Origin of the sequence: Devosia sp. LC5 (assembly GCF_000735585.1) — a bacterium.
Classification (GTDB): Bacteria; Pseudomonadota; Alphaproteobacteria; order Rhizobiales; family Devosiaceae; genus Devosia.
In genome coordinates, this window is sequence record NZ_JNNO01000014.1 from 1 (window position 1) to 82,505 (window position 82,505).

Here is an 82,505-nt window from a genome sequence, read left to right on the forward strand (position 1 = left end):
ATTAAGAGGAGGGCCGGGTGGGGGTTCTCACCCATCCGAAAGTCTCCCATTGTCCCTGCCTGAAACCATTCTTGCTCCGCTCGCCCGCGCCCTTGCCGCCAAGGGGTACGAGACGCTGACGCCCGTGCAAGCCGCCATCATCGAAGATGAAACCGCCGGCCGCGATCTGCTCGTCTCCGCCCAGACCGGCTCCGGCAAGACCGTCGCCTTCGGCATGGCCATTGCCCCAACCCTGCTGGGTGATGCCGAGCGCTTCACCGAAGTCGGCGCCCCCCTGGCGCTGGTGATTGCCCCCACCCGCGAACTGGCCCTCCAGGTGCAGCGCGAACTCGATTGGCTCTATGCCGAAGCCGGCGCCCGCACTGCCTCCTGCGTTGGCGGCATGGATGCCCGCACCGAGCGCCGCGCGCTCGAACGCGGCGCCCATATCGTCGTTGGCACTCCCGGCCGCCTGCGGGACCACATCACCCGCGGCGCCCTCGATATGTCCGCGCTCCGCGCCGTCGTGCTCGACGAAGCCGATGAAATGCTCGATCTGGGCTTCCGCGAAGACCTCGAATTCATCCTCGACGCCGCCCCTGAAGATCGACGCACGCTGCTGTTCTCCGCGACCGTGCCAAAGCCGATCGCCCAGCTGGCCAAGACCTTCCAGCGCGATGCCCTGCGCGTCGCCGCCACCAGCGCCACCGAGCAGCACGCCGATATCGACTACAAGCTGATGCTGGTTCCCGCCGCCGAGCGCGAAAACGCCATCATCAACACGCTGCTCTACTTTGAATCGGTCAACACCATCGTCTTCGCCTCCACCCGCGAAGGCGTCAAACACCTCTCCGCTCGCCTGCATAATCGCGGCTTCGACGTTGTGACCCTGTCCGGCGAACTCTCCCAGTCCGAGCGCACCAATGCGCTGCAGGCCATGCGCGATGGCCGCGCCCATATCTGCGTCGCCACCGACGTTGCCGCCCGTGGCATCGATCTGCCCAATCTCGACCTGGTGATCCACGCCGACCTGCCGACCAATCCCGACACGCTCCTGCACCGTTCGGGCCGCACCGGCCGCGCCGGCCGCAAGGGCACCTGCGTGATCATCGCCCCGATGCATCGCCGCAACGTCGCCCAGCGCATCCTCAAGGGCGCCAAGCTCGACGTCACCATGATGGGCCCGCCCACCGCGAGCGAGATCGACGCCCGCTACCGCGAAGGCATCCTCTCCAATGCCTCCCTCAGCCTGCCGGTCGCCGAGGAAGAAGCCGATTTCGTCGGCCAGCTGCTCGCCCGCTACAGCCCCGAGGCCATCGCGGCCGCCTATCTGCGCCAGCAATTCGCCGCCCGTCCGGCGCCCGAAGATGTCACCGAAAATGCCATGCCGGACCGGCCGGGCGACAAGGACCCCCGCACCCGCGAAAAATTCGAGGGCGGCACCTGGTTCAAGGTCACCGTCGGCCGCAAGCACAAGGCCGACCCGCGCTGGGTCCTGCCCATGCTGTGCAAGGCCGGCAATGTCACGAAAACCGCCATCGGCTCGATCCGCATTTTCGATACCGAATCCCATTTCGAAGTTGCTGCCGGCAAGGCCGATGCCTTCGCTGCCGCCATTGCGCGCAATGGCTCGGGCGAACGCGGCGTCACCATCTCGGCCATCGAAGCCCCGGGCGAACGTCAGTCCGGCCCCCGCCCATCCGGCAAGCGCCCGCCAGGCCCCGTCGAACGCTACGACCCCATGGCCGCCCGTCCCGAACGCAGTGACCGCAAGCAGCGCTACGGCTCGTCCACCCTTGGCGCCGAAGACTTCCAGCCCGCGCCCGCCGAGGCCCCCCGCCCGCCCCGCCAGGGCTTCGACAAACCCCGCGCCCCCAAGGCTCCCACCAAGGACAAGGGCAAGCCGAAATGGGCAGGCAAGGACAAGCCCGCCGGCAAAGACCATAAAGCCAAACGCAAGCCGCAGATCTGAGACCTCGATCTCTCCGCAACGCCGGAGAGATCCCTCCCCCCGTCAGGGGGAGGCAGGGGCTTCACAACTGCGTTCCCGCCATCGGCCGGCCCTTTTATCTCCCTAGTACACCGCCACTCAGCCCGCTTCGGAACACATCTTGCCGACTTCCCCCATTGTCATCACCGGCGCCTCCTCGGGCATGGGCAAGGCCGCCGCGCTCCAACTGGCCCAACTGGGCCACCCGCTCATCCTGCTGCTCCGCGATGGGCAAAAGGGCAGGGACGCCCATGCCGAGATCGTGCAGCGCTCCGGCAATCGCGCCGTCGAGCTCGAACATGCCGACCTGGCCTCGCAAGCCGATATTCGCGCCGCCGCCGCCCGCATTCTGGAACGCCACCAGCGCCTCGCCGGCTTCATCGCCAATGCCGGCGCCCATTTCAGCAAGCGCACGCTTTCCCCCGATGGCGTGGAACTGACCCTCGCCATCAACCACCTCGCGCCGTTCCTGCTCACCCATCTCCTCCACGACGCCCTCAAGGCCCACGGTGCCGCCCGCATCGTGCTCACCGCCTCGAGCCTGCAATTCCCGTTCGACTTTTCCGATTACAATCGCGACCGCGCCTATGACGGCTACCGCGCCTATGGCCAGACCAAGCTCGCCAATGTGCAATTCACCTTCGCCCTGGCCCGCCGGCTCGAAGGCACTGGCGTCAGCGTCAATTGCCTCGCCCCGGGCCTCGTCCGCACCGACATCTATCGTCGCACGCGCGGCGCCGCCCGCTTCCTCGCCCATACGCTGCTGGCCCCGCTCATGGCCTCGCCCGAAAAAGCCGGTCAAAAACTCGTCCGCCTCGCCACCGATCCGGCACTGGCACAAACCTCCGGCGTCTATTTCAAGCATTACAAGCCCGGCCGCGCCATCCCCGCCGCCTATGACGAAGCCGCGCAGGAACAGCTTTGGACGCTAAGCGAGCAATTGACCGGCAATCCATATTAGGCACCAGCCCTTCACCTTCGTTCCCCAATGCCCTATATCCCTCTTCACGCGAGGACGACCTCGACACTTTCCAACTTTCCGGCCGGGACGACCCGCCACAGCTAGGAGTAAATCCCATGGCTTGGGTCTATCTCGCCATTGCCGGCATTTTTGAAATGGGTTGGGCCATCGGCCTCAAATATACCGAGGGTTTCACCCGCCCTCTGCCCACAATTCTCACTGTCGGCGCGATGATCATCAGCGTCGTCCTGCTGGGCATCGCCCTGCGCGACCTGCCCGTAGGCACCGGCTACGCCGTCTGGACCGGCATCGGCACTGTCGGCACCGCCATTTTGGGCATGTATCTATTCGGCGACCCGGCCACTGCTGCGCGCCTCGCCAGCATTGGCCTGATCGTCGCCGGCATTGTCGGCCTCAAGATTTTGTCCTGATCTTTCAGACCTCTACGGCGCTGGCATGACTCAAAATGCCAGCGCCTTGATTCATTTTGTGAACCCGGCCCTCTGCACACTGTGTGACAAAAAGGCCGATGCACCGCCACGGCATTGCCGCTTCCCGAAATTGTTAATAGCCAAAGCTGCGATCCTTGCTAGATTCGGCTTCGTATCCGCCGATCGCGTCGCCGGCCCCCAGTTTTGGAGAGCAATAGTGCCCTTGCGTTGGCAGGAAGTGGCTATGCCACTTGCCGTGATTGTCGTCCTTCTTCTTCTCAAACATGTTCCCGCCACCGCCAGCCTGCCGCTTGCCCGCGCCGCCGGCGTGGTCGCCTTCGGCTATGCGGCCTTCCTCGCGCTGCGTCTCGTGCAGGGTGAAGAAGCCGTCAGCGTTGATGGCTGGACCGAACTGCGCCCCTCCATGGTCGAATATTTCGCCTGCTACGGCGCTGCTGCTCTTGCCGTGGTCCTTATGTCCGCCGTCATCTTTGTCGGCAGCACGCGTGTCGTCGAACCGGCGCAAATGCTCGCCGCCTTCGCCGCTGCAATTCTGCTCGGGGCAGGGGCCTTCGGCATCGGTATTGGTGGCCTGTTCACCCGTGTCCGCTGGAACAATACGCTGCTTGAACACCACACCGCTTTCGGCAAGCAAACCCGCCTCGCCTGGACCGACGTGCGCAGCGTCCGCCCCAATTGGCGCGGCATCACCATCGCCACCCACGACGCGCGCAAGGTCACCTTCTCCCAATTCCACTCCGGCGCCGCCCAACTGGCCAAACACGCCACCAACCGCGCTCGCCGCAACGCCGAAACCGCCACCAAGGCGTTTGCTACGCTGTAGGCGTTTCCCGCTCCGGAAGGTAATTGACTGAGGACCCCCGGGGTTCATCTCCAATCCCTCCTCCCCACCGCTCTCCCTCGGGCTCGACCCGAGGGCCATTCGCCGCTTGCGCCAGATTGAGAAAGGCCCTCGGGTCAAGCCCGAGGGAGACGCGGTGATATTGGGTGCTGATGGGACAGCAAAGAGCTCACCTTATCCCTCTTATCCCCCCACCCCAAAAGCTCCCGCTCCGGGTCGAGCGGACGAGGCAATCGGGCGGGAGCTACGGCAAACGTTGAGGCCTGCGATCGCGCCGTCCGACAAAGTCCTGGCACCCCGAGGCGGCGTCCGTCTCAATTTTAAACTCATCACGAGGCGAATGCCGTCTCTGGGCCCGTCTGTCCATTCGATAACCGCACCAGGCGGCGCTTCCGCACGTCCATCACCACCCTTGATCCCGCGATCAAAACAATCGCTTGGACGCCACTTCGCCACTGGGCTATTTTGACCCCATGAACAAACCAGTCGCCCTCCGCACCGCGCGCTCCGTGTGTCCCCATGATTGCCCGTCTGCCTGCGCGCTGGATGTGGACGTCATCGACGACCACACCATCGGCCGCGTCCGCGGTGCCAAGGACGATCCTTACACCGCCGGCGTCATCTGCGAAAAAGTCGCCCGTTACGCCGAGCGCATCCACCACCCCGATCGCCTGACCCATCCCCTGCGCCGCATCGGCCCCAAGGGCAGCGGCCAATGGCAACAGATCAGCTGGGACGAAGCCCTCGACACCATCGCCGCCCGCTTCACCCAAGTCGAAGCCGAGCACGGCGCCGAGGCCATCTGGCCCTATTACTATGCCGGCACGATGGGCCATGTGCAGCGCGACGGCATCGATCGTCTCCGCGCCGCCAAGGGCTATTCCCGCCAATACGACACGATCTGCACCGGCACCGCCTGGCCCGGCTATATCGCCGGCACCGGCATGCTGGGCGGCGTCAATCCCGAGCAGATGGCCGAAAGCGATTGCGTCGTCATCTGGGGCACCAATGCGGTGCACACCCAGGTCAATGTCATGACCCACGCCATGCGCGCCAAAAAGGAACGCGGGGCAAGGATCGTCGTCATCGACATCTACGAAACCGCCACCATGGCCCAGGCTGATCTGGGCCTTGTCCTGCGCCCCGGCACCGATGGCGCCCTGTCCGTCGCGGTCCTGCATATCCTGCTGCGCGATAATCTGGCCGACCGCGCCTATATGACAAAATTCACCGATTTCGGCCCCGATTTCGAAACCCATCTGGCCAGCAAAACGCCCGAATGGGCCTCCGAAATCACCGGCCTCACGGTCGAGCAGATCACCCAATTCGCCCACCTCGTCGGCACCACCCCGCGTTCCTATTTCCGCCTCGGCTATGGCTTCACCCGCCAGCGCAATGGCGCCACCGCCATGCATGCCGCCCTCTGCATTCCTGCGATGACCGGCGCCTGGCAGCATCGCGGCGGCGGCGCTTTCCATTCCAATTCGGGCACCTGGCAGCTCGACAAATCCCGCATCACCGGCCCCCATCTGCAAAAGGGCGATCCGCGCTGGCTCGACATGTCCGAGATCGGCCCGATCCTCACCGGCAATGCCAAGGCGCTCAAAAACGGCGGCCCGGTCATGGCCATGATCGTGCAGAACACCAACCCCGCCTCGGTCGCCCCCGACCAGACCCTGGCGCGTCAGGGCCTGGGCCGCGAAGACCTGTTCCTCGTCGTCCACGAGCAGTTCATGACCGAAACGGCCGAACTGGCCGATATCGTCCTGCCCGCCACCATGTTCCTCGAACACAACGATTATTACACCCGCGGCGGCCACACTCGCGTGCTTTATGGACCAGCCGTCATCGAGCGCCCCGGCGAAACCCGCTCCAACCACGAAGTCATCAACGCCCTGGCGCTCCGCCTCGGCCTCGACGACGTGAGCTTCAAAACCGGCGACCGCGATCTCGTCGCCGAAACCTTCCGCCGCTCGAACTATGGCGATCTCGACGAGATCGAAAAAACCGGCTTCGTCGATCGCGAACGCCCCGATGCCGTCGCCCGCTATGCCGATGGCTTCGCCTGGCCCGACAAGCGCTTCCGCTTCGCTCCCAATTGGCAGGGCACAGCCGACAAGAAGGGCTATCTCTGGACCTGCGATCCCGCCGGCATGCCGCGCTTCGCCGACCATTGGGACGTTACCGAAAAGACCGATGCAGAACACCCGTTCCGCCTCGCCACCAGCCCCGCCCGCGCCTTCCTCAATTCATCCTTCAACGAAACCCCCGGTAGCCAGAAGCGCGAAGGCGTCCCTTCGGTCTTCATCCACCCCGACGACGCCACCCGCCTCGGCATCAAAGAAGGCCAGTTCGTCACCCTGGGCAATCGCCGCGGCAGCGTCCACCTCACCGCCCGCATCCGCACCGGCCCGCCCACTGGCGTGCTCATCGCCGAAGGCCTGCACCAAAACAAATCCCATCGCGGCGGCAAAGGCATCAACACCCTGACCAATGCCACCCCCGCGCCACCCTTCGGCGGCGCCACCTTCCACGACGCCGCCGTCTGGATCAGACGGGCGGACTGATCCGAGCCATCAGTTCCCACAATGTCATTCCCGCGAAGGCGGGAACCTCTGTTTGCTTCTCTGGCAACCCCAACAAGTTGGAGCTTAGCGCTTACGCCCCGTAAGCCCCCCAAAAGAAATACCCGGTCATAAACACCCCATATACAATCACTGCTGCCCGGATCACTCCGGTCGGCACGCGATGCGCATTGCGGGCCGCCAGATAGCCGCCCACTGTCACCCCCACCAGCGCGATGGAGCCATGATACCAGTCGATCGATCCGCTCAGCGCAAACCGCGCCACGGCCACCAGCGCCACCAGCGAGGAAATCCACAGCTTGAGCCCGTTCATCGCATGAATGTCGCTCATTCCCGCGGTAGCGAGAAACGCCAGCAGCAAGATCCCCAGGCCGGCATTGAAGAACCCGCCATAGACGCAAACCCCGGCGAGGAACGCCAGCAGCAGCACCGTTCCGGCCAGCTTCATCCCGCGCCGTCCGCCGCTATGAGCCGCCACAAAGGCATTGAGCCGATTGCCAAAGGCAAACAGCAACACCGCAAACAGCATCAGCCAAGGCACGACCAGCGAGAATTGCTCATCCGACACCACCAGCAGCAATTCGGCCCCCACCCAGCCGAAGATCACCGAAATGATGGAATAGAGCGCCAGCCGGTCCTTGTGCTTGGCCATGGCATGCCAATAGCCCACCGCGCCGCTGACATAGCCGGGCAGGGCGGCATAGGTGTTGGACGCATTGGCGATCACCGGCGGCACACCCACAGCCAGCAGGGCCGGAAACACGATGAACGAGCCGCCCCCCGCCAGCGAGTTCAACGCGCCACCCACCAGCCCCGCAATCAGCAACAATATCTCAAACACGCAATCTTCCTCCGCCTCCAGACAGCCCTAGCCCGTGGAGGCGCCTTTGCCCAACGCATTTGTCTGATCCGCCCATCACCCCGCTTGATGACGCATCCCAGCCATGAAGTTGACAAACCGGGCCCGACCCCTCATCTAGCCAACAGGTTACTGGCACCCGCCGCTCGCCGGAAAGCAATTTCCGATGGTGAAGTCCAGCTCGTTAAGCCAAGACATCCAGGAAACTGGTTCATCTTTGCGAGGCGCTTCATGGCAATGCGAGCCCCCTTGATTTGAGCAGCCTCATGCAAATGAGAGGACCTTTTCATGTCTTTTTCGCTCGATACTCCCAGCATTCAAACGCTGAAATCCGAAGCCAAATCCTATCGCGAGGAACGCGCCCGCACCGGTGAAAACATCACCCATGGCGCCGCGCTGGAATCCATCGCCAGGGCCCATGGCTATCGCGATTGGAACACCGCCCGCGCCATGCTGCCCGAGCGGGTGGCCTCGCCCGTCCAGGTCGGCCATCGCGTCAAGGGCACTTACCTTGGCCAGAACTTCCGTGGCCTGGTTCTCGGCGTGCAGGTCCTCAGCGACATGCAGCACTATCAGGTGACCATCAAATTCGACACGCCCGTCGATGTAGTCACGTCTAAGCTGTTCTCCGCCTTCCGCCAGCGCGTCACCGCCACGGTCGGCCTGAATGGCGTTTCGCCTGCCCGCACCAGCAATGGCCAGGCCCAGTTGCGGCTGCTGCGGGAATAGCATTGACACTTCCGGATGGCAGGGCTGCTCGCCGCAGCCTTGCCATCCATCGTATTTCGCCGATATATCTGGCCATCTTTAGTAACGGGACGAGCCATGACCACCCAGACCAAGCCGATCGAAGCCTATTCGCTGCCCACTCCCAACGGGCAGAAACTCCACATCATGCTCGAAGAGCTGGGCGTCCCCTACAATTACCACCGCATCGACATCGGCAAGGGCGAGCAGTTCGCTCCCGATTTCCTGGCCATCTCGCCCAATAATAAAATCCCCGCCATCATCGATCCGGAAGGCCCAGGGGGCGAACCGATCTCGATCTTCGAGTCTGGCGCGATTCTCAAATATCTCGCCCTCAAATTCGGCAAGTTCTACCCCACCGATCCGCGTGCCCAGGTCAAGGTCGATGAATGGCTGTTCTGGCAGGTCGGCGGCTTCGGCCCCATGCTTGGCCAAAACCACCATTTCAACCTCTACGCGCCCGAAAAACTGCCTTATGCACAAAAGCGCTACATCGACGAAACCAAGCGCCTCTATGGCGTGCTGAACAAGCAACTTGAAGGCCGCGACTATATCGCCGGCGATTATTCCATCGCCGATATCGCCTCGATTGGCTGGGCTCAGGGCTGGAAGAACCAAAGCCAGGACATTGAGGGATTCCCCAATGTGAAAGCCTGGATGGAGCGCATGGCCGCCCGCCCCGCCGTCGCCAAGGGTCTACTCCTCGGCAAATAATCGCCCGGCGCCGTCCCCGGGGCGGCGCCGTCCGCCATCTTCCACACCATCGTCAGAAACCACTTGCCATCGAGGAACCTGCCCGCTATCCACCCCTTGTCGGAGAGGTGGCCGAGTGGCCGAAGGCACGCCCCTGCTAAGGGCGCAGATCTCAAAAGGGTCTCGTGGGTTCGAATCCCATCCTCTCCGCCATTTTCCTAAAATCCAGTGTTTTCAGCGACTTAGGCTCCCGGAGAATCTGCGGGACTTGTACACATGCATGATGCACGTGTCGTTCTGCTGCCTCCGGTTTCGCGAGCTCGAGTCGGAGAAGACCATGGCAGCCAAATGCGCCTATGTGGAAAAGGTCGGTGCGGTCTATTATGTGCGCAAACGAATCCCACGGGCCTGGAAAGGGCGGGTGGAAGGTGAAGTTGTGCGCCTCTCGCTGCGGACCAAGGACCGGGCGCTGGCACTCAAATGGGGTCTGGAGGCCTTGGCGGTGTTCGAAGAGCTGTTGGGCATGGAGCCGGAGGACGCCCTCAAGCACCTGACGCGTCGACTGGTGGATGAGCAATTGCTGCTGCCCGAGGCCATGACCGGGGCCGATCTGGCGCGCCGCCGGGCGCTTGGAAATGTGGGTGCCAAGATCATCCGGGAGGCGCGCAGGAGCCTTGGGCTGGGCGAGCATCTTGACGCGCTCTACCGGGAACTGGTGTTTTTCAATCACGCGACCGTGCAGGGCGAAGCCGATTACGAGAGCCGGCCGGCCGAAGAAAGGGACGCGCCCAAGCCAAAGCCGCGGCAGTTCGATCTTTCAGGGTTTGATGCGGTGCTGGAGGCCCTCGGTGCTCCGGCAGGGCAGCCGCGGGTAGCCTCGCAGCTTTCGTCTCCCTCAGAGAACCCGCTGGGTGCAACGCCGCCGGCCGCAAAGTCGGCTCAGCCGGTTGCTGGGATGAATGCGTCCGCGCATGGGGCATCGAAGGTTCACACCCTGCGCAGTTTGATGCAGGACTATTTTGGCCGCACCGGCAAGCTGACGGGGTCGGACAACCGCGCCAATATCGAGCGCGCGGTCAAAATGTTCGAGGATCTGTGTCCGCAGGTGAAGACCCTGGCGGTGATGGACATTCCCTTGGCGCTTTGGGATCAGCTCTATGAATTTGTCCAGGAAATCCCGCATATGCGCGGTCAGGCCAGCCCCGACAATCTGGTCGCCTTTACCCGCCGGAAGCAGGCGGAAGGCAATGACTATCCCAGGCTGTCGGTAACAACGCTCAATTCGAACTATCTGGGCGCCATTACGCGCCTAGTCCGGCATGGCAACACACGGCGATTCTTCACCTGGCAGGCTCCGCCGCTTGTGATCTCGAAGAGCAAGCGGGCCACCAGAGGCAAGAGCCGGGTGCCATTCTCGTCAGAAGAGATTACTGCCATCACGTCTTGTCCTGTCTACACCGGGAGTGCCTCGCGCCACCGCCGTTATTCGCCAGGCTCGGCGATCTTTGCCGACGACCACATCTATTGGGCCCCGTTGATCTCCATGCATTCGGGCATGCGGGTCACGGAAGTGGGGATGCTGCGCCCGCATCAACTGCAGATGTGGTTTGGCCGCCCCACGCTTGTGTTGGAGCTTGAGGAGGGGAGCAGCAACGATGCAGGCGAAGAAGGGTACAAGACGGGCAACGCGGTGCGACGCGTGGCCATTCATTCCCAACTGATCGGGATCGGTTTGCTCGATTTCTGGAACCGCCAGGTCAGCCTGGGACATGAGCGCCTGTTCCCGTCCTGGCCCGAGCACATCAAGGGTGGCAGGGATGGGCGTCCCGAGGTGCATTTCGAGGCAGACTTCTTCAACGCTCACCGATTGCAATGGGGCGTGCCGGCCCATCGCAAAAGCAAGCTGACGTTCCATTCGTTTCGCGGGTTCTTCATCCAGGCCTGTCACGACGCCAGGATCAACCCCTACACCATCTTGAAGTGGGTGGGGCACGATGACGATACGGAGGCCAGGACGTCCGATGTGCACCGCGGCTATCTCAATGAGGACCTCACAGCGGATGAGGTTGGCGAGATCGACAAGGTCAAGGTTCCGCTAGGGCCCGTAATATCCTTCGCGGACTGGCTCAAGTCCCGGTCCTGAGATCGTGTTCGCATGGCTCGTTTTGGGCGCACCCGGTGACGCATTTTTCGCCAACACCCCCGTTACCTCCTCACACCTGGTGCGCGCACCGGGTGCGCGAGACTTCTGTTACCGCTTCAGCGCGCGCAATTGTTCGATCACCTTGGCTGCCAGCCGCTGGCGGGTTCGGCGCTGCCAGGTGATCCGGCGCTCATCGACGCTGGCGAACAGACGTAGAAAGGCGGCTTTGCTTTCCTTCTCATCATAGCCGGCATCGATCAGTTCCTTGACTGACAGCCGGAACAGGCTATCGGCCCAGTGGGGCTGCCGGCTCATCACGCCGAAGACGGCGTTGGATGTCGCCTGCTGGACTGCAGCACTGTCCGGCGCCATTTGCAGGGCCTTTTCCTGCTTGTAGCGCGCGGTGCGAGCAGAGTGCTTTTTCTGGCTTTCGGTGTGGACCTCACGCTCGGGAAGGTTCAGGTCGAGATATGCCAAGGCATCCTCGCCCATCAAATTGCGCAGCCTGTGCTTGAGAGCGTCCGCGCTATCCGGCTTCTTTCGGGAAGCATCGTCTCCATTGGCACTCATGGCTTTGTCTGCGCCTCCGCTTTACCAGCCGGCGCGACGCGTTCGATGATATCGGGTGCCAAAATCAGGTCGAGCTCCTGAAGAAGCATTTTGCCGTGCTTCGAAATCGCCACGTAGCGGCCCCGCCGATCGTTAGGGTCGACCGCCTTGTCGATCAGCTGGAGACCGGAATTGTTGCCGGCGCCGGACCCCAGGAGGTCGATCTGTCGGGCAATGGTGGGATAGGGCTGGCCATGGGAGCGGGCCACAATGTCCGACACGGAGGCGAATTCGCCTTTCTCCTGCGGGGTCAGGCCAACCTTCAGCAAGGTGGCCAACTGCCCCAGGGTGATTGCAGGATAGCGTCGCTGAATGGTTTCCAGCGCCTGACCGAACCGCTCCAGTTCCGGGCTTTCGAAGACCTCGCGGGCGCCGAGAAACAGAAAGAACACGTCCTTGACTCCAGAATGTGTGAACATGATATTATAACATACGATAACAATATCAACTGGTGCAGTGATGCGTCGACCACTTCTTTCCGGGAGTCTGTCAGACCCCTCTTTCAGTGCTGTGGGCGCCACACGCGCAACCGACACCATCAATGTCGAGCGTAGGAGAGGCGCTATTATTGCCGTGGTGGCGAACGGCAAGGGCGGTTGTGGCAAATCCACTTTGGTTCTGAACATGGCCATTGGCTACGGCCAGAGAAAGCAGCGCGTGCTGATTATCGACGCCGATATCGAGCAGAAGACGGCGAGCAAGTGGCCTCGACCGGCAGGTCTTGCCGGTCCGGTTGTGGTCGCATCGCCGACGGTAGAGATTCTCGACAGACTGGCGGCGGTCATCGGCCACTACGATATTGTACTGATCGACCTGGCCGGCCGGGATGACCGGGCTGCCGCCCCGGTCCTGGCTGTCGCCGACATCCTTATCTCTCCAGCCAAACCGTCGCATCAGGACCTGTCGGAGCTGGACCGCTTTATCCGGGTCGCGAAGGCCAAGGCCACGCCGCACCTGGTGGTCTTCAATGAAGCCACCCGCGAAACCACCGGTGAGCTCTCCCAACTCGTGCAGGAATTCTCTCAGTTCAAACCCTTCCTGCCGACGGCGATGCAGCAGCTGGCGGGCTATCGTCGAGCCTATGCGTACGGGCGCAGCGTGCTTGAATATAAGCAAGCCCATCCGGCCAAGGAGAATTTTTGCCGGGTGTTCAGGCAGATTGAGGCTGCCATCAGCCAAGCTCGGGCGAATGCGGGGATGGCGCAGTGATAACGCGGACCAAGCCAGACGAACAGAAGCCGCTCACCCTGTCTCAGATGCTCGAGGCGGCGACCGGCGCGGAAGCTGGGGATGCATCAATCCTCACTCATGACGATGACATCGCCCGGACCAGCCTGCGGATCCCCCGTGCGGTCTTGCAGGAGGTGTCGGCGCTGGCCCAGGCCAACCGGGTAAGCACAAGCCTGCTCATTAATCTGTTGCTCGACAATTATCTGGCGGGGGAGGGGCGGCTGGGCTACGCGACACTGGCGCCATGGTACGCGGAGTATGTGCTGCGGAAAAAGCCGACGGCCGACTGAATATTCCTGCGAAGCCATTGACGGTGCCAGCCGAAGCATCATCCCTTCGATGCCGCGATGCCGCGATGCCGCGATGCCGCGATGCCGCGATGCCGCGATGCCGCGATGCCGCGATGCCGCCTGTCCAGACCTGGTACCTGGGGGCAGATTCGCGCCCTTATCAGACATTCGGTGCTCCCGCGGTGACGCTCAAAAGCTGCCGCTGCTTCCTATATGTGAGTGGGCAATGTAAATCGGCGATCATTTCAAGCGCGGCTAAACGTCTCCAATAGCGATACGAAACTGTGCCGCTCGCCCTGGCCTTCGGTCAGCTTCACGCGGCCCTCGATGTCGCCAAGGTGGGTGTCCATCAGGCCTTGCGCCTTTTGCAGGTCCTTGTCCCGCAGGGCCGCAGCAATCGCCCGGTGGTGCTCCGCACCGCAATCGTCAACCCGCTCGTCCTCGTAAAGAGCCATGACCAGCGAAAGCCGGGCAACCAGCTTTGCCAGCATTTCGGACAGCACGGCATTGCCGGCAATCCGCGATAATTCGACGTGGAACTGACCGACCGACGCGGATTTGGGTGCGTTGTGATCGGCGTGGTAGACGCGCAGTTCTTCCTCGGTGAGGGCGTCCAGCCGGTCGAGATCGGCTGGCGTGATGCGCTGCAACACCAGTTCAAGCGTTGTTCGCTCCAAGGCCCGCCGCGCTTCGAAGAGCTGCTTGGCCTCCTCGATCGAGGGCTCGGCGACGAACGTGCCGCGATTGCGCTTGCGCTCGAGCAGGCGGTCACGCTGCAGCACACCAAGGGCACCCCGGACCACGGTGCGGCTGACGCCGAAATGCTCGGCGATGGCTTCTTCGATAATCTTGCTGCCGGGCTTGAGCGCGCCTTCGCCAATGGCGGTGGCGAGCGTCGCGCAGATGCGGTCCGTCACATCCTCGGCCTCTTCGATATCGCTGAGCGGCTCCGCGATTGGCGCGGTCTTTTTCCGTGTCGGCTTACGCATGGTCACTCCGAATCCTTGCCTAACAATAGCGCAGCTGGCGAAATTTTGTGCATCATTTTTTGCGCGATAACATTCGAACAATTGTACGAACAAACTTTCGCAGATTTATGGGAATTTATTTTACACATTTATATCAATGGATTGAACGAATTTGCTCCGCCGAACTTCGATCTGGCACGGCGCTTGCAATGAGGTCGGCAGTACCACCATCACCCATTGCAAGTCTCATGCCGTCTTGGACGGACAGGACGAACCGGGAGAGACCAAATGAGCGGCCTCATCGCCAATACCCTGTCCGTCCGGGGGCTGACCCATAGCTATGGCGGCGCTGCGGCTGTCGATGACGTGTCCTTCACGGTGCCAGCCGGAGAGATCGCCGCATTGCTCGGCCCGAGCGGCTGCGGCAAGTCCACCGTGCTGCGCGCCATTGCGGGGCTCGTTAGCCCGCGTAACGGCAGCATCATGCTGGGCGATGCGGATCTGGGGCATTTGCCCGCTCGCGAGCGGGGCATCGGCATGGTGTTCCAGAATTATGCGCTGTTCCCGCATCTCACGGTTGCCGAGAATATCGCCTATCCCCTGGCTTGCCAGCATGTGGGCCGGGCGGAGCGCCGCGAGCGCGTGGCCGAAATGCTCGAGCTGGTGCGGCTGGCCGATTATGCCAAGCGCCTGCCGCGCGAACTCTCGGGTGGGCAGCAGCAGCGTGTCGCCGTTGCCCGCGCTCTGGCGCCTAGCCCATCCCTGCTGTTGCTCGATGAACCCTTTGGCGCGCTCGATCGTGCACTGCGTTTTGACCTGCAGGTCGAAATGCTGCGCCTGCAAAAGACGCTGGGCATTACTACCCTGATCGTCACCCATGATCAGGAGGAGGCGCAGAGTCTGGCCAGTTCGCTCGTGCTGATGAACAAGGGAAAAATCGAGCAGATCGATACGCCGATGGCTGTCTATGACCGGCCGCAGACCCTGTTCGTCAATCGCTTCATCGGCCAGGCCAACCAGTTCGAAGCCATCGTTGAAACGCTGGAGGCGAATGCGACAATTCTCCGCCTCCGCTCGGGCGAGGCTTTGTCGCTGCCCCACCGGCTGGATTTCGTCACCGGCGCTGCCGTCGTCGCCACCTGCCGGCCCGAGCATGTGTCGCTAGTCGATACGCCCGCCGCCAACACGCTGGCCGCGACAGTCGGCGTCTCCGTGCCGCTGGGCCCCAGCCTGGTGCACGACCTTATCCTCGCCAATGGCGGCGAGCTGCGCGCCAGCCAGGCGCGCGGCCCGGAAACCGCTGTTCCGGCTGCCGGCTCCACCGTCTTTGCCAGCATCGACACCGCGCGATGCCACGTCTTTCCGGCCCAAGCCGGGACGCCTTCTGCCTGATCCTCACTCGAACCCATGGTGCATGACATGACTACAATGAAATTGACCCGCCGCCAGTTCGGATTCCTTGCCGCCGGCGCGGCAGCTGCCGGCCTGCTGCCCATTCCCGCCCGCGCCGCCAATGGCAGCATGGTCGCGGCGACCTTTCCCGGCAATTGGGAGGATGCCTATCGCCGCGTGCTGACCCCGCTGGTCTCGCAGGCCGGGTTCGATCTCACCATCGCACCGGCCCTGGCGCAGGATCAGTTGGCCAAGGTCATGGCCAGCCCCGGCAGCCCTGCCTATGACACGCTGCTGATGTCGCCTGGCCAGATGGCCATTGCCCTCGAAAACGACCTGATCCAGAAAATCGACACCAGCCGTCTGGCCAATTGGAGCAAGCTCGATCCGGCGTTCCAGGGCGAATACGGCCCCACCGTCACCGTCGAAGTCAACGGCATTGCCTATAATCCCAATCTGGTGCCGGCGCCGAAGGGCTATGCCGACCTGTTCGAAAACCCGGCTTTTGCCGGCAAGGTCTCCTGGACCGGCTTTGGCTCCAACACCGCCGTCATGGCCTATACCCAGCTCGCCAGTATCTATGGCAGCGGTCCCGATGACATGGAGGCCGTGTTCAAGCTGTTCGCCGACCATCCAGAAAACCTGGCCGGTGTCGTCGACAGCACCAATAGCCAGATGTCGCTCTACCAGCAGGGCGAGATCGCCGTGTTCATGTGCAGCACCGGCAATGTCGCCAAACTCAAGAGCCTGGGCCTCAATGCCGAATTCGTGCATCCCGAGACCGGCTCGCCCGCCGCGCCGGTCAATATCCACCTGACCAAGGGCTCGGCTAATCTCGACGCAGCCTATGCCTATATGGATGCCGCCATCTCCATGGCCGCGCAGGAACAATTGACCCTGCCGCCCACCGAGATGTTCCCCACCAATATGGACGTCGCCCTGACGCCGGGCATCGAGGCCTTTGTTACCCGCGATACCATCCCCTCGCTGGTCTATCCCGATTGGGCAATGATCAACAAGAACCGGGCCGACTGGATCCGTGCTTTCGACGCTCTGGTTGCAGGCTAGTCCGATGCGAGCGAGCGGCTTTCCATTCCTCGTGCCCATGCTGGCATTGTCGGTGGCGTTCTTCGCACTGCCGCTTGCTCTGCTCGTCGCCTACAGCTTTGCCGGCGAGACCGGGCCATCACTGGAGAACTATGCCAAGTTCCTCGGCGATCCCTTTAACTTCCGCGTCCTGCTCAACACGGCCCGTCTCGGTTTGGAGACCGTGCTGGGCACCACCCTGCTTGGCATCCCGATTGCCCTGCTGTTCTGGCATAGCGGCCAGCGCGTGCGGCAGGCCATCATCTTCCTGACGCTGATCCCGATGCTGACCAGCAACGTGGTCAGAACCTTCGCCTGGATCGTCATCCTCGGGCGGCAGGGGCCGATCAGCGAGAGCTTGATGGCGTTGGGGCTAACCGGCGGCCCGATCAGCCTGATGTTCACCGAGTTGGGCCTCGTGCTGGCCATGACGCAGATCGATCTGCCGCTGATCATCCTGCCGCTGGTCGCCATCCTCTCCCGCCTGCCGCGCAATCTGACCGAGGCGGCTGAAGTCTCCGGGGCCGGGCCCTGGCGGGTGTTTGTCACGGTGCTCCTGCCGCTCATGCTGCCGGCGCTGCTGGCCGGCTGGATCCTGGTCTATGCCAGCACCAGCGCCTCCTTCGTCACCCAGGCGGTGATCGGCGGCGCCCGCAATGTCTATGTGCCGCAACTGATCTATCGCGAGGTCGGCACGCTGTTCGATTGGCCTTTGGCCTCGGCCATTGCCGTCGTCCTGCTCTTCACCACCGGCATTCTCCTGCTGGTCCTCAGCATGCTGTCCCGTCACCGGAGGCTCGTCGGTCATGGCTAGATATCAGACCAATCCGCTGCCCGAGTGGCTCTACAAGATGTTCGTATTCGGCTTCGGCACGCTGTGCCTGATGTTCCTCATCGCGCCAATCGTGCTGGCCCTCGTAATGTCCTTTACCGGCGGGCAGACGCTGAAGTTTCCGCCCGAAGGCTTCTCGCTGCGATGGTACCAAGCCCTGCTCGATCCGGTGCGCTCATCGACCGAGCATATCGCTGCTTTCAATTCGCTCAAGATCGCGGCGCTGGCTGTGCTCGGCGCCCTGCTGTTTGCCGTGCCCGCCGCCATCGGCGCCAGCCGGGTGCGCCGCAACACCGCCAATGCGATCGAACCGCTGCTGCTGTCCCCGCTGGTGTTGCCTAGTCTGGTCTATGGCCTTGCTGCCCTGATCGTCGCCAATCTTATCGGCATCCGGCCGTCACTCTGGCTCACCATAGCGGGCCATATCGTGGTGTTCGGCCCCTTGATGTACCGCTCCGTCGCGGTCGTTGCGCAGGGGCTCGATCCATCGCTCGAAGAAGCATCGACCCTGATGGGCGCGAGCTGGCTCACCACCCTGCGCCGCGTCACCCTGCCGCTGCTGCTGCCGGGCATTCTGGCCGGGGCATTCCTGGTCTTCATCCAGTCGCTCGACAATGTCTCGATCTCGCTCTTCCTCGCCGATCCATCGACCACCGTGCTGCCGCTGCGCATGTTCGCACTGATCGAGGAAGGGCTCGACGTCCGCGTCGCCGCCATGTCCGGCATTCTCATCACCGTGGTGCTGATCGGCCTGCTCATTGGCCGCCGCGCCCTCGGCAAGTCCCAAACCTCATAGTCAACGCGCTGCGGCGCTCCAAAAAGGAACCAAAATGAACGTCCACGCTCCCACCGGCACCCGCCGGATCGAAGAACTTTTGTCCGATTTCCAGCCGAACTTCGATTTCAAGGCCCCGCTGCCACTGCCCTTGGAGGAATACGAAGAGCGCCTGCGCTGCATTCGTCGCGAAGCCGTGCTCGCGGGGCACGACGCCCTGGTCATCCACACCGACATGGTGGGCTGGTTCCACACCTCGAACGCCTATCTGCGCTATGTCTGCGACTGGATGCGCGAGGGCGTGCTGATCATCCCGACCGACAGCGACAAACCGATCACGCTGCTCTCTTTCTTCACGCAAGCGGTGATCCTGCCGCCGGGCGGCGAGCCCATGCTGGTGGAGGACATCTGGCAGATCGGCGCCATCGGCCGCGAATATGCCGACCGGCCGGGCTCGTCAGTGGCCCTCACCGCCGAGCACTGCGCCAATCTCCTCGCCAAACTGGGCCTCTCCAAGGGCCAGATCGGGCGCCTGGGCGATCGTACCTCGCTCGAATTCTGGCGCTATCTCGAAGAGGCTATGCCGTCGGCCAAATTTGTCGGCGACAATGCCATCGTCGACCGCATGCAGAAGCTGCGCAGCCCCCGGGAAGTGGACATGTTCCGCGCCGCCGCCCAGCTTATCAGCATCGGCACCCAGGCTGCCTATCACGTCACCCGTCCCGGCGTCACCGATGCCGAAATCTACGCCGCGTTCAGCCTGGCCCAGCTCGCCCGAGGCGGGGAAACCGGCGATGGCTACCAGATCGGCATCAACGAATATGGTACCCATTGCGGCAAGCCCTATGGCCATGTCGTCCGCCCCGGCGACCTGATCAATCTCTATATCTCCAACGTCACCTATCGCGGCTACACGGCCCAGACGGCCCGCATGATTGCGGTCGGCGACATCACCACCCGCCAGGAAAAAGTGCTCACCGCCTGCACCGAAGGCGTCAAGCGCGCCGAACAGCTGATCCGCCCCGGCACGCTGATCAGCGAGGTCAACAATGCCGCCTTCTCGTCCTATATCGATCATGGCCTGCTGACCGCGCCCGACGCCCGCACCATGCCCTACAATTGGAGCCCGGCCGACGATGGCGGCCCGCGTCTACTGCCTCGCCAATATGTGCCGGATGCCGATTGGGAAGCGCAGGGCCGCAAGCTCATGCATGTCTATCCGGCCACCCACGGCCCGCATAACCCCAATCTGGGCCACTCGGTCGGCATGGCCGGCGCACAGAACAGCTTCAACGTCTCCTCGCACAATTTCGACCGGCTGGAGGAAGGCATGGTCTTCGTGCTGCACACCCAATGGCTCGAAGCCCAGTCGGCCGGCTGCAATATCGGCGATTGCTATCTCGTCACCAAGGATGGCTTCGAGAACCTCAGCCATCACACCCCGCTCGAAACCCACCGGGTCGCCGCCTGATGGATCACTTGGCCGAAACGCACACCCATTTCGATTTTGCCGCGCTCGATGCGCGGCAAAAATACAAGCTGCTGATCGGCACGGTCATCCCGCGCCCGATCGCTCTCATCACCACGCTCGGCCTCGACGGCAAGGCCAATGCCGGTCCCTTCAGCTTCTTCAACGTGCTCACGCATGATCCGGCCATCGTCGCCATCGGCGTCGAGAATTATTCGGACATGAGCTTCAAGGACACGGCCCGCAACATCCGCGAGACGGGCGAATTCACCGTGCATATCGTCGACCAGGCCCTGGCGGCACAGATGGAAATTTGCGCCATCAAGTTCGGCCCAGACGTAGACGAACTCGCCGAAGCTGGCCTAGCGACCGCCCCCGGTCAAATGGTGCGCAGCCCACGCATCCTCGCGGCACCAGCCGCCCTCGAATGCCGCCGCTACATGACCCTGGAAGTCGGCAAAGCCCGCGAGATCATCCTGGGCGAAGCTCCGACGCCGTAGATTCAACAAACCTGCATATCGACCAGCACGCCATGGACGCCATCGGCCGCCTCGGCGGCCACAGCTATACCCGCACGCAGGACCAGTTCGAGGTGAAAACGCCAAGTGTGGCGGAGTGGGAGAATGGCAAACCCGTCGCCGGCTAAAGCGCCCTGAGCCACCCGCGAATAACCCTGCATTTGTAGAGCAAAGAAAAGCTCAATGAATGCAGCGAAGCGCCCCATTCCGGTCGTTCAGAACGACGTCTGGTTTGCCCGAAAGCGGACAAGCTGCAGGCTCAGATGCCTTTGGCAGCGACAAGCCGGAAACTGGGGGCTTCAGCACGTCCGGTCGAATTCCACAAAAGGTGTCGTTGAACGGGGCGTCCGAGGCAACGGGGACTCGCCGTGCGCGCAACCTGGCTTGAGGCCAGTAGCGGCGCTTCCTATCAATTCGCTTGGCTCACAACGTCCTGTCACTGGGCATTGAAGTCACGGCAGGACGTGCGCGCCATCCAGGCCAGTCACTCCGTCGAGTGCGAGGGCAACGCCACCCAAATAGCCCTTTGATGCCGACATTTTGGAGAAGGCTATACGCGTCTGGTCGAACATAGACTGATGGGACAGCCGCCGAGCTTCGCTCTCCAGGGAAGTGCGGAAGTACGTTTCGCCCCTGGCCAGATCGCCACCAAGCATCACAAGTGGCGGGTTGAAGATGTTAATGTAGTTGGCAACAGCTGCGCCTAGGATAGTGGCTGCTCGGTCCAGCACTCCCAGGACCTGCATGTCCCCTTCCGCTGCCAGCTTCAGAATGTCGGAAAATTCCACCACATCCTTGAATCCGAGTTGCTGGATTTCAAGCGCCAGCGCCTGACGTGAGAGATAAGCCGACAGGCAACCGTATGATCCGCATGAGCACATCCGTCCCTGCGGGACGACTTTTACATGACCGAGTTCGCCAGCTAGACCTTTGGCCCCTCCGTACAATTCGCCCTTGAGGAAAAGGGCCCCGCCGACACCCGAGCCTGAGAATAGGTAGATGAAGTCTTTTTCGTCGACGCAATCGCCGAACATATGTTCGGCCATTGCGGCCGCCTTGACGTCATTCCCGACGAACAGGGGATAGGGCACCTTGTCGCCTAGCACCTGCAGGATTGGGATTTCGTGCCAGTTGAGCGCGGGGGCATGCACCAGCGTCCCGTCGTCGGCCACGAGGCCCGGCAAAGAGACGCCTACCGCGAGGATATCCCCCAGGTTATCTACCGCGGCCTTAATCTGCTCTATGCCCTTGGCGACCAGCCGGGCCAGCTTGTCGATCTGGCCGTCGAAAGACTGCTGCTGTGTCAGAACCGGCTGACCATCAAGACCCGAGATCGCGAAGGACAGTGTCGCCCTTTCGACTTGAATGCCGACTAGAACGCCTTTGTTCGGCGAAATGGAGAGACCCTCGGCGGGACGCCCTGGCTTGGTCCCAGCCGCATTGGTCGACCGCTTAATGAGCCCCAGTTCGTCGAAACGGTTCACAATCGACGAGACTGTGGACTTATCAAACCCCGTCTTTGTCACGATGTCCTTCTGGGAAATCTGTGGTTCGATCCGGATTCGGTGGAAAATCTCGTTCGCGTGAAACCGTCGGATATACGACTTGTGCATCGTTACTCAGTCTCTCTTGCAGAACTCCCCGTGGGTCGGCGGCGCCAGACCACGGGAGCGATTCCTTGGGGAAACATACCTTCCTCCAGCCATATAGGGTGTTACAGGGGAATTCTTTGCCGGATCACCAGCATACAGCTCTAGATGTCCATGGCGTCCCGGCTCGTGACTCACGGCACGCGCGGCGCGGCGCCAATCTCATCCGCAGTGAATGCGAATGCGTTTCGGTGGCGCACTACTCTACCGAAAGGAGGTTGCCGCAGGTGCATGCCGGCGACTTTCAGTCTTGCTTCACAGGCCATTGTCAGCGCCTTGCGCCGGCTCTCCTCGGCGCGGACCACATCCAAGTCGTAGACAGTGGTTATGTCCGGTCGCGCGAACTGAACTTCTGGCAAATGGATAACGTCGCCCCAAATGAACACCGCATCGGGACCTTCCCCGATGAAGAAACCTGAGTGTCCAGGGGTATGCCCGGGCAGGTGGATTGCCTTCACGCCAGGCAAGATTTCCCGGCCGTCTTCAAATGTGGCGGCGCCATCACTGTAGGCCCGAAGCGCCATGCCGGTAAGATCCGCCGGATGGTGTTCTCCGGCGACGCCCGAAGGCGCGTTACGCCAGTACTCGGCCTCCTCGGTGTGGAGATGCATCACGGCGCGCGGGAAAATGCGGCTGCCGTCAGGGTTTATGAGGCCTCCCACGTGGTCGCCGTGCAAGTGCGTCATGATCACATAGTCGATGTCTCCAGGGGCAATGCCCATGTCCGTTAGATGATTGCTCAGCGCACCGGCGGTATGGTCCAGGTGAACGCCCGAGCCGGCGTCGATAAGGCCAAGGCTGCCCGCGGACTCCACCACGAAGCAGTTGCTGTCCGTCCAGGGAGCATCCTCGTTGGCCATCGGTCCCAATGCCTGCCGTAACTGGGCCGCGCCAACGTGGCGATAGGCGTCAAAGGCACTCTTGAGCAGCCCATCAAAGACTGCTGTGAGACGCAGCCCGCCAGCCAGAACGGTCAGGGGCGTCCGTCGGACGTAGGTAGGGGGAACACCCATGCCAGCAGGGTCTTTTGTTCCGGACATCGGAATATGCCTCTCTAAAGTAGCGCAAACTGGATAGCCGTTAAAGTTTTCTGAACCGCATTTGATCTTGATTGCAGAAAAACAGGCCAACCGCAAGCGTGGTTTTTCCCTACCTTGGTGCGAGAGTGTGTTCACGTCACAGCTAAAACATGGACCTGTCGAGAACCTAATTCATAAGGTTTTATAATAGTTTAGGCAAGATTCATGTGGCTCGCTCCCCAAAATTGCCAGCGCCAGCTGGAAACCGTATTGACTCTTTGCAATGCGCCAATGCATATTTTTTCTTGTAATCGGACAAACACGGGGAGGGTTCTATGAAGATGCTCAAAATTGAACTTTTGACTGCCTGCGCCATCGGTGCCATGACCGTCGCGACTCCCGCCTTCGCTCAAGACAAAAGCGTTTCCGTTGTCCACTACTGGACATCCGGCGGCGAAGCGGCTGCGATCGCTGCGGTAAAGGAAGCATTCGAGGCCCAAGGCGGTACCTGGATCGACCAGGGCGTCGCCGGCGGCGGAGGGGACGGGCACGATCAGGTGCTGCGGTCTCGCACCCTTGCAGGAGACGCCCCCGGCGCTGCCATTCCGAAGGCCTCTGATGCCGTCGAATGGGCAAATGCGGGCTATATCGCTGACCTTGAAGCTGTGGCCGCGGAAAACAAGTGGGACCAAAATCTTCCCGCTGCCTTCCTGCCGAGCCTGAAGGTTGACGGCAAGTACATCGCCATTCCGCTTTTCGTTCACCGCTTCGATACGATGTACGCCAATGCGAGATTGCTGGCCGAGAACGGCATCGAGATGCCGGCAACGTGGGATGAGTTCAATACCGCGGCCGATCGCTTGCTGGCCGCTGGTATTACGCCGCTTGCCCACGGTGGTCAGTCTTGGCAGGATGAAATCCTGTTTGAGGCGGTCGTCATGGGTGTTGGTGGCGCTGACTTTTTCCGCAAAGCGCTTGTGGAGCTCGATCAGGAAGCCCTGCGTAGCGACGCGATGCTCAAGTCTTTTGACCAATTCCGCCGCCTTCGGGGGTATGTCGACGCCAACTTCTCGGGCCGCGACTGGAACCTGGCCTCAGGTATGGTCGCGAACGGCGAGGCGGCTTTCCAGATCATGGGTGACTGGGCGAAGGGCGAGTTTAGCGCGGCTGGCCTCGACCTGGGCCGCGAAATCCTGTGCTCGGGCTCGCCACGGAACACCCCCGAAGGTTTCTCCTACGTGGTCAATTCCCTGAGCTTCTTCACCAAGCAACCCAACCAGCACCAGGCGACGCCGGGACAGGAACTGCTCGCCAAGGTGCTACTCGAGCCCGAAGTTCAACTTGCCGCTAACCTCGCCAAGGGTTCGGTGCCCGCGCTCACTGGGCTGGATCTCTCAACCTACGACCAGTGCTCCATCGACACTGCTGGCTTCCTCGCGGCGGCGGACGCCGATGGCAAGCTTGTTCCGTCGGTGCAGGGCGGGACTGTCAACGTAGCATCCGTGCGCGGCGCAGTTATCGATGCAGCAACCGCATTTTTCAACTCGGACATGTCGTCTGAAGAGGGCGTGACCATGCTCGCCGACGCCCTTCAGAACGCTACGGAATAGGCTAAGATCGATGACCAAAAAAGAAGGTATCGCCCCGTCCGGCTTGGCCAGGAGCTTCGATTGGGCAGGACTAAGGCGGTACCTCCCGGCTTGGTTCGCAGTAGCGCCGTCACTGGCGGCGCTACTGGTGTTCGTCTACGGATTTGCCTTGTGGACGGCCTATATCTCGCTGTCCGCCTCCAAGATGATACCCGACTTCACGTTTGTCGGGCTGCGCAACTACCAGCGTCTGTGGGGGGAGGACCGCTGGACCGTCGCGGCCACCAATCTAGTGACCTTTACCGTTCTGTACGTCGGCGTCACGCTGGCTGTGGGCTTGCTGATCGCGATCCTGCTCGATCAGAAGGTCCGGCTCGAGACACCGCTGCGGACGATCTTTCTCTACCCGGCCGCTGTTTCCCTCGTTGTCACCGGCATCTCGTGGAAATGGCTCCTGAACCCGGGCACAGGCATAGAGGCGTTCGTTCGTTCCCTTGGCTGGGACAACTTCGTGTTCGATTGGATCATCCAGCAGCACACGGTGATCTTTGCGGTTGTTATCGCCGCCGTTTGGCAGCAGGCCGGTTTCGTGGCCGTGCTCCTGCTGGCGGCCCTGCGCGGCGTCGATGGCGAGATGGTCAAGGCGGCACGACTTGATGGCGCCGGGCCAGTCCGGACCTACTGGTCGGTCATCATCCCCGCAATCCGCCCGGCTTTCATCAGCGCCTTCGTTTTGCTTGTAGCCTTTGCCCTAAAGACGTTCGACCTGGTGGTCGCAATGACGGCGCAGGGCCCAGGCTACGCCTCGGCGCTGCCGTCGACCTTTGTTTACGACATGGCTTTCCAGCGAAACCAGCTCGGCATCGCGTCGGCCGGCGCCGTGTCCATTCTGCTGTTCGCAGCCGTAATTGTGCTGCCCTACGTGATCTGGGAGTTCCGTAAGACCGATGGCCACTGACACCATAACCGGGCACGCGCGGGCGCCCAAATTCCCGTGGGTCCCGGTGCTGCTCTACCTGACGCTGGGCGTCCTCGCATTCATCTTCATCATGCCACTCGCGGTGATGGTGCTCACCTCCGTACGGCCGCTCGAGGAGATCCGAACCGCCGGAATCATCGGCATTCCCCAGCACGTAACATTTGATGCTTGGGGCACGGCATGGAATGAGGCTTGCATTGCCTCGGTTTGCGAGGGGCTGCAGCCTTATTTCCGCAACTCCCTCGCCATTGCCGTTCCCGCGACCCTGCTGTCCACAATCCTGGGTGCGGTGAACGGTTATGCCCTCACCAAATTCCGGTTCCGCGGTGCCGACACGCTCATGGTGCTCATCATCCTTGGGTGCTTCCTCCCGCTACAGGCCGTCCTTATACCCGCGGCACAGACGCTGAGCTCGCTGGGATTGGCCAATTCGGTATTTGGCCTAATCCTGATCTACGCCGTCTATGGCCTCCCGTTTACCACCCTGTTCTTCCGCAACTACTATGTCGCGGTGCCGGATGAAATCGTCCGAGCGGCGACCATGGACGGGGCTGGTTTCTGGCGCATCTTCACGCAGATCATGCTGCCGATTTCGTGGCCTATCTTCATGGTTTCGGTGGTGTTTCAATTCACCGGCATATGGAACGAATTTCTCTTCGGCGTCTCGTTCTCCACCGGCGCTTCGCAGACCGTTACCGTCGCGCTGAACAATCTTGTCAACACCACCTTCGGCGTTAAGCAATACAACGTGGACATGGCGGCCTCGCTCATCGCCGCTCTGCCCGTCCTCATCCTCTATCTGTTTGTCGGCCGCTTCTTTGTACGCGGTCTGACTGCCGGCTCCGTAAAGGGATAGCCCATGACCACGCTCAATATCTCAGGCCTCAAGAAGTCCTTCGGCACGACTGACGTTCTCAAGGACATCAACATCGCCGTGGGCGATCGGGGGTTCCTCGTGCTTCTCGGCCCTTCCGGCTGTGGCAAGTCCACGCTGCTGAATGTGATTGCCGGCCTGGAGCAGGTATCTGGCGGGGGCATCACCATGGACGGCCAGGAAATCACCCGGGTCGAGTCCAAGGATCGGGACATCGCAATGGTTTTCCAATCCTACGCGCTCTATCCGAGCATGACCGTCGAGCGGAACATTACCTTTTCTCTCGAGGTTCGGGGGGTACCACGCGAACAACGGCGGCAGGCAGCCGCCGAGGTCGCTGAGTCCCTGCAGATCGCCCACCTTCTCGGGAGAAAGCCTTCCCAGCTCAGCGGCGGGCAACGGCAACGTGTTGCCATCGGGCGCGCACTTGTCCGGAGCCCCAAGGTGTTCCTGTTTGACGAACCGTTGTCGAATTTGGACACACAATTGCGCCTGGAAACGCGCGCACTGATCAAACGTCTTCATCAACGCCTTGGCAGCACGTCGGTTTATGTTACCCATGACCAGTCCGAGGCTATGACGCTGGCGACACATATCGCCGTAATGTCGAAGGGGGAGGTTGCCCAGTTCGGCACGCCCGCCGAGATCTATTCCAAACCGGCCAACCTGTTCGTCGCCCGCTTCGTGGGCACCCCACCCATGAATTTCTTTCCTGCCTCCGTAACCGAGCGACAAGGGCAGCTCCTAGTCCATCTGGAGAATTGCGGCGCAATTCCGCCTATGGACCTTAGCTCGCACGGCGCACTTCTGCATTCGGTGGGGCGAAAGCTGACCATCGGCGTTCGCCCCGACCAACTGGTTCTCGCAGAATCCGCTGAGGATGGCGACCCGGTGCTTGAAGCGATCGTTGACATAGTCGAGGACACTGGCACGGACATGTTTGTGTACCTCCGCTCCGGCAATCAGGAATTCATCCTTCGCCAGCCTCCAGGCCTCCCCCCGAAATCGGGCGCAACCCTCCGCGTCGCCCTGCCGGTCACCAACATGCATTTCTTTGATACCGAACTGGGTGACCGGCTCAGCGACTAAAGCCGGGCGCGGCGATCGCGCGCTCCACCTTGACCCCGCCGGCGCCCCGGCCAAACTTGCGAGACCACCTATGAGCCATCTGCAAAGTGTTACCATACCCGACTTCGGCGCCCCGTTGATAAGGCCCGAAATTCCCGCTGAAACGCTCGTTGATCGCTGCGACCGGCTCTATGAAAAGGCCGGCCTAACTTGGGTCTTTGTCTATGCCGACCGGGAGCACAATGCCAATATCCTGTTTCTTACCGGCTTTGACCCCCGCTTTGAGGAGGCGGTGCTGCTGCTCGGCCCCCAAGGTCGCCGCATAGTCATCACGGGGAATGAATCGGAGAGTTTCACCGCAATTTCGCCGCTGCCTGGTCTGGAGGTAATGCTCAGCCAGTCAATGAGCCTGATGGCCCAGGACCGGTCGAAGAAACCTAACTTGGAAGCGGTCCTACGGGATGCCGGCATCAAGGCGGGCGATACGCTAGGCATTGTCGGCTGGAAGTATCTGGAGGCAGCAGAATGGGACGAGGTAGCGCCCGGCTATCTGGTGCCTCACTATATGGTTGTCGTACTCGCCCGCATTCTCGGTGGAGCCGAAGGGCTGAGCGACGAGACCGCATTGCTCATGCATCCCGCCCATGGATTGCGCTCGGTCGTTGATGCTGACCAGATTGCTGCCTTTGAATGGGCATCGACCCGTGCTTCAGCGTCGGTCTGGAGTGTTCTGTCAAAGGCCCGGCCTGGCCAGCGGGAAATCGAAGCAGCCGCCAACTTCCTCTACGCCGGCGAGCCTTTGAGCGCCCATTCCATGTTCGCGTCCGGCGATGCTACGCATGCCATTCATGGACTTAATAGCGCCGGCGCACGCGTGCTCGCCAAAGGCGACGGGGTCACGACGGCCGTTGGCTACTGGGGCGGCCTGAGCTCTCGCGCCGGGCTGCTCGACGATGCGGACGATGTGTTCGTAGGGATAACCGCGAGCTATTTCGATAGCCTCGTCACCTGGTACGAGACGGCCAAAATCGGGACAACCGGTGGCGAACTGCACGAAGCCGTCGTCGAAAAGCTCGCCGCTTCGGGGCTAAAATCGGCGCTCAATCCTGGACACCTCGTCAGCTACGATGAATGGAGCCATTCTCCGGTCCGTCCAGGTTCGATCGAGACTCTGGTTTCCGGCATGGTGTTTCAGGTAGACGTCATCCCAACACCTATGGCTGCGGGTAAGGCGCTGAATTGCGAGGACGCAGTCGCCATCGCTGACGTGGCACTTCGTGCTGAGCTCGCCGTGCGCCACCCTCAGACCTGGTCTCGGATCGAGGCGCGGCGTGCGTTCCTAAGAGACACCATAGGGGTAGCTCTAGGCGATCACCTGCTGCCGCTATCCAACATCCAGTTGTGCCTGCCGCCATTGTGGCTCAAGAGCGACCATCTCATCGTCCGCAGCTGACCCGCGCGAAGATATCTGGGCCGCCCCCGTGTGGGCGGTCCATCCTCTTTTCGCGAGTGCGTCGAGGAAAGGAAAGACTCCTACTCGGCAAGGGATGCCCCAGCCAGAAAGGTGACCAAGCCTGATCTGGCGAAATTTGCTGATCCTTCGGGCCGCTCGGGCATGCACCGGCTATTCGACGGCAGGTTTTCGGGCCTTCACCAAAGGAACAGTATTGCTAGTGAGTTGGCGCCACTGGAGAGTGTGGCCCGCTGCGACATGGTCGTGCTGGCCGTACCCCGGCAGACACAATGCCGGCCATGGCCGGCTTGCGTGATATGGCTGCTCAAAATCTTCAGAATGCCCACGGCGCCGCATCCAAGCATGGCAAGCGGCTCGTCAGAGTCGGAATTGCCATGGGGTTTCGGGCGAGCAATATTCGCCCCGGCACATGAAGGACGTCACCATCTGCGTCTGCGCAACGGGCCAACGGCTTCCTGCCGAGCTTCTGGTGGGAGGCAATAGTTGACACAACCCTAACACGTTGCTGCCGCAGAGCTCGTAACGGCGTTGCGTGACTGATCGGCAGCTATCCGACGGTCGGCGCCAAAAAGCGGCCTGTCTGGAATCGGCCCCATTTCTGCCGTTCATAAAGGGCCTAGACGGTCAATATCGATCATTCATCGTCCTATGCCTTCAACCTCTTCTTGTAATCCTCGTCACTTCGTCGGGGTGGTGGTGATGGTGATGGTGTATCTGTCCGGCTTCGAACGGGTGCCGGTCCCAACGGCCCGCCCAAGGCGCAATAGCCCTCGACGACCGCTTCAGTTCGTTCGATCAGTCGGCGGTACTCGCCGGGGTGATCGACCAGCCAGCCGGCGGTCGACCGGTCGAAGGGAACCCCGGTTTCGTCGATAATGACGATCTCTAGCGTGCTGATCATGGTGATCAACTCCCCTTGATGTTGAAGATCTCAAGCCAGCCACCGAGGTCGGCGGCTGGCACGGTCGGCAAGATCGAGGTGGCCTACCTCCGGTGCTGGAACACATCGCACAGGCCGATATTCGGGTCGTGCCGGTGCGTACTCTCGATCTCCTCGCCGCCGCGCAGAAAATGCGTTGAAGTGCGCACAATGATCACTGCCTGCTGCATTGCTGAACCTCCCCGAGCCTGGGGCCGAGTCGATAGTAGCGGCTGACGGTTCGCACCCACCCGGCCTGCTCGTCGGCAGCGAGGATTGCCGAGGTGGTGATGCAGCCGTCCTGCAGCAGGGGATGGCCGCTGGCGAACCCGACCAGGCGCACCAGCCCGCCGGGCATGGGCTGGACGGCCCAGCCGGTCAGGAGCGGCGCATTGGCCAGTTCTGCCGCGCCCGGCACAGCCCCCGCCCTGATGCGGGCCGCCTCGCGCAACCCGGCGGCGACGGTTTCCCTGGGCAAGATACTTATGAGGACCTCCGGCGCTTGTGGTCGGGGCATTGGGTGCTCCACCAACCGTTTTGGCTCTGTTGTGATCCGGGGGCGCCGCAGGCTTCGCAGACATGCCCGGACAGATGCTCGGCGGCAGAGATGACTGCATCACCAAGTTCGGGCAGGTCGCCATGCCAGTAGAAGCGAAGGGTGCCGTATTTTTCCTTGATCTGGTCCGGCGCCCAATTCCGGTCAGGCGCGATTTCGTCGAGCCAGGTGAAGGTGGCATCGAGCAGATCGGTCCAACCTGGCAGGCATTCAAACCCGACAGTGGCTCGCTTGTGCGTCCGGTGCAGCGCCTGCAGGTCCACCTCAATCGGTGGCATGGCCAGTGGTATGAGCGGGGTGGCCCGCTGCCAGCGCAAACGCTGCATGCGCACCACCAGTTCGATGATGGTCTCGCGGCGGAATGGCGGCTTGCGGTGATAGGTGCTGCCGCCAATGGTGCTGGCCGGAATGCCAGGGATGATATGCACGTTCAGCGTTGTGGGCGAGGCGCCGGTAACGGCCAGTGTTGTCAGTGCCGGATCGCCATCGAGCGCAGCTTCGATCAGGTTTTGGGTTTCAGTCGCGATGGTCACGGTCGGCCTCGTGGAGAACATCATCGATGGCGGCGAGTGCAATCTCGATCAATGCGGCTTCGATCAGCGCCAGCCAGGGGCGGCCCCGGCCAATGGCCAGGGCCGCGCGGATATTGGAGATGGTCGGGCGCTGGTCGCAGGCGATGAGCGCCTCGCATTCGGGACCCTGTGGCAGGGTGCGGATACACAGGGTGATCGCATAGTCCCAGGCATGGGCAGCGATACGGATCTGATCGGCCTTTTCCATCAGATCCTCCCTGCCACCGGAATATGGTCTTCGATGGCGTCGTCGGTCTTGTCAGGCTTTTCGGCCGTGGGACCGGCCTCGAGGATTTCGGCCAGCCTGTCGCCGATGATGACGCGCTCGACCTGCAGGATCTCGACCAGCCGGAAGATATCGGCCCGGCGCCGGCTGACGATTCTGACCGCCCGGTCGTGGAGGCGATCGAGTTCGGCCGCGATTGCCGTCCACAACGAGCCGTTGTTCCAGTGGCGCGGATCGATGTTCTGGACCGTCGTCAGGGGGCCATAAAGTCCCAGGTCGAGCATGGCGCTGCGCAGCACGGTGTTGGCGATCTCGAGGTCGGACTCCGCCCCGCTATTGGCGCCATCGCCCAGGGTAACGTCAGCGGCGCGGCCGGCCAGCACCATGGTCACCAGATTCTCGACATCGCCCCGGGTGAGCACCCCGTCCTTGAGCTTTGGCTTGACCCAACCGCCCATGGTGCCAGCACCCAGGATAGAAACCTCGAGGATCGGCAGGTTCAGCGTATGCGCCACCACGGCATGACCAGCTTCATGGATGGCGATGCCGCGATCGGTCTCCGGCGACCGTCCATTGGACGGTGCGATCAGATTCATGAGGTCGGCCAGCTCGAGCGGCCGATCCTCGGTTTTGGTCCTGGCATTGGCCGACCGGCACCAGCTCTCGATCTGCGCGGGCGTCGCTTCCACGGCCAGCCGCGCCAGTGCTGCGATACCGCCGGCGTCAATCCTGTCGCCGATATAGGCCGCGAACATGCGGCGGCGATCATCGAAATCCGGGAGCAGGACAGACACCTTGTGCTCCAACCGCCCGGGGCGGATGAGCGCCTTATCCAGCTTGTCAAAATGGTTGGTGGCGCCGATCAGCAGGATGGGCTTGCCAAGCTTGCGCAGCCGGTCGATCTCGGTCAGCAGGAAAGTCACCACCGGCGTCCACCAGGAGGCATCGTCAGCGTCCATGCTCGCCCGGTCGGGGATGGCGTCGATCTCGTCCAGCAGCCCAACCACGGGGTCATTCGACAGGGCGATGTCATCGAAGAACTTGCGGGCCGCGCGGATGACATCACCCAGATGGCCGCCGGAATCGGCGAACCAGCTCCCCACCGACGTCGAGACGAGACGGTAGCCGGCCGAACGGGCCAGTGCTGCGGCAATGGTCGTTTTGCCGGTGCCGGGTGGTCCTTCAAGGCAGGCGAAGCGCAGCGCGGACGCATCGACCTTGCCATCGGTCACATGGCGCATGAGCGCCAGCGTTTCGAAAGCCCAGTCGGATGCCGCCCGGGTCATGGCCAGCTGTTCAAGCGGGACGGGGGCATCGCCCTCGTCCTGCTTCTGGCGTGCATTGGCGATGCGGCGCAGATTGAAGATGCAGTCCCGCGAGGACAGGCCCGGCCGGATGGCGACGGTCAGGTCGTGAATCGAGAGCCCCTCGACGTCGATCGGCAGCAGACCGCGGACAGGCCGGCCGGTGACCATGCGGATGGTTTTGCGGATAATGGCAAGGTCCGGGTCCGGCACCGTGATGATGGCATCGGCGCCCGCGAGAGCCTCGGGGACAAGCACGCGCTCGGGATCCTGCGAGATCAGGATGACGCTGCGGCCCTTTTCGAGCAGGTCGAGTTCGGTGCGGCCCTGCGGTTCGTACCGGCCGCCGATTTTCTGCCGTTCGGTATAGGCCGCGACCATCGTCGACCGGTCTTGGCCGGACAGATAGCGCTCAAGCATGCCGGCGGAACTCTCCTCGGCAGTCCGGATCACGACAAGACGGGGCCGGGCCTTGAGCAGGCGCTTGAGCGCAGGCGTGAGGGCGGCCTCGAGCATGCACTGGGCAAGGGCGTCGCTGGTCCGCTCGGCCAGCGGGGGAGGCGCGTTGTCCTCGATATGGGGTTCGTCGTCAGTTTCGGTATCAGGGGATGGGCTACGCAGGGAAGCAATGGACATGTGACCTCTCCAGGCGGCGGCCAGGGGCCGCGCCACGTGTGAGATGAAGGAAGGGGATGAGGCGCGAGAAACAGACCGCGTTAGCGCGCCGGTGCGCTAAGGCCGGTATCGATCGGCTGCCAGCCGCCGCGGCCCTGGCCCTTGCTGCCCACGGTAAAATGCATGGCGGCAGAGGCCGAGGAAAAGACCATGTCGCGGCTCAGCACGTAAGAGGTCCCGTCATGGGCCAGCTCAAGAATGCCGGCATTATGCCAGGCGGCCCGCAAATAGCTCACCGAGGCATTGGCGCTGGCGACGCAATCAAGGCGGATGTCGGAGCCGCGCAACAAGACCCATTCGTCATCGGCGCGGCGGCAGGCCAGGGCCATGTGATCCTTGCCGAAAGACAGTTCCATCACCTCGCCTTCAGGAGCCTCATCGAAGGCGCGCAGGGGCGCCAGGCGACCCGCTTCCGCGCGCGGACCGGCCAGCACCAAGCGCGGGCTGAGATTGACGAAAAGGTATCCTTCGCGTGCGAGGGCATGACAGGCCATGGCCGCGAAGAGGTTGAGCTCTTCATAGCGTTCCGGCGAAACCGCTGCACCATCCGGCGTGCCATTGACCAAGGCCACTTCCCGTGCTGCCGCGACGCGGCCATGGATGATGCGCTCGAGCACCAGGGCATCGGCCTCGCTCAACCCGTCATGGATATCGGTGATGGTGATAATCGCATCGACATCGGCGATCGGCTGCGCGCCATTGGCCACACGGCGGCCCACTTCCGATCCCATGCCGACATAGGCCTGCGCACCGGACAGCAGGATATAGACACCGGGGCGGCGCAAGGACCCGGCACGACCCAATGCACGACGCGCGCTGCCCGAACTAACCAGGACGTTCGGCTGCAGGCTGGTGACAGAAAGGGCCACAATACCGTCTGGAAGGCCGCCCGGCGCTGGCAGGATACCACCTGGAGCAGCAGGCGTCGGGTCATCATCGGGATCGGTCAGCACCGTACGGGTAAGCATTGTGTGCTGGTCAAGCACGCCCGAGCGGAGATCGGCCTTGACGATCCCCGCAGAGATGAGCACCTGGATGGCACCGGCCGGATCAACATGGCCGTCCAGCGCGGCCATCACGTCGCCGACACTGGCCGAGCCGGTCTCCTCGATCAGGCTCAGGATCATCACCTGATCGGTGGGGCTGACCAGGTCGTGCTGCACCAGTCCCGACGCGATCGCGATCGGGCTGGTCGTGGCGGAAAGAAAATGGGGCTTGTTCGACGCCGCAGCGCCGCTAGAAGAAGGATAGGTCATGTATGCCTCTGCTCGTACAGGGGTTATGTGGCTTAGGCTGACGACGGGTTTGCACACCTGTCGTCGGCCGCCCTTGCACAGGCGGCCCGCCGGCCAGTCAAGCCGGGAATCGACCTGACGCAACCAAGATGCGGATTCCTCAGTCCGAAGACAAGGATCCGGGCCGACGTCCTCGATCGCATGGTTAATGGCTGATGGAACTGCTCGGCGTCGGACCGACGCGTGGAAGCAAAGTTGCCTCATCGGCATAAGATATTGCTGTTGATTGCCACTGAGAAGTGATGGAGTGGATGCCGTCGGGAGGGGGCATCCACTCCATCAATTCTCGGCGAAAATCAACAATGTGGGCCCTTACTCGGCCTTTCGACCCCAATCCGCGTGCGAGTAGCGGAGCATCGCGTGTCGTCGGCGTGTCACAGTTATAAGTAAAATGGTGGGGACGTTCGGTCCGTTTCAACCTTGAACTCAAGCCTGCACTAGTGCAGGCTTTTCTTTATTTGTCGGCTGAAGATCGCTCGGCGATGGCGAAGTCCTGCAGTGGTCTACTCGAGTCGAGGTCTTCTTCGGCGCGCTCGATCATCTGAGCGAAAGCCGCCCGGATGATTTGCTTTTTGGATGCCCTGGGGTAAAGCTTTCGGACCTCTTTCATAATCGCTTTGTGGGAGCCTCGCTCTTTTGCGAGCTTGGCCAGGGTCGCCTCCAAGGTTTCTTGTTTTGACATCCGGCACTTCCAATTTTGCTATTCTGCCTTTGAAGCACCCTTGGTTGTCACAAACTAGTCATATGCGGTGTTGCTGGTTGGAGCGGAACTATGAACAGTAAACATAGCCCCGCTCACGCATCCATGCCTCAAGTTCACCCTTGATCGCCTCGATCCGGTCTTTTTCAAGGGTCGCATCTGCGCCGTGTGCTTCCAAGTGTCAATGGCACCCAAAGAGCATTGTCGAGACTGTATAGGATTGATCGAACGCGGAAAGCCCGCCTGACTGGCTGTCGAGGTGATCCCGCCAACGGATTATCGCTGACGCAAAATTTTGGGGCATATATCACCTCGAACGCACGGCCAGACCTGACAATCTTGAATCAAGCGCGCCGGTGATCTCCGCAAGGTGATTGTGACGAACACTGACCGAAACTCTTCCTCTGTTTTCGCGAACTGGAAGATCGGCTCGCCGCCGGGAGCATGGACACAGCGATAACGCGAGCAGGACTTTCCCGCGCTATTTGGCTGCAGTCGAAACTGACGGTGGGAGCGCCTTGCGGTCGAGCGCAATCTAGTAGAACGCGGCCCTAAATGGGGTAACGGCGGCACCCATGGCTGAGGCATCCGTGGCGATCTCCGAGACGATCAACTTGGGGCCCGGGCGATTTACGCCATAGCGCGGGCGATCGAAGATATGCGTCTTGTCGATCAACATTTGTGCCAGGTCCGAGGGCGCCTGACCTCCGAAGACGATGGCTTGGGGGTCGATGACAGCGCGGATGGCGTTGATCATCCGATTATAGGCCGGCGTCACCTCCTCGACCCATTCGGTGACGCCGGGCCAGTTCGGATCAAAGTACTTTCGCATGTAGCTGATCGAGGGGACTTCGACTCCGTTGTGGTTGAGCCGTTCGATCAGATATTGCAGTGCCGGGCGGCGCTTGGATTCTTCCGCATCGTAAATGCCGGAAAATTCGCCGGCATTGCCATTGCCCCCGAGCAGCAGTTCGCCATCGCTGATCAGCCCGCCGCCAAAGCCGTAGTTGAAGCTGAGATAGGCGAAATGCTTGATATAGCGGCCGACGCCGAACATGGATTCGGCAATGGTGCCGGTATTGGCGCCATTGTGCACCCAGACCGGACGGCCAAAAAATTCGGCCATCAGGGGCCCGAGTTCGATCAGCGACCATTCGTGGAGCGGCAGGGGCGCATTATAGCGCGTGCCCCCGACATGATAGCCGGCAATGGCAAAGCCGATGCCGAAGAAACTGTCCGGTGAAAGCCCATTGCTCCGCTGCAGGCCCGCCAATTCCTCGGTCACGAGGTCGAGGGCCTCGGCCATGCTGGATTCGCGCAGGGGAACGCTGGCTTCGCCGAGAATGCGTCCGGCGAGGTCCATCAGGCAGATGCCGATCACGTCGGTATTGACCGAGATGCCGCAACTATAGGCGTGCTTGCCGACAAGCCGCAGGGTCGGGCTCGGCTGGCCGCGGCCGAGGCCCGGTTTTGGAGCGCCCAGTTCGACAATGCCCCGTTCGGCCAATTGATCGATGATGCGATAGACCGACTGCTGGGTCAGATCGATATGGGGCGTGATCTCGGATCGCGACATGCCCGGATTGCGCCAGATCAGCCGCAACAGCGCCCGCTCATTGGGCGAGACGACGCCGCCCTCGGCGGCACGGGAAAAACGCGGCGATATCAGCGCTTCGGGCGAATAGGTCATCGATCGTCTCCATCCGTCTTCATTACCAAAAGAGTGTAATATTTCAACGACGAAAGCCCGATTTTGTCGCTCGAACTGCGGCGCGGCGAGCGCGTTGCCGCAGGCCCCATTGCCACTGTCATGGATTTGTTACACCTAAAGTGTAGTAATCCCGTCGTCGGTCGATCGGGGCTCACCGCGACCGCTTTCATGACAGGCGAGGCAATGATGAAGATATTCACTCTGGCAGCCACGACGGCTGCCCTGATGGCTGGCGCCGGTGCGGCGCAGGCCACCGATTTCGAATTCTGGTACGGCAATACCGGCAGCGTCGAGACTGCCATTCTCGCCCAGTGCGATGCCTTCAATGCCGCCCAATCGCAGGACAAGGTCACTTGCGTCGGCCAGGGCAGCTACGAAGTCTCGATGCAAAAGGCGATCGCTGCCTATCGCTCGGGCAATGCTCCTGTGCTGATCCAGTTCTTCGACGCCGGCACGCTCGATCTGATGCTGTCGGACGCCGTGGTGCCGGTGCAGGACATTCTGCCGGACGTCGATTGGGCTAATTATATCGACGGCGCTCGCGCCTATTACGAAACCTCGGACGGCCGCCTTTATTCGCAGCCCTACAATGCGTCCACGCTGCTGTTTTACACCAACAAGACCCAGCTCGAAGAAGCCGGCATCACCGAGACCCCTAAGAGCTGGGAAGAGATCAAGGCTGCCGCCGAAAAGCTCAAGGCCGCCGGCCATGCATGTCCCTTCGTCACCGATGGCGACACCTGGCGCGTGCTGGAACAGTTCTCGGCTCGCCACGGCTTGCCGATCGCGTCCAACCACAATGGCTATGATGGCCTAAACGCCGAATACGTCCTCAACACCACCTTCGTTGTCCAGCACCTGACAAATCTCGTCGAATGGCGCAACGAAGGCCTCGTGCGTCTCGGCGTCGATACCAGGGCCGGCAAATATGCCGACGCCTTCAATGCCGGCGAATGCGCCATGATGGAAGGCTCCTCGGGCTCCTACGCCGCTTCGGCCAAGGCCTTCGAGGGCAAGTACGAAGTCACCGTCGACATGGCGCCGATGTATGAAGACTATGAGCGCCACAATACCCTGGTCGGCGGCGCTTCGATCTATGTGATGAAGGGCCATTCCGACGCCGAAGTTGCCGCCGCAAAGGCCTTCCTCGACTTCCTGCGTCAGCCCGAACAACAAATGGCCTTCACCGCTGCCACCGGCTATGTCCCAGTGACCAAGGATGTTCTCGGTGCGATCGAAGCCAGCGGCGAAGCTGACGCTGCCAAATACGCGACCGCCGCCATCGGCATCGAATCCATGAACCAGCCGCGCACCGAGGACAGCCGCGGTGTTCGTCTCGGCTTCTACGTCCAGTTCCGCGAAGTCTTTATGGAAGAAACCCAAAAAGCCTGGAACGGCGAGCAGACCATGCAGGTCGCCCTCGACAATGCCAAGACGCGCGGTGACGAACTGCTGCGCCGCTTTGAGCAGACCTACCAGGGCGTCAAGCTCCCCTGATCCCGACTCAATGCCCGGCACGGAGCGCCCTCGCTCCGTGCCGAACCCTTTCATGTCGGGCCCGAACCATGTCCTCGCCAACCCAAGCACTGTTTGCCAATCGCTGGCTGCCGGTTCTGCTGGTTACGCCGCTGGCGCTGCTGATCGTCATCTTCTTTTACGTGCCGATCTTCCAGGCCTTCTATTGGTCGTTCTTTCTGGAACGCCCGTTTGGCGGTGGCTCGATCTTCGTAGGTTGGGCCAATTTCGCCCGCGTCTTGTCTGATCCGCAATTCTGGGAAGCAGGCAAGCGTACCGTCATCTTCATGGTGATCGGCTCAAGCCTTGCCGTGCTGGTGCCGCTGATCCTGGCCGTGGCAGCCGATCGTCAATTGCGCCTGTCGCAGCCCGCGCGAAACGTGCTGGTCTGGCCCAAGGGCGTTGCCGGGGCGTCGATCGGCGTGATCTTCGCCTTCATCTTCAATCCCTTTGCCGGCATTCTCTCGCCGCTCAACCAATGGTTTCCCGGCATCTGGGCGCCGGGGATCGACGGCACCGACGCCTTCATCATGCTGATCGCCGCCCATGTATGGAGCGGCATTCCGTTCAACTTTGTTATTCTGCTGGCCGGCCTGCAATCGCTGCCGCGCACCATGCATCAGGCCGCTGCAATGGACGGGGCAGGGGCGTGGCGGCGCATCTTCGATGTGCAACTGCCACTGATCATGCCGCAGGTCTTTCTCACCCTGGTTCTCGAATTTACCGAAAGTGTAACCTCGGCCTTTGCTTTGGTCGACACCATGACCAAGGGCGGGCCGGGCGGCTCGACCAATCTCCTTGTCTACAAAATCTATGTCGACGGTTTTAACGGCTACGACCTTTCGGGTGCCGCCACCCAGACCGCCATTCTCATGGTCTTTGTCGTCCTTCTTACAGGTGCGCAATTCGCCTTTCTGGGCCGACGCATCAATTACGAGCGCTGAAAATGGTCGAAAACGCCCGCTCCCTCAATTTCGTCGCCGGCACCGTGCTGTTCCTGGGCATGCTCTACATCCTGGGGCCGCTCTACCTGACGTTAACCACTGCAACTCAATCCTACGAGTTTATGTTGCGCAATGGGCTCGTCTGGTATCCCGGCGATCAGTTCTTCTCCAATGTAATCCGCATCTTCTCCGAGACCCGCATCCCCCAGCAGATGGCCAATTCGCTGGTCGTCGCCGTGAGCGACGCAATCGTCACCTGCGTACTGTCGTTCCTCTCGGCCTATGCGTTGGTGTTCTTTCCGGTCCGTTGGGGCAGCGTTGTCTTCGCGCTGATCCTTGCCACCATCATGCTGCCGCTCGATATCAGGGTAATCACCACGTATCAGGTCGCGTCAAACATTCTGTCGCCGATCAATGCACTGCTCGACATCACCGGCCTCAATTCTCTCATTGCGAACGTCTTCGGCGCGCCGGTTATGCTCGAATGGAGCGTGCTCAACACCCATTTCGGGCTGATCGCGCCGCTCGTTGCGCATGGCACCGGCACGTTCCTCTTCCGCCAGTTCTTCCTGGTCTTGCCCAGGGATCTGGTCAAGGCGGCGCGGATGGATGGGGCGGGGCCGATCCGCTTCCTTTTCGATATCCTGCTGCCGCTGTCGCGACCGAGTTTTGCAGCGCTCTTCGTGCTGACCTTTCTCGGCGGCTGGACCCAATATCTCTGGCCGCTCGTCGCCAGCTCTACGCCCAATATGCAGACCGCCGTCGTTGGCCTGGCGCGCCTTGCGCCCGACATGGAAGGTGTAATGCCCGACTTTCCACTGATTATGGCCGGCGCTGTCGTCGTCTCGATAATCCCCCTCGTCATGATCGCCGTGCTGCAACGCTATCTCGTGCGCGGGCTCGTGCTTTCGGAGAAATAAGATGAACGCAATCGACACAGCCATTCGCGCAGCGGCTTCGGCCATCATGCTCGACAAAGTCAGCAAATCCTACGATGGGACGACCGAGGTCATTCCCCCGCTCGACGCAGAATTGCGCGCCGGCGAATTCACCGTTGTCCTCGGTCCCTCGGGCTGCGGCAAGTCCACCCTGATGCAGATGATCGCCGGCCTGGAGCGCGTGTCCGGCGGCACTATCAGTTTTGGTACCCGGCAGGTGCAGGATCTTGAACCCAAACAGCGCGGTTGCGCGATGGTGTTCCAGAATTATGCGCTCTATCCACATATGAGCGTTTTTGACAACATCGCCTATAGCCTCAAGGTTGCCGGTATGCCGAAACCCGAACGCGTCGAGCGGGTCGAGGCGGTGGCAAAAATGCTCGGGCTCTTCGATCTCCTCGCCCGAAAGCCGGGGCAATTGTCCGGCGGTCAGCGCCAGCGCGTTGCCATCGGCCGGGCTATCGTACGCGAGCCCGGCGTGCTGCTCTTTGATGAGCCGCTATCCAATCTCGACGCGCAATTGCGGCACGACATGCGCATGGAATTGGCCGAGCTCCATCGCCGTATCGGGGCAACCACGGTTTTTGTCACCCACGACCAGGTTGAGGCGATGACCCTCGCCGATCGCATTCTCATACTCAATAAGGGCCGGATCGAGCAGTTCGATACTCCTAAGACCATCTATCACCAGCCCGCCTCGGTCTTTGTCGCCAAATTCATCGGCGCCCCACCCATGAACATCGTACCCGTCACCGGCAACGGCAAAGTGCTGCGCCTGGCCGACGGGCAGGTGATGGCCGAGTGCCCGGTTTTCGGCGCGTACCAACTCGGAATTCGCCCCGAAGACATTCTCCTCGGCGGAGGCCCGATCAAGGCCAACCTTCGCTATCGCGAAGACTTGGGCTCTCACACCATCCTGGCCGCAGACCTCGGTGGCAATGTTCTCCGCATCGCCACCCCGTTCGGCGCCGATATCGGCACGGAGGCCCATCTCTCGCTCACTTTCCCGCCCGCGCGCCTCCACCTTTTCGACGCCGAGACTGGTCGTGTCGTCCCCGGCGCCTTTAGCCAATGAAAGCTCGTCCATGAACTACAGGGATTTTATGTCCGCTCCCGGACGGGACTGCGCCGTCATTGCTCATCGCGGCATTTGGCGGGACGCGCCGGAAAACAGCCTTCTCGCCATCGAGGCAGCCATTGCCGGCGGCTATGACGTCGTCGAAATCGACGTTCGCCGCAGCGCCGATGGTGAGCTTTTTCTTTGCCACAACGACACTCTCGTGCGCATGACAGGATGCAACGCGGCGGTAGAAAGCCTTCAGGCAAGCGAACTCACCGCGCTACCTTTGCGCAATCGCGATGGTGGAGCGGAACATTCGCTGACAGACCAAAAACTTTCGCGGTTGAGCGACGTTTTTGATCTCACCCGCGATCGCATCTTCATCCATCTCGACGTCAAGGACCGAGCCCTGATCCCAGAAGTCATTGCCGCGGCCCAGGCTGCGAGCGTCGATCAACAGGTCGATTTCTGGAGCGCCCTGCGCGACGGGGATGACTTTGCTTGGATCAGCAGCAATGTCATGGCCCATGGCGTGCCCTTCATCGCCAAGACCCGGCTCAACGTGCCGGGCGCCGAACTCCAGACCGAGCTGGCGTTCCACCTCAAGCCTCTGATCTGTGAAATCTATTTCGACTCCATCGAACAGCTTGCCTCACACAAGCACCGTTTCGCCGAAGCGGGCATCCACCTCTGGGTCAACACGCTCAATGATGTCTCGTGTGCCGGTCTAACCGACAGTGCCGCGCTCAAAGACCCCGACGCTGTCTGGGGACGACTGCTCGATGCTGGCGTCTCCGCCATCCAAACCGACGAAGCGGCGGCCCTAAAAACTTATCTCGCCGCTCGCCGCCGCTAATTCTCAACGAAAGCAAGAACAATGACCTACAAAGACTACATCGCCGATCCCGCACGCCGTTGCGCCGTCGTGGCTCACCGTGGGGCCTGGCATGGCGCTCCGGAGAACAGTCTTGCCGCGATTGAGAAGGCCATAGCCATCGGCGTCGACATCGTCGAACTCGACGTCCGCAAAAGCCTCGATGGCGAACTTTTCCTGTTGCATGACGACACCTTGCTGCGCATGGCCGGCATCGACCGCGACGCCGAGACTTTCACCATGGCCGAACTGCAGGCCATCGCCTTGCGCGCAGATGATGGGGGGCAAGGCCGCGAACTCACCGATCAGCACGTCCCGACCCTGAAGCAGGCGCTCGAAATCATCCGCGGCCGCATCTTCGCCGACCTCGACCTCAAGGATCGCGATCTCTTCTCCGAAGTTGCCGCCTGCGCTCGCGAAATGAATGCGGCGCCCTATGTGGACCTTAAGACCACGGTAATGACGCCGGAACACGTAGCTTGGGTGAAGGCGCAGGATATCGGCGGCGTACCCTTCATGGCCATGGCGAGCTTTACAGAAGGCGGGATCGGCGAGACCCTTTCCGTTCTCTCCGAACTAAAGCCGTTCATGAGCGAAATCCGTTTCGACCATATCGACACCATCGCGGCCAATCGCTCCGCCTTCGAGGCTGCTGGAATGGCGCTCTGGAAGAACACGCTCGACATGGCTAATAGCGGTGAATGGACCGACACGGTGGCCCTGAGGGACCCCGACAAGATCTGGGGTCGCCTTATCGACGCCGGCATCAGCGCCATCCAGACCGACCAGCCGGCCGCTCTCAAGGCCTATCTTGAGAAACGTGCATGAACGAAATCAGCGACGACCTGCTCAAGGCCCTGGTGGTCGATATGCGAGCGGTGGCAAAGCAGGAAATTCTGCCCCGCTTTCAGGCGATCACCTCCGACACCATGCGCGCCAAGACCGCCCCCGATGATGTGGTGACCGATGCCGATATCGGCGCCGAGCACGCGCTGAGCCGGCTCTTGGCCCAGCGACTACCGGGGATCGTGGTGGTCGGCGAAGAGGCGGTGTCCGATGACGGGTCCATCCTCGACCGTATTGGTGCGGCCGAGTTGGTGGCTATCATCGACCCCGTCGACGGCACCTGGAACTTCGCCCATGGCGTACCGACCTTCGGCTCGATCCTCGCTATTGTCGCCAATGGTAAAACCATAGCTGGCATCATTCACTATCCAGTCACGGGGGATTTTCTCGTCGCCCGGCCGGGGAAGGGCGCTTGGCACGTCTCGCCCGACGGCGCGATGAGCCGCCTTTCGGTAGGCGAACCCGGGCCGATTTCGGAAATGCACGGCTTCGTTCCGCTCCATATGTTCGCGCGCGAATTGCAGGCCGAACTGGCCCTACGCGTTTTGCGCTTTTCGCGGACGACGACGTGGCGGTGTTCCGCCTGGGAATATCGGATGCTGGTGACCGGCGCGATGAGCTTCTGCCTCAATGCTGGTATCATGCCCTGGGATCACGCGGCCGGTGTGCTGATCCATGCCGAAGCCGGCGGCCATGCGGCGCTGGTGAGCGGCGAGCCTTATCGCCCGACGATAACCGAAGGCTTTCTACTGACAGCCCCCGATCGGCAGAGCTGGGAGGAGGTCAAGAAAGCCCTCTTCGAGAACTAGTCGCCGGAAGGCACTCAAGACTTCCCTGCAGTTTTCACAGGGTCGCTTTGACCCTGTCTTGGGACGTCGATTGAATCAGCCGCGCCATTGGCTAATCCCGGGGGAGGGGAGACGTTCTCCGATAAAATTGGCTTCGATTTCAGCCGCACCCGCTGCCGAGCTATTTTCAACTCCCGCTTCGTTGCGTCGAGCACTGTGTGCGGCCCATTAAGATGGTGGATGACTGCCAACTGGACGATGCGGCTGTCACGGCCTCAGTGCGGAACTGGATTTCGAGGGCCAGGCGTGCAGCACGGTATGGTCAAAAAGCGGCGAGCGGCGAACTTGGTGGCGGTCAGCGTCTCGATGGTGGAGCCGCGCGTTAACATAGGTTCAGCTCCGACGTGGGCGTCGTTCAAAGCCCGCCTTCACTGCTCGGGAGCTTAGCGTCAGGAGGTCCAGTGAGACCATCCGCGCTATGCCGCGAATGGGAAGTCGCAACTGGATTCGCATAATATGCGCTCGAGAATGCCTCCTTCGCACAAAGCGGTTTACAGCGCCTCGGTCGGGGCGGGGTTGGCGGTGGTCGAAAGGCTTGTGGCGATGAATTCCCTCACCGCACCCAATTCGCTCACTTCAGGATGGGCAACGAGATACTCCGCGGCCGCCAGGTCGGCGCCTGTCAATTTCACTCCAGCCAGGCGGCTGTCGTGTCCTAATTCCTTGTCTAGCACGACGCCAAGACCCAACCCGACAGCTACGGCCTCCTTGACGGCCTCCCGGCTCGACAGCTCCAGCTCGCGCTGGATGCTTACGTCGCGGCTCGTGAGCGCGGTGTCGAAAATACGCTGGGTCATCGACCCATGCTCACGAAGCACAAAGGGCAAGGCTTCAAGCTCGGCGATGTCGATGGCGTCCCGCAGGGCCCATTCGTGTTCGGCCGGCACCAGCAGCAGCACTTCCTGGTCAGCCAGTTTGTGGCAGACGAGATTGTTGGCCGGGGCAGGGAGGGTCACAACTGCCAGGTCGACGCGCAACTGGGTGACCAGTTCCAGCAGCTGACTGCTGTTGTTCATGCGCGTTTCGATCTGTACCCCAGGATGGCTGGCGCGGAACTGCCGGATCAGCGGCATGGCCACATGCGGTCCGCATAAGCCGATGGCAAGGTGCCCGATGCGGAGCTGCTTGCCGTCTTCGAGGCGCGCGGAAACGTCCTCGAAGCCCTTGATGATCTGGTGCACGTGCGGCAGCAGGTCATTGCCGTCGGCGGTCAGCTCGACGCCGGTGCCGCGCCGGTGGAACAGCCGGCCCCCGATGGCTTCCTCCAGCGCTCGGACGTGCTGCGTTATCGCCGGCTGGCTGACGCTCAGCGCATGCGCTGCGGCCGAAAAAGTCCCGTGCTGGGCAACGGCATGGAAGGCACGCAACTGGGCGAAGTTCATTTTGGTCTCATCGTCAAATAAGTGTCACTTAAATTGCACATGCTATCCATACAGCAAACTTATAACGGTTGCGCAACTGCCGAGGCAGGAAAATCCAAGGAGACAGTGATGCGTCCAGTTCTTTTCACCACAGCAGCGGCCATTGGCCTGCTGCTCGCCGCCAGTGCCCAGGCCCAGGATCTGGTGATCTATGATGCGTCCGAAGATGTCGGCGCAGCGCTGACGGCGGCTTTCAGTGCCGCTCATCCCGAAATCAAGCTTCAGGTCGTGTCAGGCTCGACCGGCCCGATCACCGAGCGCGCCATTGCCGAAATGGGCAATCCGCAGGCCGACGTGGTCTATCTGGTCAACAATGTCGCGCTCGAGCAGCTTAAGAATGCCGGCGTGTTCGAGCCCTATGCGCCTGCTGGTACCGAGATTCGCGACGAATTCCGCGACCCCGACGATTTCTATACCCGCTACTTCGCCACCACGATGTGCATGGTGGTCAATCGTGACCGCCTGGCCGACAAGGGCCTGCCCATGCCCGCCACTTGGGAAGACCTGATCAAGCCGGCCTACAAGAACGAGATCGCCATGCCCTCGCCTATGCAGTCGGGCACCGGCACCACCATTCTTGCCACTTTCGTCGACGCCTTTGGCTGGCCCTTCGTCGAAAATCTGCATGAAAACGTCTATCAATATTCCGATGGCGGTTCGGGCGGTGCACAGCTTGCCGGTACGGGCGAAGTCACCATCGGCCTGTCCTACGACACCACCTGCTTTGCCACCCAATCCTCGGGCCGTCCGGTCGACGTGGTCTTTGGCCGAATTACCCCCAACACCAGCGAAGGCGGCGGTCTGGTTGCCGGCGCGCAGCATCCGGAAGAGGCCAAGATTTTCCTCGACTGGCTCGCCAGCAAGGGTGCCGCTGAAATCCTCGGCGGCCTGGTCGGTGCGACTGCGGTGCCAGGATATGGCCTCGTCGATCTGGACACCGTCACCACCTGGAACATGCGCCGCCCAGTCGATATCGAGGCGTTCCGCCGCGAATGGGCCGAAAAGTTCGTCAACAACTGATGCTCGACCAGGTCGAACACAAGCTCGAAGCGCGGCCCGCCCAAAAGGGTGGGCCGCACCTTCGCATCGATGCGCTGAGCAAGAGCTTCGGCGACACTCGCGCGGTCGATTCCGTCGGGCTCAGCATCGCCAAGGGCGAATTTGTCACCCTGCTGGGCGATTCCGGCTGCGGCAAGACCACGCTGCTGCGCATGATTGCGGGTTTTACCGCGCCCGATACCGGCCGCATCTGGCGGCAGGATATCGATGTGACCTACATGCCGCCGGCGGCACGACGGATGGGATTTGTCTTTCAGTCCTATGCGCTTTTTCCCACCAAGACCGCCGCACAGAATATTGCCTTCGCCCCGCGGATGGCGGGCAAGCGCCGCGCCGAGGTCGATCAAAGGGTCCGGCAACTGGCAACCCTGGTCGAGATCGACCAACTCCTTGATCGATACCCGCACGAACTGAGCGGCGGCCAGCAGCAACGCGTGGCGCTGGCGCGGGCCCTCGCCGCCGAACCCGAAATCCTGTTGCTCGATGAGCCCATGTCAGCACTCGACGCGCGCATCCGGGCCAAGCTGCGCACCGAACTGCGCGGACTGGTGGACCGGTTGGGCATGACGGCGCTTTATGTGACCCATGACCAGGAGGAGGCCCTGGCGTTGTCCGACCGGGTGGCTGTGATGCGCGCCGGCCGCATCGAGCAGGTCGGCACCCCCGGGGAAATCTACCACCGACCACGCTCGCGCTTCGTCGCCGAGTTCATCGGCACGTCCAACCTCCTGGCCGGTACGGTCGAGGCCGGCGGGCTGCGCATCAATGATGCCTTGTGGTCGGTGAACACCCATGGCGCCAGGATGGGCGATCTGATCACCGTATTGGTTCGCCCCGAACATCTTTCCATCGCGGCTGTCGCCGGGGCCGATACCATGACCGGCACGGTCATTTCCGCGACCTTTCTGGGCGCCACCCGCCGGTTGACGGTGCGCTGTGATAATGGGCTTCACCTGCTGGTTGAGGAACCATCGACAGCGGCGACCGGCAATCGCATTGGCGAGGGCCGCATTCACCTCCGCCCAGACCATGCCCATGTCGTGCCGCTCGATCGCGAGGCATCCTGGTGAGCCCGATTGTGCGCCGGCTGCCCGGCATTGTCGCAGCATCGCTGGTATCGCTACTGCTGCTTGTCTTCATCGTCGTGCCGGTGGGGTTGGTCCTGATCAAGAGCTTCGACAATAGCGGGCCGCTGCCCCATTGGCGGCTCGCCGCGATTACGCAGGAGGCTCTGGATCTGCTGCCCGCAAGTGAGCGCGCGACATCGATCGAGGGCTGGGTCGCCGCTTCCACCTTGCCCGAGCGCGTCGAGGCGACGGCGGTGGCTTATGAACTGGCGGGCTACGAGCCGAACTGGAACACCGCACACCCGTTTGAACACCAGCAAACTGCCATCGAAACAGCGCTGGCTGCTCTGCCTGTGGCCGATCGACAGGCAGTGGACGATGCCTTTCCCGTGGCCCATATCATGCTGCACAAGCGCATCGCACTGGCCTTTGCCGTGCGGGACCAGCTTTCTGTTGATGGTTTCAACCGGCTGCGCGCTGCGACCGATGAGCGCTACGGCCTCGCCAATTATGTGGCTGTCATCGCCGATTCCTATCTGCGCAAGGCCGCCGCCAACAGCGTCACGTTGGCGTTGATTTCAGTGCTGACGACGGTGAGCATCGCCTATGCCATCGTCTACGGTCTCAATCGCGGCGGCATCGCCAATCCCACGCTGACCCGCAATATCCTGCTGCTTCCCCTGGTGGCGCCGCCCATTCTGGTGGCGACGGCGACCACCATGCTGTTTGGCCGCCGCGGGCTCATTACATACACCCTGTTTGAACAGACGCTGGGCATCAGCGATGCCGATACGTTCAATGTCTATGGGCCACTCGGCATCATCATTGCGCAGACCCTGTCATTCCTGCCTACGACGCTGATCGTGCTCGACAACGCCATGCGGCGGCAGGATGGACGGCTGGAAGAGGCGGCGTTGATGCTGGGGGCAGGGCGCCTGGCGCTGTTTCGCAATGTCACCCTGCCACTGAGCTGGCCGGGCCTGAAGCGTGCCGTCGTGCTGGTTTTTATCCAGAGCCTCACCGACTTCGGCAATCCGATGATCCTTGGCCGCGACACGCCGGTGCTGGCCGGCGTGATCTACAATGAGATCACCGGCTTCCAGAACACGCCGCTCGCCTCGGCCATCTGCCTGTGGCTGATCGTGCCATCATTGCTGCTTTATTTGGCGCTCGAGCAATTCGGCCGCCGCAAGCGCTATGTCAGCAACGATGCCGGTACCCCCGCCGAGCAGAAGCAGCCCCTTGCCGTGCGCGTTGGACTGACCGGGCTTGCCGGATTCTTCTGTATACTGATCGCCGCCATCTATCTGGTGATGATCCTGGGATCGGTAACCCGCATCTGGGGTGTCGACTGGACCTTCACCCTGGCCTACTTCACGCCCGAAGGCCTGAGTGCAGGCATGGACGGGACGGGGTATGGCTCTCGCGACGGTGGGCTTTCCGAGGTCTGGAATAGCGTCCGCGTTGCGGCCATCGCGGCGCCGATCGGTGGCCTTCTGGCCCTGGCAATTGGCTATGTCGCCGAGCGGCTCCGGCCACCATTGGGCGATGCCATCGCCTTCCAGGCGCTGATCCCGGCGATCCTGCCAGGCATCATCTTCGGCGTCGGCTACATCATCGCCTTCAATGCACCCTTCGGTATCAAGCAATTGTCGCTGACCGGCACCGAGGCAATCATCGTCATCAACATCATGTTCGGCAATCTCTATGTCGGCGTGCTAGCAGCGCGGGCCGCGTTGCAGCGGATCGACCAGTCGGTGGACGAGGCGGCCGAAAGCCTGGGGGCGGGCATGATCCGCCGGTTTTGGGAAGTCACCCTTCCCATGCTCCGCATCGCGGCGCTGCTGGGCGTGCTCTATGTGTTTATTGACGGTTTGACCACGCTCTCTTCGATCATCTTCCTCGTCAGCGGCAGCACCGACCTGGCATCGGTCGCCATCTTCAATGCCGCCAGCTCATCCAACTACGGCTACGCCGCTGCCAAAAGCGTTGGACTGCTGGTGGTTTCGGCCCTGGCCATGGCCATCGTCGTCTGGGTCGAGCGCGGCACGCGGCGGGCGCAGGGGCTGGGCAGCGGATCAAAGCAACAGCAGCAACTGAGCGTCGTCGGCGCAGGAGCCACTTTCTGATGATCGAACGTGATGTGCTCGGTACCGCCAGTGCCGCCCTCGTTGGCCGCGACGCCGCCGTGTTTTTTCATCAAGACGGGTCGAGCCCCTGCCTGGCTGCGCTCCGACATGTGTCGGGCAGCTGGATCGAGGATATGGATGGCCGGCGCTATCTCGACCTCCACGGCAATACCGCCCACCATATCGGCCACGCGCATCCGGAACTGGTTGCCGTGCTCAAGGCGCAACTTGACGAACTGACCTTCTCGCCGCGCCGTTATGCCAACGAGCCGGCGACCGAACTCGCGGAGCTGTTGACGGCGCAATGGCCCGACGGACCGGCCAAGGTTCTGTTCACCACCGGCGGATCTGACGCCATCGAATTGGCGATGAAATTGGCGCGGGTGGTGACGGGGCGCAGCGCGACAGTCTCGCTCGAGGGCTGCTATCACGGCCATGGGCTAGGCGCCTTTGGATTATCGCGTGCTGAACCGGACAGGCGTCTGGGGAGTTTCCTGCCAGACCGTGTGCATGTCCGCCCCTATTGGAAGTACGGCGCGGCGGCGATGATTGAGGATATTGAGCGGGCGCTGCGCGAGACGCCGGGCGGTGTCGCCGCGATAATCGCCGAACCGATACGGTCCAATTGCCACGTCCCTTCCCTCGAGCTATGGCCCGAGGTTCGACGGCTCTGCGACGCCGCCGGCACGCTGCTGATCTTTGACGAGATTCCGTCGGGTCTGGGCAAGACCGGCCGCTTCTTCGCCTTCGAGCACTTTGACGCGCGACCCGATATGGTCGTGCTGGGCAAGGCGCTGGGCGGCGGCATGCTGCCGATCGCAGCTGTGCTCGCCGATGCCCGTTTCGACATCGCCCCTGAGCTGGATCTGGGTCATTATACGCACGAGAAGAATCCGCTCACCACCAGGGCAGCACTGACCTGCCTACGTATCATCTTGCGCGACCGGTTGCCGGCACGTACGGCACGACTGGAGCAGGCGGTCCGCGAAGGGGTCGCGGAACTGGCCCGGAGTATGCCGGCGATCCGTTCTGTGCGTGGGAAGGGTCTGCTCCTTGCCATCGAACTCGACCAGCAGGCTTTGGCCGGCGTTTCCGAAGCTAGGCTGCTGCAGGCGTTGCTCGACCACGGCGTCTCCACCACCACCAAGGGTAGAGATGCGCTGGGCTTTTCACCGCCGATGACGATAAGCGACGATGAGCTTGTCACAGCCCTTAACGGTATCGCGATCGCAGTGAGGTCGGTGATCTGAGTAAACGACAGCATCTGGCTATATCGGCGTGCTCGCGACCGCATGACCAAGGTGCAAACTGGGCGTCGCTGGACCGCTATTGTGAACAACTAACGTCCGAGCCGTGGCCCAAGCATTGACGAGGTCTCACAAGCTGGTTTTTAGCAGCAGTTGCTGTAGGCAGTGGAGGAACAAACCGCCAGCCACTGCAAGGGGGACTTGTGATTGCTGCCCAGCAGGCGGGGATTCTGCGGTCTGTCCGCCGCTCGCGAGTGCTCGACGCTAACCGGCGTCTCGTGAGATTCGCATAACATGCGGTCTAGAATGGCAGTTACCAACCCCGTTTCTGCCATTCCGCGTTGATTTGGAAAATCCCGAAAGCGGTGGCCAGTTCGCTGGCCAGGACCGTGCCACCCGCCGTCAGGGCGACGAACTGGTCACCGCTTTCGGCACCGATATTGGACATCGGAGTGGCGGTGGCGCCGGTTGGCAGGTCCACGCGCGAGAGTTCCTCGCCCGTCTCTGTGGAAAGGGCGCGGAAATAGCCGTCCTGGGAACCGGCGGCCTGTTCGACCTCACTCGTGGCAATCTGTAGCCACAGACGACTCTAGAAGCTGAACGAAGCAGACACCTTGAATGTACGGGGTGCACCCGCGGCGAGAAAACCACGGGCTGACGAGGCCCAGTAGTTCTGGTCGAAGACATTCTCGATAGCCGCTTTCAGTTCCACCGGTTGTCCGGATGGTCCTTCGACCTCGTAACGCATGCCGACGTCGAAGCGCGTCCAATCTGATACTTCTTGGGTGTTGGCCTGATCATAGAACGCGCTACCGCTATAGATCACTCGGCCGGTTAGGGTAAGGCCGGGCGTAATCCAGGGCACGTCATACTCGCCGTAAAGACTGAGGGCTACCTGAGGCACACCCGTCACTTGGTTGCCATCGTAAAGTCCTCCCTGGGTCCGTGCCAGTTGGGCGTCCATGAACGTTACGCCGCCGAGCACGCGAAGCCCCTCGAAGGGTTCGCCATAGGCAGACAATTCAATGCCGCGATTAACCTGCAAGCCATCAAGGCCAAAGGCTCCGCCCGGAGCCGTGAAGCCATTGGGTTGTTCGATCTCGAACAGCGAAGCCGTTAGCAGAACGGATCCGGTATCGTATTTGACGCCGATTTCCCGTTGCGTGTTAACGACAGGGGGGGAACATTTCACCGCTATTGGTTGCCGCAGCCGGTGCAATCAGGCCCTCGGTCAAACCCTCGACATAGTTCCCATAGACGGAGAAGTTGTCGGTGATGCCCACCGAAGCCGCGATGCCGGGGCTGAAACGCCCGCCCTCGTAAAGATAGGTGCTTGTTCCAATCGGACCACGATCCGGTCGCGTATTGAAGCTCTCCGAACGCATTTCCTGATAGCGTCCGCCAAGCGTGAGCTGGAACCGATCGTCAGCAAAAGAAAGAGTGTCGCTGACTGCTACACTGGTGGCCAACAGGTTTGCAAATAATGGCAAATTGTCCGAACGCGGAAAGCCACTTGTGTCCACCGAACCGTCGGGAAGATAGACCGGCGCATAAATATTGGTGGGGTATGTTCCGGGAAGGATGATGGAGGCCGGAGCAAAGCCGCCACGATAGTTTTCGTTGAGCGCCCGCGCTACCGAGACGTTGAACTGGTGGCCGACAGGACCGGTGTCGAATTCCGAACGCAGGCCGATCTCACCCGAAAAGCCTTGGATCTGCTGCGGCTGAATGGCAAGTGTGGCCTGTGCGGCGCCACTTGCGTCGATGATCCGGTGGGACGAGGATACGAAGTCCTCGCGGTAGCGGCTGACGCCGCCGGCAGCATAGATCGTGGTATTTGGCAGCACGTCGAATTCGACCCGGCCGGCCAACCGCGTCGATCTCTGGACGATCGCAAAGACATTGTGGACTTGCCAGCATGGACAGCTTTCCGCTGCCGTCTATCCTTTGGCGGCTGCAGCACTGATATGGCTGCAGATCGGCGTCGGGCTGTTGGCTCCGCCATGTCACGCGGCGCGGATGGATGGGTTCAATCCGTAGGCACCGAAGCGGGACTTCCGGCCGTCCTAGAGATGCGATTGCCGCGAAGCGCCGACTGAACAAGTAACCGCAACGGAGAACGGCATGTCTGACCATCCTGGAAAAATCTCTCGTCGAACATTTATGCGCGGCACTGCCACGGTCGCGGCCGGTGTCGCGGTCATAGGAGCGCCCACCGAAGCCGGCGCACAGGATCTGGCGCCGAGCCGATTCAGTTCCTCCGTCACCGTGCGTTTCGAGATCAATGGGGTCGACCATGTTCTCGATGTTGAGCCGCGCACCACTCTGCTCGATGCGGTGCGCGAGCGGCTGCAACTGACCGGGACGAAGAAGGGCTGCAACCGCGGCGAATGCGGGGCCTGCACAGTGCTGATGGATGACCGAAGGGTAAATTCCTGCCTCATCCTTGCCGCGTCGACCGACGGTCGGAAGATTACGACGATCGAAGGCCTGGCGGACGGACCGGTATTGCATCCCGTCCAGCAGGCCTTCATCGATCATGACGCTTTCCAGTGCGGCTTCTGCACCTCCGGCCAAATCATGTCGGCGGTCGGCTGCATCGCGGAAGGGCATGCGGGGTCCAATGCCGAAATTCGCGAGTGGATGAGCGGCAACCTCTGTCGCTGCTCGGCCTATCCACAGATCGCTGCCGCGGTCGAAGCGGCTGCCGGGGAGATCGTCTGATGCGCAATTTCAGTTATGCCCAAGCAACGTCGCGCGCTGACGCGATCGCGCTACTGCAGCAACCCGAAACCATGTCCATCGCCGGCGGCACTGAACTGTTGAACTGGAAGCGGATCGGCATCGTTGAGCCGGCGCGGGTCGTCGACATCACAGGCATCCCAGACATGGAAGGCGTGGAAGCTCTGCCCAATGGCGGGGTGCGCATCGGCGCGCTGACCAAGCTCAACGACGTCGCGCAACATGCGCTTATCCGCGACGCCTACCCGGTCTTCTCCCAGGCGATACTCAAGGCTGCCTCGGCCCAGATCCGCAATCTGGCCACGATCGGCGGCAATCCGCTGCAGCGCGTGCGTTGCGCCTATTTTCGGGCGGAGGAACCCACACCCTGCAACAAGCGCGTCGCAGGGTCGGGCTGTTCGGCCGTTGCCGGGATCCATGACAAACACGCCATTTTTGGCTGGACCGAAGATTGCGTTGCGGTCCATCCAGCCGATCCTCCGGTGGCGCTTGCAGCGCTCGATGCCGCATACGTTATCGAGAATGCCAAGGGCGTCCGTCGTGTGCCGGTGCAGGACATCCATGTGATGCCGTCCGAGAATCCGGCGTGGCACAACATACTTGGCAACGGAGACCTCATCACCGCCATCGAGATCGGCGCGGCCGCAACGACCTCGGCCTATCTCAAAATCCGCGAACGCGAGAGCTTTGAATACGCCACGGTGTCGGCGGCCGTGGCCCTCGACCTCGACGGCGACGTCATCCGCCGCGCCCGGATCGCGCTGGGCTCGGTCGCCATGCGGCCGTGGCGGCTCAACGCCACGGAACAGCAATTGGTAGGACAGAGAATAGGCTCCTCCGAAGCAGTGGCTGCTGTGGACGCAGGATTCGTGGACGCACGGCCGCTTTCGTCAAATGCCTACAAAATTACCATCGCGCGCAATGCAACGCTGCGCGCCATTGAACTCGCAGCGAGGGCAGCATGAGCAATCTCGGAGAACCTGTCCCGCGCTCGGACGGGAAGATCAAGGTCAATGGCAGTGCACGGTTCGCCGCAGATCAGAGCCTGCCTGGGCAACTTCACGCCGTATTCGTGTCATCGACGATACCTGCCGGCCGCGTCGCCAATATCGATACCGGACTGGCGCTCGGTCTTCCGGGTGTAGTCAGGGTGCTGGTGGCAGGCGACCTGCCACCGCTGCACGCGGACTTCAACGAGACGATGGTCCCCCCGCTTGCGACGAAATCGATCCCGATGCAATCAGACGAGATTCTGCACGAGGGGCAACCAATCGCAATCGTGCTTGCTGAAACGCTGGAAGCCGCCGAGGCCGGTGCTCGTGCCGTGCGGGCAACCTATGCGCCAGCTCCGTACATCAATCCGGAGGCGGCGGCTCCGGACGCGGTCGATCCTGAGCGCGGGGGATATTCATATCTCGACGCGAGCGAATTTCTGAAAGGCGATCCCGAAGCAGCAATGACGTCGGCGGCCCATGTGGTTCAAGCTGAGTATGCCCAGCCGACTCGGCACGCCAATCCGATGGAGCCGTCGGCCATCCTCGCCAGTTGGTCGGGTGACAACCTGACGGTGTACGACTCGGTGCAACACCTCCCCGCTGTCCAGGCTAACCTGGCCGCAACCTTCGGACTCGAGCGGGCGGCGGTTCGCGTCATATCGCCCCATACGGGGGGCGGTTTCGGGGTCAAGGGTTACGTGTGGCCGCACGAGCTCCTTGCGGCCATGGCCGCAAGGGTGATGCGCCGTCCGGTCAAACTGGTGCTTACCCGCCGGGACATGTACGGAATGGTAGGAACCCAGCCGCGGGTGACCCAGGAAATCAGGCTAGGCGCCGATTCCACAGGCAAGCTGGTGAGCATGACCCATGTGGTCAGCAACGTCACCGGCCTGACCGAGGACTATATCGAGTTCGCCACGGTGCCCAGCCGCAGCTTCTACGCCTGCGACAATATCTCCAATCTTCAGCTTGTCCGACGCGGCAACATGACCCTGCCGACCTATATGCGGTCTCCGGCTGAAGGTCCGGGATCCTGGGCGCTCGGGTCCGCCATGGATGAACTCGCCCGCGCGGTAGGCATGGACCCCATCGACCTGCGACTTGCCAGCTACGCGGAAGTCGATCCAGTGAGCGGTGATCCGTGGTCCTCAAAAAAGCTTCGCGAAGCTTATGCGCTGGGATCGGAGCGCTTTGGATGGCGATCTCGCCCAGCGGGCGGGACGCTAGACGGTCATTGGCGAATCGGCTGCGGCATGGCGGATTGCAGCCAGGGCGTCACCCGGTTCGGCTCAACGGTTCGCGTATTGCTGAAGGCCGATGGCACCGCCAGGTTCGAATCCAGCCTGTGCGATGTCGGTCAAGGACCGGCAACCATCTTCGCGCAGGTGGTCGGAGAAATCCTGGGCCTTTCGCCGGATCGCGTGCATGCGGTGACTGGCGACACCAATCTGCCTCCCGCAGGGCCAACCTATGGTTCCGCCACGACGATCAGTACGGGGACGGCGCTGCACCAGGCTGCCACCGCGGTCAGGGACAGGCTCGCCCGCCTGTGCGGTTGGCCAGTGGCGGAGATCGCCATGCGCGGCGGCTCCATTGTTCGCGGCACGGAGTCGCGTACCATCGAAGCGGTGCTCAGCGAAGCAGGGGTGTCCGAACTTTCCGGGGACGGGGCGCTGGAAATCGAAAACTATGCCGATGCGGGACTACCCGGTTTTCCGGCTCGGTCCTTTGGCGCCATTTTCGTTGAGGTAGGTGTCGACCCGGAACTGGGTCTGCTACGGCTGCGGCGTGCAACGGGCGCCTATAGCGTCGGACGCATCCTCAATGCAAGGACGGCGCGCTCGCAAATGATTGGCGGTATCGTCTGGGGCTGGGGCCAGGCGGCGATGGAAGCCAGCCACTTCGAGCCCAGTCTTGGGCGGTGGCATGCCAAGGACCTGGCCAATGTGGTCCTGCCGGTCAATGCGGACATCCCACCTGAAATCGATATCGCCTTCGTGGATGAGTTTGATCCCAATGCGGGCCCGCTGGGTGTGCGCAGTGTTGGAACCATGGCTGCTACCGGCGTAGCCGCAGCCGTCGCCAACGCCGTTTATGATGCCATCGGCATTCGAGTGCGTGAGCTGCCGATTACCCCAGACAAGCTAGTTCAAGGGTAGATTGGGCGCTGACTGAAAGGAAAAGCAGGTTGCGCGAGGCCGGCGCCAGGTAGCCTCGGCCAACAGCGCAAAGCACGAATGAATGATTGTTCAGTGGGTAGTTGCCTCGCCCACGGCTTCCTTCACCTTGCCCGACAAGAGCTGGTTATTTACGAAGGGAATCTCCTCGGCACGGCCATACTGCCGGGGCGTGCATCCCATCATGCGCTTAAACGCCGTGCTGAAGGCGCTTTCCGATTCATAGCCGAGCGAGAGCGCGATGGTGGAAATTGGCTCGCTCGAGTTGAGCAAGCGATCACCGGCCAGCAGCATGCGCCAACGCGCGAGATACTCCATTGGTGTCTCTGCGGTCACCTCCTTAAAGCGAAGCGCGAAATTCGAACGCGACATGCCGGAATGGGATGCCAGGTCTTGCAATGTCCAGCGCCGCGAGGGGTTGGCGTGAATGGCATTGATGGCAAGTCGCAACTGTTCGTCGGCAAGGGCGTTGAACCAACCCACGCCAGGTCCGGGACCATCAGCCAGATGCAGCCGCAGCGCCTGCACCAACATCATGTGCGCCAGGTGCTGTGCGACTAGGAAGCCACCGGGTTGGCCGTCGCTCAACTCCTGCATCATCCGTTCAACGCAGAAGCGGAGCGCGGCTTGTTCGGTCTTGTTCTGCAGATGAATGATTGGCGGCAGCATGCCGAGGAGCATGGAAGAGTTGCGTCCACTCACGGCGAACCGACTTCCTGCCAGGAATAGGCTGCCCCCACCGTTGTGAGTCACGACGCCACCATTAGCGGGAGGCGGAAAAATGCTTCCGGCGTCGATCGGCGATAGCTTCATATTGCTAGCCAGGAGGAAAGGCCGGCCGGTGGGCAGGACGAAACAGTCACCTGCATTCAGCCGTACCGGATTCGCAACGTCCTCCACTGAAAGCCAGCAGGTCCCCGAGATCACTGCGTAACACTTGATGCGGTCCTTCTGGTTGGAGAACTGGATCGCCCAGTCCCCGCCGGCATTGAAGCCCGCCGATACATAGCTCTTGGGTTTTAGCAAAGCGAGGAGATCTGAGAGCGGATCCATTGGTCTTCCAGTCGATGGTAAGCATGCAGGTGTTGCAGTGAAACTGTGGCCATTTTCCATTGATCTTCGAGCACGTCCAAGTCCTGGTTCGTCGCCGGGCATTCACCTGTTCGCGAGCACCGCGGGATCGTGACTCAGGCTCCGCTCCTTGCCGTCCGCAAACTCAGTATTTCGGGACGATAGAAAAGGAACTTCGGACGTCAAAGCATAGCTCCGGTATCGGGAGCGCCCTATCATCCATGCACGACAGAAGCAGACTGGCGTGGGAAACACCCGACGACAATCGGTGTCAGCGGCCACGCTCGGTCTCGCCGGAAGCAATAGAGAGCATGGAGATTGCGAGATGAAATTTGGTCCAAAGCGAATTTTTCTGGCACTAAGTTTGATAGGACTGACAGGGAGTGCGGTCCTCGCCCACCACGGCATTTCGGGAAGCTATGATACGAGCGCGCCCATCGTGCTCATAGGAACAGTGACACAGGCGACATTCTCTCCCCCCCATCCAGTCATCTCCTTGCGGGTCGAGGGAACGGAGGTTTCTGATCTGGCGGTGGATCGCCCCGATGAATTCAACGGCCCTTTCACAGTGCGCGCAGAGGATGTCGGTACGGTGCAGGAGGTCGAGTTTTCGCCGGTCTCAATGTTTTATGACTTGCGCGATGACATCGAGGTCGGCGACAGCGTGGTCATCCTCGCGTTGCGAAACTGTCTGGCCCCCAATGAGCTGCGCAGTTCCTGGATTCAGCTTCCGGACGGACAGGTCCATTCCTATACCGGGGGCCTGCATGAAAAAGTCGACGGATGCAGCTAGTGGAAATCCTCAGCTGGATCGAGGGCTCCGCCCTTGCCCGGTTCATTGCGATGGCGCCGCTAGTTTATCCGACTGTGTCGGCGCTTCATATCCTGGGTATAGCCTTGGCCTTTGGATCGATCGTCCCGGTGGATCTGCGGCTCCTCAAGGTGTTCGGCCCGCAATTCGACGCCGTGCTGCCGTTTCTGGTCCGGTCGGCCTTGTTCGGTTTCGCACTTGCCGCATCTACTGGGGTGTTGCTCGCGTCCATCCGCATCGCCGACTATCTCGGCAATCCGGCCTTCCTCGCCAAGATGGCGCTGCTGATTGCTGCAGGAACCAATGCCGCGCTCCTGCGCCGTCTGTCTGATCACCGGGATGTGGTTCGCATGGTCGGCTCGCTGGTCGGGCGATTTGCCGCGATGACATCGTTGTCGCTTTGGATTTGTGCGGTGCTTGCAGGCCGATGGATTGCCTTCGTCTGAAGGCAGACTGGCCCGGTTTTCCGCAGCGATGGGCAATAGCGGCTGCTTCTCGGTCGACAAACACGCGCGCTGAGATGTCGGGCCGCCCCGCCGTCACTCGGCGCGCGGCGACTGGCGCCATCATCGCTTGGATGACCGCCAGGGCGTTATCGAGCTCACGGCGGCGCTGCTACGAGGCCATGGTGCTGGTGCTTAATTATCAGCGGGTGACGGCCGGCAAGGGGGGCTGAGACCTATGGACGAACCGGCCATCGTCGTCTGTCACATCAGCCCTTCTTGCTGGGCTTGATAAACGGTTCTCACGCTGGACCGAAAGCCGAGGCTGCGAGCAAGCGAAGCGTCGACGTGCAGATACCAGGGATTTGCGAGAGGCTCGGAACTCGGCTCGATTCTCGCATCCAGCAAGCCCGTAAGCTCGTAGACGGACGTCGGTGCCTCGTCCGCAACATTGACAACATGCCCATCGAACACTCCGTCCAGCGCCAGTTTCAGCGCGGTAGCGATGTCGCGGTGATGTATCGTGCTCATTCGTTGAGCCGGATGCCAGTTGCCGACATATTGGGGAAGCGAATCCAGATGTCCGTCGCCATCGCCGTACACAAACGGGAACCGGATGATGGACCAGTTCAGGCCGCTTTCGCGCAGTTCTTTTTCTGCCGCCACCTTGCTCGCCGGATAGGCTTGCTTCGGATCGACCGGATCCTCCTCCCGTCCGGGATGCGGATTGTCGATGTTATAGACATGGCTGGTACTCGACATGATGAAGCGCGCATCAGGGGCATTCGCTTTGACGGCAGCGATCAAATTGCGCGTGCCCTCCAGGTTGCTCTTCCAGATGAGGTCCGTATCCTGAGTGCGAAAGACGGCCGCCAGGTGCACGACCGTTGAAACACCGCGGACGGCATTCGGAAGCGTTAAAGGATCGAGAATGTCGCCGGTCACGGCCGCTGCCCCCAGCGGAGAAGGTTTCCCGGCCCGCAGCAGCACCCGGCAGGAAAGACCCGCTTCAACCAGCCGTGGCACAAGGCGCTCGCCTACTAGGCCAGTTGCTCCGGTTATCAGGATCGTCATGACTTATTCCTTTCGCAAAAAATTTTGCAGTCGTTCGGTGGCGGATTGCAGGACACGGATTGTCGTAGCCAGGTCGACCTCGTCGACGCCGCCAAAAGCAGTTTCGTGAATGAAGGAAAGATCGGGGAGTTCGCGCCACAGGGTTTCCCCGGCGGTTGTCAACGTCAGAAGACGCTGGCGCTGATCTTCTCCGCTTGAGCTCTGATCGATCAGGTTCTTGCGAACTAGAGTGGTCACAATCCCGCTCAACGTCGCCCGTTCGAGTTCAAGGGCTCGCCCCAGGTCGCGTTGAACGGTCGGACCGAAGTTCGTCAGATGCCAGAGAACATACCATTGCGTCGAACCCAAATCGTAGGGTCGCAGGGTCGCGTCCATCAGGGCACGGCCTGCGAAATAACATCGTTTCGCCCACGCCCCCACGGTTAGATGCGCGGCGTCACTCTGTTCATCCAAAGGTCAGTCCTCCATCAATTTGTTTGCTAGCTTGCAAACATTGAAAGGTAGCGAACGAATTGTCAAGCCTGCGTCGCGACGACGCCCGGCGGCACTTCGCGAACAGGTTTGTCCTTTGTTCAGGGGCGGCCGCTTCATGTTCCCCATTGATGATCTGTGCGGGCTCTCCCCTTCGATGGCAGCACCGAGAGGTGACCGCAGTTGCAAAGCCGTAAGGCGGTGCGGTCCGGAGGATCGGGCAAGTTTTTTGTAGGATTGGCCGTTTCGGTTCAAACCGAGGGCACCTAACCTCGAGGCTTAGCCATGTCGCCGGGGCCCTGATGTATACGATCTCAGTCAATAACCAGACTTACGACGTCGATGAGGATGGCCAGACACCGTTGCTCTGGGTATTGCGCGACATCTTGAAGATGACCGGGACCAAATATGGTTGTGGCATCGCCCAATGCGGCGCGTGCACCATCCATGTCGATGATCAGCCCATGCGCTCTTGCACGCTTCCGTTGGAAGTTGCGTCGTCCTACCGGATCACCACAATTGAGGCGGTGGAAGGAACCGAGGTCGAAGCAGTCCGGGCCGCCTGGGTCGCGCGCGATGTGCCGCAATGCGGGTTCTGCCAGTCCGGTCAGATCATGAGTGCGGTCGCACTGCTTCGCACTATCCCCTCCCCGAGCGACAGTGACATCGATACCGCCATGAGCGGCAACATCTGCCGCTGCGCGACCTATAATCGCATCCGCGCCGCCATCCATGATGCCGCCGGAACGCTGAAAGGAGCGGCGGAATGAGCCCGTCGGGACCCGCCGAGCCACGGCGGCGACGCTTCGGCATCGGGTTTTTCTTCCGGACGCTCGGCTTGATATTTGTAGTGGTCGTCATTCTTGGCCTGGTCTATCTGCTCTATCCGCGCCCGATGTTGCAGTCTGAGCCCATTGAGGCGCCCCAGGCAGCCGCGCAGGTCGACCACCTTCGACCGGTCTCCGACTTCGACAACATTGCCGATCTGCGAGCGCGATCGGTGGCCCTGTTCGAGGAGGCCGGTCGCGTGATCCAGAATCCGCGCTGCATGAACTGCCATCCGCGTTCAGATCGCCCCACGCAGACCGATGCCGTGCGTGCGCATACGCCATGGGTGTCCCGCGGCTTCGATGGTGGTGGCGAGCCGACCATGCGCTGCTCGACATGCCACCAAAACGAAAACATCGAGGCATCCGGCGTGCCGGGCAACCCATTGTGGCATCTGGCGCCGATCGAGATGGCCTGGCAGGGCAAAACGCTCGGCGAAATTTGCGAGCAACTCCTTGATCCAGCACGTTCCGGCATGAGCCGCGAAGAGCTGCTTCACCATATGGCCGAGGACGAGCTCGTCGGTTGGGCCTGGAACCCTGGTGGGGATCGAACGCCCGCGCCAGGTACCCAGCAAGAGTTCGGCGCGATTATCGCGGCGTGGCTCGACACAGGTGGAGCATGCCCCCAATGAAACGGTCCGTTACCGAACCCCAGACGGCAAAAGGACGCTTCGGCATGACGCGCCGGCGGATGATCCTGGGTGGATCGCTTCTCGGCGGTGCTCTATTGGTCGGCTATGTAGCCACCCATCCCATGCAGGTCGTCGGCGCCATATTGAGTGGCGGTGGTACCGACCCCGAGCCCAGCGCCTTCGGCTCCTTCATTCGCATCGATGCCGATGGATGGGTGACGATCGTGAACAAGCAGCAGGAACTGGGGCAGGGCATCCACGCCGGACTGGCCGCGATCATTACCGAAGAACTTGATGCCGACTGGGACCGCGTTCGCGTTATCGATGCGCGCAGCAATTTCGGCGCCTATGGCACGCAAGTAACCGGCGCGTCCAATTCCATCGCGACCCATTGGGACTCCATGCGCAATGCCGGTGCGGCGGCGCGCGCCATGTTTGTGAACGCAGCCGCCCAGCGCTGGAACGTTCCGCCCGGGTCCATCGATGTGCGCGACGGCGTCGTCACGCATGCAGGCTCCGGCCAGTCTGCGGCATTTGCCGATCTGCTCGAGGCAGCCTCCCGCCAGGCCCCCCCGCAGGTGCCGATGCTCAAGGATCCGTCCGCCTATCGGCTGATCGGCTCCGAAAGGGTGCGCCGCAAGGACAGCCTAGCCAAGAGCACAGGCGCTCAGGTCTATACTCAAGATGTCCAGCGCCCGAACATGCTCGTTGCCATGGTGGCGCATAGCCCACGTTTCGGCGGACGGCTGGCCCGGTTCGACGCCTCCGACGCCCTCAACGTCCGGGGCGTCGTGGATGTCTTCGCCATCGACACTGGTGTTGCGGTACTGGCCGAGACAACTTATGCGGCGCGCCTCGGGCGCGAGGCCCTACGCATTGAATGGGACGATACGGACGCTGAAATGCGCTCGTCGTCCGACCTCTTTCAGTACTATCACGACATCGCGGAAGGGCGAGGCGATGTCCAGCCAGCGGACTTTGAGACCATCGGCGAGAATGCCGATGCTCCCTTCGAGGGTGACGTGGTCGACTTCGCCTTCGACTTCCCCTATCTCGCCCACGCGCCCATGGAGACGCTTGACTGCGTTGCCGAGATCAATGGCTGGGACGTCTCCATTACCTCGGGCGCCCATATGGCTACGATAGACCAGGTGGTCGCCGCTCTGACGGCACGCACCCTGCCGGGAAAGGTGGACCTCGAAGTCATCCCGGCTGGCGGCTCCTTTGGCCGGCGCGGCTTGCCCCAGTCCGATTACGTGGCCGAATGCGTCCGCATTGCCCAACGCGTACAGGGCCGAGCGATCAAACTCATCTGGACTCGCGAGGACGAGATGGCAGGTGGGTATTACCGACCCATGTCGCATCACCGCGTCTGGGTGCAGACGAGGTCCGACGGTCTCCCGGAGCGCTGGCGCATCCACAGCGTCTGCCAATCGGTGGTGCCGATCCCGCTGATGCCAAACCGGCTGGCCACCGAAGGCATCAGCCACTCGCCCTATTTCTCCACTGCCACTACGGTGAAAGGGAAGATATTCACCCCCAGTTTCCCGGTGGTCTGTAGCCTCTGGCGCTCGGTAGGTCATTCCCACACCGCCATGGTGATGGAACATATCATCGACCAGCTGGCCCGCCGGGCTGATCGCGATCCGGCCGAGTATCGTCGCACGCTTTATCAGGCCGCAGGCGACACGCGCCGCATCGCCGTGCTCGACGAGCTGCTGCTGCGCTCCGAATGGGATCGTCCGCTCGAACAGGGGTGGGCCCGCGGGCTCGCCGTTATCGAGGCCTTTGGAACGGTAGTCGGCCAAGTGGCCGAAGTGCGCTTAGAGCTGGGTCGGCCGATCGTGCGGCGTGTTGTTGCCGTTGTCGACTGCGGCATCGCCGTGGCGCCCGATCAGATTGCGGCGCAAATGGAGGGCGGCGTCGGTTTCGGCCTCTCGGCTGCTCTCTTTGGCGCAGTCACGCTAAAGGATGGCGTCGTCCAGGAGACGAATTTCGATAGCTATCCCGTGGTGCGCATGAATGAAATGCCTTTGGTCGAAACGCATATCATCAAATCGACCAACAGGCCGACCGGCATGGGTGAACCCGGCGTGCCACCAATTGCCCCCGCAGTGGCGAATGCCATTCTGGCTTTGACGGGCGTTGCAACGAAAAGCCTTCCATTCCTGAGTGGAAATGCGGCGACCAACGCAGGCTTTCCCATGCAGAGTTAGCAGGTCCGATGGCGTACCAAAGGCAGCGTGGCCGCTGTAGCTAGGCCGGCACGGGGTCGGGCGGCGGCGCCCGCATGCTCATAGTGTCGCGCTTGGGCGCCACCCCGAAGGTTCTGGAATATTCCCGGCTGAACTGTGACGCACTCTCATAGCCGACGCGAAATGCTGCTTCGGTCACGCTGACCGTATCCGACAACATAAGGCGCCGTGCCTCGAGCAGACGCAATTGCTTCTGAAACTGCAACGGGGTCATCGACGTCAAGGACTTGAAATGATGGTGGAAGGACGAAACGCTCATTCCGGCCGCCGAGGCAAGCCTATCGACGGGCAAGGTCTCGGTGAAGTTCTCACGCAACAGCCAGATCGCTCTGGAAATACGGGCCAAGTGGTTCTCAGGAAGCGCCTGCCGGGATATTTGGTCGCCATAAGGACCGGTCAGCAACCAATAATAGAGTTCCCGCAAGATAGCAGGAAAGAGCACGGGAATGGCCCGCGGTGTCTCGGCCAGCCTGACGAGACGCAGGATGCAATCGGCCAGAGCATCACTCACATCGGCCACGAACACGGCGGGCCCATCATCGCGCGGCGGTGCGGGTGGATTTTCGAGATGGCTCAGCACGTCGCGCAGGATCGCGGGTTCGAAATCGACCGTGACGCCAACAAAGGGCTCTTCCGGACTTGCCGCAACGATGCCGCCACAGGCGGGGAGTTCCATGCTGACAACCAAGCACTGCATCGCGCCGTATTCGAGCCTGTCCCCGCCAATGAGCAACCGCTTGCCGCCCTGCAGCACAACGCAAAGGGATGGTCGGTAGAGCGCGTGATTGGCTGCCACTCGATGGAACGAGCGCAGGATGTGGACTCCACCCATCGGCAGCTCGAAATGGCCCTCCCCGCCACCTTGTTCGCCGAGATAGGCATTCACTGCTGCAAGAAGATCCGAAGCCATCATGTTCTCCACTCAGTGGGGGGCGGTGTGCCGCTGCCCAATGCCGCTGCCACCCAGGAATATCTGGACGGCCTGGTGGATCGCGGCGCGGTCCAGGTCGGGTGGGGTCTTGGCCAGGGGGTGATTGGGAATTGGCTCGCGCGCCTGCAACAGCGTCGCAAACCGTTGCGGCCCCGTAGTCATGTTGAGAAAGAGGCTCGCCAGCTCGGCGTACCAAGCCTCGAGCCCGCTGCCCGCCGCCGCTTCTTGGCGCTGGTCCACCGCCGCGAGGTAGTCCGCAATGAGGCGTTCGGCCCGTTCGATGATCTCGCGATGCAGCATACCGCCCAGACCAGCGAAACGTTCCGCCTCTCCCATCACCACGCGTTGCAGGCGGACGGCGCCTTTCCAGGTGGCAAGGTCGCTAAATCCCACTGCAAATGCCTCCAGCTCGGCCGCCGGATTGGCGATGTCCTCAAGCTTGGGCATTTCGCTGTGAAACATCGTCACGGCTTTCGCCAGCGCGTTGCGAAACAGCTGCTCCTTGCTGCCGAAATGGGCATAGACGGTCCGCTTCGTCGTAGAAGCCCGTGCGGCCACCTCATCCATGGAAGCCTTTTCGTACCCATGTTCCACAAAGGTGGCGATCGCCACCCGCAGAATGGCTTCGGGTAGTGGCAGGCCATCGATGGTTTTCATGACATCTCCATTTGCTCTTTTATGCCCATCTAGCCGGCCCGTTGACAAGTCAAAAGTATACGGTACGGTATAGTATATCCAGAGGGGGCTCATATGGTCTTCCGCAGCCGCGAGGTTTGGCTTGCGCGGGCCGAAGCGAGGTTGCGTGTCCGTTGCGCACGGCCTCAAAGCGTTAAGCGCGCAGGATTTTGCCTGCTGCAGTTCTAAAGGCCCTGGACATGCTCAGACAGATTGACTCCTGCCTTGGTTTGGACGCTGCTCCATTTCTGTGGCTGCTGCAGGAAATCTACCAAGGCCGGCAAGGCGCTCTGTTGACCGTGACGGCCGTCCATGGCGGAGCTCCTCGCCCGGTAGGCACGCACATGGCGGTCGTGTCGGGAAAGCGCTTTGAAGGCTATCTTTCGGGCGGTTGTGTCGAGCCGGCAATTGCTCTGGAGGTCGAGGCGGTCATCGCTGGCGGCCGCGACGCCATGCTGCGGTTCGGTGAAGGCTCACCTTATTTCGACATTCGCTTTCCATGCGGCGGCGGCATAGATGTGCTGGTTCATGTCGGGCCGCCTCCCGCGTTGCTGGAGGACATACTGGACCGGATGGCGCGGCGCCGTCCGTTCTCGCTGGCCTTCGAGCCCCAGGCAAGCCAACTCGTTCTAGTTGATACCGTCCCGCCGACGGGCTGGTCCGGAAGCGTCTTTCACCGCCGCTATCTTCCAGGCACGCGTTTGAGCGTGGCGGGCAGGGGCCCCGAGCTCGACGCCGTCGCCCGCCTCGGGGCCGCCCTCGGCTACGACATTGACCTTGCCACCCCTGATACGGAGATCATTCGCCGGCTTGCGCCATTCGTGGACCAGGCGCGCCATCTGGCAAGCCCGGCGGATGCCTGGAACATGCCTGCGGATCCCTGGACCGCGGCGGTGCTTTTGTTTCACGAGCGGGATTGGGAAGAGGCGATCCTGGCCCGCTGTCTCGCCGGCCCGCACTTTTATATCGGCGCCCTCGGAAGCCAACGTGCACAGGCGTCTCGTCGCGAGCGATTGCTGGCCAGCGGACATAGCCGAGCCCAGGTGGATCGGATAGCTGGGCCGATTGGCATCATCCCCCAGGCTCGTGATCCCTCTACGCTCGCCCTCTCGGTCCTGGGCGAGATCGCCTTGCGGCGACGGGAGGCGGACGCGCGGTTCGACACACCGGTCATGACTAGGCAATCCGATTAACCTGCGTGGAGCTGTACGCCAATGCGGATGTTTGATGTGATCGTTCTGGCAGCAGGATCGTCCCGGCGCTTTGCGCACGGCAACAAGTTAATCCAACCGTACTGCGGCAGACCTTTGATCTGCCACGTCCTGAGCGTCATCGAACAACTCGATATCGGACAGCCCATCATCGTAACGGGTGAACCTTATCGCGATGAGATCATGTCTGTGGTCGTCACTCGCCCTCGCTGGCGCGAAGCCGTTAATAAACGTGCGACCGAAGGTATCGGCACGTCCATCGCCACCGGCGCTGCTCTTTTGAACGGCACGCGCGGGGTCTTCATCTGCCCTGCCGATATGCCGCTGATCTCCCAAAACGACTTCCAGCGTACAGCCGAGCTTTTCGTGGGGCCAACCAGTATATGCCGACCCATGTTCGAGGGCCGGCCCGGCCATCCAGTACTGTTCGGCAGTGCGCACTATCAGCGCCTTCGCGCCCTTGAAGGCGATGTCGGTGGGGCAAGCATGCTCAGACATGACCCGCGCCTGCTTGCCACCTATGCCTCAGTCAACCAGGGCGTTGTTCTCGATCTTGATACGGCTGAGCAGTTCACGCGCGCCGCGATGGAAGACCGGTTTCTTACTTCGGTCGCCACACGCGAAGCGACCTCAATCGGAGAAAATTGAATGCGCGTTCTATTGGTGGAGGATGAGCTCGAAATGGTGTCGAATATCCGCGCCGCCCTGCGCAGGCACGACATCATTCTTGACCATGCCGCAAGTTTGGAAATCGCCCAGGCGGCGACGGCGGGTGCGGTGCACGACGCCATACTTCTCGATCGCAAGTTGCCGGACGGTGACGGACTTTCGCTGGTTCCAACGGTGCGCAGGTTATGGAGTGGCGTGCCGATTATCGTGATTTCCGCACTCGGATCGAGTAGCGACCGCATTGCAGGTCTGGATGACGGGGCCGACGACTATCTCAGTAAGCCATTCTCGATTGATGAGCTCCTTGCCAGGCTGCGGGCGGTCATGCGTCGGAACAGCGCCATCGCAACACAAGTCATAAGTCTGGGAGCCGTAGCATTCGATACGCGATCGCGTAGCGTCGAAGTTAACGGTGTCCCCCTGGAATTGCCGCGACGCGAACTGCTTGTGCTCGAAATTCTCCTTCGCAGGGCCGGCCGGACCGTTTCCCGAGAGGGGCTGGAGGAAGCGGTCTATGGGTACGACGATGAAATCGCATCCAACACGATGGAGGCCCATATTTCGCGGCTAAGGCGGCGCTTGACCGAACGCGACGCCGTCGTGGAGATCCACAATGTGCGTGGCGTTGGATATCTGATAAGGCCATTGCAATGAGTGCGGGGCGTCCGTCGCTCGCTCGCCGCTTGACCCTTAAGGTAATCTTTCTGCAGGTCGCAACGCTCATGGCTTTTGCCATGTGCATGCCGCTCTTGCAGATTGTTAAGGATCGTGGTGCGCTTTACGATCCCGATCCGAAGGTCAGCGGCAGCATAGGTTCAGCGCTGCAAAGGGTGGGACGTGCCATTGTGCTCGTCCCCAATGAACAGTTCAATGCCCTCGCGGACGAGGCACCTGACCTGTGGTTCGTCGCGACCAATGCGTATGGCGAACAACTGAATTATGGCATTGTTCCGTCAAATATGGCCGATATTGCGCAATCCGCAGCACTTTTTGATGTGGCCAAATTCGCTGGGGTCGAAACGCCAGCCCTGCTTGCAGTGGAACGGCTCTCGATGGGGGAGGTGCGCATCGTATTCGGCAACGGCCCGCTCGTCGGGCCGTTACGCGCGTTGGCCCGCTCGGTCGTAGACAACGGCGCCCCGCTCATGGCTGTTCTGGTGCTGCTCGCAACAATGACAGGCCTGCTCATTCCACGCCTCATCGGTTCTTCCCTCGCCGGCATGCATCGTGCGGTACGGCGGGCGAAGATGATCGACATTGACCGCCGTGGCACTCGGCTACCCACAGCTGACGTCCCTGCCGAGATCGCGGCCCTCGTGGATGCCGTGAATGAAGCGCTGAAACGCATTGATGATGGCTATGAGAGGCAGCAACGGTTTCTTGCTGATGCCGCCCACGAGTTGCGCACACCCATAGCTATTCTACAGAACCGCATAGAGTTGCTCACTAGCGGCGATTTGCATTTACCTCAATATAGCGGGCGCCTGCTGCTTGACGTGCAACGGGTAGCCAACCTGGCCGAGCAACTGCTGGACCTGCAGCGCATCGATTTCAGCGATACCTTGTTCGGGAACGTCGACCTGGTCGCGGTGGCACGCAAGGTAGTGGGCGACCTGGCACCGCTGGCGATTGGGGCCGGATACGCCCCGCAACTGACTTTCGAAGGTCGCGTCGCCATTGTTTTCGGTGACAGCAGTGCGATCGAGCGGGCTCTGATCAACATCTTCCAGAATGCCATAGCGCATGGCGGTAACAAGGGAACAATCCTGGTGCATGTCGAGGCCGAAGCAATACTTGTCTCGGATGAGGGAAGCGGAATCCCCATGGAGCACCGTGAGCAGATCTTCGAGCCATTTCACCGGCTGCGCCCCAAGGAGCGCGGTGCCGGTCTGGGCCTCAGTTTGGTGCGCGAAATCATGGTGCGGCACGATGGTGCAATCGCGGTCGGCGAAAGCGAGTTCGGAGGCGCCTGCTTTGCGCTGCGGTTCCCTCCGGCCGCTATTGGTCAGCCGAAAGACCCGGTGAAGCCAGGGGTTCGGCACGTCGCCGCTTAGCGTCTCAGACGCTGACGGAAGCCCAAAACGTCTGTGACCCTTGCCGACGCAATTCTGTGGCAAGCGGAGCAGGCCAAGGTGGGGTGTCCAACAAGGAGACACCCAATGAAATCTTCGATCTATGCCTTCCTCGGATCGGTGGCGCTGCTTGCCCCCGTCTGTATCTCCGCAGCTGCCGCCGCCGATTTGTCGAACGACGCGGCTCTGTTCGTTCCGCCGCAGTATAACAGCGCGGAGATGTCGGTTGCTGGCGACGACTGGACCGGCTTCTACGTCGGCGCCCATCTTGGCGGCATTACCAGCAATGATTTTTCCGAGACCAACAGCGCCTGGTCGGGGGGCGTGCAGGCCGGTTACCTCCAGCAGCTCGAGAATTTGGTGCTGGGCGCGGAAGTAGCGGCGTCCCTGCACGATGAGCTGAGCTACGAATTGTCGCCGACGGCCGGATTACAGCAGGAGTGGTCGGTCAACGTGACGGGCCGCGCTGGCATGGCGTTGGGCCAGACCCTTATCTATGGCCTGGCGGGTCTGTCGCTTGCGGAACTCGATCCGACAGGGGCAACGACATCGGCCTCCGATACCCATCTCGGAGCGGTGTTCGGGGCCGGTGTCGAGCAAGCTCTCGGAAACGGCTGGAGCGTCCGAGCGGAGTATCAGCAAACCACCTATTGGGACATCGCCAGCAGCGTGGGCGATGTCGGTCGTACCGATGACCTGACCAATCACGCGGTCACGGTGGGTGTAAACTACCGCTTCTGAGCTTTTCGTCGTTCGCCGGCGTGAAGGGTCTCGGGCTCCGCGCAAACGCGCTCTACGCCCCTCACGCCGCGATTTCCAGACCTCAATTTGAGACAGATAGGACCCTCAAAATGTCCGATACCGAAACTTCGCGTCGCAATTTCTTGGCCCTCACCGCCGCTGTCCCGGCTGCCCTGGCACTTGGTGGCGTTGCCGCGGCACAGACATCCGAAGCGGCGCCTGGCGCTTTGGCCGCGGGTGGCCGGGCTGCCATCGTTACCGGCTCGTCCCGCGGCATTGGCGCGGCAACCGCCCGTCGGCTTGCCCGAGATGGCTTTGCCGTGACGGTCAACTGCCTGGTCAACACCGATCTGGCGGCTCAAGTGGCAAGCGAGATCGAGGCCGATGGCGGCCGCGCGATCTGGCTGCAGGCCGACGTCGCCGATCCGGCCGCCGTGCGAGCCCTGTTCGACGCCAACGAGCAGGCCTTTGGCGGCGTGGACGTTGTCGTGAGCAATGCCGGCATCATGAACACCGCGCCTTTCGCTCAGTTCACCGATGAGGCTTTCGACCGGATGATCGCCACCAATCTGAAGGGCGGCTTCAATGTTCTGCGCGAGGCCGCTCGCCGCGTCCGTGACGGCGGACGCGTTATTAGTCTGAGTTCCACCTCCACCCTCGCCAAGCGCGCGACCCAGGGACCTTACGCGGCGACAAAGGCGGCTCAGGAGGCCATGTCAGGCTCACTGGCCAAGGAAATGGCTGGCCGCCGGATATCGGTAAATGCCATCGCGCCTGGGCCGACCAACACGGCCCTGCTCGACGTGCCGCCACAGGCGATCGAACAGGTTTCGACCATGATCCCATACGGGCGTATCGGCGAGCCTGAGGATATCGCCAATGCCATCGCGGCGCTTTGCGCGAGCGACGGTGAATGGATCAACGGGCAGTTGGTATTCGCCAATGGCGGCTTCATGTGAGCCGTACACCTTTGCTGCGTCGCCCCACCTCGGGTGGGGCGACGCACCCAACCCATGCATTGGCATCGACTTTTGAAATGGGTCGCCCCACGGACATTGGAATGACGGAGATTCGACATGCGAGCGGAACTGGACAATCAAAATAATCGCCAGCCCCGGGGTGCGGAGCGCCCGGCCTTTTCACGTCGAGCATTCCTGCGAGTTTCGGCAGCTGGTGCCTCTGGCGCTCTGATCGTGGGTACAGCGGGCTTTGCTATAGGTTGGCCTTCCGCAGGAGCGGCGGAGATTCCTGACTGGACCGCTGCGGATATTCCGGCCCAGAACGGTCGTAGGGTGCTCGTAACGGGTGGCAACGGCTACCCGCAGGGTGATCGAAGCGGTTTGGGATACCAGGACGCGCTAGCCCTGGCGCGAGCAGGGGCACGCGTGACAATCGCGTCTCGCGACCAAGCGCGCGGCGAAGAAGCGGTGCAGCGAATCCTAGCGGACGCTCCCGGCTCCGAGGTGCGTTTCGAGACACTGGACCTCGCGAATCTGACATCGGTCAGAGCGTTCGCCGCTCGAATGCGCGCGACCGGTCAGGGTCTCGACGTACTGATCAACAATGCAGGCGTGATGGGGCGCTTCAACCGCGAGGTGAGCGTCGATGGCTTTGAGCGTGTTTTCGCAACTAATACGCTCGGCCATTTTGTGCTGACCGCCCAGCTGTTGCCGCTATTGCGACGAGGGCGCGAGCCCAGGATCGTTTGGGTATCGAGTATGCGCATATCCGACACGCTTCCGTTCCATGATCTCCAGCTCGAGCACAGCTACGATTATGCGGCCGCCTATGACAACACCAAGCTTGCCAATCTCATGCTGGCCTTAGAGTTTGAGCGCAGGAGTAAGACTGCTGGCTGGGGGGTCTCCAGCGTAGCAGCGCATCCCGGTGTCGCCCGAACGAATCTCATCCCGAATGGACCTGGACTCAACAGTGCGGAGGGATGGAGATTGCGGATGCTTCCATTCATGTTCCAACCGGCGGCGGAGGGCGCCCTTCCAACGCTCTACGCTGCGGCCTCCCCACAGGCTGTCGCCGGCGGCTACTACGGACCAAACGGATTTCAAGGGATGAGGGGCCTGCCAGGCCCAGTCAGTATTCCCGTCAGCGCTCAGAACTTGCAATCTGCAGCAATCTTGTGGGCTTCCCTGGAGCGGCTTGGTCAGGTTTCACTCAGCTAGCGCTAGATGCTGGAACAGCTATTTGCCCGTCGAAGAATGGTGTCCCAAGCGCCGACGCTGCAACGCGGGCCGGATGAGGCCTGCGGCCAAGTCCGGGTTCGACCAACTTGCGCAGTCAAAGTGCCCTGATATTTCACCGCTCGGCGCTCGGCTAAAAATAGCCCGCTCGCGCAATGTCCTGCAGCAGGGTTTCGCCGACTGCGTGCCAACCCAACAGCTGTTGCGTGCGGCCGCTGGATGTCCGCTGCCCGATGGCAGCAAAGCCATAAAACCAGCCGAAATGCGCCTTGGCTGTCGTTTCGTCCATGGACACGCAGGGCACACCCAACCCCGTGCTGATCGCCTGCGCAATGGCGCTGAACGGTACGCCTTCTTCAGCCACGGCATGGTAGGTCGCCGCGCTCGGGCCTTTTTCCACTGCAAGCCGATAAGCGCCCGCCGCATCGGCTACATGCACGGCGGGCCAAAGATTGTCCCCCTCGCCTATAAAGGCTGATACTCCGGTCCGCCGGGCAATATCGATAAGCATCGGCACGAAACCGTGGTCGCCTGCTCCGTGAACCGAAGGTGGCAGGCGCATGATGGCTGTGGGGATGCCTGCTTCGATAAGTGCCGCCGCCGCCGCTTCGGAAGCGCGCGGATACTGGTCCGAAGGTGCAAAAGCATGATCGTTTTCGTTAGCGATATCGCCCGCCGTGTCCAGAAAAGCCACGCCTGCCGTGACGACCAGCGGCTTACCAGATGTGCCGACAGCTTCACCGATGGTCTCGATGGCAGCCCGGTCAATCGCACAAGCTTCGCCAAAACGGGTGAAATCGTGCACGAAGCCGGCATGGATCACCGCATCGGTCTCGGCAACGCCGGCACGAAGGGCACCAGGCATTTCGAGATCGCCGGATAGCGCCTTGGCGCCGGCACGCTCGAGTTGCTCTTCCCCCTTCTGGCTGCGCACCAAGCCCAGAACTTCGTGCCCATGCACGAGAAGATCGCGCACCGTGGCCGAACCGACAAATCCGGTCGCGCCTGTAACAAAAACTCTCATGACCAATCTCCTGCTTGTTGGAAGACGGAATATCGGCCATCGGTAATCCTGGTAAAATACGTGAGTTTATACTGGTAAAATGACCGACAGGATCAAACTGGATCAGGATGGCAATCGCCTGGGCACGTTTTTGAAAGAACGCCGGCAGCGCCTCGACGCACGCACGTTAGGGTTTGGTGGGCGACGCCGAACACCCGGCTTGCGACGGGAGGAGGTCGCGCAACGCGCCCATATCAGTGCTACGTGGTATACTTGGCTTGAACAGGGTCGCGGTGGGGCGCCTTCAGTTCGCGTGCTCGACAACCTGGCCCAGGCCCTGCTGCTGACCGAGGCAGAACGGGAGCATCTATTTCTCATAGGATCTACGCGCCCACAAAAAATATCGCCAAAGGATAGCGAAGGCATCTCCTGGCGCTTGCAGCGCTTCCTGGACGCAATGCCCGCCATCCCGGCAACGGTAGCGACCTCCACCTGGGACATCGTCGGTTGGAACCGCGCAGCGCAGCTGGCACTGACCGACTACAGCGTTCTAAACCCGCAAGAGCGTAACATCCTGCGGCAGATGTTCCTCAATCCCCAGACTCGCGCGGCGCAACAGGATTGGGATGCTGTTGCCCGCTTTCTCGTCGCCACCTTCCGCACGGCGACCCTTCGCGCCGGCGAGGAGGAACGCGCCGCCGAACTCGTGGCGGAGCTCTCGGGCAAGAGTCCCGAGTTTGTCCGCATGTGGAAGGAAAACGACGTGCAAGGCACCGGCGAAGGATCAAAAATTATCCACCACGCCAAGGTCGGGCCAATCTCCTTTGAGTTCTCTTCCTTCGCCATAGACGGTCGACCCGACCTCAAGTTGATGATCTATAATCCGACTGATGAAGCCGACACGGAGAAAATGCACCTGCTTTGGGAAGGATGACGGTGATTCGGTGCTCGCCGGCCGATTCCGGGCAGGCGGGTTAGATCGCGTGACGCTCCGCCCGTCGACCACATTGGGTTTTTGGGCTATGATCATCGGCGGCTCTTTCATCCAGCTGTCTGAATTCGCTAAAGCCCTTCGCTACCACCTGCGCGGCCTACTAGGCCGATTTGCGGACAAATTCGAGGAATGCTCGCATCGCGGCGCTGCTGTGCCGCCTATTTGGGTAGTAGAGGAACCAGCTCGGTAACTTAGGGCTCCAGTCTGCCAAGATCTCAACGAGCGAGCCGCCCGCAATGGATCCACGAGCGTAGTCTTCGAGCACGTGGGCAACGCCTTGCCCGGCAAGAGCGGCCTGAAGTTCCTGATGCGCCGAACTCAGGGTCAGGCGGCCTTCCGGGGCGATTTCAAAGGTTTCATCGTTCTTCCCGAAGGTCCAGGTCGCCAGCGTCCCACCGGGATAGCGGCGCCGAATGCAATCGTGGCCGACAAGTTGGGATGGAACCTCTGGCCTGCCGCGCTGGCGCAGATAGTCCGGCGAAGCCACGATCGCATAGCGCAGAGGGCGTCCAAGCGGCACGGCGATCATGTCCTGAGCCAGTTGCTGTCCGAAACGGACCCCGACATCGAAACCCTGCGCGACGATGTCGACGATCGCGGCATCACTGACAATCTCGACCTTGACCTGGGGGTGGGTCTCCATGAACGCAAAGGCGAGTGGACATAGCACATGGTCGACCGCGGGCCCCGGCGCGTTGATGCGCAGCGTGCCGGACGGTTGGTCGCGCAATTCGTCGAGTTCGATAAGGGCCGAGCGGATGTCGTCCAGGGCTGGGCGGAGTCGCTCCAGCAGACGTTCCCCCGCTTCAGTGACCGCAATACTGCGTGTCGTTCGGTTCAGGAGCCGCAGGCCAAGTGCCTGCTCGAGCGCGCCCATGGTTTGGCTCATAACCGATGAGGAGACGCCACGCTCGGCGGCGGCGGCACGAAAGCCACCGCAGCGCACGATCAGGGCAAAAGTCTCCAAATGATCAAGGCGTATCATCGTCATTGCTCTGCTGTTCAGATCAGCTCGATTGCATTTGATGACCTTATCAAAGCAGTGTTGATGCGTCACCTTCCGAAGAATGAAGCGGCACGGGTTTGCGGCGATCGATGAACCTTTCGGAGGAAGACTAAGATGCTGACACTCAACCGACGTAAGATCATGTTGTCCGCCGTCGCCGGTGGTACCGGCGTGCTGTTGAACAATATCCTTCCCGCAAGTGTGGCCGCGCAGTCGGCGGCGGCGGAGCCGATCGGCAATGCTGGTCATTACCGGTTCCAAATCGGGGACATCACCGCGACGGTGCTGAGCGACGGCATTATTGGAGGGGCGCCCAATGTTTATGCAGGGGATGCCCCTGAAGCCGAACTGGAAGAAGTTCTGCACCGCGCCTTTCTGCCAACCGATTTCATGACCCTCAATCTCAACACGCTGCTGTTGGAGATCGATGGCCGCCGCATTCTTCTCGAAGCGGGGGCCGGAGCCACGATGGGGCCGAACGGAGGCCGCCTGTTCGACAATCTGCAGGCAATTGGACTGTCCACCGAGGACATCGACCTGATCGTGATCTCCCATACCCATCCTGACCATGTCGGGAACCTGCGAACTGCTGATGGCGGCAAGGCGTTTCCGCGGGCGATCGTGATGGTGCCAAGCGCGGATTGGGCGTTCTTCGTCGAGGGCGAGCCGGACCTTTCCTATATGCCGGTGCCACCGGAGTTCCGGCAGCGCTTTGCGGCCAATATCAAGCAGAGCGTGCAGCCTTTCGCCGGAGATATCGAGCTTTATGAGGCCGGTTCCGAAATCGTGCCGGGTCTGATGACGATCGCCGCGCCGGGCCACACGCCAGGCATGGCCACGTTTCTGGTGCAATCAGGCAGCGACCAGCTGCTGCTAACGGCCGACCTCGCCTACCACCCTGTGGTCAATATCGACCGCCCCTGGCGCCCCGGACCGGATCGCGACCAAGAGGCCGCCGCCACAGCGCGTCGGCGCATCTTCGATCAGGCGGCCGCCGATCGCACCCTCGTCCTTGGCTTCCATTATCCCTTTCCCGGCCTGGGGCGCATCCTTCGCACCGACACCGGCTATGCCTGGGTGCCGGCCGGTTGGCAGTTCTGAACTTCAAAAGAAGGCGGCAGAACGCCTGCTGCCCGCGGCCGCCGACCGGGGTGTCGGCGTGTTCGTGAATTTGCCTCTGGAAAAAGCGCGGTTGATGCATATCGTGCAAGACCGTCCTCTTCCCGATTTTGCCCAGGAGTTCGAAGCCTTAAGCTGGGCACAATTCTTCCTGAAATGGGTGATCGCCCATCCAGCGGTTACCTGCGTGCTTTGCGGGACGTCTGACCCGGATCACATGAGCGACAATCTCGGGGCGATGCGCGGTCCCTTGCCGGACGAGGCGATGCGCCGGCGCATGGTGCGCCACATGGAAACGATCCCCGGCTTCGATACTATTGGCACCATGCCCTGGTACCCGAGCAAGGACGCGCTTTACCACGGCCAGATCAAACAAGCACAGTCGCTCGCAAGCGCCAGGCTGGCGGACTGAACAGCCGCGAGCTTCTAGGGCATATCCTCGGGGTCATCGATATTGATGGATTAATCGATGAGATGAATCAGCTCATCGAAACCGGCAGAGTTCGGGATTTCGCTTAGGCTTGCTGAATCTTCGAAATGGGGCGCACAGCTGACCGGCAGATTGCGGCCCCGAAGCTGACACTCACCTTGGTGACCACGAAATGGGGAAGTTGGCTTGCGATCAATAGCAAGTTCGTTGAGCAACCCGACTGCGCAGGGCAAAGCCAGGAAACCTAAGGGACTCAGCCGTTCTCGACCGCCTGTGTTGGAAAATCCGTTCTAGTCGTTACAACAACAAAACAGAAGACGTGCGGGCGATCCAGGCGGGACTTCAATCTGCGACCAACAGCTTAGAAGGTTATGGCGTTATTCAACTGAGCTACGAGACGGGACCTTAAGTCCTATCACGGTGGATACGCGACGCTGCAATTGCCAGGTTCGCAACAGGTCAACAGCGCGCAAATAGTAGCAATCTGTCGCGCAGAGTCCGTGCATCCATGAAATGGATCGAAGACGTGCTGAGGCCGTACCTGGAATAGCCAGGCGAGCATCTACCTGCGGCCCTCGAGATCAAATTCAAGGTAGCAAACAGGCAATCGGTGCGAATGGCCGCTGTCGGGACGGCGTACTTTTCGCGAAAGGCCGGAAATGGGGGCGCTTAGCTGTCCGGCTGATCGGCAGGAACGTCGCTGGTATCGACAGCGGGGACGCGCTCGCCAATGTCGCCCGGCACTGGAGAATCTGCCCGCATGTCGCCAAGAAGCGGTGCTGGCAGGCCGACAACCTCCAGACCCTTGTCGAGAAAGGTATAGCCGAAATTGAAATGGTAGAGCAGGGCATGGCGTGTCGGGCGAAAGCCGCGACTGGCTACGCGGTCGTAGGCCCGCAATTGTGTACCATCAAGCGGCAAGGTGATGCGGCGATGCAGCTCGAGCGTTTCGCCAAAGATGCTGGCCTGGCGCACGATGCCTCGCGCCCGATCTGGCCGCTGTTCGGGTCGACGCCATAGGTCAAAGGCCGCGCTTGTCGGTGGCGATGCGACCATGCAACGGCATGGCTTTCATTTCATCAACGCTCGCCCCTCGATTTTATCGCGTACGGTAGTGCGCTTGACCAGGCGGGCAATTAACGGTCATGCCTTGCCCTGTGACTCGTCGAAACAATAGTCCATAGGCGATGCGGCCCAACTTGGTCCACATTCCATCGCAACGACGGGGCAGGTGATATCGTGGATAAGCAGATCGTTACTTCCGTGTCTCACGCCGGGGGCTGGCGCGATTGCAAACCCAACGCCAAGGCAGGTTTTGATTGCCTGCTTCGGGCCATTCCGAAATATGGCGCAGCGATTAGGACTGCCTTGGTTGGGAACCGACGGTTTGCCTTATTCCGCCGGGACGACGTCGCCAGCGGGTGGCAGGTCGCGGTTTGCGACCGGCCGGACCACGGGGGCGCGGGTGATGCCGCTGCGGTCGACCGAGGCGCGCTCGTCGATAATGCGTTGCACCAGGTTCTCGGCCCGCTCGATCGAGCCGAGCAGCGCCAGCAGTGCGCCCTTTTCGCCGGCCTGGATATCGCCCTGGCCCAGAACCTGCCAGCGCAGGTCCTCGAAGCAGGTGCGGGCCTCGCTCGGCGACGACGCGAAGTTCCGCGATCTGAATGAGGCGGAGCGCCAGGAATTATCGGAGATATTGATGATGAACTTTTTGGTGCAATACGCCGTCTACGACAATGCTGTGGCGGTTGGTGACACCCGGATGATCAATGAACTCGGAGATGCGGCAGTTGCTCGATTTGAGCGCGAAGCCGGTATTGACCTGAGAAGCATAGAGCCAACGCCGGCTGGCTTTGCAGAACGCTGAGGTCATTCGACGGACCCCTCATGCTTTAACGATATGCCTCCCTAAAACCCTTCTCGAACCATTGGGCTGCAGGTCGGGAAAGTGCGCTGGCCAAGTTGGTTTGCCCGTTGAGCAGCCAGTCCGCAGCGGTTTGATTTTCGGCGGGCGGTTGCATGCCGAGACGCTCCGCCAGAAGTGTCAAATCTCTTGTCGTTTCATTTGCCCCAAACCAGCCAAAGCCGATGGATGGATTGCCACCTGTTTCGGCTTTACCATCGAGAACCGCAGCCACGCCTCCCAGAAAGAAGCCTGCCTGTTCGGCCAAAGGGAACCAGGTAGAGCCATCCTGTTGATCTGCGGTGTTGAGTACGTCGGCAATCGGGCGGCCGCGTTGACCAGCGTGAAGGACATGTAGCACGTGTTCTGCAAGCTCTTCACCGCGGCCATCCTCTAACATCGCCAGCACATACACCCGCAATGCGGTTCGACCGCCCATTTCGGCCTCAAGCAGGTCACCGACTGATACTGGGTCTTCGACAAGAGCTTCCCCGAGTTGGTCGAGGTGCTCCAGTTGTTGTGCAGAAGACAGGTCTGCCAGCGCTTGAGGTGAATGGACGAAGGTCGCCCAGACTTCGTCCGCTTGCTCGACGGCCGACCTAGTTTGCTGTGCGGAAAGCGGCGCCGCCAGGCAGATTTGGGCAACAAGCACCAGGATGCACCGTTTTATCACTCCAACTTTTGCCCTGACACGAAGCCTCATGATCATCGGGTTTCCGGTCATCTTGTTCCTGCCAATTCCGTGCAGAGCCACGCCGCGATTGACGGACATATGGGGCTCGTCACCCTGCTTGGGTGCAATTTGAACAATCCAATCCGCGCTGGGAACCCCCCCACATTCAATTTCCGCGTCTCCACGTTCCTGCGTAAAGTAGACTCCTCGCTTTCCGCCCTTGTGAGCGATATCAACAAAGAGCGCTTCGCGATATGACAGTGCTTTCCGGAAGACGTTGTAGCGCCGCGGCAGTGGTCGGCCGACGTCGCATTCCCGTTATGATCGGCGGTCAGAATGTCATTGCTTGATCTGATCTGAAGGGGATAAGCCCGGAATGTCGAGGCTGCTTTCCATTCTCGGAATTTGCGTTGCGGCCCTCGCCTGTGCCGCTATGACTGCCGGCGCTCTGGCCGAGGAGGTGACGCTTGGTGATGTCTCCTTCACCCTGCCCGATGCGGGTTGGGAACGGGAGGAGGGGAAGGGCAGTATCATTCTGCGCAGGACCTGGGAGCGTGACAAAGCTGTCGGGCGCGACGGAACCGGAGCGGCAATAATCCAGATCCTTCCGGTTACGAACATGACCGACTTCGATGCCAGCTTCGATCAGCTTTTTGCCCTCTTTCCTGAACTGGCCGAAGATCGCCCGACGGTCGATAGCCAAGGCAAGACCGCCAACGGGCACGATATCCGCGTCGAACTGCGTTGCTGCACGAGCATGGAGGACGCTATCGTCTCGGCCACTCTCGCCGGTATCGCCCAGGGCGGCGTCGGGCAATACATAATGCTCATCGAGATGGACCTTCGTGACGAGGATTCGGAGGCAGCCGAGGATGCCTTTGCGCAGATTGTCCGCAGCGTGCGGTTTTCCTCAGATGAAGAAGCGTTCGCGCTCACTTTGCCTGAGGGGGCAGGGGGCCTTGAAGGCGTCTACACCACGCTCCACTCCAGTGTGGTGCCGAATGTATTCGGCGGCGTCGATTTCGTTGCAGAAAACCGAGTGCTCGCACTCGATCCAGGCGGCCTTTTTAGCACCATCATTCCAGCGGGAACGATTGCCGACCATTGTGCCCACGCGCCGGGCGATTGTGGTACCTATAGACTGCTTGGTGGCGGCCTGTTCTCATCCGCCGATACGATCGAAATGGCCGAAGTGGTAAACGACTACGGCATTCTCGAGCTCACCCAGGAACCGCTTCGGCAGGCCAACAAGCAGCTTATCGTCGGAGAAGCGATATATATCGCGTGCCGCCTCTGCCGCCGAGCACGACCTTTGATGGGACTTGGCGCTATGTCTGGGCCTCGAGCGGCATGACGCCAACCAGTTCGGGCAGTGTTTCATCCGAACGTATCCTGATCCTGTCCCCTGATGGTCGGTTCTCGCAAACCGGCTCGTCCGGTTACATGTCCAGCTTCGAAGGCGCTGGCGCAGGCACCGGGGTCGCGGGGGGCAATACTGCACCACTCGAATCTGGAACCTACAGGGTGGAAGACTATCAGCTCCTGCTGGCCGGCGAGGACGGCCGCACCGAAACGCTGAGCCTTTTCCTGCCAGAACCCGACAGTGACGACTTATTGGTGATCGGCGGCAATAACTACCTTAAAGAGGACTGAGCAGCCCATGTCTGGTTTTGACCAATCTGGCGCCGATCGCATTCTGGGCGAGCTGGCCCGGCAGATCCTGGCCGACGAGGAATTCGCGGGCAAGTCATGGCAGGCCATCGCCCTTGTCATAGGCGTGCGGCCCCGCCGGCGCATGTTCGGCTATCTCTACCGGCCGGATGGCAGCTGGGAGGGCGTCATTCCCAAAGCCATGCGCCCGACGATCGAGAAGGCCCAGGAACTCGCCGCTGCCATGCGGGTCGATGGTCAGGAAAGCTGGAAGGCCTGCCTGTTGCAGTTCCACAATCCCGGTCCGCGTATCAAAGCCGATTTCGAGTATGAGGATCACTCACGCTGGGACATCTCACCTGCCAATCTCGAACAGCGGGTGGAGGAGATCCGCCCTCGCGTCGGCACATAGCAGCGCATTCTTGCGGCGATTGACAGGTCAGCGACGAGCAATGAGGGCCCTGCCGACCGTGGACGCCTAATCTGCCGCCAGGTTGGTGAGCACGGACATGGGCACTATGCCGGCATGCCCGGCAGCTTGCGGCGTCAGGGCTATGGCGGCGAACGCATACCGCTCGTCCGGGCTGACCAGCGCAAAGGACCAGGATTGTCCGTATGCGTCATCGGCCAAGGCCATCTCGCTCCAACCCGGCAACTTGGAAGCGTAATATGCCTTGATGGCGGCCGGGTCTGCGGTTTCATCGAGATCGCGTGTAAAGAGCCGCATCGATTTTTCCCCGAAGCGGGCTT

The 82,505-nt window shown here is 61.5% G+C and carries 82 protein-coding genes, 1 tRNA gene and 2 pseudogenes; 56 read left to right on the top strand and 29 right to left on the bottom strand.

The window, feature by feature from the left end; all coding sequences use genetic code 11:
* The first annotated feature begins 49 nt into the window (after positions 1–49).
* The 5 genes from FF80_RS09415 to FF80_RS09435 all read left to right on the top strand — a co-directional run bounded on the left by FF80_RS09415 (position 50) and on the right by FF80_RS09435 (position 6,790).
* The gene (locus FF80_RS09415) at positions 50–1,951 is read left to right on the top strand and encodes a DEAD/DEAH box helicase (RefSeq protein ID WP_052153352.1); all 1,902 of its coding nucleotides are present in this window, start codon (positions 50–52) and stop codon (positions 1,949–1,951) included.
* Between the two features lie 139 nt (positions 1,952–2,090).
* The gene (locus FF80_RS09420) at positions 2,091–2,930 is read left to right on the top strand and encodes an SDR family NAD(P)-dependent oxidoreductase (RefSeq protein WP_052153353.1); all 840 of its coding nucleotides are present in this window, start codon (positions 2,091–2,093) and stop codon (positions 2,928–2,930) included.
* Between the two features lie 116 nt (positions 2,931–3,046).
* On the top strand, positions 3,047–3,361 hold the full coding sequence (gene sugE, locus FF80_RS09425) for a quaternary ammonium compound efflux SMR transporter SugE (protein WP_035099681.1): 315 nt from the start codon (positions 3,047–3,049) through the stop codon (positions 3,359–3,361).
* A gap of 244 nt (positions 3,362–3,605) precedes the next feature.
* Positions 3,606–4,205: a hypothetical protein gene (locus FF80_RS09430; protein WP_035099682.1), complete on the top strand. Its 600-nt coding sequence runs from the start codon at positions 3,606–3,608 to the stop codon at positions 4,203–4,205.
* 491 nt (positions 4,206–4,696) lie between these two features.
* Positions 4,697–6,790: a molybdopterin-dependent oxidoreductase gene (locus FF80_RS09435; protein WP_035099789.1), complete on the top strand. Its 2,094-nt coding sequence runs from the start codon at positions 4,697–4,699 to the stop codon at positions 6,788–6,790.
* Positions 6,791–6,881: 91 nt separating this feature from the next.
* On the opposite strand, the gene FF80_RS09440 is transcribed toward FF80_RS09435, so the two are convergent.
* Positions 6,882–7,649 carry a sulfite exporter TauE/SafE family protein gene (locus FF80_RS09440; RefSeq protein ID WP_035099685.1) on the bottom strand — a complete coding sequence of 256 codons (768 nt, stop codon included), beginning with the start codon at positions 7,647–7,649 and terminating at the stop codon, positions 6,882–6,884.
* 306 nt (positions 7,650–7,955) lie between these two features.
* On the opposite strand from FF80_RS09440, the gene FF80_RS09445 reads away from it, so the two are divergent.
* The 4 genes from FF80_RS09445 to FF80_RS09460 all read left to right on the top strand — a co-directional run bounded on the left by FF80_RS09445 (position 7,956) and on the right by FF80_RS09460 (position 11,250).
* Complete coding sequence (locus FF80_RS09445; RefSeq protein WP_035099686.1) at positions 7,956–8,396, top strand: glyoxalase superfamily protein; 441 nt, start codon at positions 7,956–7,958, stop codon at positions 8,394–8,396.
* 96 nt (positions 8,397–8,492) lie between these two features.
* Positions 8,493–9,128: a glutathione S-transferase N-terminal domain-containing protein gene (locus FF80_RS09450; RefSeq protein ID WP_035099792.1), complete on the top strand. Its 636-nt coding sequence runs from the start codon at positions 8,493–8,495 to the stop codon at positions 9,126–9,128.
* Between the two features lie 101 nt (positions 9,129–9,229).
* Positions 9,230–9,320: transfer RNA gene (locus FF80_RS09455), tRNA-Ser, on the top strand.
* Between the two features lie 289 nt (positions 9,321–9,609).
* Positions 9,610–11,250 (top strand): site-specific integrase, encoded by a 1,641-nt coding sequence (locus tag FF80_RS09460; RefSeq protein ID WP_152558326.1) that lies wholly within the window; start codon positions 9,610–9,612, stop codon positions 11,248–11,250.
* A 108-nt stretch (positions 11,251–11,358) separates the two neighbouring features.
* Here FF80_RS09460 and FF80_RS09465 read toward each other — a convergent pair whose 3' ends face one another.
* A complete protein-coding gene (locus FF80_RS09465) occupies positions 11,359–11,742 on the bottom strand; it encodes a hypothetical protein (protein WP_152558327.1) in 384 nt (127 codons plus the stop codon).
* A 74-nt stretch (positions 11,743–11,816) separates the two neighbouring features.
* Positions 11,817–12,251 carry a hypothetical protein gene (locus FF80_RS09470; RefSeq protein WP_035099690.1) on the bottom strand — a complete coding sequence of 145 codons (435 nt, stop codon included), beginning with the start codon at positions 12,249–12,251 and terminating at the stop codon, positions 11,817–11,819.
* A 67-nt stretch (positions 12,252–12,318) separates the two neighbouring features.
* Between FF80_RS09470 and FF80_RS09475 the strand changes: the two genes are divergently transcribed.
* On the top strand, positions 12,319–13,068 hold the full coding sequence (locus FF80_RS09475; protein ID WP_081917352.1) for a ParA family protein: 750 nt from the start codon (positions 12,319–12,321) through the stop codon (positions 13,066–13,068).
* Positions 13,065–13,379 (top strand): hypothetical protein, encoded by a 315-nt coding sequence (locus FF80_RS09480; RefSeq protein WP_035099695.1) that lies wholly within the window; start codon positions 13,065–13,067, stop codon positions 13,377–13,379. Before FF80_RS09475 ends, FF80_RS09480 begins: the two co-directional genes overlap by 4 nt.
* Before the next feature lie 245 nt (positions 13,380–13,624).
* Here FF80_RS09480 and FF80_RS09485 read toward each other — a convergent pair whose 3' ends face one another.
* Positions 13,625–14,368: a GntR family transcriptional regulator gene (locus FF80_RS09485; protein ID WP_035099697.1), complete on the bottom strand. Its 744-nt coding sequence runs from the start codon at positions 14,366–14,368 to the stop codon at positions 13,625–13,627.
* A gap of 267 nt (positions 14,369–14,635) precedes the next feature.
* Between FF80_RS09485 and FF80_RS09490 the strand changes: the two genes are divergently transcribed.
* From FF80_RS09490 to FF80_RS09515, 6 genes and pseudogenes are all read left to right on the top strand, one after another.
* Positions 14,636–15,739 (top strand): ABC transporter ATP-binding protein, encoded by a 1,104-nt coding sequence (locus tag FF80_RS09490; RefSeq protein ID WP_035099699.1) that lies wholly within the window; start codon positions 14,636–14,638, stop codon positions 15,737–15,739.
* A 27-nt stretch (positions 15,740–15,766) separates the two neighbouring features.
* Complete coding sequence (locus tag FF80_RS09495) at positions 15,767–16,807, top strand: extracellular solute-binding protein (protein WP_035099795.1); 1,041 nt, start codon at positions 15,767–15,769, stop codon at positions 16,805–16,807.
* Between the two features lie 4 nt (positions 16,808–16,811).
* Entirely contained in the window at positions 16,812–17,639 is an 828-nt protein-coding gene (locus FF80_RS09500; RefSeq protein WP_035099700.1) for an ABC transporter permease, read from the top strand.
* On the top strand, positions 17,632–18,453 hold the full coding sequence (locus tag FF80_RS09505; protein ID WP_035099701.1) for an ABC transporter permease: 822 nt from the start codon (positions 17,632–17,634) through the stop codon (positions 18,451–18,453). The genes FF80_RS09500 and FF80_RS09505 overlap by 8 nt, the downstream gene beginning before the upstream one ends.
* Before the next feature lie 34 nt (positions 18,454–18,487).
* Entirely contained in the window at positions 18,488–19,903 is a 1,416-nt protein-coding gene (locus FF80_RS09510) for a Xaa-Pro peptidase family protein (protein ID WP_035099702.1), read from the top strand.
* A pseudogene (locus FF80_RS09515) lies at positions 19,903–20,546 on the top strand (flavin reductase family protein). Before FF80_RS09510 ends, FF80_RS09515 begins: the two are co-directional and overlap by 1 nt.
* A gap of 324 nt (positions 20,547–20,870) precedes the next feature.
* On the opposite strand, the gene FF80_RS09520 reads toward FF80_RS09515, so the two are convergent.
* Both FF80_RS09520 and FF80_RS09525 read right to left on the bottom strand, forming a co-directional pair.
* On the bottom strand, positions 20,871–22,031 hold the full coding sequence (locus FF80_RS09520) for an ROK family transcriptional regulator (RefSeq protein WP_035099703.1): 1,161 nt from the start codon (positions 22,029–22,031) through the stop codon (positions 20,871–20,873).
* Positions 22,032–22,201: 170 nt separating this feature from the next.
* Positions 22,202–23,203, bottom strand: coding sequence for an MBL fold metallo-hydrolase (locus FF80_RS09525; protein ID WP_152558328.1), 1,002 nt, complete (start codon positions 23,201–23,203; stop codon positions 22,202–22,204).
* A 218-nt stretch (positions 23,204–23,421) separates the two neighbouring features.
* Between FF80_RS09525 and FF80_RS09530 the strand changes: the two genes are divergently transcribed.
* The 5 genes from FF80_RS09530 to FF80_RS09550 all read left to right on the top strand — a co-directional run bounded on the left by FF80_RS09530 (position 23,422) and on the right by FF80_RS09550 (position 29,049).
* Positions 23,422–24,696, top strand: coding sequence for an ABC transporter substrate-binding protein (locus tag FF80_RS09530; RefSeq protein ID WP_035099705.1), 1,275 nt, complete (start codon positions 23,422–23,424; stop codon positions 24,694–24,696).
* A 10-nt stretch (positions 24,697–24,706) separates the two neighbouring features.
* The gene (locus FF80_RS09535) at positions 24,707–25,633 is read left to right on the top strand and encodes a sugar ABC transporter permease (protein WP_052153355.1); all 927 of its coding nucleotides are present in this window, start codon (positions 24,707–24,709) and stop codon (positions 25,631–25,633) included.
* Positions 25,623–26,510: a carbohydrate ABC transporter permease gene (locus FF80_RS09540; protein ID WP_035099707.1), complete on the top strand. Its 888-nt coding sequence runs from the start codon at positions 25,623–25,625 to the stop codon at positions 26,508–26,510. The genes FF80_RS09535 and FF80_RS09540 overlap by 11 nt, the downstream gene beginning before the upstream one ends.
* A 3-nt stretch (positions 26,511–26,513) precedes the next feature.
* Complete coding sequence (locus FF80_RS09545; RefSeq protein WP_035099709.1) at positions 26,514–27,617, top strand: ATP-binding cassette domain-containing protein; 1,104 nt, start codon at positions 26,514–26,516, stop codon at positions 27,615–27,617.
* A gap of 70 nt (positions 27,618–27,687) precedes the next feature.
* Positions 27,688–29,049, top strand: coding sequence for a M24 family metallopeptidase (locus FF80_RS09550; RefSeq protein ID WP_035099712.1), 1,362 nt, complete (start codon positions 27,688–27,690; stop codon positions 29,047–29,049).
* A gap of 667 nt (positions 29,050–29,716) precedes the next feature.
* Here the strand turns inward: FF80_RS09550 and FF80_RS21675 are convergent.
* From FF80_RS21675 to FF80_RS09585, 9 genes are all read right to left on the bottom strand, one after another.
* Positions 29,717–29,971 (bottom strand): hypothetical protein, encoded by a 255-nt coding sequence (locus FF80_RS21675; protein WP_152558329.1) that lies wholly within the window; start codon positions 29,969–29,971, stop codon positions 29,717–29,719.
* Between the two features lie 83 nt (positions 29,972–30,054).
* The gene (locus FF80_RS22325; RefSeq protein ID WP_280113895.1) at positions 30,055–30,180 is read right to left on the bottom strand and encodes a hypothetical protein; all 126 of its coding nucleotides are present in this window, start codon (positions 30,178–30,180) and stop codon (positions 30,055–30,057) included.
* Entirely contained in the window at positions 30,165–30,506 is a 342-nt protein-coding gene (locus FF80_RS09555) for a DUF6634 family protein (RefSeq protein ID WP_152558330.1), read from the bottom strand. Before FF80_RS09555 ends, FF80_RS22325 begins: the two co-directional genes overlap by 16 nt.
* Positions 30,473–31,078: a hypothetical protein gene (locus FF80_RS20940; protein WP_052153357.1), complete on the bottom strand. Its 606-nt coding sequence runs from the start codon at positions 31,076–31,078 to the stop codon at positions 30,473–30,475. The genes FF80_RS09555 and FF80_RS20940 overlap by 34 nt, the downstream gene beginning before the upstream one ends.
* Entirely contained in the window at positions 31,062–31,325 is a 264-nt protein-coding gene (locus FF80_RS09565) for a hypothetical protein (RefSeq protein WP_035099714.1), read from the bottom strand. The genes FF80_RS20940 and FF80_RS09565 overlap by 17 nt, the downstream gene beginning before the upstream one ends.
* Entirely contained in the window at positions 31,325–33,283 is a 1,959-nt protein-coding gene (locus FF80_RS09570; protein WP_035099716.1) for an AAA family ATPase, read from the bottom strand. Before FF80_RS09570 ends, FF80_RS09565 begins: the two co-directional genes overlap by 1 nt.
* An 80-nt stretch (positions 33,284–33,363) precedes the next feature.
* Positions 33,364–34,578, bottom strand: coding sequence for a hypothetical protein (locus tag FF80_RS09575; RefSeq protein ID WP_035099718.1), 1,215 nt, complete (start codon positions 34,576–34,578; stop codon positions 33,364–33,366).
* Between the two features lie 493 nt (positions 34,579–35,071).
* A complete protein-coding gene (locus tag FF80_RS09580) occupies positions 35,072–35,299 on the bottom strand; it encodes a hypothetical protein (protein ID WP_035099720.1) in 228 nt (75 codons plus the stop codon).
* Between the two features lie 553 nt (positions 35,300–35,852).
* A complete protein-coding gene (locus tag FF80_RS09585) occupies positions 35,853–37,007 on the bottom strand; it encodes an ROK family transcriptional regulator (protein WP_035099722.1) in 1,155 nt (384 codons plus the stop codon).
* Positions 37,008–37,214: 207 nt separating this feature from the next.
* On the opposite strand from FF80_RS09585, the gene FF80_RS09590 reads away from it, so the two are divergent.
* From FF80_RS09590 to FF80_RS09620, 7 genes are all read left to right on the top strand, one after another.
* The gene (locus FF80_RS09590; RefSeq protein ID WP_035099802.1) at positions 37,215–38,525 is read left to right on the top strand and encodes an extracellular solute-binding protein; all 1,311 of its coding nucleotides are present in this window, start codon (positions 37,215–37,217) and stop codon (positions 38,523–38,525) included.
* A gap of 68 nt (positions 38,526–38,593) precedes the next feature.
* The gene (locus tag FF80_RS09595) at positions 38,594–39,487 is read left to right on the top strand and encodes a sugar ABC transporter permease (protein WP_035099724.1); all 894 of its coding nucleotides are present in this window, start codon (positions 38,594–38,596) and stop codon (positions 39,485–39,487) included.
* 2 nt (positions 39,488–39,489) lie between these two features.
* Entirely contained in the window at positions 39,490–40,407 is a 918-nt protein-coding gene (locus tag FF80_RS09600) for an ABC transporter permease subunit (RefSeq protein WP_035099727.1), read from the top strand.
* A gap of 1 nt (position 40,408) precedes the next feature.
* Positions 40,409–41,500, top strand: a complete 1,092-nt coding sequence (gene ugpC / locus FF80_RS09605; protein ID WP_035099729.1) for a sn-glycerol-3-phosphate ABC transporter ATP-binding protein UgpC — start codon at positions 40,409–40,411, stop codon at positions 41,498–41,500.
* Positions 41,501–41,510: 10 nt separating this feature from the next.
* Positions 41,511–42,341, top strand: a complete 831-nt coding sequence (locus FF80_RS09610; protein WP_035099732.1) for a glycerophosphodiester phosphodiesterase family protein — start codon at positions 41,511–41,513, stop codon at positions 42,339–42,341.
* 21 nt (positions 42,342–42,362) lie between these two features.
* The gene (locus FF80_RS09615; protein WP_035099734.1) at positions 42,363–43,187 is read left to right on the top strand and encodes a glycerophosphodiester phosphodiesterase family protein; all 825 of its coding nucleotides are present in this window, start codon (positions 42,363–42,365) and stop codon (positions 43,185–43,187) included.
* Positions 43,184–44,014, top strand: a complete 831-nt coding sequence (locus FF80_RS09620) for an inositol monophosphatase (protein WP_035099736.1) — start codon at positions 43,184–43,186, stop codon at positions 44,012–44,014. The genes FF80_RS09615 and FF80_RS09620 overlap by 4 nt, the downstream gene beginning before the upstream one ends.
* A gap of 530 nt (positions 44,015–44,544) precedes the next feature.
* On the opposite strand, the gene FF80_RS09625 is transcribed toward FF80_RS09620, so the two are convergent.
* Positions 44,545–45,435, bottom strand: coding sequence for a LysR substrate-binding domain-containing protein (locus FF80_RS09625; RefSeq protein WP_035099739.1), 891 nt, complete (start codon positions 45,433–45,435; stop codon positions 44,545–44,547).
* A gap of 108 nt (positions 45,436–45,543) precedes the next feature.
* On the opposite strand from FF80_RS09625, the gene FF80_RS09630 reads away from it, so the two are divergent.
* Genes FF80_RS09630 through FF80_RS09645 form a run of 4 tightly spaced genes read left to right on the top strand, consistent with a single transcriptional unit; the run spans position 45,544 to position 50,979 of the window.
* Positions 45,544–46,494, top strand: a complete 951-nt coding sequence (locus tag FF80_RS09630; protein WP_035099742.1) for an extracellular solute-binding protein — start codon at positions 45,544–45,546, stop codon at positions 46,492–46,494.
* Positions 46,467–47,603, top strand: coding sequence for an ABC transporter ATP-binding protein (locus FF80_RS09635; RefSeq protein ID WP_244445745.1), 1,137 nt, complete (start codon positions 46,467–46,469; stop codon positions 47,601–47,603). The genes FF80_RS09630 and FF80_RS09635 overlap by 28 nt, the downstream gene beginning before the upstream one ends.
* Entirely contained in the window at positions 47,600–49,729 is a 2,130-nt protein-coding gene (locus tag FF80_RS09640; RefSeq protein WP_052153359.1) for an iron ABC transporter permease, read from the top strand. The genes FF80_RS09635 and FF80_RS09640 overlap by 4 nt, the downstream gene beginning before the upstream one ends.
* Positions 49,729–50,979, top strand: a complete 1,251-nt coding sequence (locus tag FF80_RS09645) for an aminotransferase class III-fold pyridoxal phosphate-dependent enzyme (RefSeq protein WP_052153360.1) — start codon at positions 49,729–49,731, stop codon at positions 50,977–50,979. The genes FF80_RS09640 and FF80_RS09645 overlap by 1 nt, the downstream gene beginning before the upstream one ends.
* Positions 50,980–51,289: 310 nt before the next feature.
* Here the strand turns inward: FF80_RS09645 and FF80_RS22390 are convergent, their stop codons facing one another.
* The 3 genes from FF80_RS22390 to FF80_RS22335 are packed head-to-tail and all read right to left on the bottom strand — an operon-like array spanning position 51,290 to position 52,847.
* Positions 51,290–51,559, bottom strand: coding sequence for a hypothetical protein (locus FF80_RS22390; protein ID WP_348270326.1), 270 nt, complete (start codon positions 51,557–51,559; stop codon positions 51,290–51,292).
* A gap of 6 nt (positions 51,560–51,565) precedes the next feature.
* A complete protein-coding gene (locus FF80_RS22330) occupies positions 51,566–52,168 on the bottom strand; it encodes a TonB-dependent receptor (RefSeq protein ID WP_052153361.1) in 603 nt (200 codons plus the stop codon).
* Positions 52,143–52,847, bottom strand: a complete 705-nt coding sequence (locus FF80_RS22335) for a TonB-dependent receptor (protein WP_052153362.1) — start codon at positions 52,845–52,847, stop codon at positions 52,143–52,145. Before FF80_RS22335 ends, FF80_RS22330 begins: the two co-directional genes overlap by 26 nt.
* 253 nt (positions 52,848–53,100) lie before the next feature.
* Between FF80_RS22335 and FF80_RS09655 the strand changes: the two genes are divergently transcribed.
* The 3 genes from FF80_RS09655 to FF80_RS09665 are packed head-to-tail and all read left to right on the top strand — an operon-like array spanning position 53,101 to position 56,872.
* A complete protein-coding gene (locus FF80_RS09655; protein WP_035099747.1) occupies positions 53,101–53,700 on the top strand; it encodes a (2Fe-2S)-binding protein in 600 nt (199 codons plus the stop codon).
* A complete protein-coding gene (locus tag FF80_RS09660) occupies positions 53,700–54,683 on the top strand; it encodes a xanthine dehydrogenase family protein subunit M (protein ID WP_035099749.1) in 984 nt (327 codons plus the stop codon). The genes FF80_RS09655 and FF80_RS09660 overlap by 1 nt, the downstream gene beginning before the upstream one ends.
* Positions 54,680–56,872 (top strand): xanthine dehydrogenase family protein molybdopterin-binding subunit, encoded by a 2,193-nt coding sequence (locus FF80_RS09665; RefSeq protein ID WP_035099752.1) that lies wholly within the window; start codon positions 54,680–54,682, stop codon positions 56,870–56,872. Before FF80_RS09660 ends, FF80_RS09665 begins: the two co-directional genes overlap by 4 nt.
* A gap of 90 nt (positions 56,873–56,962) precedes the next feature.
* Here the strand turns inward: FF80_RS09665 and FF80_RS09670 are convergent, their stop codons facing one another.
* Complete coding sequence (locus FF80_RS09670; protein WP_081917353.1) at positions 56,963–57,943, bottom strand: AraC family transcriptional regulator; 981 nt, start codon at positions 57,941–57,943, stop codon at positions 56,963–56,965.
* Between the two features lie 343 nt (positions 57,944–58,286).
* Between FF80_RS09670 and FF80_RS09675 the strand changes: the two genes are divergently transcribed.
* Positions 58,287–58,754 (top strand): DUF6152 family protein, encoded by a 468-nt coding sequence (locus tag FF80_RS09675; protein ID WP_052153363.1) that lies wholly within the window; start codon positions 58,287–58,289, stop codon positions 58,752–58,754.
* On the top strand, positions 58,745–59,218 hold the full coding sequence (locus FF80_RS09680) for a DUF6644 family protein (protein WP_035099754.1): 474 nt from the start codon (positions 58,745–58,747) through the stop codon (positions 59,216–59,218). Before FF80_RS09675 ends, FF80_RS09680 begins: the two co-directional genes overlap by 10 nt.
* A 261-nt stretch (positions 59,219–59,479) precedes the next feature.
* Here FF80_RS09680 and FF80_RS09685 read toward each other — a convergent pair whose 3' ends face one another.
* Both FF80_RS09685 and FF80_RS09690 read right to left on the bottom strand, forming a co-directional pair.
* Positions 59,480–60,289 (bottom strand): NAD(P)-dependent oxidoreductase, encoded by an 810-nt coding sequence (locus FF80_RS09685; RefSeq protein ID WP_035099756.1) that lies wholly within the window; start codon positions 60,287–60,289, stop codon positions 59,480–59,482.
* A 3-nt stretch (positions 60,290–60,292) separates the two neighbouring features.
* Positions 60,293–60,664 carry a MarR family transcriptional regulator gene (locus FF80_RS09690; RefSeq protein WP_152558333.1) on the bottom strand — a complete coding sequence of 124 codons (372 nt, stop codon included), beginning with the start codon at positions 60,662–60,664 and terminating at the stop codon, positions 60,293–60,295.
* 398 nt (positions 60,665–61,062) lie between these two features.
* Between FF80_RS09690 and FF80_RS09695 the strand changes: the two genes are divergently transcribed.
* The 3 genes from FF80_RS09695 to FF80_RS09705 all read left to right on the top strand — a co-directional run bounded on the left by FF80_RS09695 (position 61,063) and on the right by FF80_RS09705 (position 64,438).
* Entirely contained in the window at positions 61,063–61,530 is a 468-nt protein-coding gene (locus tag FF80_RS09695) for a (2Fe-2S)-binding protein (RefSeq protein WP_035099762.1), read from the top strand.
* A gap of 125 nt (positions 61,531–61,655) precedes the next feature.
* Positions 61,656–62,222: an Isoquinoline 1-oxidoreductase subunit gene (locus tag FF80_RS09700; protein ID WP_244445746.1), complete on the top strand. Its 567-nt coding sequence runs from the start codon at positions 61,656–61,658 to the stop codon at positions 62,220–62,222.
* Positions 62,219–64,438, top strand: coding sequence for a molybdopterin cofactor-binding domain-containing protein (locus FF80_RS09705; protein ID WP_035099767.1), 2,220 nt, complete (start codon positions 62,219–62,221; stop codon positions 64,436–64,438). Before FF80_RS09700 ends, FF80_RS09705 begins: the two co-directional genes overlap by 4 nt.
* Before the next feature lie 40 nt (positions 64,439–64,478).
* Here FF80_RS09705 and FF80_RS09710 read toward each other — a convergent pair whose 3' ends face one another.
* Together FF80_RS09710 and FF80_RS20955 are read right to left on the bottom strand one after the other, a co-directional pair.
* On the bottom strand, positions 64,479–65,387 hold the full coding sequence (locus FF80_RS09710) for an AraC family transcriptional regulator (RefSeq protein WP_035099771.1): 909 nt from the start codon (positions 65,385–65,387) through the stop codon (positions 64,479–64,481).
* A gap of 12 nt (positions 65,388–65,399) precedes the next feature.
* Positions 65,400–66,065 carry a TetR/AcrR family transcriptional regulator gene (locus tag FF80_RS20955; protein ID WP_052153364.1) on the bottom strand — a complete coding sequence of 222 codons (666 nt, stop codon included), beginning with the start codon at positions 66,063–66,065 and terminating at the stop codon, positions 65,400–65,402.
* Positions 66,066–66,283: 218 nt separating this feature from the next.
* Between FF80_RS20955 and FF80_RS09720 the strand changes: the two genes are divergently transcribed.
* The 7 genes from FF80_RS09720 to FF80_RS09750 all read left to right on the top strand — a co-directional run bounded on the left by FF80_RS09720 (position 66,284) and on the right by FF80_RS09750 (position 72,956).
* A complete protein-coding gene (locus FF80_RS09720) occupies positions 66,284–67,276 on the top strand; it encodes an XdhC family protein (protein WP_052153365.1) in 993 nt (330 codons plus the stop codon).
* Between the two features lie 21 nt (positions 67,277–67,297).
* Positions 67,298–67,942, top strand: a complete 645-nt coding sequence (locus tag FF80_RS21360; RefSeq protein ID WP_081917355.1) for a nucleotidyltransferase family protein — start codon at positions 67,298–67,300, stop codon at positions 67,940–67,942.
* A complete protein-coding gene (locus FF80_RS09730) occupies positions 67,943–68,617 on the top strand; it encodes a response regulator transcription factor (RefSeq protein WP_035099776.1) in 675 nt (224 codons plus the stop codon).
* Between the two features lie 68 nt (positions 68,618–68,685).
* Positions 68,686–70,017, top strand: a complete 1,332-nt coding sequence (locus tag FF80_RS09735) for a HAMP domain-containing sensor histidine kinase (protein ID WP_160172823.1) — start codon at positions 68,686–68,688, stop codon at positions 70,015–70,017.
* 105 nt (positions 70,018–70,122) lie between these two features.
* The gene (locus FF80_RS20960) at positions 70,123–70,776 is read left to right on the top strand and encodes an outer membrane beta-barrel protein (protein WP_052153367.1); all 654 of its coding nucleotides are present in this window, start codon (positions 70,123–70,125) and stop codon (positions 70,774–70,776) included.
* A gap of 110 nt (positions 70,777–70,886) precedes the next feature.
* On the top strand, positions 70,887–71,735 hold the full coding sequence (locus FF80_RS09745) for an SDR family oxidoreductase (RefSeq protein ID WP_035099777.1): 849 nt from the start codon (positions 70,887–70,889) through the stop codon (positions 71,733–71,735).
* 117 nt (positions 71,736–71,852) lie between these two features.
* Positions 71,853–72,956: an oxidoreductase gene (locus tag FF80_RS09750; protein WP_081917356.1), complete on the top strand. Its 1,104-nt coding sequence runs from the start codon at positions 71,853–71,855 to the stop codon at positions 72,954–72,956.
* Positions 72,957–73,107: 151 nt separating this feature from the next.
* Here the strand turns inward: FF80_RS09750 and FF80_RS09755 are convergent, their stop codons facing one another.
* Entirely contained in the window at positions 73,108–73,998 is an 891-nt protein-coding gene (locus FF80_RS09755) for an SDR family oxidoreductase (RefSeq protein WP_035099779.1), read from the bottom strand.
* 79 nt (positions 73,999–74,077) lie between these two features.
* Between FF80_RS09755 and FF80_RS09760 the strand changes: the two genes are divergently transcribed.
* Positions 74,078–74,911 (top strand): helix-turn-helix transcriptional regulator, encoded by an 834-nt coding sequence (locus tag FF80_RS09760; protein ID WP_035099781.1) that lies wholly within the window; start codon positions 74,078–74,080, stop codon positions 74,909–74,911.
* A gap of 160 nt (positions 74,912–75,071) precedes the next feature.
* On the opposite strand, the gene FF80_RS09765 is transcribed toward FF80_RS09760, so the two are convergent.
* On the bottom strand, positions 75,072–75,962 hold the full coding sequence (locus FF80_RS09765; RefSeq protein WP_035099782.1) for a LysR family transcriptional regulator: 891 nt from the start codon (positions 75,960–75,962) through the stop codon (positions 75,072–75,074).
* Between the two features lie 156 nt (positions 75,963–76,118).
* Here FF80_RS09765 and FF80_RS09770 point away from each other — a divergent pair, with 156 nt between their 5' ends.
* Positions 76,119–77,078, top strand: coding sequence for an MBL fold metallo-hydrolase (locus FF80_RS09770; protein ID WP_035099820.1), 960 nt, complete (start codon positions 76,119–76,121; stop codon positions 77,076–77,078).
* A gap of 58 nt (positions 77,079–77,136) precedes the next feature.
* Positions 77,137–77,508 (top strand): aldo/keto reductase, encoded by a 372-nt coding sequence (locus tag FF80_RS09775; protein WP_348270325.1) that lies wholly within the window; start codon positions 77,137–77,139, stop codon positions 77,506–77,508.
* A gap of 687 nt (positions 77,509–78,195) precedes the next feature.
* Here FF80_RS09775 and FF80_RS09780 read toward each other — a convergent pair.
* Entirely contained in the window at positions 78,196–78,501 is a 306-nt protein-coding gene (locus tag FF80_RS09780) for a DUF4432 family protein (protein WP_052153368.1), read from the bottom strand.
* 264 nt (positions 78,502–78,765) lie between these two features.
* Between FF80_RS09780 and FF80_RS21895 the strand changes: the two genes are divergently transcribed.
* Positions 78,766–79,197: a hypothetical protein gene (locus FF80_RS21895; protein WP_160172824.1), complete on the top strand. Its 432-nt coding sequence runs from the start codon at positions 78,766–78,768 to the stop codon at positions 79,195–79,197.
* Positions 79,198–79,228: 31 nt separating this feature from the next.
* On the top strand, positions 79,229–79,396 hold the full coding sequence (locus FF80_RS21900) for a hypothetical protein (protein WP_160172825.1): 168 nt from the start codon (positions 79,229–79,231) through the stop codon (positions 79,394–79,396).
* 25 nt (positions 79,397–79,421) lie between these two features.
* On the opposite strand, the gene FF80_RS09790 is transcribed toward FF80_RS21900, so the two are convergent.
* Entirely contained in the window at positions 79,422–80,204 is a 783-nt protein-coding gene (locus tag FF80_RS09790; protein WP_035099785.1) for a hypothetical protein, read from the bottom strand.
* A 277-nt stretch (positions 80,205–80,481) separates the two neighbouring features.
* Here FF80_RS09790 and FF80_RS09795 point away from each other — a divergent pair, with 277 nt between their 5' ends.
* The 3 genes from FF80_RS09795 to FF80_RS09800 are packed head-to-tail and all read left to right on the top strand — an operon-like array spanning position 80,482 to position 82,167.
* Positions 80,482–81,459, top strand: coding sequence for a hypothetical protein (locus FF80_RS09795; RefSeq protein ID WP_052153369.1), 978 nt, complete (start codon positions 80,482–80,484; stop codon positions 81,457–81,459).
* The gene (locus FF80_RS21685; RefSeq protein ID WP_152558332.1) at positions 81,456–81,758 is read left to right on the top strand and encodes a hypothetical protein; all 303 of its coding nucleotides are present in this window, start codon (positions 81,456–81,458) and stop codon (positions 81,756–81,758) included. The genes FF80_RS09795 and FF80_RS21685 overlap by 4 nt, the downstream gene beginning before the upstream one ends.
* Before the next feature lie 7 nt (positions 81,759–81,765).
* Positions 81,766–82,167: a hypothetical protein gene (locus tag FF80_RS09800; RefSeq protein ID WP_035099786.1), complete on the top strand. Its 402-nt coding sequence runs from the start codon at positions 81,766–81,768 to the stop codon at positions 82,165–82,167.
* 66 nt (positions 82,168–82,233) lie between these two features.
* On the opposite strand, the pseudogene FF80_RS09805 reads toward FF80_RS09800, so the two are convergent.
* Positions 82,234–82,505, bottom strand: a pseudogene (locus FF80_RS09805) (hypothetical protein); the annotation flags it as partial.

What these genes read in the sequence shown, in the direction of transcription:
- FF80_RS09795 (WP_052153369.1), top strand. Translation starts at nt 80,482, where the DNA reads ATGTCGAGGCTGCTTTCCATTCTCGGAATTTGCGTTGCGGCCCTCGCC.
- FF80_RS09555 (WP_152558330.1), bottom strand. Translation starts at nt 30,506, where the DNA reads ATGCCCCGACCACAAGCGCCGGAGGTCCTCATAAGTATCTTGCCCAGG.
- FF80_RS09580 (WP_035099720.1), bottom strand. Translation starts at nt 35,299, where the DNA reads ATGTCAAAACAAGAAACCTTGGAGGCGACCCTGGCCAAGCTCGCAAAA.
- FF80_RS09710 (WP_035099771.1), bottom strand. Translation starts at nt 65,387, where the DNA reads ATGGCTTCGGATCTTCTTGCAGCAGTGAATGCCTATCTCGGCGAACAA.
- FF80_RS09545 (WP_035099709.1), top strand. Translation starts at nt 26,514, where the DNA reads ATGACCACGCTCAATATCTCAGGCCTCAAGAAGTCCTTCGGCACGACT.
- FF80_RS09520 (WP_035099703.1), bottom strand. Translation starts at nt 22,031, where the DNA reads ATGCACAAGTCGTATATCCGACGGTTTCACGCGAACGAGATTTTCCAC.
- FF80_RS09495 (WP_035099795.1), top strand. Translation starts at nt 15,767, where the DNA reads ATGACTACAATGAAATTGACCCGCCGCCAGTTCGGATTCCTTGCCGCC.
- FF80_RS09490 (WP_035099699.1), top strand. Translation starts at nt 14,636, where the DNA reads ATGAGCGGCCTCATCGCCAATACCCTGTCCGTCCGGGGGCTGACCCAT.
- FF80_RS09655 (WP_035099747.1), top strand. Translation starts at nt 53,101, where the DNA reads ATGTCTGACCATCCTGGAAAAATCTCTCGTCGAACATTTATGCGCGGC.
- FF80_RS09660 (WP_035099749.1), top strand. Translation starts at nt 53,700, where the DNA reads ATGCGCAATTTCAGTTATGCCCAAGCAACGTCGCGCGCTGACGCGATC.
- FF80_RS21675 (WP_152558329.1), bottom strand. Translation starts at nt 29,971, where the DNA reads ATGATCAGCACGCTAGAGATCGTCATTATCGACGAAACCGGGGTTCCC.
- FF80_RS09765 (WP_035099782.1), bottom strand. Translation starts at nt 75,962, where the DNA reads ATGACGATGATACGCCTTGATCATTTGGAGACTTTTGCCCTGATCGTG.
- FF80_RS09705 (WP_035099767.1), top strand. Translation starts at nt 62,219, where the DNA reads ATGAAACGGTCCGTTACCGAACCCCAGACGGCAAAAGGACGCTTCGGC.
- ugpC (WP_035099729.1), top strand. Translation starts at nt 40,409, where the DNA reads ATGAACGCAATCGACACAGCCATTCGCGCAGCGGCTTCGGCCATCATG.
- FF80_RS09620 (WP_035099736.1), top strand. Translation starts at nt 43,184, where the DNA reads ATGAACGAAATCAGCGACGACCTGCTCAAGGCCCTGGTGGTCGATATG.
- FF80_RS20960 (WP_052153367.1), top strand. Translation starts at nt 70,123, where the DNA reads ATGAAATCTTCGATCTATGCCTTCCTCGGATCGGTGGCGCTGCTTGCC.
- FF80_RS09595 (WP_035099724.1), top strand. Translation starts at nt 38,594, where the DNA reads ATGTCCTCGCCAACCCAAGCACTGTTTGCCAATCGCTGGCTGCCGGTT.
- FF80_RS09510 (WP_035099702.1), top strand. Translation starts at nt 18,488, where the DNA reads ATGAACGTCCACGCTCCCACCGGCACCCGCCGGATCGAAGAACTTTTG.
- FF80_RS09680 (WP_035099754.1), top strand. Translation starts at nt 58,745, where the DNA reads ATGCAGCTAGTGGAAATCCTCAGCTGGATCGAGGGCTCCGCCCTTGCC.
- FF80_RS09540 (WP_035099707.1), top strand. Translation starts at nt 25,623, where the DNA reads ATGGCCACTGACACCATAACCGGGCACGCGCGGGCGCCCAAATTCCCG.
- sugE (WP_035099681.1), top strand. Translation starts at nt 3,047, where the DNA reads ATGGCTTGGGTCTATCTCGCCATTGCCGGCATTTTTGAAATGGGTTGG.
- FF80_RS09585 (WP_035099722.1), bottom strand. Translation starts at nt 37,007, where the DNA reads ATGACCTATTCGCCCGAAGCGCTGATATCGCCGCGTTTTTCCCGTGCC.
- FF80_RS09630 (WP_035099742.1), top strand. Translation starts at nt 45,544, where the DNA reads ATGCGTCCAGTTCTTTTCACCACAGCAGCGGCCATTGGCCTGCTGCTC.
- FF80_RS09635 (WP_244445745.1), top strand. Translation starts at nt 46,467, where the DNA reads ATGGGCCGAAAAGTTCGTCAACAACTGATGCTCGACCAGGTCGAACAC.
- FF80_RS09625 (WP_035099739.1), bottom strand. Translation starts at nt 45,435, where the DNA reads ATGAACTTCGCCCAGTTGCGTGCCTTCCATGCCGTTGCCCAGCACGGG.
- FF80_RS09465 (WP_152558327.1), bottom strand. Translation starts at nt 11,742, where the DNA reads ATGGGCGAGGATGCCTTGGCATATCTCGACCTGAACCTTCCCGAGCGT.
- FF80_RS22325 (WP_280113895.1), bottom strand. Translation starts at nt 30,180, where the DNA reads ATGCAGCAGGCAGTGATCATTGTGCGCACTTCAACGCATTTTCTGCGC.
- FF80_RS09615 (WP_035099734.1), top strand. Translation starts at nt 42,363, where the DNA reads ATGACCTACAAAGACTACATCGCCGATCCCGCACGCCGTTGCGCCGTC.
- FF80_RS20955 (WP_052153364.1), bottom strand. Translation starts at nt 66,065, where the DNA reads ATGAAAACCATCGATGGCCTGCCACTACCCGAAGCCATTCTGCGGGTG.
- FF80_RS09720 (WP_052153365.1), top strand. Translation starts at nt 66,284, where the DNA reads ATGCTCAGACAGATTGACTCCTGCCTTGGTTTGGACGCTGCTCCATTT.
- FF80_RS09475 (WP_081917352.1), top strand. Translation starts at nt 12,319, where the DNA reads ATGCGTCGACCACTTCTTTCCGGGAGTCTGTCAGACCCCTCTTTCAGT.
- FF80_RS09685 (WP_035099756.1), bottom strand. Translation starts at nt 60,289, where the DNA reads ATGACGATCCTGATAACCGGAGCAACTGGCCTAGTAGGCGAGCGCCTT.
- FF80_RS09800 (WP_035099786.1), top strand. Translation starts at nt 81,766, where the DNA reads ATGTCTGGTTTTGACCAATCTGGCGCCGATCGCATTCTGGGCGAGCTG.
- FF80_RS09665 (WP_035099752.1), top strand. Translation starts at nt 54,680, where the DNA reads ATGAGCAATCTCGGAGAACCTGTCCCGCGCTCGGACGGGAAGATCAAG.
- FF80_RS09530 (WP_035099705.1), top strand. Translation starts at nt 23,422, where the DNA reads ATGAAGATGCTCAAAATTGAACTTTTGACTGCCTGCGCCATCGGTGCC.
- FF80_RS09430 (WP_035099682.1), top strand. Translation starts at nt 3,606, where the DNA reads ATGCCACTTGCCGTGATTGTCGTCCTTCTTCTTCTCAAACATGTTCCC.
- FF80_RS09770 (WP_035099820.1), top strand. Translation starts at nt 76,119, where the DNA reads ATGTTGTCCGCCGTCGCCGGTGGTACCGGCGTGCTGTTGAACAATATC.
- FF80_RS09670 (WP_081917353.1), bottom strand. Translation starts at nt 57,943, where the DNA reads ATGGATCCGCTCTCAGATCTCCTCGCTTTGCTAAAACCCAAGAGCTAT.
- FF80_RS09760 (WP_035099781.1), top strand. Translation starts at nt 74,078, where the DNA reads ATGACCGACAGGATCAAACTGGATCAGGATGGCAATCGCCTGGGCACG.
- FF80_RS21900 (WP_160172825.1), top strand. Translation starts at nt 79,229, where the DNA reads ATGATGAACTTTTTGGTGCAATACGCCGTCTACGACAATGCTGTGGCG.
- FF80_RS09645 (WP_052153360.1), top strand. Translation starts at nt 49,729, where the DNA reads ATGATCGAACGTGATGTGCTCGGTACCGCCAGTGCCGCCCTCGTTGGC.
- FF80_RS09675 (WP_052153363.1), top strand. Translation starts at nt 58,287, where the DNA reads ATGAAATTTGGTCCAAAGCGAATTTTTCTGGCACTAAGTTTGATAGGA.
- FF80_RS09690 (WP_152558333.1), bottom strand. Translation starts at nt 60,664, where the DNA reads ATGGACGCGACCCTGCGACCCTACGATTTGGGTTCGACGCAATGGTAT.
- FF80_RS09700 (WP_244445746.1), top strand. Translation starts at nt 61,656, where the DNA reads ATGTTGCAGTCTGAGCCCATTGAGGCGCCCCAGGCAGCCGCGCAGGTC.
- FF80_RS09485 (WP_035099697.1), bottom strand. Translation starts at nt 14,368, where the DNA reads ATGCGTAAGCCGACACGGAAAAAGACCGCGCCAATCGCGGAGCCGCTC.
- FF80_RS09590 (WP_035099802.1), top strand. Translation starts at nt 37,215, where the DNA reads ATGAAGATATTCACTCTGGCAGCCACGACGGCTGCCCTGATGGCTGGC.
- FF80_RS21360 (WP_081917355.1), top strand. Translation starts at nt 67,298, where the DNA reads ATGCGGATGTTTGATGTGATCGTTCTGGCAGCAGGATCGTCCCGGCGC.
- FF80_RS09695 (WP_035099762.1), top strand. Translation starts at nt 61,063, where the DNA reads ATGTATACGATCTCAGTCAATAACCAGACTTACGACGTCGATGAGGAT.
- FF80_RS09550 (WP_035099712.1), top strand. Translation starts at nt 27,688, where the DNA reads ATGAGCCATCTGCAAAGTGTTACCATACCCGACTTCGGCGCCCCGTTG.
- FF80_RS09610 (WP_035099732.1), top strand. Translation starts at nt 41,511, where the DNA reads ATGAACTACAGGGATTTTATGTCCGCTCCCGGACGGGACTGCGCCGTC.
- FF80_RS09435 (WP_035099789.1), top strand. Translation starts at nt 4,697, where the DNA reads ATGAACAAACCAGTCGCCCTCCGCACCGCGCGCTCCGTGTGTCCCCAT.
- FF80_RS09730 (WP_035099776.1), top strand. Translation starts at nt 67,943, where the DNA reads ATGCGCGTTCTATTGGTGGAGGATGAGCTCGAAATGGTGTCGAATATC.
- FF80_RS09500 (WP_035099700.1), top strand. Translation starts at nt 16,812, where the DNA reads ATGCGAGCGAGCGGCTTTCCATTCCTCGTGCCCATGCTGGCATTGTCG.
- FF80_RS09750 (WP_081917356.1), top strand. Translation starts at nt 71,853, where the DNA reads ATGCGAGCGGAACTGGACAATCAAAATAATCGCCAGCCCCGGGGTGCG.
- FF80_RS09575 (WP_035099718.1), bottom strand. Translation starts at nt 34,578, where the DNA reads ATGACCTATCCTTCTTCTAGCGGCGCTGCGGCGTCGAACAAGCCCCAT.
- FF80_RS09735 (WP_160172823.1), top strand. Translation starts at nt 68,686, where the DNA reads ATGGCTTTTGCCATGTGCATGCCGCTCTTGCAGATTGTTAAGGATCGT.
- FF80_RS09450 (WP_035099792.1), top strand. Translation starts at nt 8,493, where the DNA reads ATGACCACCCAGACCAAGCCGATCGAAGCCTATTCGCTGCCCACTCCC.
- FF80_RS21685 (WP_152558332.1), top strand. Translation starts at nt 81,456, where the DNA reads ATGACGCCAACCAGTTCGGGCAGTGTTTCATCCGAACGTATCCTGATC.
- FF80_RS09565 (WP_035099714.1), bottom strand. Translation starts at nt 31,325, where the DNA reads ATGGAAAAGGCCGATCAGATCCGTATCGCTGCCCATGCCTGGGACTAT.
- FF80_RS09600 (WP_035099727.1), top strand. Translation starts at nt 39,490, where the DNA reads ATGGTCGAAAACGCCCGCTCCCTCAATTTCGTCGCCGGCACCGTGCTG.
- FF80_RS09505 (WP_035099701.1), top strand. Translation starts at nt 17,632, where the DNA reads ATGGCTAGATATCAGACCAATCCGCTGCCCGAGTGGCTCTACAAGATG.
- FF80_RS09570 (WP_035099716.1), bottom strand. Translation starts at nt 33,283, where the DNA reads ATGTCCATTGCTTCCCTGCGTAGCCCATCCCCTGATACCGAAACTGAC.
- FF80_RS09790 (WP_035099785.1), bottom strand. Translation starts at nt 80,204, where the DNA reads ATGTCCGTCAATCGCGGCGTGGCTCTGCACGGAATTGGCAGGAACAAG.
- FF80_RS09745 (WP_035099777.1), top strand. Translation starts at nt 70,887, where the DNA reads ATGTCCGATACCGAAACTTCGCGTCGCAATTTCTTGGCCCTCACCGCC.
- FF80_RS09445 (WP_035099686.1), top strand. Translation starts at nt 7,956, where the DNA reads ATGTCTTTTTCGCTCGATACTCCCAGCATTCAAACGCTGAAATCCGAA.
- FF80_RS09535 (WP_052153355.1), top strand. Translation starts at nt 24,707, where the DNA reads ATGACCAAAAAAGAAGGTATCGCCCCGTCCGGCTTGGCCAGGAGCTTC.
- FF80_RS09755 (WP_035099779.1), bottom strand. Translation starts at nt 73,998, where the DNA reads ATGAGAGTTTTTGTTACAGGCGCGACCGGATTTGTCGGTTCGGCCACG.